At 60.1% G+C, this 98,952-nt stretch carries 86 protein-coding genes; 53 read left to right on the forward strand and 33 right to left on the reverse strand.

Annotated elements, in window-relative coordinates:
• Window positions 1–209 precede the first annotated feature (209 nt).
• From dbpA to yccS, 3 genes are all read left to right on the forward strand, one after another.
• Complete coding sequence (dbpA, locus tag AO065_RS14845) at window positions 210–1,547, forward strand: ATP-dependent RNA helicase DbpA (RefSeq protein WP_232915170.1); 1,338 nt, start codon at window positions 210–212, stop codon at window positions 1,545–1,547.
• A 117-nt stretch (window positions 1,548–1,664) separates the two neighbouring features.
• A complete protein-coding gene (locus tag AO065_RS14850) occupies window positions 1,665–2,843 on the forward strand; it encodes a BaiN/RdsA family NAD(P)/FAD-dependent oxidoreductase (protein WP_029244254.1) in 1,179 nt (392 codons plus the stop codon).
• Between the two features lie 114 nt (window positions 2,844–2,957).
• Window positions 2,958–5,156, forward strand: a complete 2,199-nt coding sequence (gene yccS, locus AO065_RS14855) for a YccS family putative transporter (RefSeq protein WP_004884348.1) — start codon at window positions 2,958–2,960, stop codon at window positions 5,154–5,156.
• On the opposite strand, the gene AO065_RS14860 is transcribed toward yccS, so the two are convergent.
• Entirely contained in the window at window positions 5,119–5,874 is a 756-nt protein-coding gene (locus tag AO065_RS14860; protein ID WP_004884349.1) for a substrate-binding periplasmic protein, read from the reverse strand. The genes yccS and AO065_RS14860 overlap by 38 nt on opposite strands.
• Before the next feature lie 291 nt (window positions 5,875–6,165).
• Here AO065_RS14860 and AO065_RS14865 point away from each other — a divergent pair, with 291 nt between their 5' ends.
• The gene (locus AO065_RS14865) at window positions 6,166–6,624 is read left to right on the forward strand and encodes a GNAT family N-acetyltransferase (protein WP_004884350.1); all 459 of its coding nucleotides are present in this window, start codon (window positions 6,166–6,168) and stop codon (window positions 6,622–6,624) included.
• 210 nt (window positions 6,625–6,834) lie between these two features.
• Here the strand turns inward: AO065_RS14865 and AO065_RS14870 are convergent, their stop codons facing one another.
• Genes AO065_RS14870 through AO065_RS14880 form a run of 3 tightly spaced genes read right to left on the reverse strand, consistent with a single transcriptional unit; the run spans window position 6,835 to window position 9,847 of the window.
• The gene (locus tag AO065_RS14870; protein WP_004884351.1) at window positions 6,835–7,131 is read right to left on the reverse strand and encodes a winged helix-turn-helix domain-containing protein; all 297 of its coding nucleotides are present in this window, start codon (window positions 7,129–7,131) and stop codon (window positions 6,835–6,837) included.
• A gap of 23 nt (window positions 7,132–7,154) precedes the next feature.
• Window positions 7,155–7,676 carry a YgjP-like metallopeptidase domain-containing protein gene (locus tag AO065_RS14875; RefSeq protein ID WP_004884352.1) on the reverse strand — a complete coding sequence of 174 codons (522 nt, stop codon included), beginning with the start codon at window positions 7,674–7,676 and terminating at the stop codon, window positions 7,155–7,157.
• A 41-nt stretch (window positions 7,677–7,717) separates the two neighbouring features.
• Window positions 7,718–9,847 carry a two-component system response regulator gene (locus AO065_RS14880; protein ID WP_004884353.1) on the reverse strand — a complete coding sequence of 710 codons (2,130 nt, stop codon included), beginning with the start codon at window positions 9,845–9,847 and terminating at the stop codon, window positions 7,718–7,720.
• A gap of 317 nt (window positions 9,848–10,164) precedes the next feature.
• Here AO065_RS14880 and AO065_RS14885 point away from each other — a divergent pair, with 317 nt between their 5' ends.
• Window positions 10,165–10,836 (forward strand): polysaccharide lyase family 7 protein, encoded by a 672-nt coding sequence (locus AO065_RS14885; protein ID WP_004884354.1) that lies wholly within the window; start codon window positions 10,165–10,167, stop codon window positions 10,834–10,836.
• A gap of 83 nt (window positions 10,837–10,919) precedes the next feature.
• Here the strand turns inward: AO065_RS14885 and putP are convergent, their stop codons facing one another.
• Entirely contained in the window at window positions 10,920–12,407 is a 1,488-nt protein-coding gene (gene putP / locus AO065_RS14890) for a sodium/proline symporter PutP (protein WP_004884355.1), read from the reverse strand.
• A gap of 448 nt (window positions 12,408–12,855) precedes the next feature.
• Here putP and putA point away from each other — a divergent pair, with 448 nt between their 5' ends.
• Window positions 12,856–16,809, forward strand: a complete 3,954-nt coding sequence (putA, locus tag AO065_RS14895) for a trifunctional transcriptional regulator/proline dehydrogenase/L-glutamate gamma-semialdehyde dehydrogenase (RefSeq protein ID WP_004884356.1) — start codon at window positions 12,856–12,858, stop codon at window positions 16,807–16,809.
• Between the two features lie 48 nt (window positions 16,810–16,857).
• Here putA and AO065_RS14900 read toward each other — a convergent pair whose 3' ends face one another.
• On the reverse strand, window positions 16,858–17,766 hold the full coding sequence (locus tag AO065_RS14900) for a LysR family transcriptional regulator (RefSeq protein WP_004884357.1): 909 nt from the start codon (window positions 17,764–17,766) through the stop codon (window positions 16,858–16,860).
• A 186-nt stretch (window positions 17,767–17,952) separates the two neighbouring features.
• Here AO065_RS14900 and AO065_RS14905 point away from each other — a divergent pair, with 186 nt between their 5' ends.
• Both AO065_RS14905 and AO065_RS14910 read left to right on the forward strand, forming a co-directional pair.
• Entirely contained in the window at window positions 17,953–18,555 is a 603-nt protein-coding gene (locus tag AO065_RS14905) for a flavodoxin family protein (protein ID WP_004884358.1), read from the forward strand.
• Window positions 18,556–18,906: 351 nt separating this feature from the next.
• Window positions 18,907–20,709 (forward strand): acyl-CoA dehydrogenase, encoded by a 1,803-nt coding sequence (locus AO065_RS14910; protein WP_004884359.1) that lies wholly within the window; start codon window positions 18,907–18,909, stop codon window positions 20,707–20,709.
• A 34-nt stretch (window positions 20,710–20,743) separates the two neighbouring features.
• Here the strand turns inward: AO065_RS14910 and AO065_RS14915 are convergent, their stop codons facing one another.
• A complete protein-coding gene (locus AO065_RS14915) occupies window positions 20,744–23,260 on the reverse strand; it encodes a dermonecrotic toxin domain-containing protein (RefSeq protein WP_004884360.1) in 2,517 nt (838 codons plus the stop codon).
• Window positions 23,261–23,590: 330 nt separating this feature from the next.
• On the opposite strand from AO065_RS14915, the gene AO065_RS14920 reads away from it, so the two are divergent.
• The 3 genes from AO065_RS14920 to selO are packed head-to-tail and all read left to right on the forward strand — an operon-like array spanning window position 23,591 to window position 30,282.
• Window positions 23,591–25,333 carry a potassium/proton antiporter gene (locus AO065_RS14920; RefSeq protein WP_004884361.1) on the forward strand — a complete coding sequence of 581 codons (1,743 nt, stop codon included), beginning with the start codon at window positions 23,591–23,593 and terminating at the stop codon, window positions 25,331–25,333.
• A gap of 38 nt (window positions 25,334–25,371) precedes the next feature.
• Complete coding sequence (mscK, locus tag AO065_RS14925) at window positions 25,372–28,758, forward strand: mechanosensitive channel MscK (protein WP_032651685.1); 3,387 nt, start codon at window positions 25,372–25,374, stop codon at window positions 28,756–28,758.
• Window positions 28,759–28,806: 48 nt separating this feature from the next.
• Window positions 28,807–30,282, forward strand: coding sequence for a protein adenylyltransferase SelO (gene selO / locus AO065_RS14930; RefSeq protein ID WP_004884363.1), 1,476 nt, complete (start codon window positions 28,807–28,809; stop codon window positions 30,280–30,282).
• A 133-nt stretch (window positions 30,283–30,415) separates the two neighbouring features.
• On the opposite strand, the gene AO065_RS14935 is transcribed toward selO, so the two are convergent.
• From AO065_RS14935 to pilG, 6 genes are all read right to left on the reverse strand, one after another.
• Window positions 30,416–30,904: a chemotaxis protein CheW gene (locus tag AO065_RS14935; RefSeq protein ID WP_004884364.1), complete on the reverse strand. Its 489-nt coding sequence runs from the start codon at window positions 30,902–30,904 to the stop codon at window positions 30,416–30,418.
• On the reverse strand, window positions 30,897–36,878 hold the full coding sequence (locus tag AO065_RS14940) for an Hpt domain-containing protein (RefSeq protein WP_004884365.1): 5,982 nt from the start codon (window positions 36,876–36,878) through the stop codon (window positions 30,897–30,899). Before AO065_RS14940 ends, AO065_RS14935 begins: the two co-directional genes overlap by 8 nt.
• A 47-nt stretch (window positions 36,879–36,925) precedes the next feature.
• Window positions 36,926–38,968, reverse strand: coding sequence for a methyl-accepting chemotaxis protein (locus tag AO065_RS14945; RefSeq protein WP_004884366.1), 2,043 nt, complete (start codon window positions 38,966–38,968; stop codon window positions 36,926–36,928).
• A gap of 78 nt (window positions 38,969–39,046) precedes the next feature.
• Complete coding sequence (locus AO065_RS14950; RefSeq protein ID WP_004884367.1) at window positions 39,047–39,586, reverse strand: chemotaxis protein CheW; 540 nt, start codon at window positions 39,584–39,586, stop codon at window positions 39,047–39,049.
• Window positions 39,587–39,600: 14 nt separating this feature from the next.
• Window positions 39,601–39,966 (reverse strand): twitching motility response regulator PilH, encoded by a 366-nt coding sequence (pilH, locus tag AO065_RS14955; protein ID WP_004884368.1) that lies wholly within the window; start codon window positions 39,964–39,966, stop codon window positions 39,601–39,603.
• Between the two features lie 47 nt (window positions 39,967–40,013).
• Entirely contained in the window at window positions 40,014–40,424 is a 411-nt protein-coding gene (pilG, locus tag AO065_RS14960) for a twitching motility response regulator PilG (RefSeq protein ID WP_004884369.1), read from the reverse strand.
• A gap of 233 nt (window positions 40,425–40,657) precedes the next feature.
• On the opposite strand from pilG, the gene gshB reads away from it, so the two are divergent.
• The 7 genes from gshB to AO065_RS14995 all read left to right on the forward strand — a co-directional run bounded on the left by gshB (window position 40,658) and on the right by AO065_RS14995 (window position 46,893).
• On the forward strand, window positions 40,658–41,617 hold the full coding sequence (gene gshB / locus AO065_RS14965) for a glutathione synthase (RefSeq protein WP_004884370.1): 960 nt from the start codon (window positions 40,658–40,660) through the stop codon (window positions 41,615–41,617).
• Window positions 41,618–42,005: 388 nt separating this feature from the next.
• Window positions 42,006–42,908, forward strand: a complete 903-nt coding sequence (locus AO065_RS14970) for an energy transducer TonB (protein ID WP_004884371.1) — start codon at window positions 42,006–42,008, stop codon at window positions 42,906–42,908.
• Between the two features lie 77 nt (window positions 42,909–42,985).
• Complete coding sequence (locus tag AO065_RS14975) at window positions 42,986–43,558, forward strand: YqgE/AlgH family protein (RefSeq protein WP_004884372.1); 573 nt, start codon at window positions 42,986–42,988, stop codon at window positions 43,556–43,558.
• Window positions 43,558–43,998 (forward strand): Holliday junction resolvase RuvX, encoded by a 441-nt coding sequence (gene ruvX, locus AO065_RS14980; RefSeq protein ID WP_004884373.1) that lies wholly within the window; start codon window positions 43,558–43,560, stop codon window positions 43,996–43,998. Before AO065_RS14975 ends, ruvX begins: the two co-directional genes overlap by 1 nt.
• 97 nt (window positions 43,999–44,095) lie before the next feature.
• A complete protein-coding gene (gene pyrR / locus AO065_RS14985) occupies window positions 44,096–44,608 on the forward strand; it encodes a bifunctional pyr operon transcriptional regulator/uracil phosphoribosyltransferase PyrR (protein WP_004884374.1) in 513 nt (170 codons plus the stop codon).
• Between the two features lie 12 nt (window positions 44,609–44,620).
• Window positions 44,621–45,625 carry an aspartate carbamoyltransferase catalytic subunit gene (locus AO065_RS14990; protein WP_004884375.1) on the forward strand — a complete coding sequence of 335 codons (1,005 nt, stop codon included), beginning with the start codon at window positions 44,621–44,623 and terminating at the stop codon, window positions 45,623–45,625.
• Window positions 45,622–46,893 carry a dihydroorotase gene (locus tag AO065_RS14995; RefSeq protein ID WP_004884376.1) on the forward strand — a complete coding sequence of 424 codons (1,272 nt, stop codon included), beginning with the start codon at window positions 45,622–45,624 and terminating at the stop codon, window positions 46,891–46,893. The genes AO065_RS14990 and AO065_RS14995 overlap by 4 nt, the downstream gene beginning before the upstream one ends.
• A gap of 154 nt (window positions 46,894–47,047) precedes the next feature.
• Here AO065_RS14995 and AO065_RS15000 read toward each other — a convergent pair whose 3' ends face one another.
• The gene (locus AO065_RS15000; protein WP_004884377.1) at window positions 47,048–47,452 is read right to left on the reverse strand and encodes an NINE protein; all 405 of its coding nucleotides are present in this window, start codon (window positions 47,450–47,452) and stop codon (window positions 47,048–47,050) included.
• Window positions 47,453–47,702: 250 nt separating this feature from the next.
• Between AO065_RS15000 and AO065_RS15005 the strand changes: the two genes are divergently transcribed.
• Entirely contained in the window at window positions 47,703–48,386 is a 684-nt protein-coding gene (locus tag AO065_RS15005; RefSeq protein WP_004884378.1) for a C40 family peptidase, read from the forward strand.
• A 57-nt stretch (window positions 48,387–48,443) separates the two neighbouring features.
• Here the strand turns inward: AO065_RS15005 and AO065_RS15010 are convergent, their stop codons facing one another.
• The gene (locus AO065_RS15010; protein ID WP_004884379.1) at window positions 48,444–49,478 is read right to left on the reverse strand and encodes a type IV pilus twitching motility protein PilT; all 1,035 of its coding nucleotides are present in this window, start codon (window positions 49,476–49,478) and stop codon (window positions 48,444–48,446) included.
• Between the two features lie 55 nt (window positions 49,479–49,533).
• Here AO065_RS15010 and AO065_RS15015 point away from each other — a divergent pair, with 55 nt between their 5' ends.
• From AO065_RS15015 to AO065_RS15055, 9 genes are all read left to right on the forward strand, one after another.
• Window positions 49,534–50,220, forward strand: a complete 687-nt coding sequence (locus AO065_RS15015; protein WP_004884380.1) for a YggS family pyridoxal phosphate-dependent enzyme — start codon at window positions 49,534–49,536, stop codon at window positions 50,218–50,220.
• A gap of 22 nt (window positions 50,221–50,242) precedes the next feature.
• Window positions 50,243–51,061: a pyrroline-5-carboxylate reductase gene (gene proC, locus AO065_RS15020; RefSeq protein WP_004884381.1), complete on the forward strand. Its 819-nt coding sequence runs from the start codon at window positions 50,243–50,245 to the stop codon at window positions 51,059–51,061.
• 26 nt (window positions 51,062–51,087) lie between these two features.
• Window positions 51,088–51,678, forward strand: a complete 591-nt coding sequence (locus tag AO065_RS15025; protein ID WP_004884382.1) for a YggT family protein — start codon at window positions 51,088–51,090, stop codon at window positions 51,676–51,678.
• A 207-nt stretch (window positions 51,679–51,885) separates the two neighbouring features.
• Entirely contained in the window at window positions 51,886–53,025 is a 1,140-nt protein-coding gene (gene metX, locus AO065_RS15030) for a homoserine O-succinyltransferase MetX (protein WP_004884383.1), read from the forward strand.
• A gap of 7 nt (window positions 53,026–53,032) precedes the next feature.
• Window positions 53,033–53,653 carry a methionine biosynthesis protein MetW gene (gene metW / locus AO065_RS15035; RefSeq protein WP_004884384.1) on the forward strand — a complete coding sequence of 207 codons (621 nt, stop codon included), beginning with the start codon at window positions 53,033–53,035 and terminating at the stop codon, window positions 53,651–53,653.
• Window positions 53,654–53,675: 22 nt separating this feature from the next.
• The gene (locus AO065_RS15040) at window positions 53,676–54,110 is read left to right on the forward strand and encodes a DUF4426 domain-containing protein (RefSeq protein ID WP_004884386.1); all 435 of its coding nucleotides are present in this window, start codon (window positions 53,676–53,678) and stop codon (window positions 54,108–54,110) included.
• Window positions 54,107–54,703, forward strand: coding sequence for an RdgB/HAM1 family non-canonical purine NTP pyrophosphatase (gene rdgB / locus AO065_RS15045; RefSeq protein ID WP_004884387.1), 597 nt, complete (start codon window positions 54,107–54,109; stop codon window positions 54,701–54,703). The genes AO065_RS15040 and rdgB overlap by 4 nt, the downstream gene beginning before the upstream one ends.
• Window positions 54,700–55,914 (forward strand): radical SAM family heme chaperone HemW, encoded by a 1,215-nt coding sequence (hemW, locus tag AO065_RS15050; protein ID WP_004884390.1) that lies wholly within the window; start codon window positions 54,700–54,702, stop codon window positions 55,912–55,914. The genes rdgB and hemW overlap by 4 nt, the downstream gene beginning before the upstream one ends.
• A 9-nt stretch (window positions 55,915–55,923) precedes the next feature.
• Window positions 55,924–56,247 carry a DUF3392 domain-containing protein gene (locus AO065_RS15055; protein ID WP_004884392.1) on the forward strand — a complete coding sequence of 108 codons (324 nt, stop codon included), beginning with the start codon at window positions 55,924–55,926 and terminating at the stop codon, window positions 56,245–56,247.
• 162 nt (window positions 56,248–56,409) lie between these two features.
• Here AO065_RS15055 and trmB read toward each other — a convergent pair whose 3' ends face one another.
• The 4 genes from trmB to AO065_RS15075 form a co-directional block, all read right to left on the reverse strand.
• Window positions 56,410–57,057: a tRNA (guanosine(46)-N7)-methyltransferase TrmB gene (trmB, locus tag AO065_RS15060; RefSeq protein ID WP_213014107.1), complete on the reverse strand. Its 648-nt coding sequence runs from the start codon at window positions 57,055–57,057 to the stop codon at window positions 56,410–56,412.
• Window positions 57,058–57,155: 98 nt separating this feature from the next.
• Complete coding sequence (locus AO065_RS15065) at window positions 57,156–57,950, reverse strand: thiazole synthase (protein ID WP_004884396.1); 795 nt, start codon at window positions 57,948–57,950, stop codon at window positions 57,156–57,158.
• 54 nt (window positions 57,951–58,004) lie between these two features.
• On the reverse strand, window positions 58,005–58,205 hold the full coding sequence (thiS, locus tag AO065_RS15070; protein WP_004884397.1) for a sulfur carrier protein ThiS: 201 nt from the start codon (window positions 58,203–58,205) through the stop codon (window positions 58,005–58,007).
• Between the two features lie 110 nt (window positions 58,206–58,315).
• Window positions 58,316–58,696 (reverse strand): DUF423 domain-containing protein, encoded by a 381-nt coding sequence (locus tag AO065_RS15075; protein WP_004884398.1) that lies wholly within the window; start codon window positions 58,694–58,696, stop codon window positions 58,316–58,318.
• Window positions 58,697–58,776: 80 nt separating this feature from the next.
• On the opposite strand from AO065_RS15075, the gene mtgA reads away from it, so the two are divergent.
• The 3 genes from mtgA to AO065_RS15090 all read left to right on the forward strand — a co-directional run bounded on the left by mtgA (window position 58,777) and on the right by AO065_RS15090 (window position 60,699).
• Window positions 58,777–59,487: a monofunctional biosynthetic peptidoglycan transglycosylase gene (gene mtgA, locus AO065_RS15080; protein WP_004884399.1), complete on the forward strand. Its 711-nt coding sequence runs from the start codon at window positions 58,777–58,779 to the stop codon at window positions 59,485–59,487.
• 536 nt (window positions 59,488–60,023) lie between these two features.
• Window positions 60,024–60,263 (forward strand): DUF7683 domain-containing protein, encoded by a 240-nt coding sequence (locus AO065_RS15085; RefSeq protein ID WP_004884400.1) that lies wholly within the window; start codon window positions 60,024–60,026, stop codon window positions 60,261–60,263.
• 196 nt (window positions 60,264–60,459) lie between these two features.
• Window positions 60,460–60,699, forward strand: coding sequence for a DUF7683 domain-containing protein (locus tag AO065_RS15090; protein WP_004884402.1), 240 nt, complete (start codon window positions 60,460–60,462; stop codon window positions 60,697–60,699).
• Between the two features lie 47 nt (window positions 60,700–60,746).
• On the opposite strand, the gene rpoH is transcribed toward AO065_RS15090, so the two are convergent.
• The 4 genes from rpoH to ftsY all read right to left on the reverse strand — a co-directional run bounded on the left by rpoH (window position 60,747) and on the right by ftsY (window position 64,938).
• Window positions 60,747–61,601 carry an RNA polymerase sigma factor RpoH gene (gene rpoH, locus AO065_RS15095; protein WP_004884403.1) on the reverse strand — a complete coding sequence of 285 codons (855 nt, stop codon included), beginning with the start codon at window positions 61,599–61,601 and terminating at the stop codon, window positions 60,747–60,749.
• Window positions 61,602–61,715: 114 nt separating this feature from the next.
• Window positions 61,716–62,750, reverse strand: a complete 1,035-nt coding sequence (gene ftsX, locus AO065_RS15100) for a permease-like cell division protein FtsX (protein WP_004884404.1) — start codon at window positions 62,748–62,750, stop codon at window positions 61,716–61,718.
• Window positions 62,747–63,418, reverse strand: a complete 672-nt coding sequence (gene ftsE / locus AO065_RS15105; RefSeq protein ID WP_004884405.1) for a cell division ATP-binding protein FtsE — start codon at window positions 63,416–63,418, stop codon at window positions 62,747–62,749. Before ftsE ends, ftsX begins: the two co-directional genes overlap by 4 nt.
• Window positions 63,415–64,938 carry a signal recognition particle-docking protein FtsY gene (gene ftsY / locus AO065_RS15110; protein WP_004884407.1) on the reverse strand — a complete coding sequence of 508 codons (1,524 nt, stop codon included), beginning with the start codon at window positions 64,936–64,938 and terminating at the stop codon, window positions 63,415–63,417. Before ftsY ends, ftsE begins: the two co-directional genes overlap by 4 nt.
• A gap of 259 nt (window positions 64,939–65,197) precedes the next feature.
• Between ftsY and AO065_RS15115 the strand changes: the two genes are divergently transcribed.
• The 8 genes from AO065_RS15115 (at window position 65,198) to AO065_RS15150 (ending at window position 73,689) form a co-directional block, all read left to right on the forward strand.
• The gene (locus AO065_RS15115) at window positions 65,198–66,520 is read left to right on the forward strand and encodes a M16 family metallopeptidase (protein WP_004884408.1); all 1,323 of its coding nucleotides are present in this window, start codon (window positions 65,198–65,200) and stop codon (window positions 66,518–66,520) included.
• On the forward strand, window positions 66,520–67,947 hold the full coding sequence (locus AO065_RS15120) for a M16 family metallopeptidase (RefSeq protein ID WP_004884409.1): 1,428 nt from the start codon (window positions 66,520–66,522) through the stop codon (window positions 67,945–67,947). Before AO065_RS15115 ends, AO065_RS15120 begins: the two co-directional genes overlap by 1 nt.
• A gap of 281 nt (window positions 67,948–68,228) precedes the next feature.
• Window positions 68,229–69,581 (forward strand): M16 family metallopeptidase, encoded by a 1,353-nt coding sequence (locus AO065_RS15125; protein WP_004884410.1) that lies wholly within the window; start codon window positions 68,229–68,231, stop codon window positions 69,579–69,581.
• On the forward strand, window positions 69,578–71,041 hold the full coding sequence (locus tag AO065_RS15130) for a M16 family metallopeptidase (RefSeq protein WP_054540877.1): 1,464 nt from the start codon (window positions 69,578–69,580) through the stop codon (window positions 71,039–71,041). The genes AO065_RS15125 and AO065_RS15130 overlap by 4 nt, the downstream gene beginning before the upstream one ends.
• Window positions 71,041–71,625 carry a 16S rRNA (guanine(966)-N(2))-methyltransferase RsmD gene (rsmD, locus tag AO065_RS15135; protein ID WP_004884414.1) on the forward strand — a complete coding sequence of 195 codons (585 nt, stop codon included), beginning with the start codon at window positions 71,041–71,043 and terminating at the stop codon, window positions 71,623–71,625. Before AO065_RS15130 ends, rsmD begins: the two co-directional genes overlap by 1 nt.
• A gap of 313 nt (window positions 71,626–71,938) precedes the next feature.
• Window positions 71,939–72,217, forward strand: a complete 279-nt coding sequence (locus tag AO065_RS15140) for a type II toxin-antitoxin system RelE/ParE family toxin (protein WP_004884415.1) — start codon at window positions 71,939–71,941, stop codon at window positions 72,215–72,217.
• 12 nt (window positions 72,218–72,229) lie between these two features.
• Window positions 72,230–72,517 (forward strand): HigA family addiction module antitoxin, encoded by a 288-nt coding sequence (locus AO065_RS15145; RefSeq protein ID WP_004884417.1) that lies wholly within the window; start codon window positions 72,230–72,232, stop codon window positions 72,515–72,517.
• A 125-nt stretch (window positions 72,518–72,642) separates the two neighbouring features.
• The gene (locus AO065_RS15150) at window positions 72,643–73,689 is read left to right on the forward strand and encodes a hydrolase (RefSeq protein ID WP_004884418.1); all 1,047 of its coding nucleotides are present in this window, start codon (window positions 72,643–72,645) and stop codon (window positions 73,687–73,689) included.
• Window positions 73,690–73,699: 10 nt separating this feature from the next.
• Here the strand turns inward: AO065_RS15150 and AO065_RS15155 are convergent, their stop codons facing one another.
• Both AO065_RS15155 and AO065_RS15160 read right to left on the reverse strand, forming a co-directional pair.
• Window positions 73,700–74,557, reverse strand: a complete 858-nt coding sequence (locus tag AO065_RS15155; protein ID WP_004884419.1) for a sulfurtransferase — start codon at window positions 74,555–74,557, stop codon at window positions 73,700–73,702.
• Between the two features lie 50 nt (window positions 74,558–74,607).
• Window positions 74,608–75,270 (reverse strand): TetR/AcrR family transcriptional regulator, encoded by a 663-nt coding sequence (locus AO065_RS15160; protein WP_004884420.1) that lies wholly within the window; start codon window positions 75,268–75,270, stop codon window positions 74,608–74,610.
• A gap of 164 nt (window positions 75,271–75,434) precedes the next feature.
• On the opposite strand from AO065_RS15160, the gene AO065_RS15165 reads away from it, so the two are divergent.
• From AO065_RS15165 to AO065_RS15175, 3 genes are all read left to right on the forward strand, one after another.
• Window positions 75,435–76,862 (forward strand): coniferyl aldehyde dehydrogenase, encoded by a 1,428-nt coding sequence (locus AO065_RS15165; protein WP_004884421.1) that lies wholly within the window; start codon window positions 75,435–75,437, stop codon window positions 76,860–76,862.
• A 159-nt stretch (window positions 76,863–77,021) separates the two neighbouring features.
• Window positions 77,022–77,501, forward strand: a complete 480-nt coding sequence (gene coaD, locus AO065_RS15170; protein WP_004884422.1) for a pantetheine-phosphate adenylyltransferase — start codon at window positions 77,022–77,024, stop codon at window positions 77,499–77,501.
• Window positions 77,502–77,602: 101 nt separating this feature from the next.
• Window positions 77,603–77,857, forward strand: coding sequence for a YfhL family 4Fe-4S dicluster ferredoxin (locus AO065_RS15175; RefSeq protein ID WP_004884423.1), 255 nt, complete (start codon window positions 77,603–77,605; stop codon window positions 77,855–77,857).
• A gap of 7 nt (window positions 77,858–77,864) precedes the next feature.
• Here the strand turns inward: AO065_RS15175 and AO065_RS15180 are convergent, their stop codons facing one another.
• The 3 genes from AO065_RS15180 to AO065_RS15190 form a co-directional block, all read right to left on the reverse strand.
• Window positions 77,865–78,203, reverse strand: coding sequence for a hypothetical protein (locus tag AO065_RS15180; protein WP_004884424.1), 339 nt, complete (start codon window positions 78,201–78,203; stop codon window positions 77,865–77,867).
• 100 nt (window positions 78,204–78,303) lie between these two features.
• Window positions 78,304–79,116: a bifunctional DNA-formamidopyrimidine glycosylase/DNA-(apurinic or apyrimidinic site) lyase gene (gene mutM / locus AO065_RS15185; RefSeq protein ID WP_004884425.1), complete on the reverse strand. Its 813-nt coding sequence runs from the start codon at window positions 79,114–79,116 to the stop codon at window positions 78,304–78,306.
• 45 nt (window positions 79,117–79,161) lie between these two features.
• A complete protein-coding gene (locus AO065_RS15190) occupies window positions 79,162–79,974 on the reverse strand; it encodes an HDOD domain-containing protein (RefSeq protein ID WP_162234365.1) in 813 nt (270 codons plus the stop codon).
• A 237-nt stretch (window positions 79,975–80,211) separates the two neighbouring features.
• Between AO065_RS15190 and AO065_RS15195 the strand changes: the two genes are divergently transcribed.
• The 4 genes from AO065_RS15195 (at window position 80,212) to ilvD (ending at window position 85,060) form a co-directional block, all read left to right on the forward strand.
• Entirely contained in the window at window positions 80,212–80,751 is a 540-nt protein-coding gene (locus AO065_RS15195; protein WP_004884427.1) for a type 1 glutamine amidotransferase domain-containing protein, read from the forward strand.
• An 81-nt stretch (window positions 80,752–80,832) separates the two neighbouring features.
• Complete coding sequence (locus AO065_RS15200; protein ID WP_004884429.1) at window positions 80,833–82,029, forward strand: class I SAM-dependent rRNA methyltransferase; 1,197 nt, start codon at window positions 80,833–80,835, stop codon at window positions 82,027–82,029.
• A 241-nt stretch (window positions 82,030–82,270) separates the two neighbouring features.
• The gene (locus AO065_RS15205) at window positions 82,271–82,786 is read left to right on the forward strand and encodes a dermonecrotic toxin domain-containing protein (protein ID WP_004884430.1); all 516 of its coding nucleotides are present in this window, start codon (window positions 82,271–82,273) and stop codon (window positions 82,784–82,786) included.
• A gap of 426 nt (window positions 82,787–83,212) precedes the next feature.
• Complete coding sequence (gene ilvD / locus AO065_RS15210) at window positions 83,213–85,060, forward strand: dihydroxy-acid dehydratase (protein ID WP_004884431.1); 1,848 nt, start codon at window positions 83,213–83,215, stop codon at window positions 85,058–85,060.
• 248 nt (window positions 85,061–85,308) lie between these two features.
• Here ilvD and AO065_RS15215 read toward each other — a convergent pair whose 3' ends face one another.
• Both AO065_RS15215 and AO065_RS15220 read right to left on the reverse strand, forming a co-directional pair.
• Window positions 85,309–86,367, reverse strand: a complete 1,059-nt coding sequence (locus tag AO065_RS15215; protein WP_004888214.1) for an HAD family hydrolase — start codon at window positions 86,365–86,367, stop codon at window positions 85,309–85,311.
• A gap of 181 nt (window positions 86,368–86,548) precedes the next feature.
• A complete protein-coding gene (locus tag AO065_RS15220; RefSeq protein ID WP_004888217.1) occupies window positions 86,549–87,061 on the reverse strand; it encodes a dihydrofolate reductase in 513 nt (170 codons plus the stop codon).
• A 109-nt stretch (window positions 87,062–87,170) separates the two neighbouring features.
• Here AO065_RS15220 and AO065_RS15225 point away from each other — a divergent pair, with 109 nt between their 5' ends.
• The 3 genes from AO065_RS15225 to AO065_RS15235 all read left to right on the forward strand — a co-directional run bounded on the left by AO065_RS15225 (window position 87,171) and on the right by AO065_RS15235 (window position 90,991).
• Entirely contained in the window at window positions 87,171–88,550 is a 1,380-nt protein-coding gene (locus tag AO065_RS15225) for a DUF2868 domain-containing protein (protein ID WP_004888219.1), read from the forward strand.
• Window positions 88,543–89,931 carry a DUF3482 domain-containing protein gene (locus AO065_RS15230; protein WP_004888220.1) on the forward strand — a complete coding sequence of 463 codons (1,389 nt, stop codon included), beginning with the start codon at window positions 88,543–88,545 and terminating at the stop codon, window positions 89,929–89,931. Before AO065_RS15225 ends, AO065_RS15230 begins: the two co-directional genes overlap by 8 nt.
• Window positions 89,932–90,175: 244 nt before the next feature.
• The gene (locus tag AO065_RS15235; protein WP_004888222.1) at window positions 90,176–90,991 is read left to right on the forward strand and encodes a zeta toxin family protein; all 816 of its coding nucleotides are present in this window, start codon (window positions 90,176–90,178) and stop codon (window positions 90,989–90,991) included.
• Window positions 90,992–91,131: 140 nt separating this feature from the next.
• Here the strand turns inward: AO065_RS15235 and AO065_RS15240 are convergent, their stop codons facing one another.
• From AO065_RS15240 to rpmE, 3 genes are all read right to left on the reverse strand, one after another.
• On the reverse strand, window positions 91,132–92,400 hold the full coding sequence (locus AO065_RS15240; protein WP_004888224.1) for a malic enzyme-like NAD(P)-binding protein: 1,269 nt from the start codon (window positions 92,398–92,400) through the stop codon (window positions 91,132–91,134).
• Between the two features lie 183 nt (window positions 92,401–92,583).
• Window positions 92,584–93,378, reverse strand: coding sequence for a thermonuclease family protein (locus AO065_RS15245; RefSeq protein WP_032652555.1), 795 nt, complete (start codon window positions 93,376–93,378; stop codon window positions 92,584–92,586).
• A 13-nt stretch (window positions 93,379–93,391) separates the two neighbouring features.
• Entirely contained in the window at window positions 93,392–93,613 is a 222-nt protein-coding gene (gene rpmE / locus AO065_RS15250; RefSeq protein ID WP_004888228.1) for a 50S ribosomal protein L31, read from the reverse strand.
• Window positions 93,614–93,778: 165 nt separating this feature from the next.
• Between rpmE and AO065_RS15255 the strand changes: the two genes are divergently transcribed.
• The 4 genes from AO065_RS15255 to AO065_RS27435 all read left to right on the forward strand — a co-directional run.
• Complete coding sequence (locus AO065_RS15255) at window positions 93,779–95,998, forward strand: primosomal protein N' (RefSeq protein ID WP_004888229.1); 2,220 nt, start codon at window positions 93,779–93,781, stop codon at window positions 95,996–95,998.
• A 283-nt stretch (window positions 95,999–96,281) separates the two neighbouring features.
• Window positions 96,282–98,018, forward strand: a complete 1,737-nt coding sequence (gene argS, locus AO065_RS15260; RefSeq protein WP_004888231.1) for an arginine--tRNA ligase — start codon at window positions 96,282–96,284, stop codon at window positions 98,016–98,018.
• 1 nt (window position 98,019) lies between these two features.
• Window positions 98,020–98,715 (forward strand): SPOR domain-containing protein, encoded by a 696-nt coding sequence (locus AO065_RS15265; protein ID WP_004888232.1) that lies wholly within the window; start codon window positions 98,020–98,022, stop codon window positions 98,713–98,715.
• Window positions 98,716–98,860: 145 nt separating this feature from the next.
• Window positions 98,861–98,952, forward strand: a 92-nt coding sequence (locus AO065_RS27435) for a hypothetical protein (RefSeq protein ID WP_238381510.1), incomplete at its 3' end; no start/stop codon positions are given.

Below are 98,952 nucleotides of genomic sequence, written 5' to 3' on the forward strand. Positions count from 1 at the left end.
GCCCGTTTTGCGCGTCTTGCGGACTTGGGTATAACGATGAGCTCGTGGGAACGATCATCACCGGGCACTGAACAGCACGCCGATAAGCCATTTATCGACATCGCCATCTGAGCCGTCCCCCGGACCTGATACACTGCGCGACATTTTTGTTTTGCAGGTCCATCGTCGTGACAAACACCGCTTTCAATACTCTGCCTCTGTCCGCTGCCATGCTGGCTAACCTGGAGTCGCTTGGTTATGCCGAAATGACACCGATTCAGGCGCAGAGCCTGCCGGTGATCCTCAAGGGCATGGACCTGATCGCTCAGGCCAAGACCGGCAGCGGCAAGACCGCCGCCTTCGGCATCGGTCTGCTGAACCCGATCAATCCTCGCTTCTTCGGCTGTCAGGCGCTGGTCATGTGCCCGACCCGTGAGCTGGCCGATCAGGTGGCCAAGGAAATCCGTCGTCTGGCGCGTTCGGAAGACAACATCAAGGTGCTGACCCTGTGTGGCGGCGTGTCGTTCGGCCCGCAGATCGGCTCGCTGGAGCACGGCGCGCACATCATCGTCGGCACGCCGGGCCGTATTCAGCAGCACTTGCGCAAAGGCTCGCTGGTGCTGGACGGCCTGAACACGCTGATCCTCGATGAAGCCGACCGCATGCTGGACATGGGTTTCTACGACGCCATCGCCGACATCATCGAGCAGACCCCGCAGCGTCGCCAGACCCTGCTGTTCTCGGCCACTTACCCGGTCGGCATCAAGCAGCTGTCGTCGAAGTTCATGCGCGATCCGCAGACTGTGAAGGTCGAGGCGCTGCACGCTGACAGCCAGATCGAGCAGATTTTCTACGAAATCTCCCCCGAGCAGCGTCTGGAAGCGGTGGTCAAAGTGCTGGGTCACTTCCGCCCGACCTCCTGCGTCGCGTTCTGCTTCACCAAGCAGCAGGTTCAGGAAGTCGTCGACCATCTGACCGCCAAGGGCATGTCCGCCGTCGGCCTGCACGGCGATCTGGAGCAGCGCGACCGTGATCAGGTGCTGGCAATGTTCGCCAACCGCAGCACCTCGGTGCTGGTCGCGACTGACGTGGCGGCACGCGGTCTGGACATCGATGCACTGGACATGGTGATCAACGTCGAACTGGCACGCGATTCGGAAATCCATATCCACCGCGTCGGCCGGACCGGTCGTGCAGGCGAGAAAGGCATCGCGGTCAGCCTCGTGGCGCCGTCGGAAAGCCAGCGCGCCCGTGCCATCGAAGAGCTGCAGAAAGCGCCGTTGAACTGGCAGCAATACGACCAGTTGAGCATCAAGGAAGGCGGCAAGCTGCTGCCCGCCATGACCACGCTCTGCATCGGCTCGGGTCGCAAGGACAAACTGCGTCCCGGCGACATCCTGGGCGCGCTGACAGGCGAAGCCGGCATTCCGGGCACTCAGGTCGGCAAGATCGCGATCTTCGATTTCCAGGCCTATGTGGCGGTCGAGCGCAGCATGGCCAAACAGGCGCTGGAGCGCTTGAACAACGGCAAGATCAAAGGCAAGTCGCTGCGCGTGCGGATTCTGTAACCTTTACCGACGATGATCGTGCCCACGGCAAGCGTGGGCACGCAGCCCGTGGCGCTCAGCGTCATTTCAAGAAGCGGACGCGCAGCGTCCATGCAGGCGATTCCCGAGGACCATGCTGTGCCCGTTACTGACGTTGTAATCATTGGCGCTGGCGCCGCAGGTTTGATGTGTGCGTTTACCGCTGCCAGTCGCGGGCGCAAGGTGATGCTGATCGATCACGCCAACAAACCCGGCAAGAAGATCCTCATGTCCGGTGGCGGGCGCTGCAACTTCACTAACATGTACACCGAGCCTGCCAACTTCCTCTCGCAGAATGCGCACTTCTGCAAGTCGGCGCTGGCACGCTATACCCAGTGGGATTTCATCGAGATGGTCGCCAGACACGGCGTGCCCTATCACGAGAAAAAGCTCGGCCAGCTGTTCTGCGACAACAAGTCCAGCGACATTCTGGAAATGCTGCTGGAGGAATGCCGACAGGCCGGTGCCAGCCTGCACATGGACACCTCGGTGCAGCAGATCGAAAAGACCGACTCAGGCTACCGCCTGCAAACGACGCTCGGCACGCTGGATTGCCAATCACTGGTGATCGCCACCGGCGGACTGTCGATTCCGACACTGGGTGCGACCGGCTTCGGCTATCAGGTCGGCAAGCAATTCGGCCACACGCTGCTGCCGACGCGCGCAGGCCTCGTGCCGTTCACCATCACCGATCAGCTCAAAACGCTGTGTACCGAGTTGTCGGGCACCTCGGTGGATTGTCTGGTGAGCTGCAACGACACCAGCTTCCGCGAGAACATTCTGTTCACTCACCGTGGCCTCAGCGGCCCGGCGATTTTGCAGATTTCCTCGTTCTGGTTGCCTGGCGACACCGTGGAAATCAACCTGCTGCCCGATCATGACGTGCCAGCCTGGCTGGCGCAGCAACAGGCCGAACGCCCCAACAGTGAGCTGAAGACGCTGCTGGGCGAGATCTTCACCAAGAAGATGGCCAACCTGATCGCCGAGCACTGGTTCGTCTCCAAACCGATGAAGCAGTACACCCACGCCGAGCTTGCCGACATCGCCGAGAAACTGGCGAGCTGGCAGGTCATTCCGGCGGGCACCGAAGGTTACCGCACCGCCGAGGTCACGCTGGGTGGGATCGACACACGTGAAGTGTCTTCCAAGACCATGGAGTCGCTGAAATCGCCCGGTCTGTATTTTGTCGGCGAAGTGCTGGACGTCAGCGGCCACCTGGGCGGCTTCAATTTCCAATGGGCGTGGGCATCGGCCTACGCCGCAGCGCAATACGTGTGACGCAACACTGAATGCCGGTATAAATTTTGCGAGTCGGATGTACAGCCAGCCGTTTGGTCTGTACATATCCTCCTGCAGGATCGATTAATTGAGCACAAGGCCTTCAGCTAATTCATGGCATCGAAATCGCTTCGTCATACGTTCCGCCGTTTGTGGGCGCTGGATAAATTCAGTTATAGCGTTCGAGTCTTCATTGCCCTGACCGGCAGCATGGCGCTGTGCTGGTATCAGAACGAGATGGCGTTGCTGATCCCGCTGTTCCTGGGGATTATCGCCAGCGCCCTGGCCGAGACCGACGACAGCTGGCAAGGCCGCCTCAATGCGTTGGCCGTGACGCTGGTGTGTTTCAGTATTGCCGCCCTCGCCGTCGAATTACTGTTCCCCTACCCCTGGCTGTTCGTCTGCTCGCTGGCGCTGGCCAGCTTCTGCCTGACCATGCTCGGCGCGCTGGGCGAACGCTACGGCGCGATTGCCTACGGCACACTGATTCTGTCGGTCTACACCATGATCGGCGTGGATCAGCGCGGCGGTGAGGTACTGGATTTCTGGCATGAACCGATGCTGCTGGTCGCCGGTGCCGCGTGGTACGGCCTGCTGTCGGTGGTGTGGCAGATGCTGTTTTCCAACCAGCCCGTGCAGCAGGCACTTGCCCGCCTCTTTCGCGAGCTGGGGCAATACCTGAAGCTCAAGTCGACGCTGTTCGAGCCCATCCGCACCCTGAACGTGGAAGCCCGGCGTCTTGAACTGGCTCAGCAGAACGGCAAGGTGGTCGCTGCACTGAACGCGACCAAGGAAATCATTCTGCACCGGGTCGGCAGCGGTCGGCCGGGCTCGAAAGTCAGTCGCTACCTGAAGCTGTATTTCATCGCTCAAGACATCCACGAGCGCGCCAGTTCGTCACACTACCCCTACAACTCGCTGACCGACGCGTTTTTCCACAGCGACGTGCTGTTCCGCTGCCAGCGTCTGCTGCGCCAGCAAGGCAGTGCGTGCCAGGCGTTGTCGGAATCCATCCAGTTGCGTCAGCCATTCGTCTACGACCCCAATTTTGCCGAGGCCATGGAAGACCTGCATGCCTCGCTGGAACACCTGCGCATCCAGAGCAACCCGGCCTGGCGTGGGCTGTTGCGCTCGCTGCGCGCCCTGGCCGCCAACCTCACCACTCTGGACCGGTTGATCAGCGATGCCAGCAACCCGGACGCCTTGGCCGATGCGACTGACAGCAGTCTGCTGGACCGCTCGCCGCGCAACCTCAAGGATGTCTGGACGCGCCTGCGCCTGCAGATGACCCCGACCTCGCTGCTGTTTCGACACGCGCTGCGCCTGCCGCTGGCCCTGACGATCGGCTACGCGATGGTGCATCTGATTCACCCTTCGCAGGGCTACTGGATCATTCTGACCACGGTCTTCGTCTGCCAGCCGAGCTACGGCGCGACCCGGCGCAAGCTCGGGCAGCGGATCATCGGCACGGCCATCGGCCTGACCGTCGGCTGGGTGTTGTTCGATCTGGTCACCAGCCCGATTCTGCAATCGATGTGCGCAGTGCTGGCCGGTGTGGTGTTCTTCGTCAACCGGACCACGCGCTACACGCTGTCGACGGCCGCGATCACGGTCATGGTGCTGTTCTGTTTCAACCAGGTGGGCGACGGCTACGGGCTGTTCCTGCCACGGTTGTTCGATACGCTGCTGGGCAGCCTGATCGCGGGTCTTGCCGTGTTCCTGTTCCTGCCGGACTGGCAGGGACGGCGCCTGAATAAGGTGCTGGCCAATACCCTGACCTGCAACAGCACCTACCTGCGTCAGATCATGCAACAGTACGCCAAGGGCAAGAGCGACGATCTGGCGTATCGACTGGCGCGACGCAACGCCCACAACGCCGATGCAGCGCTGTCGACGACGCTGGCCAACATGCTCATGGAGCCCGGACACTTCCGCAAGGAAGCCGACGTCGGTTTCCGTTTTCTGGTGCTGTCGCACACTTTGCTGAGCTATTTGTCGGGTCTGGGTGCACACCGGGATACACAGCTGCCCAGCGATGTTCACGAGCACTTGATCGACGGCGCAGGCGCCAGACTCGCCGCCAGCATCGACGAAATTGCCCGTGGTCTGGCCGAGAAACAAAGCGTCGCCGTGCAGAGCGATGAAGAAGAGGCACTGGCCGCGCAGCTTGAGCAAATCCCGGAAGAGATGGATGAAAGCCAGCGACTGGTGCAGACCCAGCTCGGGTTGATCTGTCGCCAGCTCGCCCCACTACGAACCCTGGCGGCTCATTTGATCAAAGCGCCGCAGGCTGTCCCAGACCATGCCGTCTGAACAGCTCGTCGTAACTGCCGTCAGCTTTCATGGCGGCAATTTCCCGGTCGAAGTCCGCGACGATTTCGGCATGCTTCGGATGCTTCAGGCTGACCAGAATATGCAGGCCGTTCTCGCTCACTGAGCCGGGCAGAAATTCTACCCGTTCACGTACGTCCTCTGCTTCCAGCGACAGGTTGTAGCGGGCCACGTATTCGTCCTCGATCGCAAGGTCCACGCGCTCGGCCGCCAGCATGCGAATCGCCATGGAGAAACTCTGCACCGGTATCTTTTGCAGAAGCGAGTCGTTGTCGAATTCAGGCGAGTAGGCATAGCCGCGCACGATGGCGATCAGGTAGGCATGCAGTTGCTGATGAGTCTGCGGCGCGATGGGCGAGTCCTTGCGCTTGAGCAGGCGTATGCGGTTGACCAGATAAGGCTGGGAAAACTGCCCGATCAGATTCCTGTCCTCGCTGAACCAGGCATTCACCAGCACATCCTGACGCCCCTCGCTCAGCCCCAGCAGGGCTCTTGCCCAAGGCACCTGCTGATACTCTACCGTGTAACCGGCACGCTTGAGTGCGGTGCTGACAATGTCGGTCGCAAGCCCGCCATTTTGCAGCAGGGCGTCGGTGAAAGGTGGCCACGGGTCGGCAACAAGACGCAGCCTTTCAGCGGCATTGGCAGATACCATCGCCAACACCACCAGCAACCCCAACGCTCGAAGCAGATACGGCATGCCTGGATTCCTGAAAGGACGCTTGCCGGGTCAACACCTGACAACGGCGAGGCCACCCTCCATAAGGATGACGCTGAGCCTGAGTGAAGACCCAAAACAGCCAATAAACAAGTCAAAAGCGTGCAGCAGAGCCTACTTCGTCGCGGCGCCTCACAGGCCTGATTGCAGGCGATGAGGCTGGTCGCTGTTGCGATGCTTCCCGGGACGATATTCATCCCAGTGTCAGCGTTTATTGGGAATGACGCCAGATGCGTTTAGACTTCGCTTCTGGTTTCTCTGCGAGTCGGCAACATGTCTATCAAATGGATCTGCAAACACCACACCGAGCTGAACGTCCAACAGCTTTACGCCGTGCTGAAACTGCGCGCCGAGGTGTTCGTGGTGGAACAGCAATGTGTGTACCTGGACGTCGACGGACAGGACCTGACAGGTGACACCTGCCACCTGATGGCATGGCAGGAAGACCAACTGGTCGCGTACCTGCGCTTGCTCGACCCTATCCAGCAGGGCGGCGACGTGACCATCGGCCGCGTGGTCACGGCACCCTCGATTCGCAGCAAAGGCATCGGCCACGAACTGATGGTCCAGGCACTGGAACACGCCGAGCGCAAATGGCCCGACCAGCCCATCTACCTGTCGGCGCAGGCGCACCTGCAGGGCTACTACAGCCGTTATGGCTTCAACCCGGTGGGCGAGGTCTATCTGGAAGACGACATCCCGCACATCGGCATGCGTCGGGATCTGGAGTGAGGGCAGCTGGTCTGTGTCATTTCAGAATTGGACGCGGAGCCCATCGTTACACCGAACACTGATCGTGCCCATCGCTCCGCGTGGGCATGCATCCCGTGACGCTCCGCGTCGCATCGAGAGCGGACGCGGAGCGTCCTGGGCGGCGTTACTACGCTGGAGCGTGGGAACGATCATCAGATCAAGCCAACCGGAGCGCAAACGCACGCCTCTTTACGGATACCCCAACACCGCCTTGATCGTGGTCAGGTGATGGGTGATCCAGTCGCGGTCGATGGCGCCCCAGTCGATGATGCGGTATCGCCCGGTAAGGTTGCGGGCACCGTCCTGTTGTTCGAACGCGCACTGAATGTCCAGATCGGCCAAAGCGGCGATGGTGTCCTGGGCGGTGCGGCGCGGCATGCCGGTGACTTTCTCCAGTTCCGGGACGCTGCTGGCGAGCTGGCAATCGATCAGGTACGCCACGTACAGGCGGCGGTAGAAACTGCTTTTGGTCTTGCTGACCTCCATCGTCGTATCCTTCAATGCGTTGTTCAGGTGATCGATCCAGAGGCGGATTGCAGGTCGCGGTACGTCAGGTAGACGCGCAAATCGAATTCCAGTTGGTGGTAACCGGGCAGCATGTGTTCACACAACTTGTAGAACGCCTTGTTGTGATCCGACTCACGAAAGTGCGCCAGCTCATGCACCACGATCATTTGCAGAAATTCAGGTGGCGCTTCCTTGAACAGCGACGCCACGCGAATCTCGTTCTTGGCCTTGAGCTTGCCGCCCTGCACTCTTGAAATTTTAGTATGCAAGCCAAGCGCTCGGTGGGTCAGGTCAAGACGATTATCGAATAGCACCTTGTCGATACTGGGCGCATTGCGTAGATGATCCTGCTTCAACGCCAGCGCGTAGGCGTACAGGGCCTTGTCGCTCTGCACCTGATGACGCGCCGGGTAACGTTGCTGCAGGTAGTCGGCAAGCCGACCCTGCGCAATCAGTTGATGCACCTGATCCTGCAGCGCCTGAGGGTAGGCCTGCAGGTATTTGAGTGGAGCGTGGCTGGTCATGACGTCGGGGCACAGGCTTGAAAGCCGCCAGTCTACCGCACTCAGCCGCGTTTCAAGCCTGGCACTTCAAACTGTGCCGGGAAGTGCAGTGCTTCGTCCGCCAGCATCGGATGGGCGATGAAAAACCCTTGTACGACCTGACAGCCGCTGTCGGCCAGCCACTGATACTGCTCCTGTGTCTCGACGCCCTCTGCGATGATCAGCATGTCGAGGTTGCGGGACAGGTCAATGATGCTGCGCGCCATCGCAGCCTCTCGCGGCGAGCCCAGAATGTTGGCCACGAAATGCCGGTCGAGCTTCAGGGTGTCCAGTTGCAGGTTGCGCAAATGCGACAGCGAGCACTCGCCGACGCCGAAATCGTCGAGCGCGATGCGTACTCCGATGTCATGCAACTCCGCCAATTGTTTGTGGCTGTGAGAGAGGTTGTGCACCAGCGAGCTTTCGGTGATTTCCACCTCCAGCTGTCCCGGCTTGAGGCCGAAGCGGTCCATGGCACGCTTGAGCTCCGACACCAGATTGGGCATGCAGAACTGCGTGGGGCTGACACAGACGCTCAGCACCACATCGGAAGCAAATACGCCAGCCCAGGCCTGCCGCTGCTCGGCCCCCTGATCGAAGATCCAGCTGCCCAGCTTGTTGATCAGCCGGGTTTCTTCCAGCAACGGGATGAACAAAGCTGGCGGTACGTCCCCCACCGCAGGGTGCTGCCAGCGCAACAGCGCCTCGAAGCCACGCAATCTGCCGTCCGCCACATGAATCTGAGGCTGGTAAACGACCGAGAAATCCTTGCCGTCGATGGCCGTGCGCACGCTTTCTTCCAGCATCAATCGCGAACGGGCACGGCCGTTCATGTTGTGGTCATAGAATCGGTACTGCTGACGCCCTGCCCGCTTGGCCTCGTACATGGCGATATCCGCAGCGCGCAGCAATCCGTCGAGGTTGGCGCCGCAGTCGGGATACGTGGCGATACCCACGCTGGCACCCATGCTGATCTCCACGCCGTCGATGTGCCGACGACCCGAGACGCGCTCGATCAGTTTTTCCGCAATCTTTGCTGCCTGCTCGGGGTAGTCGAGCCCGTCGATCACCACCGTGAACTCGTCACCACCGATACGCGCCAGAACATCGTAGGGGCGCATGCTTTCTTTCAGTTGCTCGGCCACCCAGAGCAGAATCTCGTCGCCCGCATCGTGGCCCAGCGCGTCATTGATCTGCTTGAAGCCATCGAGGTCCATGTACAGGACCACGAGGCATTTGCCGACCTGATCGTTGCGCCCGAGCATGCCTTCGACAGCCTGATAGAAACCGCGCCGATTGAGCAGCCCGGTCAGGGCATCGGTGACCGCCTGCTTTTCCAGCTGCTGATACAGATCACGCACCACCGACATGTCGAGAACGGTCAGGACCATGGCTTTCTGCTCGGCAGGCAACGCCGCACAGGACAACGCGACCGGCAACTGGCGCCCCTCGGTCGTTCTCAAAACGGCATCGTGCACGCGATAGGTGTCGGCCCTTCGATAGTGCTTGTAGAAACCCGAGTCCAGCCAGCCTGCAACCTGCGGCTCCTGGATGTAATCCAGCACTCGCGTGCCACACAGTTGCTCGACGGTGGCGTTGAGCAGCGAACAGATGGCCGGATTGGCGAAGCTGATCACGCCCTGTTCATCCACGACCAGAATGCCTTCGGCCACATTGGCCAGCACCGAGGCATTGAATGCTCGCGCCGATTCCAGCTCCTGCGACAACGCCTGCAATGCACGACGATTGCGCTGCTGTTCCAGCAGGGTCTGAACCTTGGGCTTGAGGATGTTCGGATCGAAGGGTTTGAACAGATAGTCCGTCGCGCCGCTGGCGTAACCCTTCTGTACCGCGTCCTTGCTCTGCTCGTTGGCGGTGAGAAAGATGATGGGCGTAAGACGGGTACGCTGACTGCCACGCATGAGACGGGCCACTTCAAAGCCGTCCATGTCTGGCATCTGCACATCCAGTAACACCAGATCCACCTCCTGCTCCAGCAGAATGGTGAGGGCCTCGATACCCGAGCTGGCCGTGACGATATGCCAGTCTGTCCTTTGCAGGACAGCGCACATCGTTACCAGATTTTCCGGATAGTCATCTACAACCAGTAACACTGAGGAGCCATCGGCTGGCCCGAATTGCGCGCGATCCATGCTGCTTCTCTATCTGTGGTACGACGCCTGAAGCTCAGGAAGACCGTCATACATATGAAATCAACTCTAGCCGCGTCTTGGAAAAAGCAGAAGCTAGCCAGCTGTTTGCCATCATCAAACATACAATTACCCGACTAACGGTCATTTCCTGTAGGCCTTACCCACACTGCCCTGCAGGAAAAGTGACAGCACTTTGACGTCATTCGACCGGCAATTTTGCGTTAACAAATTGTCCTACAAGCCGTATAAAGCCACGCTGCAACCCTCTGGCCAGAGGCCTCCCTTGCTGGCAAACAGATAAATTCGGATGGACCAAAATGATAGATCTTGCGACGTGGCAACTCAGTATTCCGATAGGCTCTCCACCCAAGACCATTGAGACCTCACAATTGGTAAAGGGTTACGACGGCAAGTACTTCGAATCCACTTCCAAGTCGATTTTCTTCTGGGCGCCTGTTACGGGTGCCAAAACCGAAAACGCCAAATACGCACGCAGCGAACTTCGTGAAACCTGGCCTGACGGCACCTTGCGTAACTGGATGTATGGAGACGCGGATAATTTTCTGAATGCCACGCTGGAAGTGGATCAGGTGCCCTCTTCCGGCAAGATCGTCATCGGCCAGATACACGCCTACGAAAGTACCGAACCGATGCTCAAGGTCGAGTACCAATATAAGGAGCAGGACAAGGCGGGAGATATCGTGGTCAAGGTGCGCAAACGCTTCGACGACGACAAGAGCAAGGTCTACAAGATTGCCGAAGGTGTGCCGCTCAACGAGAAATTCAAATACATCATTCACCTGAGCCCCGGCGGCCAGCTGAGCGTCAGCGCTCGGGACGTGAACTGGGACACGCAAATCAGCTCAAGCTGGCGAGACAAGCCTCTTTATTTCAAGGCGGGCGTCTACACCCAGGACCACACCGGTTACAGCAGCGAAGGCGGCAAGGCCACGTTCTATAACCTGGATATCGACCACAACAAGACCTGAGCGACACGCGACTCTCTAAACGAAAACGGCCCGCACTCACCAGAGCACGGGCCGTTTTTTTATGAACGCTGAAACGTTGCGGATCAGCGGTTAGCCTGGAAGTCCTTCTCGGCTGCCAGGAAACGCGCCTGCATCGACTCCGAAGCACCTTTGCCGATCAGGCTGAACAACACGATGGCGATACTGGCGAAGATGAAGCCAGGAACGATTTCGTAAAGACCCATGGTGCTGAACTGCTTCCAGAGCACCACGGTGGCGGCACCGACGATCACACCGGCCAGCGCGCCGTTGCGGGTCATGCCTTTCCACAGAACCGAAATCAGCACCACCGGACCGAACGCTGCACCAAAGCCCGCCCACGCATAGCTCACCAGACCCAGCACACGGTTTTCCGGGTTGGCGGCCAGCAGAATGGCGATGATCGCAATCAACAGCACCATGCCACGGCCGACCCAGACCAGTTCCAGCTGCGAAGCGCCTTTGCGCAGATACGCTTTATAGAAGTCTTCGGTCAACGCACTGGAGCACACCAGCAACTGGCAGCTCAGCGTGCTCATGACCGCCGCAAGAATTGCCGACAGCAACACGCCTGCAACCCACGGATTGAACAGCAGTTTGGCCAGCTCAATGAACACCCGCTCAGGGTTTTCAGTGACAGGACCTGCAACATCCGGGTTCGCGGAGAAGTACGCGATGCCGAAGAAACCGACCGCCACGGTACCGCCCAGGCAGAGGATCATCCACGCCATCGAGATACGGCGAGCCTTGGCAATCGACTTGACCGAGTCTGCCGCCATGAAGCGCGCCAGGATGTGCGGCTGGCCGAAGTAACCCAGGCCCCAGGCCAGCAACGAGATGATGCCGATAAAGGTGGTGTTCTTGAACATGTCGAAGCTGCTCGGATCCTTCGCTTCGATGGCCAGGAAAGTGGTATCCACGCCGCCAGTCGCCAACAGCACAATGATCGGCGTCAGGATCAGCGCGAAGATCATCAGCGTAGCCTGCACGGTATCGGTCCAGCTCACGGCCAGGAAACCGCCGACGAAGGTGTAGGCGATGGTCGCGGCCGCACCGGCCCACAGGGCGGTTTCGTAGGACATGCCAAAGGTGCTTTCGAACAGTCGTGCGCCAGCGACGATGCCAGAGGCGCAGTAGATGGTGAAGAACACCAGAATCACGACAGCCGAGATGATGCGCAGCACGCCGCTGTTGTCTTCGAAACGGCTGCTGAAATAGTCCGGCAGGGTCAGGGCATCACCGTTGTGCTCGGTCTGCACACGCAGACGACCGGCCACGAACAGCCAGTTCAGGTAGGCACCGACGATCAGGCCAATGGCGATCCAGCTTTCCGACAGGCCCGACATGTAGATGGCGCCCGGCAGGCCCATCAGCAGCCAGCCGCTCATGTCCGAAGCACCGGCCGACAAGGCGGTGACCACACTGCCCAGGCTACGTCCGCCAAGGATGTAATCGGAGAGGTTGTTGGTGGAGCGATAGGCCATGAGGCCGATCAGGACCATTGCCGCGATGTAGATCACAAACGTGATCAAGGTAGGGTTGCTGACACTCATGAGTTCTGCCTTGGCATTGTTTTTATGTTGGCACCTGATGACCAAGGGGATGACAACTGAAACTCAGCCCACCCATGCCCTTGCACCCGACACCGCGCTGACTGTCCATTTCATGGAAATGAACACTCAATGACTACGGTTGCACCGTGGGAACGAATCCTATTAAACAACTTGAATAAGGTGCAACCACTTTCAACAGGCAAGTTGCACCTGTTCTCGAAAACCTGTTTTTCAAGCTTCAGCGCCCTATTTTGGGGCGGCAAACCGGCGTTGATCAAATAAATCTGCCCCGCGAAAGAGCAACTCGCTGTTTTTGATCATAAACCTGTAACACCGGCGTGAAATATTCTGAAAAAAAGGTTGCACCCGGTTGCACCTCATACCAGTGCGAGGCTAATCTGCGCCAAAGCCGATGCCACGTTCATAGTGGCTACAATGAGGACAATACATGGCCACCACCACTCTGGGCGTCAAGCTGGACGACCCGACCCGCGAGCGATTGAAAGCAGCCGCCCACTCCATCGACCGGACCCCGCACTGGTTGATCAAGCAGGCGATCTTCAATTACCTGGAAAAGCTGGAGAGTGGTGCAACCCTGCTGGAACTCAATGGTTCGGCGAGCAAGGACAGCGATGACCGTGGCGAGCTGGCCGACGACGCCGGGCTGCAATGCTTCCTGGATTTTGCCGAAAGCATCCAGCCACAGTCCGTTCTGCGCGCCGCCATCACATCCGCTTATCGTCGCCCAGAGCCTGAAGTCGTGCCGATGCTCCTGGAGCAGGCGCGCCTGCCGGTGCCAATGGCCGAAGCCGCCAACAAGCTCGCCGCCTCCATCGCCGAAAAGCTGCGCAACCAGAAGAGCGCTGGCGGCCGTGCCGGTATCGTTCAAGGTCTGCTGCAGGAATTCTCGTTGTCGTCGCAGGAAGGCGTCGCGCTGATGTGCCTGGCCGAAGCGCTGCTGCGCATTCCGGACAAGGGCACCCGCGATGCGCTGATTCGCGACAAGATCAGCAACGGCAACTGGCAGCCACACTTGGGCAACAGCCCGTCGTTGTTCGTCAATGCCGCCACCTGGGGCCTGTTGTTGACCGGCAAGCTGGTCGCCACGCACAACGAGGCAGGCCTGACGTCATCGTTGAGCCGCATCATCGGCAAGAGCGGCGAACCCATGATCCGCAAGGGCGTGGACATGGCGATGCGCCTGATGGGCGAGCAGTTCGTCACCGGCGAAACCATCGGGGAAGCCCTGGCCAACGCCAGCCGCTTCGAAGCCAAGGGCTTCCGCTATTCCTATGACATGCTGGGTGAAGCCGCGCTGACCGAACACGACGCGCAGAAGTATCTGGCGTCCTACGAGCAGGCTATCCACTCCATCGGCAAGGCCTCCCACGGACGCGGCATCTATGAAGGCCCGGGCATCTCCATCAAGCTGTCGGCGCTGCACCCTCGCTACAGCCGCGCCCAATACGAGCGCGTGATGGAAGAGCTGTACCCTCGCCTGCTGTCGCTAACGCTGCTGGCCAAGCAATACGACATCGGCCTGAACATCGACGCTGAAGAAGCCGATCGTCTGGAGCTGTCGCTGGACCTGCTCGAACGCCTGTGCTTCGAGCCGCAGCTGACCGGCTGGAACGGCATCGGTTTCGTGATTCAGGCGTACCAGAAACGCTGCCCGTACGTGATCGACTACGTCATTGATCTGGCCCGACGCAGCCGCCATCGCCTGATGATTCGTCTGGTGAAAGGCGCTTATTGGGACAGCGAGATCAAGCGCGCCCAGGTCGAAGGACTGGAAGGCTATCCGGTCTACACCCGCAAGGTGTACACCGATGTGTCCTACATCGCCTGCGCCCGCAAGCTGTTGGCGGCACCGGAAGTCATCTACCCGCAGTTCGCCACACATAACGCGCACACCCTGGCGGCCATCTACCAGATTGCCGGTCAGAACTACTACCCCGGCCAGTACGAGTTCCAATGCCTGCATGGCATGGGCGAGCCGCTGTACGAGCAGGTTGTAGGCAAGGTCGCCGATGGCAAGCTGAACCGTCCGTGCCGTGTGTACGCACCGGTCGGCACCCATGAAACGCTGCTGGCTTATCTGGTGCGTCGCCTGCTGGAAAACGGCGCCAACACGTCATTCGTCAACCGTATTGCCGACCACACCATTTCCATTCAGGAACTGGTGGCCGATCCGGTCAACCAGATCGAACGCATGGCGACGCAGGAAGGCGGTTTCGGTCTGCCGCACCCGCGCATCCCGTTGCCACGCGACCTGTACGGCAGCGAACGCGCCAACTCCAGCGGCATCGACATGGCCAACGAACACCGTCTGGCGTCACTGTCTTCGGCCTTGCTGGCCACGGCACACAATGACTGGAAAGCCGCGCCGATGCTCGGCTGTCCGGCCAGCGAAGGCGTCGCCAACGCGGCACTGAATCCGTCCGATCTGCGTGACGTGGTGGGCCATGTTCAGGAAGCCACCGTTCAGGATGTCGACAACGCCATCCAGTGCGCCCTGAGCGCCGGTCCGATCTGGCAGGCCACGCCGCCCGCCGAACGCGCCGCCATTCTGGAGCGTGCCGCCGACCTGATGGAAGGCGAGATCCAGCCGCTGATGGGCCTGCTGGTCCGCGAAGCCGGCAAGACCTTCGCCAACGCCATTGCCGAAGTACGCGAAGCCGTGGACTTCCTGCGGTATTACGCCGTGCAGGCACGCAATGATTTCACCAATGACGCCCACCGCCCGCTGGGGCCTGTGGTCTGCATCAGCCCGTGGAACTTCCCGCTGGCGATTTTCAGCGGTCAGGTGGCTGCTGCACTGGCCGCAGGCAACCCTGTACTGGCCAAGCCTGCCGAGCAGACGCCACTGATCGCCGCGCAGGCCGTGCGCCTGCTGCTGGAAGCCGGTATTCCTGAAGGCGTGGTGCAACTGCTGCCGGGTCGCGGCGAAACCGTCGGTGCCGGACTGGTGGGTGACGAGCGCGTCAAAGGCGTGATGTTCACCGGCTCCACCGAAGTCGCCCGTCTGCTGCAACGCAACGTGGCTGGTCGCTTGGACTCGCAGGGCCGTCCGGTTCCGCTGATCGCAGAGACCGGCGGCCAGAACGCGATGATCGTCGACTCTTCGGCGCTGACCGAACAGGTGGTGATCGACGTCGTCTCCTCGGCCTTCGACAGCGCCGGTCAACGCTGCTCGGCATTGCGCGTGCTGTGCCTGCAGGAAGATTCCGCCGACCGCGTCATCGAAATGCTCAAGGGTGCGATGGCCGAAAGCCGTCTGGGCAACCCTGAGCGTCTGTCTGTGGACATCGGTCCGGTGATCGACGCCGAGGCCAAGTCCGGCATCGAGAAACACATCCAGGCCATGCGCGACAAGGGCCGCACCGTGTATCAGGTGGCCATTGCCGACAGCGCCGAACTCAAGCGCGGCACCTATGTGATGCCGACGTTGATCGAGCTGGAAAGCTTCGACGAACTGCAACGCGAAATCTTCGGTCCCGTGCTGCACGTGGTGCGCTACAAGCGCAAGGAACTGGACCAGTTGATCGGCCAGATCAACGCTTCCGGGTATGGCCTGACGCTGGGCGTACACACCCGCATCGACGAGACCATCGCCAAGGTGATCGACAATGTCCATGCCGGTAACGTGTATGTGAACCGCAACATCGTCGGTGCCGTGGTAGGCGTTCAGCCGTTCGGCGGCGAAGGCCTGTCCGGGACCGGTCCGAAAGCCGGTGGTCCGCTGTACCTGTACCGCCTGCTGTCGACCCGTCCTCAGGACGCCATCGAGAAATCGTTCGTGCGCGGCGACGCGCTGTCGGCCCCTGATCTGCGTCTGCGCGAAGCGATGAGCAAGCCGTTGCAGGCACTGAAAAGCTGGGCGACCAGCCATCAGCATGCTGCACTGGATGTGTTGTGCAGCCAGTACGCCGAGCAGTCGCAGAGCGGTATCACGCGTCAACTGGCCGGCCCGACCGGCGAGCGCAACAGCTACGCGATCCTGCCGCGCGAGCACGTGCTGTGCCTGGCGGATGATGAAACCGATCTGTTGACCCAACTGGCCGCAGTGCTGGCGGTGGGCAGCTCGGCCGTCTGGCCGGAAACCGAAGTCAGCAAACCGCTGCGCGCCCGTCTGCCGAAAGAGGTTCAGGCGCGCATCAAGCTGGTGCCTGACTGGACCAAGGACGAAGTGATTATCGACGCGGTCCTGCACCACGGCGACTCGGACCAGTTGCGCGCCATCTGCCAGCAGATCGCCCAACGCAGCGGTGCCATCGTCGGCGTCAACGGCCTGTCCCACGGCGAGACCAACATCCCGCTGGAACGTCTGGTGATCGAACGGGCGTTGAGCGTCAACACCGCAGCGGCGGGGGGTAATGCGAGCTTGATGACGATCGGCTGATCAGACACAGGGGCATGTCTCGGTTTATCGAGCATGCCCCTGTTCCATTCAGTGATCCAGATAAGGCTCCAGCACCTCCTCCAGCCACTCCACAAAGCCTCGCACCCTGCGGGACATATTCTGCCGATGAGCGACCACCACCGAGACCGGCAATGGCTCTGGACGCAGATCAGCAAGCACCTCGATCAACTCACCCTTGGCCAGATGATCGCTGAGGCTGGATAACCCCGCCTGTATAAGCCCGATCCCCGCCAAACCCGCCGCATGATAGGTCTGCACACTGTTGACGCTGAGCGCGCCGGCAAGCTCCATCGTGGCGTAACCATCATCCTTGGGGTATTCCCAGCCGAAAGGCCGACTGCCCAGCGTTGGCGTGTAATGAATCATGCGATGGCCCTGCGTAATCAGGTCGTCCAGCGTGTGAGGCACGCCATGGCGTTGCAGATAGGCAGGGCTTGCCACATTGACCATGCGCAAGACACCCAGCCGCCGAGCAACCAGTGTCTCGTCGACGATGTCCCCCACACGCACCGCACAGTCCATCCCTTCCAGCACCAGATCGATACGCCGGTCGGTGCTCGATATTTCCAGCTGGACTTCAGGATGGCGAGACATGAAAGAAGGCAGCGCCTGCATGAGCGTCGTGCGGGCGAGTTCTGTAGGCAAGTCAACGCGTAAACGGCCACGTAGCGGCGCTTCACTTCCCGCGAACATCGAACCCAACGCTTCGGCATCGGCGAGCAGCGCCTGTGCACGCACGTAAAACGCACGCCCGTCCTCAGTCAACTGCACGGCGCGGGTCGAGCGGTGAAGCAGCCTCGTCCCCATTGATATTTCAAGGCGACGTACCACGTTGGACGCTCGCCCTTTCTGGATACCGAGGCTCTGCGCAGCCTGGGTGAAGCTGGCCATCTCGGCGATACGGACAAAAATTGCCAACGATTCAAGGTCGTGCATTGTTATCCCAAAAGATAACGGTGAGTTCCGATTGGCATACTTTATAGCAAATATGTAACCGCCCATAGTCGCAACCCTGGTGACGGCCTTCAGTCCGAGCCACCCGGCTCTGCGACCCCATCGTGAAGCCCCCCTGTCGCAGCGCAACCAGAACCAGTGAGTCTATCCAGCAATGAGGGTTTTACCATGAGCGTTGTTTCTTCTGGCTTGAAAGGCGTTGTCATCTACCACTCCGGCTACGGCCACACCAAACGTATGGCCGAGGCCGTAGCGCAAGGCGCGAAAGCGAGCCTGCTGCCGATTGACGCCGAAGGTGAATTACCCGAGCAGGCATGGGCGCAGATCAAGGAGGCGCACTGCATCATTCTCGGCTCGCCCACCTACATGGGAGGACCGAGCTGGCAGTTCAAGAAGTTTGCGGATGCTTCATCCAAACCCTGGTTCGAGGACATGTGGAAAGACAAGGTCTTCGGCGGATTCACCAACAGTGCGAGCATCAACGGCGACAAGCTCTCGACGCTGCAGTATTTCACCTTGCTCGCCGCACAGCATCGCGGCATCTGGGTAGGCGTGGGGATGAAGTCGGCCAACACCAAAGCGTCGCAGCGTGATGATCTCAACCGCATGGGCTCGTTCATCGGCCCTATGGCGCAGACGCCCGCCGACGCGACGCCTGAAGAAATGTCTCCGGGCGATCTGGAAACCGCACGCCTCTACGGAGCCCGAGTTGCTGAAATAGCAGGCCGGTTACTCTTCGCTGACGAGCAGGCCGCCTCGTTCAACTTCTGATTGATTGCCAGGGCGTGCGCTATCACGCAGTCAACGACTGACTGTGGGAGGCCCCACCACGTCTTCGACGTAGCGCTGTCGCGCAGCGAACACCGGACCGTGGGAGGCGGCTTGCCGGCGATGGCGTCATGTCAGTCGCCGATGTGACGTCTGAACTGGCGCATCGCGGGCAAGCCCCCTCCCACAGAGCCTGCGCCGAGCCAGCGCCTGCTGCGTAATCCGTACTGTTGATCACGTGGGCATCGCCACGATACCCACTGCTCACTGACCTTCATCACCCGCATCAATCTTGCTACCCCCTCTCCGTTCAGCCGCCTAGACTGGAGCGACATCCAGTCAAGGTGCGTTGCCATGTCCGAGTCGCTGCTCAGTTCCCGTAATCTGGCTTTCGAGTTGTATGAAGTGCTGGATGCCGAAGCCCTGATCCGCCGCGAGCGCTTTGCCGAGCATTCTCGCGAGACGTTTGATGCAGCGATTGGCACGGCGCGGACCATTGCCGAGAAGTTCTTCGCACCGCACAACCGCAAGGCTGACGAAAACGAGCCGCGCTACGAGAATGGTGCCGCGGTGCTGATCCCGGAGGTCAAGCCTGCGGTGGATGCCTTTCTGGAAGCGGGTTTTCTGAATGCTGCACGCGATTTCGAGGCGGGCGGGATGCAGTTGCCGACATTGCTGTCGCAAGCCTGTTTCGCTCACTTCCAGGCCGCCAACGCCGGGACCACGGCCTACCCGTTCCTGACCATGGGCGCGGCTAATCTGATCGAAAGCTTTGGCAGCGACGAGCAGAAGCAGCGTTTCCTGCAACCGATGATCGAGGGCCGTTTCTTCGGCACCATGGCGCTGACCGAGCCTCACGCAGGCTCTTCCCTGTCCGACATCCGCACCCGCGCCGAACCCGCCGCAGACGGTTCCTATCGGCTGCGCGGCAACAAGATTTTCATTTCTGGTGGCGATCACAACCTGTCGGAAAACATCGTGCACATGGTCCTGGCCAAGCTGCCGGATGCCCCGGGCGGGGTCAAAGGCATCTCGCTGTTCATCGTGCCCAAGTTTCTGGTCAACGACGACGGCAGCCTCGGCAAGCGCAACGATGTGCTGCTGGCCGGGCTGTTTCACAAGATGGGCTGGAAAGGCACGACCTCCACTGCGCTCAACTTCGGCGATAACAATGAGTGCGTCGGCTATCTGGTCGGCAAGCCGCATCACGGCCTGAGCTACATGTTCCAGATGATGAACGAAGCGCGCATCGGCGTCGGCATGGGCGCGGTCATGCTCGGTTACGCAGGCTATCTGTACTCGCTAGATTACGCCCGCGAACGGCCGCAAGGTCGTCTGCCGGATAACAAAAGCCCGGACAGCGCACCCGTGTCGATCATCCAGCACACCGATGTACGTCGCATGTTGCTGACCCAGAAAGCCTACGTGGAAGGCGCGTTCGACCTGGGCCTGTACGCCGCCCGCCTGTTCGACGACGCACAGACCGGCGAGACCGAGCAGATCCGCCAGCAAGCCCACGAGCTGCTTGATCTGCTGACACCCATCGTCAAATCCTGGCCGTCGGAGTTCTGCCTCAAGGCCAACGAGCTGGCAATCCAGATTCTCGGCGGCCACGGTTATACCCGCGAATACCCGGTCGAGCAGCATTACCGGGACAACCGCCTGAACCCGATCCATGAAGGCACCCACGGCATTCAGTCGCTGGACCTGCTGGGCCGCAAGCTGGCGCAGAACGGCGGTGCCGGTCTGAAGCAACTGGTCAGGCTGATTGCCGATACGGCACAACGCGCCAGCACCCACAGTCAGCTCGATCATCTGCGCCAGCCGCTGGAGCAACTGGTAACTGCACTGCAAAGCGTCACCGTCGGCCTGCTGACCGATCTGGCACAAGGCAAGGTCAACGTCGCGCTGGCCAACTCGGCGCTGTACCTCAAGGCGTTCGGGCACACCGTGATTGGCTGGCGCTGGCTGGAACAGGCCATTCGTGCCGAAGAAGGACTGAGCAGAGGCAACGCAGCCGACGTTGATTTCTACAAAGGTAAGTTACAGGCGGCACGGTACTTTCTGACCTGGGAAGTACCGGCCTGTCATCACGAACTGGCGATCCTGCAAGCCCGCGATGACGTGTGCCTGTCGATGCAGAACGAGTGGTTCTGATTCGGCGTCACACGGATGCGCATCACGACGAACCTTATCCCTGTGGCGGAAAGAAGGTGTCCACCAGTACTTTCGCATCCTCACCCAGCTTCGCGGCGTAGGCTTCGCGACTGAAAAGCTCTCCGGTGCGCAGGTCGTAGGCAGGGCCTGTGACCTGTTCCACCGGCACCTGCCTGAGTTGCACGTTCATGAAACGGTAGTTGGCGCCTGCGACTTCTTCGACGCGGCTTATCTCGAAATAATTGCCCGGCAGGAACAGGGATTCGACTTCGCTGGGGCTATTGGAGAACGGGCTGATCGGTGTTGCGGTCAGGTACTCCTTGGCAGGCAGTTCAAAAACTACAGACGTGTCATCGAAGGTGATTTCGCCCTCGTGCAGCGTGGATACCACGCCGCCTTGGCTGCTGGCGAAGACGCGTGCGATGTAAGGGTTTTCACTGAACGAGGTGAGGTCGGTATTGACCAGCACGTCGCCGACCTTGAGTGTTCCCTTTCGAAAAGCCTCGCCTGACGTGCCGCGTTCGCCACTGCCGCCGCGATACAGCGGCACATCGTTGTTGTGCTCGATCTCGCCAATGTCCTCTACCAGTTTCTCCAGCTCCTCGACCTGACTTGTACCGTCAGGCACGCCGGTGCGCAGGAACTGGTTGTAGGCGTCATCGTCCTCGGTATACCGGGTGATCGCCCCGCCGTAGTAATCGTCGTCCGCCGTCTTGAAGACCCGGTGCTTGTCACGCCATGCGTCGAATACGACGTCCTCGCCCTCGGAGTCGGAAACCACTTCCTCTTCGGAATCCATCTCATAGATGTCCATCAGATCCCTTTGACGCTCATTGCCGATGCGCGAAAGGCGCTGCTCTTCTGCCAGATTGAACTGCATGTGAGCATCCCAGAAGGGTGACGAGGCCGTGGTGTAGGGCTTGGAACCTTCCACGGGTGGATTGCCGCCCCGCAGCACAGGTTTACGGATCAACTCCCATTCGCCCAGCTCATTGCGCCGCACCGGACGAGCGCCATTGAAGGCGTAGGGATTTTCCGGATCGACGATGGCCCAGGTCTTGAAGTCGTCCAGATACCGCACCCGATAAGGAAACCCTTCCAGAGTGATCCAGGTCTGGCCATTTCCCAGAACATGAACACCCTGGGCATGCCCCTCCATTGCCACCGGCACGTCTTCCAGCACTTCATTGCCTTCAAGACCGGCCAGCGCAGCCGCTGGATCCTGCGGTACTGGCGCAAGCTCGGCGGTACGGCCGATGCTCGCCAACAGTGGCAGATTGAACAGCAGGTACACCGAGTTGATGATCGCGCCATGCACGCCGGATTTGCGCAACTGCGCGGTGCGCCCGTTGACGGCCTGATCGATATTCAGACCGACGCTCGCGATACCGGCGCCCACCAGACTCAACGCGATCGGCCACGCCAGCGACGACACACCGCCCGCAAGCCGAATGAATGCACTCAGGTAGCCGATCCACATCTGCTTGCGCAAGCTGGCGCTGCTGGTCAATTGATGGTGAATATCCTCGTTCATCTCCTTGCGCGCCACGTCACGCAGATGCTCGAACACAGGCCCGGAGCTCGCCGGGACGTGGCGTCCGATCACTTTTTGATCAACTGACCACGGTTTCACGACAAGCTTGGCAAGCCTTGCACCCAGCGCGGTCTGCTGCTGTTCTTCACGAACGAAGTGCGACACCAGAGCTGCCCTGTCGGCAGGTTGGGCGATCTGCGTTTGCAGCCACTGATAAAGCGCCTGTTCAGTGGCAAACCGCTGGAACGCCGGTTCAGCGCCAGCCGTGTAGAGAATCTGCCGTCCATCGGCGTTGCTGATCAGCAGCATGTCCCTCGATGCATGACCGGCAAGCTCGAACACCCGCAGGGATACGCCTGGAGTGAATGGCTTGTCCTGCTGGACCGTCGCCCATGCATCAACGGTGTCGCGACTGCCGTTGACAGCCATGAGCACGGTTTCGAACTCATCGGTCTGCAACTGCTTCCTGCTGACCGCAAGACCTGCCGAAGACAACAGGCTTATCCTGGCGAAGGTACAGAAATCCTGACCATGATCACGCCAGAACGTATCGGCCTTGCGCTTGCAGTCGGCGGCGAAATCCTGCGCCCAGAAGTCTTTCAAGACCTCGCTGGGCAGCAAGGGGACTTCGTTTCGCTCACTGTAAAAGCGCTCACCGGCACCCGCCTGATAGAAGCCGCTGTAGGTATTCAACTGATCGGCTGAAACGTTATCGGCGGCATCGAAGCGATGCATCACCAGGTCAATCAGGGTCATCGATTCGGATGGCGGCCCGACATGTTCCCACCCCGTGAACGTCAGGCCGCTGTTGTCGGCATTCGTGAATCGGTGCCAATACACCTTGTCGGGGTCGAGTGATTTGCCGGCGTGCTTGAGGAGAATCCTGCGTGCGGCCTGATACGCCAGGGTAGAGATATCCGGGTAAGCGCTCATCAGTGTTGCGGCGCGATCCCGAAACTGCTTGTCCGTCCACGCGGAGGCGGCAGGCGACAGCGCCTGAGGGGATGTTTCGTGCATGACTTCCTGTCCTTGCTCTGGATGAAAGCCATGCACGTTAAGCAATCGGCAGGCGCGACCTGCGGTAACTATTTCATTTATGAGTTCATGACCTTCGTGGCACAGCCGACATCGGGTGATGGAACAAAACATTCACCGGCAGTCTGATGACTACAGAGCACGACCGGGCAACGCAATGGCCTGAAAGCCTCGCCACTGCGGACGTCTGGTATTAATCCGCAAAACTTTGACAGTCAGCCATTTCAACAGGTTAGAATCCCTTGGCACGCGGACTGCGTGGTCAGTTTTCGCTCTCAACGTTTTTGATTCGTTTTCTATGGAGTACCGCCCTTGGATGCAGTAACCATCAACAGCCTGTTCCTGATCGGCGCGTTGCTGGTAACGGCGAGCATTCTGGTCAGCTCCCTTTCCTCACGCCTCGGCATCCCGATTCTGGTCATCATCCTCGCGGTAGGCATGGTGGCGGGTGTAGACGGCGGCGGCATCATATTCGACAACTATGCAACGGCCTATCTGGTCGGCAACCTTGCGTTGGCCGTCATCCTGCTCGACGGCGGCCTGCGAACGCGGGTGGCGAGTTTCCGGGTGGCGCTCTGGCCGGCCCTGTCGCTGGCCACAGTCGGGGTGCTGATTACCACGGTGCTGACTGGCATGGTCGCGGCCTGGCTGTTCAACCTGAACATGATCCAGGGCCTGCTGATCGGCGCCATTGTCGGCTCGACCGACGCTGCGGCGGTGTTCTCGCTGCTGGGCGGCAAAGGCCTGAACGAACGGGTCACGGCCACGCTGGAAATCGAATCCGGCAGCAACGACCCGATGGCGGTATTCCTCACCGTGACCCTGATCGGCATGCTTGCCAGCGGCCAGACCGGTTTGCACTGGGGCCTGCTGGGGCATTTGATTCAGGAATTCGGCATCGGCGGCATCATAGGTCTGGGCGGCGGCTGGATCATGCTGCAGCTGGTCAACCGCATCAATCTGGCAGCCGGCCTGTACCCGATCCTGGTGATCGCAGGCGGTCTGGCGATCTTTGCCCTGACCAACGCCATTCACGGCAGCGGCTTCCTGGCGGTCTACCTGTGCGGTCTGGTGCTGGGCAACCGTCCGATCCGCAGTCGCCACGGCATTCTGCACATGCTCGACGGCATGGCTTGGCTGGCGCAGATCGGCATGTTTCTGGTGCTGGGTCTGCTGGTTACACCTCACGACCTGCTGCCTATCGCCATCCCGGCGCTGGGTCTGGCACTGTGGATGATTCTGGTGGCGAGACCCTTGTCGGTCATGGTCGGCCTGCTGCCGTTCAAGGCGTTCCACGGTCGCGAAAAAGCGTTCATCGCCTGGGTCGGCCTGCGGGGTGCGGTACCGATCATTCTGGCGGTGTTCCCGCTGATGGCCGGGCTGCCCAATGCCCAGCTGTACTTCAACCTCGCCTTCTTCATCGTGCTGGTCTCGCTGCTGCTGCAAGGCACCAGCCTGCCGTGGATGGCAAAACTGCTGAAAGTGACCGTTCCGCCTGATCCTGCGCCTATCTCCCGCGCCGCCCTTGAAGTCCACGCGACCAGCGAGTGGGAACTGTTTGTCTATCGCCTGGGTGCAGAGAAATGGTGCATCGGTGCGGCGCTGCGTGAATTGAAGATGCCCGAAGGCACCCGTATCGCGGCCCTGTTCCGTGGCCAGCAACTGCTTCACCCCTCCGGCAGTACCACGCTGGAAGTCGGCGATCTGCTCTGCGTGATCGGCCACGAGCATGACCTGCCAGCGCTGGGTAAACTGTTCAGCCAGGCCCCGCAACGTGGTCTGGACCTGCGTTTCTTCGGCGACTTCGTGCTCGAAGGCGATGCGCAATTGGGTGATGTGGCAGCGCTCTACGGCTTGAAACTCGACGGCATCGACCCCGGCATGCCGCTCAGCCAGTTCATTGTGCAGAAGAATCGCGGCGAGCCAATTGTGGGCGACCAGATTGAATGGAATGGAACTATTTGGACAGTTGCCGTCATGGACGGGAACAAGATCCAGAAAGTGGGCGTCAAATTCCCCGAAGGAAGCCGCCCGGGTCCCGGATTGTTCCTTTAAACTGCCTACCCACACGTACCATCACGCGACCGGTGTCTATGTTTTCCCTGCGCTCTCTTTGTGCTGCCGCACTGTTTACGCTTAGCCTTTCCATCTCTCCAGCCTTTGCCGCCGACCCGCCCACCAGTGAGGCCGTGCAGCAGAGTCTGGACAAGATCGCCGACCGCAAACTGCCGGACGCCGACCAGAAAGCGCTGCAACAGGTGCTCGAGCAAACCCTGGCGTTCCTGGCCAGCAAGCAGGACAGCGAGCAGAAGCTGACCGCACTCAAGCAGCAACTCAATCAGGCGCCCAAACAAACCAGCGAGAACCAGCGTGAGCTGAGTCGCCTGAAGGAAAGCAAGGTCGTCCCGATTGCGCAGCGCTACGGCGGCCTCGATGTGCCGCAGCTGGAGCAGATGCTCAGCCAGCGCAGCACCCAGCAAAGCGATCTGCAAAAAGAACTCAATGACGCCAACAGCCTGAGCATTACCGCCCAGACCCGCCCCGAGCGTGCCCAGGCGGAAATCAGCGCCAACCAGAACCGCATCCAGCAGATCAACGCGATCCTCAAGCTGGGCAAGGACAACGGCAAGACCCTCAGCACCGATCAGCGCAACCTGCTCAATGCCGAGCTGGCGTCGATCAATGCCCTGAATCTGTTGCGCCGTCAGGAACTGGCCGGCAACAGCCAGTTGCAGGACCTGGGCAACAGCCAGCATGACCTGCTCACCGAGAAGGTCGCGCGTCAGGAGCAGGAAATCCAGGACCTGCAAACCCTGATCAACGACAAGCGCCGCGCCCAGTCGCAGAAAACTGTGGCCGACCTGTCCCTTGAAGCCCAGAAGTCCGGTGGCAGCAGCCTGCTGGCGACCGAAAGCGCCTACAACCTGCAGCTGTCCGACTACCTGCTGCGCGGCACCGACCGCCTCAACGAACTGACCCAGCAGAACCTCAAGACCAAGCAGCAACTGGACAACCTGACCCAGACCGATCAGGCGCTGAGCGAGCAGATCAATGTCCTCAGCGGCAGCCTGCTGCTGTCCAAGATTCTCTACAAGCAGAAGCAGTCGTTGCCGCATCTGGAACTGGACAAGGGGCTGGCAGACGAAATCGCCAACATTCGTCTGTATCAGTTCGAGATCAACCAGAAACGCGAGCAGATGAGCACGCCAACGGCGTATGTCGAAAAACTGCTCACCACGCAGCCACCGGAAAACGTAACGCCGCAGTTGCGCCGGACCTTGCTGGATCTGGCAATCACCCGCAGCGATCTGCTCGAGCGCCTGAACCGTGAACTCAGTGCGCTGCTCAACGAATCCATCACCCTGCAACTGAACCAGAAACAGCTGACCAGCACCGCCATCGGCCTGCGCTCCACGCTGGATGAGCAGATGTTCTGGATTCCCAGCAACAAGCCGCTGGACATCGAGTGGTTCCAGAACATCTGGCCGCGCCTCGAAAAACAGGTCGCCACCCTGCCCTGGACGTCCAGCCTCAGCGAACTGTCGGACGGCCTGACGCAGCGCCCTCTGCTGTTCCTGCCGCTGCTGTTGCTGATCGGTGTGCTGACCTGGCGGCGCAAGGCGCTGTATCAGCGCCTGAACCGACTGCACGCCGACATCGGCCACTTCAAGCGTGACAGCCAGTGGAAAACTCCGCTGGCCCTGTTGATCAACGTGCTGCTGGCAATGCCTGTGGCACTCGGGCTGGCCTTGTGCGGCTATGCGCTGCAGATCGATGCCCGCGGGCAGAACGCCAACCTGGGCGAAGCGCTGTTGCAGATCGCCCTGGCCTGGCTGGTGTTCTACACCGCCTATCGCGTGCTCGCGCCATCGGGCGTTGCGCAACTGCATTTCCGCTGGGAGACGGCACAGGTCGAATTCCTGCGCGGCTGGGTACGTCGCCTTGGGCTGGTGGTGCTGGCGCTGGTCGCCGTTGTGGCAGTCGCCGAACATCAGCCTGCCGCGCTGGCCGACGACGTGCTGGGTATTGGCGTGGTGCTGACCTGCTACGCGCTGATGGCCTGGCTGCTGGGTCGCCTGCTGGTTTCGAGCCCGACCCACCACAACGCTTCGCTGTTTCGCAAAGCCGTGGGTATGGCGTTCACCGCATTGCCCGTCGCCCTGTTCGTGGCGGTTTGCTTCGGCTACTACTACACCGCGCTCAAGCTCAGCGACCGACTGATCGACACGCTGTACCTGCTCATGCTCTGGCTGGTGGTGGAAGCCACCTTCGTACGCGGCCTGGGTGTAGCGGCCCGCCGTCTGGCCTACCAGCGCGCTCTGGCCAAACGTCAGGCCGCTCGCGAAAACGGCGACAGCGATACACCGGTCGAAGAACCCAAACTGGACATCGAACAGGTCAACCAGCAATCGCTGCGTCTGATTCGTCTGGCCTTGCTGGGCGGCTTCATCGGCGCGCTGTATCTGGTCTGGGCCGACCTGATCACAGTATTTGCCTATCTCGACAACATCACGCTCTATGAGTACACCAGCGGCACTGGCGCCAACATGAGCATGGTGCCGATCAGCCTGGGCGATTTCATCGGTGCGGTTGTGATTATCGCCATCACCTTTGTGCTCGCGGGTAACCTGCCCGGTCTGCTGGAAGTGCTGGTGCTGTCACGCCTGAATCTGGCGCAGGGCAGTGCCTATGCGACGACGACGCTGTTGTCCTACGCCATCGCCGGGATCGGTTTCGTCACCACGCTCTCGACCCTCGGCGTGAGCTGGGACAAGTTGCAGTGGCTGGTGGCGGCGCTGTCGGTCGGTCTCGGCTTCGGGATGCAGGAGATCTTCGCCAACTTCATCTCCGGCATCATGATCCTGTTCGAGCGTCCGGTGCGGATCGGCGACACCATCACCATCGGCAACCTGTCGGGTACGGTCAGCAAGATCCGCATCCGTGCCACGACCATCACCGACTTCGACCGCAAAGACATCATCGTCCCGAACAAGACGTTCATCACGGGTCAGCTCATCAACTGGTCGCTGACCGACACCATTACCCGCGTGACTCTCAAGCTCGGGGTGGACTACGGCTCGGACCTGGATCTGGTGCGCGACCTGCTGTTGCAGGCGGCCCGTGAGAACCCTCGGGTCCTGAAAGAGCCGGAACCGATCGTCTACTTCCTGAATTTCGGCGAAAGCACGCTGGACCACGAACTGCGCATGCACGTTCGCGATCTGGGCGACCGCAACCCGGTGCTGGACGAGATAAACCGGTTCATCAACCGCGAGTTCAAGAAGCAGAAGATCAACATCTCGTTCCGCCAGATGGAGATCTACCTCAAGAACACCCAGGGCAAGGAATACAAGATGGTGCCCGTGGACGCCGAGGAAAAGACCGTGCTGCCGACCGAGAAGGCTACACCGCCGGTCAACACCAAAGTGGCGCCTGCCACCAAGGATGCGCCAGAACCGCCTGAACTCAGGCTCGACTGATCGGGTCAACCCCAGCAGAATGCCCTCACATTTTGCTGGAGATGGCCTGTGAAAGCCCTCGACGAACTCGTCTTCGACAACCGCTTCGCCCGCCTGGGCGATGCGTTCTCCACCTCAGTCCTGCCTGAACCCATCGCCGAACCGCGTCTCGTGGTCGCCAGCAAGGCCGCATTGTCCTTGCTGGACCTGGACCCGAGCCAAGCCGAAACGCCTCTGTTCGCGGAAATCTTTGCCGGGCACAAGCTCTGGCAGGAAGCCGAGCCGCGGGCGATGGTCTATTCCGGCCATCAGTTCGGTTCGTACAACCCGCGCCTGGGCGATGGGCGCGGGCTGCTGCTTGGCGAGGTCTACAACGACGCAGGCGAGCACTGGGACCTGCACCTCAAGGGTGCCGGACAGACACCATACTCGCGCATGGGCGATGGTCGCGCGGTGCTGCGCTCTTCGATCCGCGAATTTCTGGCCTCCGAAGCCCTGCATGCACTGGGCGTTCCCAGCAGCCGCGCCGCCTGTGTGATCGGCTCCAGCACGCCAGTCTGGCGGGAAACCGAGGAAAGTGCCGCGATGGTCCTGCGTCTGGCTCACAGCCATGTGCGCTTCGGCAGTCTTGAATACTTCTACTACACCAAGCAGCCGGAACAGTTGAAGCAACTGGCCGAGCATGTACTGACGATGCACTACCCGCAGTGCCAGGAGGAGCCCGAGCCGTATCTGGCGATGTTCCGGGAAATCGTCGAGCGCAACGCCGAGCTGATCGCCAAGTGGCAGGCCTATGGTTTCTGCCATGGTGTGATGAACACCGACAACATGTCGATTCTGGGCATCACCTTCGACTTCGGACCGTTCGCGTTTCTGGACGATTTCGATCAGCACTTTATCTGCAACCATTCCGATCACGAAGGCCGCTACTCCTTCAGCAATCAGGTGCCCATCGCGCAATGGAATCTCAGCGCATTGGCGCAGGCCCTGACGCCGTTCATCAGCGTGGACGCGCTGCGCGAAACCATCGGTCTGTTCCTGCCGCTGTATCAGGCGCACTACCGGGACCTGATGCGCCGTCGCCTCGGCCTGACTCAAGCCAACGAGCAGGACGACGAGCAGGACGACATATTGATCAGTCGCCTGCTGCAACTGATGCAGAACAGCGGCGTCGATTACACCCTCTTCTTCCGTCGACTGGGCGATGCACCGGCAGCCGAAGCGCTGCGCGTTTTGCGTGATGACTTCGTCGACATCAAGGGCTTCGACAGTTGGGGCGAGACCTATCTGGCGCGCATCGCCCAAGAGGAAAACACCTCGGAAGACGAACGCAAAACCCGCATGCACGCAGTCAATCCGCTCTACATCCTGCGCAACTACCTTGCACAAAACGCGATTCAAGCCGCCGAAAAAGGCGACTACGAAGAAATCCGCCGCCTGCACGAAGTGCTCTGCAACCCCTTCACCGAACAACCCGACATGGACCGCTACGCCCAGCGCCCACCGGACTGGGGCAAGCACCTGGAAATCAGCTGTTCGTCGTGACCCCCGCGAGTCGCAAGAAGGGACGCAGAGAGTCACGGGAAGCATGCCCACGCGATGGGCACGATCCATATCGAGTAATGATCGTTCCTACGCTCCGCGTGGGAATGCCGCCCAAGACGCTCCGCGTCCGCTTTCAGCCGCGCGAAGATGGATTGGCCAGCCCCGCATCGACCAGCCATTGCTCCAGCCCTACCAGATCGGGAATACGGGCGACGGTGTCGCCGACCTGCACCGCAGCCAGTTCCAGTTCGGCCAAGGGCACATCGACGTAGCTCAACTGGCTGTCGACCTTGCAGGAGCGCGGGATGCCTTGGGTCAGCAGGGCGATGAACCGGACGTCATGGCGTCCTCCCAGCGCATTGAGCACCACGATGCGGGCACGACCGCCGACCCGGGTGCGCCCCCCACAGGCGGCTTCGAAACTGAGCAGCGGCAAGGTCAGCTCACGCCAGCTGATAGGTCCCAGGTACCACTCGGGCGCGCCCGGCTCGGCGCTGCAGTCCTGATAGTCGATCAGTTCTGCAACGGCCACATTGGGCAGCAACAGGTGGCGGTCGCTCAAGGGCAACAGCAGGCCGGTGAGACTGGTCAGACGGCTGGTCTGGAACGTGCTTTCAGACATTGACCTGACTCCAGTAGGCGATGCTGTCCAGCAGCACGCTCTCTTGATAAGGCTTGCTCAGGTACTCGTTGACGCCAATCGCCATGGCGCGGTCGCGGTGTTTCTGGCCGGAGCGGGAAGTGATCATGATGATCGGCAAATCCTTGAGCTGCTCGTCATGACGAATCTGGCTGGCCACTTCGAAGCCGTCCATGCGCGGCATCTCGATGTCCAGCAGCATGATGTCCGGGGTGTGTTCCTGAAGCAGGCTCATGGCGTCGACACCATCCTTGGCCGTCAGCACATGCATGCCGTGGCGTTCCAGCAATCGGCCGGTCACCTTGCGTACCGTGACCGAGTCGTCCACCACCATGACCAGCAGCGGCCTGGCCTGTTCGATCTCGTGGAACGTCTGCATAGGTCCGTCAGTTGCCGGTCTGTGCAGGCGGCCCTGCAAGGTACGAATCTGCGCCATCAGGTCGAGAATCAGCACCACACGACCATCGCCCAGAATGGTTGCGCCGGAAATGCCCTGAACCCTGGCGAATTGCGGGCCGAGGTTCTTGACCACGATTTCCCGCGAGCCGGCCAGCGCATCGACCTGCACGGCCACCCACTGGTCCTGCAGATGCACCAGCAGCACCGGCAGCGGCTCGAGCTGGCCGATCAGGCGTGGCGGGCTGTTGTCGATCAGCTCACCCAGATAGCGCAATTCATAGCTGCGTCCGCCGTACTGATAGCGCGGCGGGCTGGTCTGGTAGCAGGTGTCCAGCTCATTGGGCATGACCCGCACGATGCCATCGACGGTATTCAGCGGCACGGCGTACTGCTCTTCGCCGCAGGTGACCATCAGCGCGCGGTTGACCGAGACCGAGAACGGCAGGCGAATCCTGAAGCGAGTGCCCTTGCCCGGCGTCGAGTCGATCACCATCGATCCGCCCAATTGCTTGACCTCGGCGTGCACCACGTCCATGCCCACGCCACGTCCGGAAATCTGCGTGATGATTTCCGTCGTGGAGAACCCGGCCTGCAGGATGAACGGCAGAACCTCGTGATCGGCAAGATCGGCATCAGGGTGGATCATGCCGCGCTTGATCGCCTTGCGTCGCACGGCGGCCAGATCGACCCCCGACCCGTCATCGCTGAGTTCGATCAGGATGTCGCCGCCCTCGTGCATCAGTTCCAGCGTGATCAACCCCTGCTCGGGCTTGCCCGCCGCAAGGCGCCTTTCAGTGCTTTCAAGGCCGTGGTCGACGGCGTTGCGCAGCATGTGCTCCAGCGGCGCGACCATCCGTTCCAGCACATTACGGTCCATTTCGCCGTCGGCGTTGGCCACCTCGAACTGCACCTTCTTGTTCAACTGAGTCGCAACCTGCCGCACGACACGTCGCAAACGCGGGACCATGCGCTCGAAAGGCACCATGCGCGTACGCATCAGGCCTTCCTGCAATTGAGTGTTGACCCGTGCCTGCTGGGACAACAGCATTTCGGCGTCACGCGTGCGTGCGCCGAGGGTTTCCTTGAGGTCCATCAGGTCGGATGCCGACTCGAATAGCGCGCGGGACAGCTGTTGCAACTGGGAGTGGCGGTCCATTTCCAGCGGATCGAATTCTTCGTAGCCAAGGCGCTCGGCCTGCACCTGCTCGCGACTGAGAATCCGCCCCTGGGTTTCCATGTCCAGACGTCGCAACTGATCGCGCATCCGCTCGATGGTCGTTTCCATCTCCACCAGCGCGACCTGAGCGTCAAGCATCTGCTGTTCGATGCGCCCTCGAAAGATCGACGTCTCACCCGCCAGGTTAACCAGATTCTCCAACTGCTCAGCCGGCACCTTGATCGTTTCCGGCACGTTGCGCTCGGACTCGGCATCCGCTGCGGCCACGGGTGCAGCCACGGGCTCCGGCTCGGGCGCGTTCACCAGCGGCAGCCGTTGCCCCGGCTCCTGGCTGGCGAGGTTCTGAATGTTTTGAATCAACAGAGTGGCATCAGGCAGCGGCTTGTCGGCCCGCACGGCATCGAGCATGTCGGCCAGCACGTCATGACCGCTCTGCAGCAGGCTCATCATCAGCGGATCAGCCTGCATGACACCTGACGACAACCCTTCATAGAGCGTTTCGAGCTCATGGGCGAGGTCACCGATGGGGGCGATCTCGACCATGCGCGCCCCGCCCTTCAGCGTATGCAGATCACGCAGCAGGTTCTCGACTTCCAGGGTGTTCTGCGGGTCAGCCTGCCAGCGCGACAGGGATGCGCCGGAGCTTTCCAGCAAGTCGAAGCCTTCTTCGAGGAAGATTTCCAGCAGTTCGGTATCGCGTTCCTGCGGCTCTTCGACGTGTTTCGTTGGCGCAACGGGCTCAGGCTCGCCGAACTCGCCGTTTCTACACTGAATCAACGCGTCGATCAGTGGCGCCGGATCGCTGAGCGCTTCGTGCCGAAACAACTGTTCCAGCATGATCGCCAGTTCGTCGTGGCTCTTGAGCAGCAGTTCGGCCAGTTGCGGCGAATGGTTGAAGCGCCGGTCGATCAGCCCCTCGTAGAGGTTCTCCAGCTCGTGGGCCAGATCGCCCACTTCGGCGACTTCTGCCATCCGCGCACCGCCTTTCAGGGTGTGCAGATCGCGTTGCAACGAAGACAGCGGCAACGGGTTTTCCGGCTCGTCCAGCCAGCGCTGCAGGGCTTGCCCGGCACTGTCGAGGATGTCGACGGCTTCCTCGAGAAATATTTCGACAATTTCGTCGTCCAGACTCGCCGCTTCAGATGACAGAGCTTCGGATTGCGGGACCTCGCTGGCCATCTGTGCAGTGGCGGCATTGAGTTCAGTGACACTCAGCGTGCGGTGCCCATCGCTCTTGATCAGCCCGGTCGCGGAAGGGTCAAGCGCCTGTTCGAGCAGGTCGTGCAAGGCCCGCACGCATTCGGGACGCGGGTCGACGTTCTGCCCGGCCGCGACCTGATCGAGCATATTGATCAGCGCTTCGTGAGCCCGCTCGGCATCGTCGAAGAACTGATCGCTGACCGCCAGGCTGCTTTCTTCCACGGCGCCATACAGGTCGAGCAAGGCTTCGCACAGCTCATCGACCTGCGGCAGATCGGCCAGATGCGCGCCATGACCCAGAGTGGTCAGCTCATCGAGCAGCGCACTGAGTTCCTGTCGCTCGCCGGGATGTTCGCGCCAGCGTCGCAACAGGTTTTCCGCATCCAGCACGATGTCCATGCCTTCGGCGAGGAAGCTGGCAATGAGCTTGGGATTACGCTTGATGCGCAGGCCGTTGTCCGACTCGCGCAGGGCAGCGGTCAGACGGTCATTGAGCAGCGCGCAGGCGGCCTCGATCAGGGCAGGCGCACCGGGAATCGGTGCCAGCGGCTGGCTGTCCAGTTGCTCCAGCCCCTTGCGCAACAGCGGCTCCGCGCTGCGCAGCAGACGGATTTCGGGCGTGCCGATGGCGATCAGGTTGGCCTTGTACTCGCGCACCAGTTGATCCAGCGGGCTGGCCAGTTCGGCCATCGGCAAAACGCCCGCCATGTGTGCGCTGCCCTTGAGGGTATGCAGGGCACGCAACAGGCTGTCGCTGATCGACGGCGACGGTGACTGTTCGGCGCTTTCAAGGAAGCGATCCAGCGTGCCCAGGTGCCCGAGGGCTTCCTGACGGAAGATCTCCAGCAATTGCGGATCGATGACTTCGACATTGGGCTCGTTCGGCTGTACCGGCAGTGCTGGCGGCTCCAGGCCGTTGGCCAATGCATGGGCGCGGGCCGCGAGCACGTCGACATCGTCGCGCTGACGCTGCGCCCCTTCGGCATAATCCGTGATGACCCGCGGCAGCAACACCAGCACATCGGTCAGCAACTGCTGGACGTCCAGCGCTGGCGGCACGTCGCCCTCCAGCACACGGTTCAGCAGGTTTTCCACCGCCCAGGCCAGTTCGCTCAGAATCAGCGCCCGCACCATTCGGCCGCTACCCTTCAAGGTGTGAAAGGCACGGCGCACTTCGGTCAGCGCGACCACATCCCACTGATCGCCCTTGCCCAGCGAAGCAAACCAGCGAGGCAGGTACTCGCGCAGCGCATCCAGCACCTCGTCAGCTTCCTCCAGAAACACTTCGCGCAGCTCTTCGTCTACGGCATCTTCGCCTGCGGGCGGTGGCAGCAGGCTGGTGGGCGCATTACGGGCCGGAGGATTGACGGCCGAGACCGGTCTGGCCAGCACTTGAGCGATGGTCTGCGTCGGGCTGACCAGCGCCTTGCGGTCGTCCAGCGCCAGCAGTTCGTCCTGGGTAATGACTTCGTCGAGCAGCGGCACTTCCAGAGAGTCCGGCGCTGGCGTGTAGCCCAGCCGGGCCAGACTCTGCTGCGCCATGTCGAGGATCTGGTCGCCCGGCGCTTCATGGTCCTCGCCCATGCGTTCCAGGTAGTACTCGACGCAGCTGATGGTGTCGGCCAGAGAGTCGAGCTGCATCGCGCCGGGACGCGTCTCGTCCACCAGCAGGTGTTCCTGAATGTATTCGTTGCACGCCGCCAGCAGACTGGCCGCTCGCGCCAGTGGAATCATTGCCAGCGCGCCGCGCACCTGGACCAGCAAGGCGCACAGCGGGTCGAGGCGCTGGCGGTCCCATTCGCTGTCGATGTACTCCAGAATCACGTCCTTGGCCTGCTGCAGCACCACACGCGCTTCGCGAATCACCAACTGGTGGATCTGGGTCAGGTCGGTGGTCGGCAGACGGCTGTCTTCACGGCTGTCCTGCTCGGTACTGCCCGCCATGCCGGCCAGGGTCGACTCGACGTACAGCAAGGCACCCGCCACGTCCATCAACGCTGCATCGCTGGGCTCGCGCTGCCCATGCGCCATGCCCTGCACCACCGCAAGCTGGTCGATGATGACCTTGCGCGGCTGGCCGAAACCGAGTACCGCCAGGGTGTCGGCGATCTGCCGCAACGGCGGCAACAAAGGGTTCAGCTCGCTGACGTGCTCCCGGTCGCCGCGCACGAACACATCCAGCCGCTCCTTGACCCGCACCAGCCCTTCACACAACGCCACGATGACCGAACGCATGGCGTCACGGTCCGGCCCGGCCATGCGGGCGCGTTCTTCGTTGACCACGTCGTTGCCGGGCAGCGCATCGGCGAGCGCGTACTGATCCTTGAGATCGAGCATCTTCGGCGCGAGGCTGTCGGACTTGGCGATGTAGAACAGCAGACTTTTCAGCAGCTCTTCGGGCGCGGGCTGGTTAATACCTTCGATGCCCTGCTCGGCCAGTCGCTTGAGTTCCTTGTCGGCATCCTTGAGCAGGCTGCGCAGTGCCGGGCTGTTGGCGAAGTTGCCGTTGAGCATGGTCTCGACCAGTGCCGTGGCGATTCGCCAGAGCGGCCCCAGCGGCGCATCCTCACAAAGCTGTTCCAGACGGGCGAAGACCTTGGCCATGTAACCGAGTTGCGTCTTGACGCCCTGCTCGCGCATCAGGCCCGCCAAAGCGGCCTGCAGGGTCTGACGCAACTTGCGCAACAGATTGGGCAGATCAGGCGTATTACGCCGGGCCAGTTCTTCCTCGTCCAATGCGGGAACAACGACCAGTTGCGGGGCGAACAGACTGGTTTCCGACAGCAGGCTTTCGCCTCGGGCGCTGCGCAAGTCGTTGAGCAGCGGCAGGACCACCAGCGGCAGATCCCGGCGCGCCGAATGAATGCGCTCCAGATACACCGGCAACTGGGTCATGGCCTGAATCAGCAACTGCTCGGACTCGACCGGATGGCTGACGCGTTTCTGCTGCACGGCCAGCACCAGTTGCTCGATTTCCTCGGCCAGCAGCGCTGCGCCGTAGAATTCGATCATCTGCAGGCTGCCATGAACCTGATGCACAAGGTTCAGGCACTCGGCTATCGCGGCCTCTTCCGCAGGGTTTTCGATGAATTCGTCCAGTGCATGACGTGCCTGCGTGAGCGTCTCGGCGATCTCGCCCTTGAGCCACTCCAGCGCCACATAGTCGTGACGATCAGCCATGACAGATACCGCCCTTTACCCGGTCCAGATCGTTCATTGAGTGAACATCATCCGATTTTTTTCGATGGCGGCAAGGTGAAACCCGACACCGAACGACGCATTTCGCTGGCCATCTTCGCCAGGTTGCCAATGCTCTCGGCGGTTGCCGCAGTGCCCGAGGTGGTCTGTGAGGTGGTCTGCTGGATCACGCTCATGGTCTGGGAGATCTGTCCGGCCGACTCGGCCTGTTGCCGCGCGGCATCGGTGATACTTTCGATCAGCTCGGCCAGCACTCTGGACACGCCTTCGATCTCTTCGAGCGCGACGCCTGCATCCTGCGCCAGCCGCGCGCCACGCACCACTTCGCTGGTGGTCTGCTCCATGGAGATGACCGCCTCGTTGGTGTCGTTCTGGATCGCCCGTACCAGCGTCTCGATCTGTTTGGTGGCCGAAGACGAACGCTCGGCGAGCCGCTGGACTTCGTCGGCAACCACGGCAAAACCACGCCCGGCATCACCCGCCATGGACGCCTGAATGGCCGCATTGAGGGCCAGAATGTTGGTCTGATCGGCAATATCATCGATCAGGCTGACAATGTCGCCGATTTCCTGCGAAGACTCACCCAGACGCTTGATGCGCTTGGAGGTGTCCTGAATCTGTTCACGAATGTTGTCCATGCCCCGAATGGTGTTGTGCACCACCTCGTTGCCCTTGTTGGCGATGGTCACCGAACGCTCGGCCACCGATGAGGATTCCGAGGCATTGGCCGACACCTGATCGATGGACGCCGCCATGTCGTTGATCGAAGTCGAGGCCGCGCTGATCTGCAACGCCTGATGCCGGGAAGCCGCGGACAACTGCATGGCCGTGGCCTGGGTTTCGGCGACCGCCGAGGCCACCTGCTCTGCCGTGAGGTTGATGGTGACCACCAGTTCACGCAACTGATCGATGGAGTAATTGATGGAGTCGGCGATGGCGCCGGTGAAGTCTTCGGTTACCGAGGCCGTGACAGTCAGATCGCCGTCGGCCAGGTTTTCGATTTCGTCGAGCAGGCGCATGATCGCGTTCTGATTGCGCTCGCTCTTCTGTGCGGTTTCACGCAACTGGCGGTTGGTTTCGCGAACCATCACCAGCGCAATCAGGATGATCGACATCAGCGCCAGAAGCCCCAGCACGTAGCCGCCCACGGTGTTGACGGTGCGTCGGTTGGCCAGATTTTCCAGGCTGTTGGCCAGCACCGAGGTCTCGTCCAGCAGGGTCTGCGAGGTATTGAAGATGTTGCCCGACGCTTCCCGTACGCGATACAGCTCGGGCGAGGTCTCCAGAATTTCGTCCACCGAGCCGGAGACAAACTCGAACAACTCGGCAATCTCGGCCAGCCGCGCCCGCGCATCCCGGTCTTCGACCTGGGCAATGCGCATGGTCGCGTTGCCTTCCAGCATCCCGTTAAGCACACGCCCGAACTGGCTGGCGTCACGGCCAAAGGCATCGGCCGCCTGCACGGCGGTTTCATCACCCGCCAGTACCGTGTTGACCGATCCCAGAATCCGCTCGGCCAACAAGGCCTGACGCTGGGCGACCACAACCTGCGCGGCAGGCGCTTTGCTCTGCAGAAGAATCTCGACAACCTTTTCGTATTCGGCCTGCAACTGCGGAATGGTCTCGGCGAGGGTTGCGGCCACCTGATGCAGCGACAGCACGGTCTGCTCGCTGGCCAGAATCACGTCGGTGTTCTTGCGCAGCGCTTCCCAATCGTTCTGCACGTTGCGCAGTTCGTCGCGGATCGATGACGGCGCGGCGGGCAGGCTGGTGTTGGGATCGCCTTTTCTCAGGTAGCCCCAACGCAGGTCGAAGTCGTTGCGCGCATCGGCCAGCAGCTTGAAGGCCTGAGCCTTGCCTGCAGCCGCTTCGGTAGCATTTTTCGCGATGCGCTGGGACAACACGCGCAGCTCTCCGGCATGCCCGATGTACTGCTTGTCGTAGTTCGACTGAGTATTGAGGTAAGCGAAGTTGGCGAACAGCAACATGATGAAAACGATGAGCGCGAAGAACAGCACGATAATCTGCGTACGGCTGCGTGCGCCTTCCAGTGACCTGCCTGTCTTACTCATTTAAATCAGGCCCCCGCCTGGACCAACTGCGATTCATGACACAAAACCGGTCCGCCCATGGCGAGCCGCTGCGACCTTCTAGAACGCCACATCCACAAACTCCGCAGACTGCAGCAGCGCCCACGGACTGAACACCAGCCAGGCCTGCTCACGAATGAACTGCCCGCGCAGAAACGGCAAAAGACGCGAATCCAGTGTGCCCTGCGCTTCGGAAATCAGGCTCAACTGACTGAAATGCTGCATGCCGAAGACCTCGTCCACCAGCAGACCGGCGAACGCGTCCTGATGTTCAACCACCAGCACGCGGCGCTGTTTGCGCACAGGCGACAGCTCCTGACCAAAGAATCCGCACAGGTCGGTGAGTGGCAACAGTCGTCCGCGAAGATTGGCGATGCCCACAATCCAGGGTTTGACCCCATGCAAGGCGGCGTGTCGTGGCTCGTGCAGGATTTCGGCGATCTCGCCAATGGGCGCCACGAAACGCTGCTCGCCCATTCTGAACCCGATACCGACCCAGTCCTGCTGATGGGCTTCCTGCAAAGGCAGGCCAGCCGCCAGCGACCGACAGCGCCGGTCGATGTCCAGAAGCATTTCAAAGGCTGTGCGTGGCTCGGCCATGGCGATTCCGGCAATCAGCCGGCCAGCACCGCGTTCAGGGTTTTCATCAGGGTGTCTTCATCCACCGGCTTGGTCAGGTAGTCGCGCGCGCCTTGGCGCTTGCCCCAGACCTTGTCGGTTTCCTGATCCTTGGTGGTGATCATGATCACCGGAATCATGGCGGTGTCGGCATCCTTGGTCAGCTGACGCGTGGCCTGGAAGCCGTTGAGCCCCGGCATCACGATGTCCATCAGCACGGCGTCGGGTTTTTCCTGACGGGCCAGGGCCACGCCGTCCGCGCCGTTTTCAGCCTTGAGCACCTCGTGACCATGCTTTTCCAGCATGCCGGTGAGTTTGTACATTTCAGTCGGCGAGTCATCGACGATCAATATTCGAGCCATGGGTGTTCCCCGTCAGGTTGCGAGCACGCGTTCAATGGGCGCGGGCGTCACGGTATGTGTTGTTCCACTGCAACGAAGCTCGGCACATGGGCCTTGATCGCGCTGAGCAGTTCTTCCTTGCTGAATGGCTTGGTCAGAAACTGATCCGATCCCACAGCCCGCCCCCTGGCCTTGTCGAACAGCCCGTCCTTGGACGACAGCATAATGACAGGCGTGGACTTGAACGCTCGATTGTTCTTGATCAGGGCACAGGTCTGATAGCCATCCAGACGCGGCATCATGATATCGACGAATATGATGCGCGGGTGGTTATCGGCAATCTTGGCCAGCGCATCGAAACCGTCGATGGCCGTGATGACTTCACAGCCGACATTTCTCAGCAGCGTTTCGGCGGTACGGCGAATGGTCTTCGAGTCATCGATGACCATGACTTTCAAGGCTGTGGGGTGCTGTTCCATATCTGCTCTTCCATCGCCGCAGCGAATTTTTGCGTGTACTGCAAAGCACTGGGAGCCTGATGGTATGGCTTCACTGATCCGGAAGGATCGTAGACTAGGTGTGAGGCCTTTTTAGCACACTCCTCCCTCTCAATCCATAAACTGCGCCGCCCCTTGACCGGGAGCACTCGGAGCGCCACCCTGACGCCAATTTCACGGCCGTACCGGCCCTTATCGATCAGAGGATATTGCCCATGAGCGTTCGCCTAGGGATTGTCATGGACCCCATTGAGCGCATCTCCTATAAAAAGGACAGCTCGCTCGCCATGCTGCTGGCTGCACAGGCGCGTGGCTGGGAGCTGTTCTATATAGAGCAGAAGGATCTGTACCAGAACGCAGGTCAGGCCCGTGCGCGCATGAAGCCGCTCAAGGTGTTCGCCGATCCGGGCAAATGGTTCGAATTCGAGGCTGAAGTCGACGCAGGCCTGGACGATCTGGACGTGATCCTGATGCGCAAGGATCCGCCATTCGACATGGAGTTTGTCTACGCGACCTACCTGCTGGAGCAGGCCGAGCGTGCTGGCGTGTTGGTGGTCAACAAGCCGCAGAGCCTGCGTGACTGCAACGAGAAGCTGTTTGCCACGCTGTTCCCGCAATGCACCCCGCCGACGCTGGTCAGCCGCCGCGCCGACATCATCCGCGAGTTCGCCGAACAGCACGGCGACGTGATCCTCAAGCCGCTGGACGGCATGGGCGGCGCGTCGATCTTCCGCCATCGCGCGGGCGATCCGAACCTGTCGGTCATTCTGGAAACCCTGACGGCCCACGGCACCCAGCAAATCATGGCGCAGGGTTATCTGCCCGCGATCAAGGACGGCGACAAACGCATCCTGATGGTCGACGGCGAACCCGTTCCTTATTGCCTGGCGCGTATTCCGGCAGCCGGCGAAACCCGTGGCAACCTCGCCGCTGGCGGCCGTGGCGAAGCGCGTCCGCTGAGCGACAAGGACCGCTGGATCGCCGAACAGATCGGCCCGACCCTGCGCGAGAAAGGTCTGCTGTTCGTGGGCCTGGACGTGATCGGTGAGCACCTGACCGAAATCAACGTGACCAGCCCGACCTGCATTCGCGAAATCGACAACGCTTTCGGCACCGACATCGGCGGCCTGTTGATGGATGCAATCGAGAAGAAGCTGCAGGCGCGTGCTGCCTGATTGGCAGGTTTTACGTTGAAATGATCCCGAATTGTGGGAAGCCCGCTGCGAAGTCTTTGACGCAGCGCTATGGCGCGGTAAGCACCGGACCGTGGGAGGCGGCTTGCCGGCGATGCAGTCGACGCGGTGTATCAGAAGAACCGTATTGTCGTTGATCGTCGGATTGCCGCCCAGACCAAGCCCCCTCCCACAGTCCGGTGCCTGCTGCTCGACAGCGCTATGTCGAGACGCAGCGGGGCCTCCCACATCGAGGACTGCCGGGTATACCGGGCACTGAACGCCCTTCGTCCGATCCGGACCGGAGCTTCAAGCCACATTGCGTTATCATGCATCACCTGTAACACGACACGGACTTTGACATGCAGGCTGACGAGATGCTGAACCGCCCATGACATCGATGGCCAGAAACGACCTTCCCCTGGAACTCGCCAACGTCGGCGTGCGTCCGGCCGATCGTCTGGGCTTCACGATGATGATCGCGGCGTTGATCCATCTGGCGATCATCCTCGGCGTGGGCTTTACCTACGTGAAGCCGGAGCAGATTTCACAGACGCTGGAAATCACCCTCGCCACCTTTAAAAGCGAAGAAAAGCCCAAACAGGCTGACTTCCTCGCTCAGGACGACCAGCAGGGCAGCGGTACGCTGGACAAGGCTGAAACGCTCAAGACCACCGAAGTCGCGCCCTACCAGGACACCAAGGTCAACAAGGTCACGCCGCCCCCGGCCAGCAAGCCGGTGGTCAAGCAGGAAGCGCCCAAGACTGCGGTTGCCACCACGGCACCCAGCCCTCAGAAAACCGTCGCCAAGCGTGAAGAGGTCAAACCCGACCCCGCAGTCAAGGCCGCGCCGACCTTCGACAGCGCCGAGCTGAGCAACGAAATCGCCAGCCTCGAAGCCGAACTGTCCGCCGAACAACAGCTGTACGCCAAGCGCCCGAAGATCCATCGCCTGAACGCGGCCTCGACCATGCGCGACAAGGGCGCCTGGTACAAGGACGACTGGCGCAAGAAAGTCGAGCGCGTCGGCAACCTCAACTACCCTGAAGAAGCTCGCCGCAAGCAGATCTACGGAAACCTGCGACTACTGGTCTCGATCAATCGCGACGGTTCGCTGTACGAAGTGCTGGTGCTCGAATCTTCCGGACAGCCGCTGCTGGATCAGGCAGCGCAGCGAATCGTGAGGCTTGCAGCGCCATTTGCGCCGTTCACCGGCGATCTGGCTGACATCGATCGACTCGAGATCATTCGCACCTGGAAATTCGCCCGCGGGGACAAGCTTTCCAGCAACTGATGCTTTTTTGCCAATACTGCCAGCGCACGCACAACTGACAGTTGTCAGGCACGCGGCTCAGCGCCACACTAGGGCTCATGAAAAAAGTCTCTCCGAGTTACCTCAAGCATCAGTTCTTGATCGCCATGCCGCACATGCACGACGAGAACTTCTCGCAGACCTTGACTTACGTTGTCGAGCACAACGCCAATGGCGCAATGGGACTGGTGATCAACCGCCCGCAAAGCCTGACCCTGGCCGATGTGCTCGAACAATTGCGACCGGAGCTGCCTGCACCGGTGCGCTGCCAGCAGATCCCCATCCATTCCGGCGGCCCAGTGCAGACCGATCGCGGTTTCGTGCTGCATCCCAGCGGCCAGGTGTTTCAGGCAACGGTCGATCTGCCGGGTGGTATCTCGCTTTCCACGTCCCAGGATGTGCTGTTCTCGATTGCCGACGGCTATGGCCCTGATCAAAATGTGATCACACTCGGCTACGCCGGGTGGGACGCGGGTCAGCTCGACGCCGAAATGGCTGCCAATGCCTGGCTGACCTGCTCATTTGACCCGGGCATCCTGTTCGACGTGGACAGCGATCAGCGCCTCAACGCCGCTGCCGCACGACTGGGCGTCAATCTCAACCTCCTTTCGACTCAGGCAGGGCACGCCTGATGGCTGCATTGCGCCTGCTGCTGGGGTTTGATTTCGGCACCAAACAGATCGGCGTAGCGGTCGGCCAGGCCATTACCGGTCAGGCCCGTGAGCTGTGTACCTTGAAGGCGCAGAACGGCATCCCGGACTGGGATAAGGTTCAGGCGCTGATCAAGGAATGGCAACCTGACGCCATTGTGGTAGGTCTGCCTCTGAATATGGACGGCACACGCAGTAACATGAGCGACCTGGCCGAAAAGTTTTCGCGCAAGCTCAATGGCCGTTTCGGCGTGGCGGTGTATACCCACGACGAACGCCTGACCACCTTTGAAGCCAAGGGCGAACGCATGGCCCGAGGCGGCCAGAAAGGCAGCTACCGAGACAACCCGGTTGACGCCATTGCCGCCGCCCTGCTGCTGCAAGGCTGGCTCGACGAGCACCCCGAACTGTTGAATGCGTGACTTTTTGCGTCCGCACCGCTTCGAGATACCCGGATTCCACGTTTACGCCTGAGCCGCGCCGCCTGGACGGACGCTGCCCGAGCCCCAAGGAGCAACCATGAGCCTGCCCAATCCCGCCGAACTGATTCGTCAGATGGCCACTGACCTGAACGCTCACCTGCACAAGCGCGGCATCAGCGACCCTCGTTTCATCGGTATTCGCACCGGCGGCGTATGGGTTGCTCAGGCGCTGCTCAAGGCACTCGACAATACGGCCCCGCTCGGCACGCTGGACGTTTCCTTCTACCGTGATGACTTCAGCCAGAACGGCCTGCATCCGCAAGTACGCCCGTCAGAGCTGCCGTTCGAGATCGAAGGCCAGCACCTGGTGCTGATCGACGACGTGCTGATGAGCGGCCGCACCATTCGCGCCGCCCTCAATGAGCTGTTCGATTACGGCCGCCCGGCCAGTGTCACGCTGGTCTGCCTGCTGGACCTGGAAGCCGGTGAACTGCCGATCCGTCCTAACGTGGTAGGCGCGACGCTGTCTCTGGCACCACAGGAACGCATCAAGCTGTCCGGCCCCGAGCCTCTGGCACTCGAACTTCAAGACCTCTCTACCGCCCTCTAAGAGTCCATTGCGATGACGCCTCTCGACGCCAAGCGCCCGCTGCAGTTGAACCATCAGGGTCAGCTGCGCCATTTTCTGTCTCTGGACGGCTTGCCTCGCGAGCTGCTCACCGAAATCCTCGACACCGCCGACTCGTTTCTCGAAGTCGGTGCCCGGGCGGTGAAGAAAGTCCCGCTGTTACGTGGCAAGACGGTGTGCAACGTGTTCTTCGAGAACTCGACCCGTACGCGGACCACTTTCGAACTGGCGGCCCAGCGCCTGTCGGCCGACGTGATCACGCTGAACGTCTCGACTTCGTCTACGAGCAAGGGCGAAACGCTGTTCGACACCCTGCGCAACCTCGAGGCCATGGCCGCCGACATGTTTGTCGTGCGCCACGCTGACTCGGGTGCAGCGCACTTCATTGCCGAGCACGTCTGCCCGGATGTGGCGATCATCAACGGCGGCGATGGCCGTCACGCTCACCCGACCCAGGGCATGCTCGACATGCTGACGATCCGTCGTCACAAGGGCGGTTTCGAGAACCTCTCGGTGGCCATTGTCGGCGACATCCTGCACTCGCGTGTGGCGCGCTCCAACATGCTGGCGCTCAAGGCGCTGGGCTGCCCGGACATCCGCGTGATCGGACCGAAAACCCTGCTGCCGGTCGGTATTGAGCAGTATGGCGTGAAGGTCTACACCGACCTGAACGAAGGTTTGAAAGACGTGGACGTGGTCATCATGCTGCGCCTGCAACGCGAGCGCATGACCGGCGGCCTGCTGCCCAGCGAAGGCGAGTTCTACCGCCTGTTCGGTCTGACCACGGCGCGTCTGGCCGTAGCGAAACCGGATGCCATCGTCATGCATCCCGGTCCGATCAATCGCGGCGTGGAAATCGAGTCGGCAGTGGCCGACGGGGCTCATTCGGTGATTCTCAATCAAGTGACTTACGGCATCGCGGTGCGCATGGCGGTGCTGTCCATGGCCATGAGCGGACAAACCGCACAACGACAGTTCGAGCAGGAGAACGCCCTGTGAAGCTCAGTATTCTCGGCGCTCGCGTCATCGACCCGGTCAGCGGTCTGGATCAAGTCACCGACCTGCACATTGAAGCGTGCAAGCTCCTGGCAATCGGCGCCGCACCAGCCGGCTTCGAAGCGAGCCAGACCATCGACGCCACCGGCCTTGTCGCCGCGCCCGGTCTGGTCGATCTCAATGTCTCCCTGCGTGAGCCGGGTTACAGCCGTAAAGGCAGTATCGCCAGCGAAACGCGTGCGGCGACGGCTGGCGGCGTGACCAGCCTGTGCTGCCCGCCGCGCACCAAGCCGGTACTGGATACGTCGGCAGTTGCCGAGCTGATTCTGGACCGCGCTCGTGAAGCCGGTTTCAGCAAGGTCTTTCCGATTGGAGCGCTGAGCAAGGGCCTGGAAGGCGAGCAGCTGGCCGAACTGATCGCCCTGCGCGATGCGGGCTGCGTTGCGTTCGGCAACGGTCTGAGCAGCTTCAACAACACGCGCACGCTGTGCCGGGCGCTGGAATACGCGGCCACGTTTGACCTGACCGTGATCTTCAATTCGCAGGATCGTGATCTGGCCGAAGGCGGTCTGGCTCACGAAGGTCCGACGGCCAGCTTTTTGGGACTGGCCGGCATTCCGGAAACGGCCGAAACCGTCGCCCTGGCGCGCGACCTGCTGCTGGTCGAGCAGAGTGGCGTGCGTGCGCACTTCAGCCAGTTGACCAGCGCTCGCGGCGCGGCCCTGATTGCACAGGCGCAGGCGCGCGGACTGCCCGTAACGGCGGATGTGGCGCTGTATCAGCTGATCCTGACGGATGAGGCGCTGATCGACTTCTCCAGCCTGTACCACGTCCAGCCGCCCCTGCGCACCCGTGCCGACCGTGACGGCCTGCGCGAAGCGGTGAAGTCCGGGGTGATCCAGGCCATCTCCAGCCACCACCAGCCTCACGAGCGTGACGCCAAGCTGGCGCCATTTGGTGCGACCGAGCCGGGCATCAGCAGCGTCGAGTTGCTGCTGCCACTGGCCATGACCCTGGTCGAAGACGGCCTGCTGGACCTGCCAACCCTCATCGCCCGCCTGAGCAGCGGCCCGGCCGCAGCGCTGCGTCTGCCTGCTGGCAAACTGAGCGCCGGTGCGCCAGCAGACATCGTCCTGTTCGATCCAGCGGCTTCAACCCTTGCGGGCGAAACCTGGCTGTCCAAAGGCGAAAACTGCCCCTTCATCGGCCATTGCCTGCCGAGTTCAGTGCGTTACACGCTGGTGGATGGGCGGATCAGTTATAGCCGTTGAATCACCGACTGATCGCAACCACGCTCCGCGTCCGGCAGTAAGGTGCTTGAGACCCCTGATCGTTCCCACGCTCCAGCGTGGTAACGCCTCTCAGGACGCTCCGCGTCCGGCCGTGATGTGACGCTTCGCGTCACGGCCGCATGCCCACCAGCTATCACCCGCGACGTGCATTCTCCACCGAGACCTGATTATTCAGCGTCCAGAAGTCATAAAGGATGCCGATCAGGAACAGCCCGCCTGTGAACAGGTAGATAACCCCGGTGATCCACTTGCCCATGTACATGCGATGCACGCCGAAGAGGCCGAGGAAGGTCAGCAGGATCCAGGCCAGGCTGTAGTCGGTCGAACCTGACGTGAAGCGCAGGTCCGCTTCGCGATCCATCGACGGAATCAGAAACAGGTCGATCAGCCAGCCGATGCCTAGCAGCCCGAATGTGAAGAACCAGATGGTCCCGGTCACTGGCTTGCCGTAGTAGAAACGGTGCGCGCCGAGGAACCCGAAAATCCACAACAGATAACCCATGACCTTGCTGTGTGTGTCGGAGCGATAGCCGTTCATTTGTATCCTCTCTGAGTCAATAGAAAAAAATAAATAACATTTTTGTGACTCCACTGTCGTCTTCCGACGTACGGCATCCTACGCCCTTATGCACCGTCAAACCCTTGTCGCCAAAGGAATTACGGAGAAAACAGAAAGAGTCTTTCGCGCATTTTGCAATGATGCCACTGTGACTCACTCGACAAATGGGGTCAGGATTTTCAAAAAAGCTGTTATAAAGTTGCGCGCTGACCACCATGAGCCTTGCCAAATGCGTCCTTTTTTCAAGACATGGCTAACCATTTGCCTGTTTATGCCACTGGCCGCCCACGCCACCAATCGTGAGCAACAGCTTCCTGCGAGCTTCTCGGGTTACACCGCCAAAAGTCACCTTACGCCCGTGATAGCAACGCGAAATACGCCTCAGGAAACCACCGTCACTCCACATGCAACGCGAACCACCCGCGCCGTTCAGACGCCGGTTTCGCGAAAGAATTCCTCCAAGGCTGCCCACACTCAGGCTCTGAACGCGGGTAACGCAAAACAGGGCAACGCCGTTGTGAAACGTGCGCTGCAGACTGTCGGCACGCCCTATCGCTGGGGCGGTACAACGCCGGGCAAAGGTCTGGATTGCAGTGGGCTGGTGAAGTACGCCTACAGCGACGTTCGTGAAGTCGACTTGCCACGTACGTCCAATGCCATGGCCCAAGGCCACGGGCAGACAGTGGATCGCAAGGATTTGAAACCGGGTGACCTGCTGTTCTTCAACATCAAGAGCCGCAACGTGAACCACGTGGCGATCTATCTGGGCGACAACAAGTTCGTTCATGCGCCGCGTCGTGGCAAGGCTGTCACCGTGGACACGCTGAACAAGCCGTACTGGAACAGTCACTACAAGATCGCCAAGCGCGTACTACCCAAGCAGACCACGCAAATGCGGGTCGTGCAGCGCTGATCCCCTCCAAGGCCTGCCTCTGCGCAGGCCTGTTTCATCTCCCCCCTTTACCATTCCCTAGAAGTTGTCAGGCACCTTGGCCCGCTCGCGTGCGCTTTCACGGGTGATCAGGCCTTTCTTGACCAGATCGGCCAGGCACATGTCCAGCGTCTGCATGCCCATCGAGCCTCCGGTCTGAATGGCCGAATACATCTGCGCCACCTTGTCTTCACGAATCAGGTTACGGATCGCGGGCGTGCCCATCATGATTTCATGAGCCGCGATCCGGCCGCCGCCGACCTTCTTGAGCAGTGACTGCGACACCACCGCGTGCAGCGACTCGGACAGCATCGAGCGGATCATCGATTTTTCCTGAGCCGGAAACACGTCCACCACCCGGTCGATGGTCTTGGCCGCTGATGTCGTGTGCAGCGTGCCGAACACCAGGTGGCCGGTCTCGGCCGCCGTCAGCGCCAGACGAATTGTCTCGAGGTCGCGCAGCTCGCCCACCAGAATCACGTCCGGGTCTTCACGCAGTGCCGAACGCAAAGCCTCCGAAAACCCGAGCGTGTCGCGATGCACTTCGCGCTGGTTGACCAGGCACTTCTTGGATTCGTGAACGAATTCGATAGGGTCTTCGATGGTCAGGATATGGTGATGCTTGTTGCAGTTGAGGTAGTCGATCATCGCCGCCAGCGTGGTCGATTTACCCGACCCGGTCGGCCCCGTGACCAGAATCAGGCCGCGAGGCACGTCTGTAATCTTGCGAAACACACTGCCCATGCCCAGATCCTCCATGCTCAGGATCCGGGAGGGAATGGTCCGAAACACAGCGCCAGCGCCACGATTCTGGTTGAAGGCGTTGACGCGGAACCGCGCGACACCCGGCACTTCGAACGAGAAGTCGGTTTCCAGAGACTCCTCGAAGACCTGGCGCTGCTTGTCGTTCATGATGTCGTAGATCAGCGCCTTGACTTCTTTTGCATCGAGCGGTGGCAGGTTGATCCGCCGCACATCGCCGTCGACACGGATCATCGGCGGCAGGCCTGCAGAGAGGTGCAAGTCCGACGCGCCCTGTTTGGCACTGAAGGCCAGCAGCTCGGTAATATCCATACAGCTCCTCAATCACATAGAATGCCGCAGACTTTAGCCCTGCTGGCGCAAATCAATGTCCACGATAGCAGCGAACATTTCAACGCTCGAACAGCGAATTCGTACAGCGTCTCTCGCAGCGCAGCGAGATCCGGCCTCGGTCGGCCTGCTGGCGGTGAGTAAAACCAAGCCCTCCAGCGCATTGCGGGAAGCATACGCTGCCGGATTGCGTGACTTTGGCGAAAATTATTTGCAGGAAGCCCTCGGCAAACAGGGCGAATTGGCGGACCTGCCCTTGTGCTGGCACTTCATTGGCCCCATTCAATCGAACAAAACGCGCGCAATCGCCGAAAACTTCGCCTGGGTACATTCCGTGGATCGCCTGAAAATTGCTCAACGCCTCTCTGAGCAGCGGCCTGAAGGTCTGGAGCCGCTCAACATCTGCATTCAGGTGAATGTCAGTGGCGAGGCCAGCAAATCAGGCTGTACGCCAGAGGATCTGCCAGCACTGGCCGCTGCCATCAGCGCCCTGCCGCGCCTGAAGCTGCGTGGCCTGATGGCGATTCCCGAGCCCACCGAAGATCAGGCTGAACAGGCCGCTGCCTTTGCGGCTGTGCGCACGCTGCAGGACCAGTTGGACCTGCCGCTCGACACCCTTTCCATGGGCATGAGCCACGACCTGGAAGCCGCCATCGCTCAAGGCGCAACCTGGGTACGGATCGGCACCGCCCTTTTTGGCGCCCGCGACTACGGCCAGCCATAACCTCCACACAAGGACCCCACTCATGAGCAAGACCCGTATCGCCTTCATCGGCGCCGGAAACATGGCCTCCAGCCTGATCGGCGGACTGCGTGCCCAAGGTGTGGAGGCGAGCCTGATCTGTGCCAGCGCGCCGGGAGCCGAAACCCGCGAGCGCATTTCGACCGAGCACGGCATCAAGGTCTTCGCCGACAACGCCGAAGCAGTCAAGGGTGCGGACGTTGTGGTACTCGCGGTCAAGCCACAGTTGATGAAAGCCGTGTGCGAAGCCCTCAAGCCCAGTCTGGAAGCGCATCAGTTGATTGTTTCGGTGGCTGCCGGCATCACCTGCGCCAGCCTGACCAAATGGCTGGGCGAACAGCCGGTGGTCCGCTGCATGCCCAATACGCCTTCGCTATTGCGTCAGGGTGCCAGCGGCCTGTATGCCACAGCGAATGTCACCGCCACACAGCGCGAACAGGCCGAACAAATGCTGTCCGCCGTCGGGATCGCGGTCTGGGTCGAGCAGGAAAAGCACATGGACGCCGTCACTGCGGTGTCCGGCAGCGGCCCTGCCTACTTTTTTCTAATGATGGAAGCCATGACCGCCGCAGGTGTGAAACTGGGCCTGCCGGAAGACATCGCTAAAAAACTCACCCTGCAAACCGCACTCGGCTCGGCGCTGATCGCGACGGGCAGCGATGTGGATGCAGGCGAATTGCGTCGTCGTGTCGCCTCACCGGGCGGCACCACAGAAGCCGCGATCAAGGCATTTCAGGCAGGCGGTTTCGAAGCACTGGTGCAAACCGCGCTGACCGCCGCCGATCACCGCGCAGCCGAACTGGCTGAGCAACTGGGCAAATAATTTCAGGTCTTTTTCGGAGCAGATTGATGATCGGATTGAACACCGCTGCAATTTATGTCCTGCAAACCCTCGGCAGTCTGTATTTGATGCTCATCCTGTTGCGCTTCGTGCTGCAACTGGTGCGAGCGAACTTCTACAACCCGCTGAGCCAATTCATCGTCAAGGCCACTCAGCCGCTGCTCAAGCCGCTGCGACGCATCATTCCGAGTATTTTCGGACTGGACATGTCGTCGCTGGTGCTGGCGATCATCGTGCAGATGATTCTGATGGCCCTTACCTTGCTGCTGATAGCCGGCACCGCCGGTGATCCGTTGCTTCTGCTGCTGTGGTCGATCATCAGCGTGACGGCACTGTTCCTGAAGATATTCTTCTTTGCCCTGATTATCAGCGTAATCCTGTCCTGGGTCGCGCCGGGCAGCAACAATCCTGGTGCGGAACTGGTCAACCAGATCTGCGAACCGGCGCTGGCACCCTTCCGCAGAATCGTGCCGAACCTGGGCGGCCTCGACATCTCACCGATCCTCGCGTTTCTGGTGCTCAAGCTGCTGGACATGCTGGTCATCAACAACCTGGCGGCCATGAGCCACATGCCGGAAGTGCTGCGCCTGTTGATGTAATCCCTTGATGATGATCTGGCGATCGTTCCCACGAGCATGGGAACGATCATCATCGTATTCCTCCAAGAGGACTTGTGTATAACGATGAGCGCGGAGCGATGGGCACGATCAGTGTTGAGGCAGTCCGTACCGTGCCTGATATTCCCTTATTGCCGCTGCCCCCCACGGTCTTTAGACTTACGCCTCATTCAAGCGAGAGCAGGGTCGATGCCCACGGTCTTTCCCCACGATTCTGTCGGTCTGGTCACACCGCAACTGGCCCATTTCAGCGAGCCTCTGGCGCTGGCGTGTGGACGTTCGCTGCCGGCCTACGACCTGATTTACGAAACCTACGGTCAACTCAATGCCACGGCCAGCAATGCCGTGCTGATCTGTCACGCGCTGTCCGGGCATCATCATGCGGCGGGCTTTCACAGCGTCGATGATCGCAAGCCCGGCTGGTGGGACAGTTGCATCGGTCCCGGCAAGCCTATCGATACCAACAAATTCTTCGTCGTCAGCCTGAATAATCTGGGCGGCTGTAACGGTTCGACCGGCCCCAGCAGCATCGATCCGGAAACCGGCAAGCCTTTCGGCGCCAACTTCCCGGTCGTCACCGTGGAAGACTGGGTCAACAGCCAGGCCCGCTTGGCCGACGTTCTGGGGATCGCCCAGTGGGCTGCGGTCATCGGCGGCAGCCTGGGTGGCATGCAAGCATTGCAATGGACCATCAGCTACCCCGAGCGCGTGCGTCACTGCCTGGCCATCGCGTCAGCCCCCAAGCTGTCGGCACAGAACATCGCCTTCAACGAAGTGGCGCGTCAGGCCATCCTCACGGACCCCGAATTCCACGGCGGCTCGTTTCAGGAGCGTGGCGTGATCCCCAAACGCGGCCTGATGCTGGCGCGCATGGTTGGCCACATCACCTATCTGTCCGATGACTCGATGGGCGAGAAATTCGGCCGCGGCCTGAAGAGCGAGAAGCTCAATTACGATTTCCACAGTGTCGAGTTTCAGGTCGAGAGCTACCTGCGTTATCAGGGTGAAGAGTTCTCCGGGCGTTTCGACGCCAATACCTACCTGTTGATGACCAAGGCGCTGGATTACTTCGACCCGGCCGCCAACTTCAACGACGACCTGGCCAAGACCTTCGCCAATGCGACAGCCAGGTTCTGCGTGATGTCCTTCACCACCGACTGGCGCTTCTCGCCAGCCCGCTCCCGCGAACTGGTGGACGCGCTGATGGCGGCCCGCAAGGACGTCTGCTACCTGGAAATCGATGCGCCTCAGGGTCACGACGCCTTCCTGATTCCCATCCCGCGCTATCTGCAGGCTTTCAGTAATTACATGAATCGAATTTCGCTGTGAGGATGTCATGAGAGCCGATCTGGAAATCATCCAGGAATGGATTCCCGCTGGCAGCCGCGTGCTCGACCTGGGTTGCGGTGACGGCGAGCTGCTGACCTGGTTGCGTGACCATAAGCAGGTCACCGGCTACGGCCTGGAAAACGACGCAGACAACATCGCCCAGTGCGTCGCCAAGGGCATCAACGTCATCGAGCAGGACCTGGATAAAGGCCTGGGCAACTTCGCCAGCAACAGTTTCGACATCGTGGTCATGACTCAGGCGCTGCAAGCCGTGCATTACCCGGACCGGATCCTCGACGAAATGCTGCGGGTCGGCCGGCAATGCATCATCACCTTCCCGAACTTCGGCCACTGGCGCTGCCGCTGGTATCTGGCGAGCAAGGGCCGCATGCCGGTCTCCGAGTTTCTGCCTTACACCTGGTACAACACGCCGAACATCCACTTCTGCACCTTCGGCGATTTCGAAGAACTGTGCCGCGAGCGCGATGCACAGGTACTCGACCGACTGGCTGTCGATCAGCAGCACCGCCATGGGTGGGCCAGCAAGCTATGGCCTAATCTGTTGGGTGAAATCGGCATCTACCGGGTCACCAGCCCTGGGCTGACGGACCACCGGATTGCCGTGTAACGCTGCTTTTCGAGGAAACGACATGCGCCGCCTGATGCTGTCTTTGCTGATCGCCAGTCTGAGCCTGCCCGCAATGGCAGCCGACGCCATCAAGGGCAATCGTCAGGAGCAGTTTGGCGACATCACGGTTTACTACAACACCTTCAATTCGACGGCGCTGCAACCGGACATCGCCAGGACTGCGGAGCTGATCCGCAGCAAGGAACAGGGCGTCATCAACATCTCTGTGGTCCGTAATGGAAAGCCGCAGATGGCGCAGGTCAGCGGGACGATCAGGGATCTGGCCAATGACTCGCTGCCGCTGGGTTTCAAGCCGGTCACCGAATACGGCGCGGTCAGCTATGTGGCGCAGTACCCTGTGCCGCAGCAGGAAGTCCGAATTTTCGACATTACCGTCCAGACAGGCGGCAATACTCACCGTTTCAGTTTTAACCAGGAACTCTTTCCGGGCCAATGATGAACCTTACCCAACTCGTACTGGCCAGCCACAACGCTGGCAAGCTCAAAGAACTCCAGGCCATGCTCGGCGACAGCGTCACCCTGCGCTCGGTAGGCGAATTCAGCCAGATCGAGCCGGAAGAGACCGGCCTGTCGTTCGTCGAGAACGCAATCCTCAAGGCCCGCAACGCATCGCGCCTGTCGGGCCTGCCTGCCCTGGCGGACGACTCGGGACTGGCGGTGGACTTTCTGGGCGGCGCGCCGGGGATTTATTCGGCACGCTACGCCGACGGCAAGGGCGACGCGGCCAACAACGCCAAGCTGCTGGACGCACTGAAAGACGTACCGGACGAGCAACGCGGTGCGCAGTTCGTGTGCGTACTGGCGCTGGTACGTCACGCCGATGACCCACTGCCGATTCTGTGTGAAGGTCTGTGGCACGGGCGCATTCTGCATGCAGCCAGTGGCGAACACGGCTTTGGCTACGACCCGCTGTTCTGGGTGCCGGAGCGCGACTGCTCCAGCGCAGAGCTGGGACCCGTCGAGAAAAACCAGCTCAGCCATCGCGCCCGCGCCATGGTCCTGCTGCGCCAGCGCCTGGGTCTGGAATGATCCACGATCCTTCTGCGCAGCCGCTGTTTCTGGGCGAGACCGGTTTTTCGTCCGAAGGCCCTCGCCCTGCGCTGCCGCACCTGCCGCCGTTGTCGCTGTACATCCACATTCCGTGGTGCGTGCGCAAATGCCCGTATTGCGACTTCAACTCCCACACGGCCAGCCCGGTGCTGCCGGAGCAGGAATACGTCGATGCACTGCTGGCCGATCTGGATCAGGACCTGCCACACGTCTATGGTCGCGAGCTGCAATCGATCTTCTTCGGTGGCGGCACGCCCAGCCTGTTCAGTGCCGAGGCGCTGGGCCGTCTGTTGAAAGGTGTGGAACAACGCATTCGATTCGCCAGCGATATCGAAATCACCCTTGAAGCCAACCCCGGCACGTTCGAGCAGGCCAAGTTCAGCGCCTATCGCGCATTGGGTATCAACCGGCTGTCCATCGGCATCCAGAGCTTTCAGGAATCCAAGCTCAAGGCGCTGGGCCGGATCCACAATGGCGACGAAGCGATCCGCGCAGCGGACATGGCGCGTCAGGCCGGTTTCGACAACTTCAACCTGGACCTGATGCACGGCCTGCCGGATCAATCGCAGGACGAAGCGCTGGATGACCTGAGACAAGCCATCGCGCTGAAACCGACGCATCTGTCCTGGTATCAGCTGACACTGGAGCCCAACACGGTGTTCTGGAACCAGCCGCCGGTGCTGCCGGAAGACGACATCCTCTGGGACATTCAGGAAACTGGCCAGCAACTGCTGGCGGACCATGGCTACGCGCAATACGAAGTGTCGGCCTATGCACAGCCCGGCAAACCGGCGCGGCATAACCTGAATTACTGGGCGTTCGGCGATTTCATCGGGATCGGCGCGGGCGCTCATGGCAAGCTGAGTCATCTGGACGGACGTATTTTCCGTACCTGGAAAACGCGGCTGCCCAAGGACTACCTGAACCCTGACAAACCTTTTCAGGCGGGCATGAAGCTATTGCCACTGGATGAATTGCCGTTCGAGTTCCTGATGAACGCCTTGCGACTGACAAAGGGCGTGGACGCTGCATTATTTCGGGAAAGAACGGGTCTAAGCGTCGACTCACTGGCCAGCGCTCGTAAACAGGCGGAGCAACGCGGTCTGTTGCAGACCGATCCGACACGTCTGGCAGCGACGCCGCAAGGCCAGCTTTTCCTCAATGACTTGTTGCAATACTTTCTGATCTAAGGACCCTGCATGGATCTCGTACTCGATCTGCTCGCCACCGTGTCACGCTGGAGTCGCAGCAACCTTTCAGAAATCGCCCTGGCGCTGGTGGGCTGCCTGCTGGTGCTGTTCGGCTCGGATGTCAAAGGCTGGCTGGAACAGCGCGTGGGCAGCATGGCAGGCGCCTTGCGCATCCCGATCATGGCCCTGCTGTGCACCGTCGGCAGCGGCCTGGCCCTGATCTACGCCACCCCTTGGGTCGTGCGCGGCCTGAGCCAGTTCAACAACTACAGCCTGGCGCCGGTGCTGTTGGTGGTGCTGGTGCTGATCGGGGTGGTTGCGGACAGGAAGTGATTTGATCATTCCAGCGCTCCGCGTTCGCTTGAAGATGTGACGCAGAGCGTCCCGGGCTGCATGCCCACGCGGAGCATGGGCACGATCGGTGCGCTGGATATGATCGTTCCCACGCCCCAGCGTGGTAACGCCCCTCAGGACGCTCCGCGTCCGCTTCGACGGTCAGTCAACCTTCTCGAACTTCAAATCCCAGACACCATGACCAAGACGCTCGCCACGGCGTTCGAACTTGGTGATCGGGCGTTCGGCCGGGCGCGGCACGTACTGATTGTCTTCGGCCTGATTGCGGAAACCCGGCGCGACGCTCATCACTTCCAGCATGTACTCGGCGTAAGGACCCCAGTCGGTCGCCATGTGGAACACGCCACCGGTCTTCAGCTTGCTACGTACCAGCGCGGCAAACTCGGGCTGCACGATGCGGCGCTTGTGGTGACGGCTCTTGTGCCACGGATCCGGGAAGAACAGCATCAGGCGATCCAGGCTGTTGTCCGCGATGCAGCGGTTCAGCACTTCGATGGCATCGCAGTCATAGACCCGCACGTTGGTCAGGCCCTGAGTCAGCACGCCATTGAGCAATGCACCAACACCGGGGTAATGCACTTCAACACCAATGAAATCCTGCTCGGGCGCAGCCGCGGCCATTTCCAGCAATGAGTGCCCCATGCCGAAGCCGATTTCCAGCGTGCGCGGCGCAGAGCGGCCGAACACCTGATCAAAATCGACCGGCGCGTCCGTCAAGGACAGGCCGAATTTCGGACGCCCCTGATCCAGACCGCGCTGCTGGCCTTCGGTCATGCGGCCAGCACGCATCACGAAACTCTTGATGCGGCGGTGCTGGCGCTCTTCGCCCTCTTCGGTAGCAGGCGACTCTGGGTGCGGAACGTGCGAATCAGTCATCAAACGGGCTCTTACTTGATCAGGCCATCCAGCGGCGAAGATGCGCTGGCATAGAGTTTTCGTGGCATGCGTCCGGCGAGGTACGCCAGACGACCGGCAAATACAGCGTGCTTCATGGCTTCGGCCATCATGATCGGCTGCTGGGCGTGGGCGATGGCAGAGTTCATCAACACCGCCTCGCAACCCAGCTCCATCGCGATGGTGGCATCGGAAGCGGTCCCGACACCGGCATCGACCAGCACCGGCACTTTGGTTTCTTCCAGAATGATCTGCAGGTTGTACGGGTTGCAGATCCCCAGACCGCTGCCGATCAGCCCAGCCAGCGGCATGATCGCGATGCAGCCGATCTCGGCCAGTTGGCGGGCGATGATCGGGTCATCGCTGGTGTAGACCATCACATCGAAACCGTCCTTGACCAGCACTTCGGCGGCCTTGAGGGTCTCGATCACGTTGGGGAACAGGGTCTTCTGGTCCGCCAGCACTTCCAGCTTGACCAGATTGCGGCCGTCCAGCAGTTCGCGGGACAGACGGCAGGTGCGCACCGCTTCGACGGCATCGAAGCAGCCGGCGGTGTTCGGCAGAATGGTGTAGCGATCCGGGGGCAGCACATCCAGCAGGTTCGGCTCGCCCGGGTTCTGACCCAGATTGGTACGGCGCACGGCAACGGTGACGATCTCGGCACCCGAGGCTTCGATGGCCAGACGGGTCTGCTCCATGTCCACGTATTTGCCGGTGCCTACCAGCAGGCGCGACTCAAAGGTCCGACCGGCCAGAACGAAAGGCTTGTCGCTGCGAACATTGCTCATCGGAAATCCTCTTCAACTTGCAGATTAGGGGGCGTCGCCGTCCAGCGCTGCGAACTAGCCGCCGCCGATGGCGTGGACCACTTCGACCTGATCACCTTCGGACAGGGCTGTGGTCTCGTGCTGGCTGCGCGGCACGATATCCAGATTCAATTCCACTGCGACGCGACGTCCGGCAAGTTCCAGACGGGTCAGCAGCGCCTCGACGGTTGCGCCGTCGGGCAATTCAAAGGACTCACCGTTCAACTGAATGTGCATGCGAGAGCAGCCATCATTTTAGGGGGCCAGCATTCTAGCCCGATCGGCCGGTATGACCAAATCAAAGCCACGCCATTCGTCTCAAGCAACCTCGGCAAACTGCGCCACGATCAGGGCGCAGAACCCAGACGCCACGCCGCCAGCCCCAGGGTCGCCCAGCCGAACAGAAACGCCAGACCGCCGAACGGGGTGATGATGCCCAGCTTGCTGATGCCGGTCAGGGTCAGTGCATACAGGCTGCCGGAAAACAGCAGAATGCCGATGGCAAAGGAAATGCCGGCCCAGGTGACCAGCCGACCCGGAAGCTGTGCCGCCAGTACGGCCACACCCAGCAGCGCCAGCGCATGAACGAGTTGGTACAGGACGCCGGTCTGAAAGATGGTCAGGTACTCGGCGGTCAGACGCCCTTTCAGGCCATGAGCAGCAAAGGCACCAAGCGCCACGCCCGTAAAACCGAAGAAGGCGGCCAACATTAAAAAGCTACGAAGCATCAGGAACTCCAGTGAAAAATCGTCCGAAGGCGCACGGTCTGTATAATGGCCCGCTCAACGGGTTCGGCCAAGCCATCTCTATGCTGCAGTCTCTCTTTCGTCGCCTCATCAAAGCCCTGCTGTGGTTCGCAGCTGGCAGTGTCATTCTGGTTATCATCTTCCGCTGGATACCGCCGCCTGGCACCGCGTTGATGGTGGAGCGCAAGGTGGAATCCTGGTTTGACGGTCAGCCCATCGACCTGCAACGCGACTGGCAGCCGTGGGACAAGATTTCCGACAACCTGAAAATCGCCGTTATTGCCGGCGAAGACCAGAAGTTTGCCGAACACTGGGGCTTCGACGTCGACGCGATCCAGGCCGCGATTCTGCACAACGAACGTGGCGGCTCGATCCGCGGTGCCAGCACCCTGAGCCAGCAAGTCTCGAAAAACCTGTTTCTATGGTCCGGCCGCAGCTACCTGCGCAAAGGCCTCGAAGCCTGGTTCACGATGCTCATTGAGGTGTTGTGGTCCAAGGAGCGCATCCTTGAGGTCTACCTCAACAGCGTCGAATGGGACGAAGGCGTGTTCGGCGCACAAGCGGCCGCGCAGCACCATTTCCGCGTCAACGCGAGCGCCCTGACGGTCCAGCAGGCCAGCTACCTCGCCGCCGTCCTGCCCAACCCCAGAGAATGGAGCGCCAGCCACCCCAGCAGCTACGTCTCCCGCCGCGCCGGCTGGATCCGTCAGCAGATGCGGCAATTGGGTGGGGATGACTATCTGGCGAACCTGAACCATAGCCGTCGGTTTTAATGGGTGTAAAACCCGTGCACGCGGGTTCTGGGCTGCAATCCCACGAAAGCGATGCCTTTCTTCAAGCGGATTAATGGCCTGATAGTGGGCACGCCCGCGTCCCCGAGAACCGACGCTTCGCCTGCCGATGTTTACACCTGGATATCAGTGTAATCAGAAGATCGGGACGCGGAGCGTCCCAGGCGGCATGCCAACGCAGAGCATTGGCACGATCAGGTCCAGATTCCCGCTCATCAAGCCACCTGTGCCGTGATCGACGGGTTGAGCTTGCTCATCCCGTTCTTTCGCTACTGACGAATACGATCGGCAGAGATGTTGCACTTCTGCGCCAAGTCGTGAAGTGTCGAACATTAAAGAATGAAACTGCCCCATCACTACGTATGATTATTCACTTAATCTCGTAGTATCCATCTCGTTTTATTTCGAGACCTTGTTTGGACATCCAGATTTTTTATATCTTGCCAACTTTATCGAAACCCGGAAATTACTCCTGAGACAAAAGATTAGAACGTCGACCCTAAACGGAGTATCGAACCGTGAAATACCTACTTGAAGCATTCGATAAAAAAACCGAGATACTAGCCTTTGAGAAAGAAATTCCAGGAGGCCATGATCAACAACTCAAGCTCATCATGGGTTGGACATCCGAGCAGTTAGGCCATGAAGGCTACAATCTGGACGCCGCTCAACTGGAAGCAATCGTCAGGATAATAGGCGATGAAAGCCATGACCCGAACTACGACTACCAACTGACATGCAATACTGATGACTACTAGCTAAAACGCGCTGTCCAACGTTGGGACTTTGTGATGCGGCAACGCATCATGCCGCTATCGATATACTGAGCGTGCTCATCGCACTCTTCCAATGCTGATGAATACGCTCAGCGAAGACGTTATACATCTACGCCAGATCATACTGAAAACAGAAGCACAGACCAAAGAGGTCTACTGCTGAAACGAGCATCGAACCGTGAAATACCTGCTTGAAGCATTCGACAGAAAAACAGAATTTCTCGCTTTTGCAAAAGAAATCCCGGCTGGCAATGACGAACGGCTAAAAAGCATCATGGGCTGGACATCCGAGCAGTGGGGCGATGAAGGCTACAATCTGGACGCTTCTCAGTTGGAAGCAATCGTCAGGCTCATCGGTGATGAACCCCATGATCCGAACTACTTCTACCAGCTGACATGCAACGCTGACGACCTTTAAACAAAAACGCCCCGATCAGATCGGGGCGTTTTGCGTTACCGGCTACGTTACGCCGCTATCGACGTCTTGAGCTTGTTCATCGCGCTCTTTTCTAGCTGACGAATGCGCTCGGCGGAGACGTTGTACTTCTGCGCCAGGTCGTGCAGCGTGGCTTTTTCTTCTGCCAGCCAGCGCTGGTAGAGGATGTCGCGGCTGCGTTCGTCCAGCACGTCCAGCGCCTGATGCAGATTGGCGGTGGAGTTGTCGGTCCAATCGGAATCTTCCAACTGACGCGCCGGGTCGTAGCGGTGGTCTTCCAGGTAGTTGGCTGGCGACTGGAACGCACTGTCGTCGTCAGCTTCGGCTGCCGGGTCGAATGCCATGTCGTGGCCGGTCAGGCGGCTTTCCATCTCGCGCACTTCACGTGGCTCGACACCCAGGCTTTCAGCGACGCGATGCACTTCGTCGTTGTTTAGCCAGGCCAGACGCTTCTTCTGGCTGCGCAGGTTGAAGAACAGCTTGCGCTGCGCCTTGGTCGTGGCAACTTTCACGATGCGCCAGTTGCGCAGGATGAACTCGTGGATTTCCGCCTTGATCCAGTGCACGGCGAACGACACCAGACGCACACCCATTTCAGGGTTGAAACGCTTCACGGCCTTCATCAGACCGACGTTACCTTCCTGGATCAGGTCAGCCTGAGCCAGACCGTAACCGGAATAACTGCGTGCGATGTGCACGACAAAACGCAGGTGGGCGAGAACCATCTGCCGAGCCGCCCCCAGATCCTGCTCATAGTAGAGACTCTCAGCCAGTTCACGCTCCTGCTCGGGCGTCAGCAGCGGAATGCTGTTGACCGTATGCACGTAGGCCTCAAGGTTCGCACCCGGGACTAAGGCATAAGCAGGTTGCAAAGAATTGGTCATACGAAAAAACCTCCAGCGCACATAAATGTGCAGTTCAGCACTGCCAGATTGACTTGGAACCGCGAGACAAGTTCCTTGATTTTCTGAAGCCAATCTGGTGAAACAATTTTAGCTCTACCGTGGCGCCAGTTCACGCAAGTGACGGGCGACCGCAATCCAAGCACCGATATACCCTAACAACACCGCTCCAAGCAAGAGCGAAAAACCATCACCCATCGGCACACCCGTGAGCGCGAAATCACTTCCGTAAAGACCGGCCAGACCGGTTACCGCTCCGTTCAGCCAGTTCAGGCCATAGGCCAGCACGCCCCAGGACAGAATCCCCGCCCCGAAACCGTACAGCGCGCCCATATAAAGGAAAGGCCTGCGCACATAGCTGTCGGTCCCGCCCACCAGCTTGATCACTTCGATCTCGGTGCGACGGTTCTCGATGTGCAGACGTATTGTGTTACCAATTACCAACAGCAAAGCCGAGACCAGCAGAACCGTCAAGCCGAACACAAACCGGTCACCCAGCTTGAGGATCGCTGCCAAGCGCTCGACCCAGACCAGATCGAGCTGGGCCTGCTGCACCTTGGGCAGTTCGGCAAGGCGGGTGCGCAAGGCTTCCAGCGCGGGCTTGTCGACTTCGTCTGGCGTCACCAGCACCACGCCGGGCAACGGGTTTTCCGGCAGCTCCTTGAGCGCTTCACCCAGCCCGGACTGTTGTTGAAACTCCGCCAGCGCCTGTTCGCTGCTGATGTACTCGGCATCCGCCACGCCGGGCATCGCCTTGATCTCATCACGCATGCGAGTGCCATCGGCTGTGCTGGCGTCCAGATTCAGGTAGATCGAGATCTGTGCTGCTCGCTGCCAGGAACCACCCAGACGCTCGACGTTACTCAACAGCAACGACAAGCCCATGGGCAGGCTCAGGGCAATGGCCATGACCAGACAGGTGAAAAAACTGCCTATAGGTTGCTTGCCAAGGCGACGCAGGCTGTCGACCATGCTTGAGCGATGGCTTTCAAGCCAGGCTGAAAGCAGCGTGCTGAAGTCCGGCCCGTCATCGTCGTGATCGTGACGCTGCTTTTTCTGTTTTCCGGGTGCAGGATCAGCCGCCTTTGGCGCGACGCGCTCTGCAACCTTTGGACTGCGTGTGGCACTCATACCCCGGCCTCCCCGTCACCGATCAGACGACCGCGTTGCAGGGTCAGCATGCGGTGACGCATGCGAGCGATGAGCGCCAGATCGTGACTGGCGATGAGCACACTGGTGCCCAGTCGGTTGATGTCTTCGAACACACCCATGATTTCCGCTGCCAATCGTGGATCGAGGTTACCGGTCGGCTCATCCGCCAGCAGCAAGGCCGGACGGTGCACGATGGCGCGCGCGATACCGACGCGCTGCTGCTGGCCGGTGGAAAGATCACCGGGGTACAGGTCGGCCTTGTCGGACAACGCCACGCGATCCAGCGCCGAATCGACGCGCTTGGCGATTTCAGGCTTGGAGAGCCCGAGAATCTGCAACGGCAGTGCGATGTTGTTGAACACCGTGCGATCGAACAGCAACTGGTGATTCTGAAACACGACACCGATCTGCCGACGCAGGAACGGGATCTGCGCATTGCTGATCTGGCCGAGGTCCTGGCCAGCCAGCATCAGTTTGCCGGTTGTCGGGCGCTCCATGGCCAGCAACAGGCGCAGCAGCGTGCTCTTGCCTGCACCGGAATGCCCGGTGACAAACAGAAACTCGCCGCGACGTACTCGAAAGCTCAGTTCGTGCAATCCGACATGTCCATTCGGATAGCGCTTACCGACCTGCTCGAAACGAATCATGGACGCTCCCGCTCCGCAAACAGAGCCTGAACAAAGGGTTCGGCTTCGAAGGTGCGCAGGTCATCAATACCCTCGCCGACGCCGATGTAACGAATGGGCAGACCGAACTGCTTGGCCAGCGCGAAAATCACGCCGCCCTTGGCGGTGCCATCCAGCTTGGTCAGTGCAAGGCCGGTCAGCGTGACAGTCTGGTTGAACTGCTTGGCCTGGTTGATCGCGTTCTGACCGGTGCCCGCATCGAGCACCAGCAGCACTTCGTGCGGCGCATCTGCGTCGAGCTTGCCGATTACGCGGCGCACCTTTTTCAACTCTTCCATCAGGTTGTCTTTGGTGTGCAGACGACCGGCGGTGTCGGCGATCAGCACGTCGATGCCCCGCGCCTTGGCGGCCTGCACGGCGTCGAAGATAACCGAAGCGGAGTCAGCGCCCGTGTGCTGAGCGATGACCGGAATCTTATTGCGCTCACCCCAGACCTGCAGCTGCTCAACGGCAGCGGCACGGAAGGTATCGCCTGCGGCCAGCATGACCTTCTTGCCTTCAAGCTGCAGCTTCTTGGCCAGCTTGCCGATGGTGGTGGTCTTGCCTGCGCCGTTGACGCCTACGACCAGAATCACGAACGGCTTGTGCTCGGCCTTGATGACCAGCGGCTGTTCGACCGGCTTGAGCATCGCGGCCAGTTCGCCTTGCAGCGAGGTGTAGAGCGCCTGAGCATCGGTCAGCTGTTTGCGGGCGACCTTCTGGGTCAGGCTCTGGATAATGACCGATGTCGCTTCGACACCGACATCCGCTGTCAGCAGGCGGGTTTCGATTTCTTCGAGCAGGTCATCATCGATGGCTTTCTTGCCCAGAAACAGGCTGGCCATGCCCTCGCCGATGCTGGCGCTGGTTTTCGACAGGCCTTGCTTGAGGCGGGCGAAGAAGCCGACCTTGCTGGCTTCAGGCTCTTGAACCGGGGCAGCGACAGGCGCGAGTTCCTGAACAGGCTCGACGGGCTGCGGAACCGGCTGCGCAATCGGCGCAGGAATAACGGGTTCAACAATCGGCTCTGCGACAGGCGCAGGTTCAAGCAGCACAGGCTCGGGAACGCTGACCGGCACGATATCGACAGGCGCGGCATCAGGCCGAGGCTCTGGAGCAGGTGCTGCTGCGTATTGAGGTGCCGACGATACGTGATGCTGTTCGGGAATCGGTGGTGTGACGTGGGGCTCAAGCTCGTCGATCAGCGCCACCGACTCTTCAGCCACCGGCAACGTCAGCCAGGGCTGGGGCGATGGCGGACCCGGTTCCACATGCGACTGCGGCTCGGCAGCAGGCGCAGGCTCGACAGCCAGGGGAGCGGATTGAGGGGCAATGAGCGGTTCAACCTGTGGCGTCGCTTCGACGACCGGTTCAGGCTGTTCAGCGGTTGACTCTTGCGGCGCGGGTTCGGCTTCCTGTGGCTTTTTACGCAGCCACCCGAACAGGCCTTTTTTCTCTCCAGCGGCAGCTGGGGTTTTCTTGTCGTCGTTAGAACCAAACATGGAGGACGGCTATCTCAAGGTTGCGGGACGCCAGAGCGCGATCCGGAAAATTCTGACAGTAAAAACAGACTGCTTTTAGGACCGCGTGTTCACTTTGCAGTCCTTTGTTGGGATATGGTTCAGCTTCGTTTCAGACAGGTTTCACTCGCATTTGACAGGTGAAAGCCGGTTCTGACGAAACACACCATTATCCTAACATCCTCACGCCTGCCGACGCTAAGTTCAGGCAGGGCGTACTACAACAGGTTCATATTCACGGATGAATATTTTAGCCCAACGCGCTTTACCGTCGGCGACCTCGGCCGCCAACCCGCAACCCACCCACGAATTCACACTCGACAATGGCCTCAAGGTCATCGTACGTGAGGACCATCGCGCGCCGGTGGCCATTTCCCAGCTTTGGTACAAAGTGGGTTCCAGCTACGAAATGCCGGGCCAGACCGGCTTGTCCCATGCGCTCGAGCACATGATGTTCAAAGGCAGCAGCAAGACCGGGCCAGGCGAGTTTTCTCTGATCCTGAACAGTCTGGGTGCCGAAGAGAACGCGTTCACCAGTGATGACTGCACGGTCTATCACCAGGAGCTGGCTTGTGATCGTCTGAGCGTCGCACTGGAGCTGGAAGCCGATCGCATGACGACCCTTACGCTGCCGCCCGACGAGTTCAGCCGCGAGATCGAAGTCATCAAGGAGGAGCGCCGCATGCGCACTGATGACGATCCGAAGGCAAAGGCACTTGAACGCTTCAACGCTCTCGCCTTTCCCTCCAGCGGCTATCACAACCCGACCATTGGCTGGATGGCGGACCTTGAGCGCATGCAGGTCGAGGAACTGCGTCACTGGTACGAAGCCTGGTACGCGCCCAACAATGCCACGCTGGTGGTGGTAGGTGACGTACAGCCGGGCGAAATCAGGGCACTGGCAGAACGTTTTTTCGGCCCCATTCCTCGCCGCGAGGTGCCTGCGTCGAAAAGACCGCTGGAGCTGGCCGAACCAGGCGAGCGCAAGATTACCCTGCATCTTGAAACCCAACTGCCCAAGCTGTTTTACGGCTTCAATGTGCCTGGCCTGGCCACAGCTGAAGACCAGCGCTCGGCCAATGCCCTGCGCATGATTGCAGCATTGCTGGGCGGTGGTAACAGCGCACGCATTCCTGCTCGACTTGTACGCGGTGAAGAACTGGTGTCTGAAGCATCCTCAAGCTACGACGCGTTTACTCGTGGCGACAGCCTGTTCATGATCAGCGCTATCCCCAACACCCAAAAGAATAAATCCCTGACTGATGTCGAGACGGGCATCTGGCGTCTGCTGGATGATCTGAAGACCATACCCGTTCACGCTGAAGAGCTTGAACGTATCCAGGCACACATTGTTGCAAACATGGTTTACGAGCGTGATTTGATTAGCAGCCAGGCCACCACACTCGGCAGACTTGAAACGGTCGGCCTGCCCCTGCAGCTGATGGACGGCGAGCTGGAATCCCTCCGGAACGTGACGCCACAGGACATTCAGAACGCCGCCAACACCTACTTTATCCGCGAGCGCCTCAGCATCGCGTATGTGCTGCCTGAGGAGAAAGCCTGATGATCAAGCGCAACGCTCCAATCCCTACGATTTCTGACCAGGTCATGGCCGACACCTCTATTGCCCGGTCCGATATGACGGGTGAGACAACCACACTGGCATTGGGCAGCAAGCTGGAGACCTTCGGGGACCTGGTCGGCAAGACAACGATTCGCCGGGCGCTGAACATCCAGACGTGGAATACCGCTGAGGGCGCCAAGGTATTGTTCGCCGAGGCGCGCGAATTGCCAATGCTGGACATATTTCTGACCGTCGCCGCAGGCAGTAGCCAGGATGACTGGACGCCCGGCATTGCCAGGCTGACCAGCTACATGCTCGGCAACGGCATCGACGGCAAGGACGCCAGCGTGATCGCCCAAGACTTCGAGGCGCTGGGGGCCCGACTTGGAATCGAACCCTATGATGACAGGGCCACGTTTTGGCTACGCAGCCTGAGTGCGGCGCAACAGCGTGAACCGGCCGTGAAACTTTTCAGTGAAGTCGTCGGTAAGCCGACCTTCCCGAGCGATGCGGTGACGCGCCTGAAGAACCTGATGATTACCAGTATCGAGAATGAAAAGCGGGAGCCCCGCCGCATTGCCTGGGATGAGCTGTACAAAAAACTCTATGGTGATCATCCCTATGCCTATCGAACCAACGGCAATGAGAAAGGTATCAACGCGATTACCCTGGCGCGATTGAAGGCATTCCACGCCAAGGGATATGCCGCTGGCAATGCAGTGATTGCAATAATCGGTGACCTTTCCAGGGAGGACGCCCAAGTCATCGCAGCACAAGTTTCTGCCTCTTTGCCAAAAGGGCCGAAACTGGCGAAAGTGGGTGACCCGGCCGAACCCACGGCGGGAGCAATGCACATCCATTCCCCCTCCAGCCAGACGCAAATACTGCTTGGCCAACCGGGCATCACGCGCAACGACCCGGATTACGTCGCACTGATGGCGAGCAATTCAATACTGGGCGGCAGCGGTTTCGGCAGTCGCCTGGTGATGGAAGTACGTGAAAAACGCGGTCTGACCTACGACATCACCTCCCGCCTGATTACCAGCAGCGCTACCGGGACTTTCACGATCGAGTTGCAGACCCGCGCCGAGATGAGTGAAAACACTTTGGAACTGGTTCAGGAGATCGTGCGCGATTTCTTCGCCAACGGCCCAACTCAGAAAGAACTCGACGACATCAAGCGCCAAATGACCGGCAGCTTCCCGCTGGAGGTAGCCAGCAACAGTGCCATCGGTTCCCGGTTGGCGGACATTGGTTTCTACGATCTCCCCATTTCCCACTTCGATGACTATATGACAGCCATCCGGGAGCTGACGATCGAGCAGGTAAAGACGGCCATTTACAGGCACCTGAGTGCCGAAAAGATGATCATTGTGACCGTAGGCCCTACCGTGCCCCAGAAAGAACTGCCTGCCACGGCTGAATGAACTGCGTTTTAGCCCGCTGGAGCCTCATAGCATGGCTATCTCAAGATTGCCGTAAGCCAAAAGGCGCCCCTGAAAAATCCTGACATGTAAAAAGAGCTGCATTCAGGGCTGCCTGCGTAAGAGGCAGCCCCTTCTAAGCTATCTTTCAGCTTCGTTTCAACACGCTTAACTCGCATTTGGCCTGTGAAGGCTGTTTCTCATGCGAACGGACCAGTATCCTAATACCCCCGCGCCTGCCGACGCCAAGTTCAAGCAGGCCGTCCTACAGGTTCAAACCACGAATGAATGTTCTAGCCCGCCGTGCTGCAGGCCTGCTGTTCAGCACAATCTGTTTGCCGCTGACAGCATTGGCCGCCGATCCGCAACCGACTCATGAATTCACCCTCGACAACGGCCTCAAGGTCATTGTCCGCGAAGACCACCGTGCGCCTGTGGTGGTATCCCAGATCTGGTACAAAGTCGGCTCAAGCTACGAAACGCCCGGCCAGACGGGGCTGTCCCATGCCCTGGAACACATGATGTTCAAAGGCAGCAGCAAGACCGGGCCGGGCGAGTCTTCGCTGATCCTGCGCGATCTGGGCGCAGAAGAGAACGCGTTCACCAGCAATGATTACACCGCCTACTATCAGGTCCTGGCCAGTGATCGCCTGGCCGTCGCGCTGGAACTTGAAGCCGACCGCATGGCGACCCTTAAGCTGCCGCCCGACGAGTTCAGCCGCGAGATCGAAGTCATCAAGGAAGAGCGCCGCATGCGCACTGATGACAAGCCGCTGGGCAAGGCACTGGAACGCTTCAACGCGCTGGCCTACCCCGCCAGCGGCTATCACACTCCGACCATCGGCTGGATGGCCGACCTGGAGCGCATGAAGGTCGAGGAACTGCGCCACTGGTACGAAGCCTGGTACGCACCGAACAACGCCACACTGGTGGTGGTCGGTGACGTCAAGCCGGATGAGGTCAAGGCCCTGGCTGAACGCTTCTTCGGTCCTGTCCCGCGTCGTGACGTGCCGCCGTCCAAGAAACCGCTTGAACTGGCCGAACCCGGCGAGCGCAAGATCACCCTGCATGTCAAAACCCAACTGCCGAGCCTGCTCTACGGCTTTAACGTGCCCAGCGTTGCCACCGCGGAAGATCAGCGCTCGGTCAATGCACTGCGCCTAATCGCCGCACTGCTCGACGGCGGTTACAGCGCGCGTATTCCATCGCGCCTGGAGCGCGGCGAAGAAGTGGTGTCAGCGGCATCCTCGCGCTATGACGCCTTTGCCCGTGGTGACAGCCTGTTCATGATCAGCGCCACACCCAATGCCCAGAAGAAGAAAACTCTGGCAGACGCTGAAGCCGGTATCTGGCGCCTGCTGGACGACCTGAAAACCAAGGCACCTTCCGCTGAAGAGCTGGAGCGTGTGCGGGCGCAGGTCATTGCAGGTGTGGTCTACGAGCGCGATTCGATCACCAGCCAGGCGACCATGATCGGCGAACTGGAAACCGTCGGCCTGTCCTGGAAACTGATGGACGGAGAACTGGAAGCCCTGCAGAGCGTGACGCCGCAGGACATCCAGAAGGCTGCCAATACTTACTTCACACGCGAGCGCCTCAGCATCGCGCACGTTCTGCCTGAGGAGAAAGCCAAATGATCAAGCGCAACGCTCCACGTCATGCGCTGCTTGGCCTGATCCTGGCCAGTACCTTCATTATCCAGCCTGCCATGGCGGATGAAACTGCCGCACAGCCACTGGGCAGCAACCTGCAAACGCTCAAGGAACTGGATGGCAAGGCACCGGCTCGCCGTGCGCTGAACATCCAGACCTGGAACACTGCCGAAGGCGCGAAGGTGCTGTTCGTCGAATCCCGCGAACTGCCGATGATCGACATGCGCCTGATCTTCGCCGCAGGCAGCAGCCAGGATGAGAAGACTCCCGGCATTGCCCTGCTGACCAACGCCATGCTCAACGAAGGCGTGAAAGGCAAGGATGTCAGCGCTATCGCCCAAGGCTTCGAAGGCCTGGGCGCCGAGTTCGAAAACGGCTCCTATCGCGACATGGCCGTCACCTCGCTGCGCAGCCTGAGCGCGCCCGACAAGCGTGAACCGGCCCTGAAGCTGTTCAGTGAAGTCGTCGGCAAGCCAACTTTTCCGGCCGACTCGCTGGCCCGCATCAAGAACCAGTTGAGCGCCAGTTTCGAGTACCAGAAGCAGAACCCCGGCACTATCGGCAGCAAGGCGCTGTTCGAGAAGCTGTACGGCGACCATCCTTACGCGCACCCGAGCGATGGCGATGCCAAAAGTATCAACGCCATTACCCTGGCTCAGCTCAAGGCGTTCCACGCCAAAGGCTATGCGGCTGGCAATGCGGTGATTGCGCTGGTAGGTGATCTGTCGAAGGAAGAAGCGCAGGCCGTTGCTGCAGAAGTTTCGGCGGCGCTGCCAAAAGGCCCGGCACTGGCGAAAGTTGCCGACCCGGTCGAACCCAAGGCCGGTGTCACACACATCGAATTTCCCTCCAATCAGACGCTTCTGATGCTGGCCCAGCTGGGCATCACGCGTACAGACCCGGACTATGCCGCGCTGACCGTCGGCAACTCGGTCCTGGGCGGCGGCGGTTTTGGCAGTCGGCTGATGACCGAAGTGCGCGAAAAGCGCGGTCTGACCTATGGCGTTTCGTCCGGCTTCAGCGCCATGCAGGCTCAAGGGCCGTTCATGATCAACCTGCAGACCCGCGCCGAGATGAATGAAAACACCTTGAAGCTGGTACAGAGCATCGTGAAGGACTTCCTCGCCAACGGTCCGACCCAGAAAGAACTCGACGACGTGAAGCGCGAACTGACCGGCAGCTTCCCGCTGACCGCCGCCAGCAACTCCGCCATCGTTGCTCAACTGGGTGCCATCGGTTTCTATGATCTGCCGCTGACTTACCTTGAGGACTACATGACCGCCGCCCAAGGCGTGACCGTCGAGCAGGTCAAGGCCGCCATGAGCAAGCATCTGGATGTCGACAAGATGGTCATCGTGACCGTCGGCCCGACCGTGGCGCAGAAAGAACTGCCTGCGCCGACCGATAAACCCACTCGTCAACCTGCCGGGGTTCCAGAGCACTGATGGCCAATCCACGTCCGAAGGGCCATAACGGCCTGGGTCAGCTTCGTATCATCGGCGGTGAATGGGGCAGTCGCAAACTGACCTTCCCCGACGCCCCCGGCCTGCGCCCGACACCTGATCGCGTGCGTGAAACCCTGTTCAACTGGCTGGCGCCTTACATCGCGGGCGCCAGAGTGCTGGATGTATTCACCGGCAGTGGCGCGTTGTATTTCGAAGCGTTGTCACGCGGCGCAAGCATGGGCCTGGCGCTGGACAGCAACGCCACGGCCATTGCCAGCCTGCGCCAGAACCTGACCGCACTGAACTGCACCACCGGCCAGGTTTCCCAGACCGACGCACTGCGCCATCTGGAAACCGCCGAGGCATCGCCATTCGACGTGGTGTTCCTCGATCCGCCCTTCCATCAGGGCCTGCTGGCCTCGGCCTGCAACCTGCTGGAAACACGCGGCTGGCTGGCAGACAACGCCTGGATCTACACCGAAAGCGAAACGCCGCCCTCGACCACCGGCCTGCCGGGCTCGTGGCGGCTGCATCGCGAGAAAAAGGCCGGTCAGGTGTACTACGCGCTTTGGCAACGGGGATAAGGATTTTAGATCTCGTTGCCTCTCTTGGGAAAGTCCACTTCGAGGACTGCGTTCTCGCAACCGGAGTGGACAGAGCAACACACTGCTTTGCATGGAAAGGCTGAGTATGTCTTGAGAAGCGGATCTAAGCGCCACTTACACAAATCAGGGAATCACCCTACACCGGATTCGTTGATCCGCCATCGCATTTTATAGTCATATCCCCCTCCACCATTACAGGTTTGAACGATAAGCGAGGGCTGGATATGGATGTAACAAGCAGATCATTCGCACGCCAATTGCGGAGCGTGATGTATCGCATCACAATGGCGCATTGATCATCAGCTGGAACCATAAAGGACTAAAAAACTTTTTTGAAACCGGCTCTACGAGTGGAATCCGCGCAGATCATTCCAGGCGTATTGCTCACGTTTTGACACTGTTGAACCACGCGTCAACGCCGGACAACGTCAATATTCCTGGCTGGCGCCTTCATCCACTCAAAGGCGACCTGTCCGGATTCTGGTCAATCACCATCAATGCCAATTGGCGAGTGATTTTTCGTTTCGCAGGAACAGATGTCGAATTGGTCGACTATCTGGATTACCGCTGAAAGGAGGTCCATATGGAAATGTTCAACCCCCCCCATCCGGGCGAAATTCTGCTCGAAGAGGTGATACCGGGTCTGGAAACCACTATCACAGAATTTGCGAGCCATCTCGGGTTCGCCAGAGAAACTCTATCGAGGATTCTGCATGGGCATGCGCCCGTAAGTCCGGATCTGGCTGTGAGGCTTGAGCGGGCCGGTATCAGTAGCGCGCGCCTCTGGCTGGGCATCCAGGCAGACTACGATTTATGGCAAGCCGAGCATCGAGAGCAGCCGCCTATACAGCCATACGCCAGAATCAGTTGAACGCCACCGGCTATCAGATGATTGCGTGACGTTCAATCCCCGTTATCGAACCACTCGACCAACCCCCTCTTACATCCCGTGCCACTTAGTGGCAACGTACAACCTGTCAGCCACTGAATTCATCGATGAGCAAGACCGTGCCTAACAGCCCCACCTCTCGTTTTCATGTCAATCCGTTCGTACCGGCATCCGGCCTGGGCAATCCGCATCTGCAAACCCTGTGGGGGCCGTTGTGGCGCAAACGGACGTTGCTGGCGCGTACGCGTGAACGGATGTGGTTGCAGGATGGGGACTTTCTCGACATGGACTGGCATGGGCCACATCAGGTCGATGCACCGCTGGTGCTGGTGCTGCATGGGCTGACTGGCTCGTCGAACTCGCCGTATGTGGCGGGACTGCAAAAGGCACTGGCGACGCAAGGCTGGGCGAGTGTGGCGTTGAACTGGCGCGGCTGCTCCGGCGAGCCGAACCTGCTGTCGCGCAGCTACCACTCGGGGGCCAGCGAAGACCTGGCGGAAGTGATCGCGCACCTGCGGTCGTTGCGCCCTCTCGCGCCGCTGTACGCCGTGGGCTATTCATTGGGCGGCAATGTGCTACTCAAGTATCTGGGCGAGTCGGGTGCGAACAGCGAGTTGCTGGGTGCTGTGGCCGTCTCCGTGCCGTTTCGGCTGGACGAGTGCGCCAATCGCATCGGGCAGGGATTTTCACGGGTCTACCAGCGGCATTTCATGCGCGAGATGCTGGCTTACATTCGTGACAAGCAGACCCGCTTCCAGAGCGAAGGGCTCAGTGAAGGCCTTGCCGAGCTGGCGGCACTGGGCTCACTGGAAAACATGCGTACCTTCTGGGATTTTGATGGCCGGGTAACGGCGCCACTGCACGGTTTTACCGATGCCCAGGATTATTACCGCAAGGCCTCGAGCCGTTATTACCTGGGGCAGATTCAGACGCCGACGCTGATCATCCAGTCAGCAGACGATCCCTTCGTGTTCCCGCACAGCCTGCCTGACCCTGAAGAACTTTCATCCTGTACAGAATTCGAGCTGCAGGCGAAGGGAGGACACGTCGGGTTCGTCGATGGCTCGTTGCGCAACCCCGGCTATTACCTTGAACGGCGAATTCCGCTTTGGCTGGGCATCGCTCACGAGCGCGACAACCCCTACACGACCTGAAGGAGCAGGCTCAGCCTGCTCCAGTGGCAACTTCGCGCTCGGGATCAACGATCCACTCACTCCAGGACCCAGCGTACAGCGTTCCCAGTGGATAACCCGCCAGGCACAACGCGAACAGATTGTGGCAGGCCGTGACGCCAGATCCGCAATAAGACACCAGCCCTTGCGCAGGTCGACCTTGCAGTTTTTCGGCGAACCGCTGTTTGAGCTGCTCGGGCGGCAGAAAACGTCCGTCGGGCCCAAGGTTCTCGTTGAACGCCACACACTGCGCACCGGGGATATGCCCGGCAACCGGGTCAATCGGTTCAACTTCACCCCGAAACCGGGCCTCGGCACGAGCGTCGATCAGCGTCATTTCCGGGCGACCAAGACGCCCCTGCAGACGACTGGCACTGAGCACCAGCGACATGTCCGGCTCGCCAGTGAAGTCTCCCGGCTCGCCGCCCGGCGCATCCAGACTCAGCGGCAGCCCTGACGCATGCCAGGCCTTGAGGCCGCCGTCGAGCAGGTACACGCCCTCGCGCTTGCCCAGCCATGCCAACAGCCACCATGCGCGAGCAGCGTACATGCCGGGGCCGTCGTCGTAGAGCACGATATCGCTGTCATTGCTGATGCCCCATGCCCGGAGACGCTCCACCAGCGTGTCGGCGTCAGGCAGCGGGTGGCGGCCAGTCCTGCCCTTGACGACCGGACTGCTGAGGTCACGGTTCAAGTCTGCAAAACGGGCACCTTCGATGTGGCCCTGTGCATAATTGCGCTGCCCGTAATCAGGGTCTTCCAGAGCAGACCTGCAATCGAGAATCACCAGCCCTGGCGTTTGCTGACGTGCCGCCAGCTGTTCAGGACCAATCAGTTGCGCGATGGACATGACAAACTCCTGTGACAGAAAACCGGATAACCAGGCACCTTACCTTTCACTCATACCAGCACCTTGTGCAACGGCGCGTGGAACGCCTGACACAACGCATCGAATGCCTCACGAGCCTGCGGTGCGATGAAACCTGACTCCAGCATAAGCACTTGATAGACGCCGCGTCGAATGGCGTCTTCGTTCAAATGTTCGGAATTTTCCCGCGCCGTACACAGAAAGCGCACCCATGACGTCAACACAATCCAGGTATTGAGGCTGGTCCATTCAATCTGCGACTCATCCATCTGCAGAATGCCTGCGTCGATGAAACCTCGATAGATGGCCATCGCCTGAACCAGACAACGCTGGGAAAATGATCGATAGCGCGCCGCCAGCTCGGGATCGGCGCCCAACAGGTGCTCCAGATCACGGTGCAGAAAACGGTAGCGCCACATGCCATCGAGTATCGCCAGAAAATAATCGCGCTTGTCCTCGATGCTTGGCAGGCGATCCTGGGTGGGCATCAGGAAGCTCTTTACCAACGCTTCGTACTGACCGAACAGCTCGGCGATGATCGCCTGCTTGTTGGGGAAGTGGTAATACAGATTGCCCGGCGAAATTTCCATGTGGGCCGCAATGTGATTGGTCGTCACATTGCGCTCGCCTTGCTGATTGAACAGCTCGAGGCTGACCTGAACGATACGCTCACGGGTTTTAGTGCGTGGTGCCATGCTTGCCTGAACCGCTCGAGTACTGATGAGATGTTGCCGATAGTAGCGCAAGCGCATCATTGGCGAACATCACGCGCTCTGATTGCCAGCTATCGTTCAGGCGAATGTTGACTTTATAGAGTAATGACTCTAGAAATCCCGTTAATTAATCACCGGAAGCGACCATGCTGGCGGAAAACACTCTTCATCAGGATGAGCAGGCGCTTCAGTCAATGCATGCGGCCTTTGCGGCGCAGCAGCGCGCCTTTTCCGCCAACCCGATGCCGCCTCTGGGGCAGCGTGTGCAATGGCTCAAACACCTGGAAAAGATGATCAGCATCCATAGGCAGGAGCTGATCGAAGCCATCGATCAGGATTTCGGCCATCGCAGCGCCGATGAAACGCTGCTGGCCGAGTTGCTGCCGAGCCTGCTGGGGATCCGCGATGCACGCAGGCACCTGAAACGCTGGATGAAGCCTTCGCCACGCCGCGTAGGCCTGGCGTTCCAGCCAGCCTCTGCCAAGGTCGTCTACCAACCGCTGGGCGTGATTGGAGTCATCGTGCCGTGGAATTACCCGCTGTTTCTGGCCATAGGCCCGCTGATCGGCGCGCTGGCGGCGGGCAACCGGGTAATGCTGAAGCTGAGCGAATCGACACCTGCCACCGGCGCACTGCTCAAGCGTCTGTTCGCCCTGACATTTCCCGAAGACCTGATCACCATCGTGCAGGGCGAAGCCGAGGTCGGCATGGCGTTTTCGCGCCTGCCATTCAACCACCTGCTGTTTACCGGCGCGACCAGCGTCGGCAGGCACGTGATGCGCGCAGCGGCCGAAAACCTGACACCGGTCACATTGGAACTGGGCGGCAAGTCGCCGGCTATCGTGTCCCACGACGTGCCACTTGAAGACGCCGCCGAGCGTATCGCCTTCGGCAAGACACTTAATGCAGGCCAGACCTGCATCGCGCCCGATTACGTGCTGGTGCCAGAGGACCGTCTGGCCGGGTTCGTGGACGCTTACCGGCAGGCAGTCAAACGTTTTTATCCGACGCTGATCGATAATCCGGACTACACGTCGATCATCAATCAGCGCCAATTCGACCGACTGAGCCGCTATCAGGAAGACGCCATCAGTAAAGGCGCAACCCTTATCCCACTCTATGACCAGGGCCAGGATCGGCGGATGCCGTTCAGCGTGCTGTTGAACGTCAGTGACGACATGCTGGTCATGCAGGACGAGATTTTCGGCCCCCTGCTGCCTGTTGTGCCGTACAGAAACATCGAAGACGCCTACGCCTACATCAATCAACGCCCTCGCCCGCTGGCGCTTTACTACTTCGGCTACAACAAGGCAGAACAGCAGCAGGTGCTGGAACGAACCCATTCCGGAGGCGTGTCGCTCAATGACACCTTGATGCACGCGGCTCAGGACGATTTGCCGTTCGGCGGTGTCGGGTCTTCAGGCATGGGCCATTACCATGGTCATGAAGGCTTCATGACGTTCAGTCAGGCCAAGGGCGTGTTCGTCAAACAGCGCATCAATGCGGCGCGACTGATTTATCCGCCATACGGACGTGCTATTCAGCGCTGGGTTTATAAACTCTTTTTGCGCTGATCAAAAAAAGCACTGCAAGCCTGTAAACAGGGCTTTTTGAGCCGAAAATGGCCGATAATCGGCGCAATACGACCTTTGATGCCCGTTGCGCGGCTTGGCCCATCGGAAAGGCTGCGATACCATCCGAGTCCCACAACGGACTCCGACCAGGACGACGCGATGAACCGAGTGTTGTACCCAGGCACCTTCGACCCTATTACCAAGGGCCATGGAGATCTGGTCGAGCGAGCCTCGCGCCTGTTCGATCAAGTGGTCATTGCCGTTGCCGCCAGCCCGAAGAAAAACCCGTTGTTTCCCCTGGAGCAACGCGTCGAGCTGGCCCGCGAGGTCACCAAACACTTGCCTAATGTGGAAGTCGTAGGCTTCTCGACGCTGCTTGCGCACTTTGCCAAGGAACAGAACGCCAACGTTTTTCTGCGTGGCCTGCGTGCCGTGTCGGACTTCGAATATGAGTTCCAGCTGGCAAACATGAACCGCCAGCTGGCACCGGACGTCGAGAGTCTGTTTCTCACGCCATCGGAGCGGTACTCGTTCATTTCGTCGACGTTGGTGCGTGAAATCGCGGCGTTGGGCGGCGATATCACCAAATTCGTGCATCCTGCAGTCGCCGAAGCACTGACTCAGCGGTTCAAGCGATAACACGTCGCAGGAACGTGCAGGTGCAACCTGAGGACTAATGCGGCACAATTCGCGGCATTGGTTTTCATGTGCCCCGGCGTCGGCCGCGGCAGGAGCATTTCATGTCCCTTATCATCACCGACGATTGCATCAACTGCGACGTCTGCGAACCCGAGTGCCCGAACGAGGCGATTTCACAAGGCGAGGAGATCTACGTGATCAATCCGAACCTGTGCACCGAATGCGTGGGCCACTACGACGAACCCCAATGTCAGCAGGTCTGTCCTGTGGACTGCATCCCTCTGGATGAAAATCACGTCGAGAGCAAGGAACAGCTGATGGACAAGTACCGGATCATTACCAGCAAAGTGGTTTGATCAACGTTTACTGCTGCTTGCCATAACCATCACCCGTACACCCCAGACAACGCACGAAAGCTGACTTGCCAGGGTCGACTACCAGCGCCTTGGCGGTCGCCTTGAAGTTTCCGCCTGCGGCCGCAAACGGCGCAGCTATCACGAACAGACCTGTTCCGATCACCGTGGCAGCAATCAACAGCGGTCGCGCGATGAGCAGATCGCCCACCATGGCGAACACGGGTGGGTTCTGGATGGTGTAGACCGGGTTTCCGCTGCCTTCAGCTACTTCCGCCGCAACGGCGGGCACCGCCTGCAGGCCAAAGAACAGCGCCAGCATGGCAGCAAGAATACGAAACGGGCTCATAGCGTGGTCCTTCAGGCGTGGCGTAAGGGTCTGCCCATCACTATAAACAGCGATGGGGGTTAAGCAAGTGGCCATGATGTTTCATGGCCCGGTTCTGTTTTCAGCGCTGGCATTTGGGGCAGTACACACTTGCGCGCTGACCCAGTTTGATCTCACGCAATGTGGTGCCGCATACCTTGCATGGCTGGTCGCCGCGCCCGTACACGAACAACTCCTGCTGGAAGTAACCCGGCTTGCCATCGCCACCGATGAAGTCGCGAAGCGTGGTGCCTCCCCGCTCTATGGCGTAAGCCAGGATGCGTTTGATCTCGATCGCGAGTTTCAGGTAACGCGCCCGGGAAATACTCTTCGCCTCGCGGCGCGGGTCGATCCCGGCAGCGAACAGCGCTTCGGTCGCATAGATATTGCCCACGCCGACAACCACCGCGTTATCCATGATGAAGGGCTTCACCGCAATCGACTTGCCTCGGGAGCGCTCATAGAGACGCTCGCCATCGAACAGATCGGTAAGCGGCTCCGGACCCAGACGAATCAACAGCTCGTGCGCATGCGGATCGAGACTCCAGAGCATCGCACCGAAGCGTCGAGGATCTGTGTAGCGCAAGGCCAGACCCGACTCCAGTTCAATGTCCACGTGCTCATGCTTGAGCGCGGGCAATCCAGCCTCAACCAGACGCAGATTGCCCGACATGCCCAGATGGCTGATCAGGGTCCCGACTTCCGCCTGGATCAACAGGTACTTGGCGCGGCGGTTGACCTGCACGATGCGCTGCCCGGAAAGGCGGATATCGAGGTCTTCAGGGATCGGCCAGCGCAGACGGCTGTCGCGCACGATCACGCGGCTGACGCGCTGCCCTTCGAGATGGGGCGCAATGCCGCGTCGGGTGGTTTCGACTTCTGGTAATTCAGGCATGGATAACTCAGTCGTGCGGAAAGGAAAAACGAGCGATGAGCAGAATCAGTGCGCGCCCAACTCGCGGATGCTTTCCCTCAGGTATTCAAAGTCGTATTCGGACAGGCCGACGTAGTCCAGCACCAGCGCACCGATGCTTTCCCATTCGTGATCCTCATCCTGATTGCCCAGCACGCGGTAGGACTGGCAGATGTGCTCGGCCATCTTAAGCGGGGCCAGCAGGTTCTTGAGTACCGCATTACGGCTGGAGTCGTCCTGGAAGATCGCCAGGGCGTTGTGATGGTTGGCGATGGCTTCGGTGACATGATCCGGCAGTCGCCATGACTTGGCCGTGTAATAACCGACCACCGAATGATTGGTGTCGAACGCCGTGTTTTCGGTATCCACCACACGGCTTTCAGGCCCGGCATTGGCATAGGCGCTTTCAAGCACAGTCATGTAGTCCGGGAAACGCTTGATCATCAGCGGAATGCCGCAGTCATGAAACAGACCCAAGGCGTAGGATTCATCCACCGCCTGCGAGCCGATCCGCTTGGCCAACGTCAGGCTGGTCATCGCCACATCCTGAGCGGTGTCCCAGAAACGGTTGAGGGTCACGATGGTTTCATCGCTCATCTCACCCTTGATCGACTGGGCGTTGATCAGGTTGATGACGGTGCGACTGCCCAACAGATTCACCGCCTTCTGGATCGAGGCGATCTTGTTGGACAGGCCGTAATGAGGCGAGTTGACGATTTTCAGCAGCGCCCCCGACAGGCCTGGATCCTGAGCGATAAGCCGCGCAATCACGCCCAGATCAGGGTCTGGCATGTACTGTTCCATCTGCAGATCCACCATGATCTGCGGCTGCGGGGGCACGCTGATGCCCTGCAAGGCTTGCTGGATCTGCTCGGAAGTTAGCTCTGGAGGCATAGGTCTTTACTCGAAGGCGTAGCTGAATTCTGCCCCCTCATCAGGCAATGGTCCATCACCTTCGTTGCTCATTTTCTCGGAACTTTGGCTTATAGACAGCTTCGGACTCTATGTAACCGACGCAGGCTCGGCCCCACAAAGGCCAGCAATGCGCCATCCTTAGGCACGAGACTGGAGGACCCCATGTCCAACGCACTGAATGGTAAACGCATCGCGATTCTTGTAACCGATGGTTTCGAGCAGGTAGAACTGACCGGCCCCAAGGAAGCTCTGGAGCAAGCGGGTGCCACCGTAGAGATCCTTTCCAGCCAGGACGGTAACGTCAAAGGCTGGAATCACGACAAACCGGCTGACGACTTTCCGGTGGACGGCACTTTCAAGGCTGCCAACGCGAGCAATTACGACGGCATCGTTCTGCCGGGCGGCGTGCAGAATTCCGACACCATCCGTCTGGACAGCGACGCTCAGCAGATCGTCAAGGATGCCAGCGCATCCGGCAAACCGCTGGCGGTTATCTGCCACGGCGGATGGTTGCTGATCTCGGCAGGCCTGGTCAAAGGCAAGACCATGACCAGCTTCAAGACATTGAAAGACGATCTGGTGAATGCTGGCGCCAACTGGGTTGATCAGGAAGTGGTCACCGACGGCAAGCTGATCAGCAGCCGCCAGCCCGATGACATCCCGGCGTTCAATAGCAAGCTGATTGAAGCGCTGTCGGCATAAACGGCCGTGTTAATTCTCGTCATCCCGGCGCGCAACCGGGATGACGCGCTATAATCCCGCTCTTTTTTCCGGAGCGACGTCATGTCCCTGCCTAGCTTGCGCCTCAAAGCCAACGCCGACCGTCGCCTGCGCGCCGGCCATCTGTGGGTCTACAGCAATGAAATCGATGTAGCCGCCACCCCTCTTCACGGTTTTGCAGCTGGCGATCAAGCCATTCTCGAAGCCGCCGGCGGCAAGCCGCTGGGCATCGTCGCCATGAGCCCCAACAACCTGATCTGCGCCCGTCTGTTGTCGCGCGACGTCAAGTTGCCGCTGGACAAGTCGCTACTGGTTCACCGGCTGAACGTCGCGCTGTCGCTGCGTGATCGCCTGTTCGACAAACCGTTCTATCGTCTGGTCTACGGCGACTCGGACCTGCTGCCGGGTCTGGTGGTGGATCGCTTCGGTGACATCCTCGTCGTGCAAATGGCCTCGGCCACCATGGAACACCATAAGGACGACGTGATCGCCGCGCTGGTCCAGGTGCTCAAGCCAAGCGGCATCCTGTTCAAGAACGACTCGGCCGCCCGCGATGCCGAAGGCCTGAATCGCTACGTCGAGACCGTGTTCGGTCTGGTTCCGGAATGGGTAGCCCTGGAAGAGAACGGCGTGCAGTTCGAAGCGCCGGTCATGGCTGGCCAGAAGACCGGCTGGTTCTACGATCACCGCATGAACCGTGCGCGCCTGGCACCTTACGTCAAAGGCAAGCGCGTGCTGGACTTGTACAGCTACATCGGCGGCTGGGGTATCCAGGCTGCTGCGTTCGGCGCCAGCGACGTCACCTGCGTCGATGCGTCCTCTTTTGCCCTCGACGGCGTGGAGCGCAATGCCGCGCTGAACGGCTTTGCCGAGAAGCTGACCTGCATCGAAGGTGACGTGTTCGAGGCACTTAAAGAGTTGAAGGCAAGCGAAGAGCGTTTCGACGTGATCGTGGCCGACCCGCCTGCGTTCATCAAGCGCAAGAAGGACATGAAAAACGGTGAAGGTGCCTACCGCCGCCTGAACGAGCAAGCCATGCGCCTGCTCACCAAGGACGGCATTCTGGTCAGCGCCTCGTGCTCGATGCACCTGCCGGAAGACGACCTGCAAAACATCCTGCTGACCAGCGCCCGTCATCTGGACCGCAACATCCAGCTGCTGGAGCGTGGAGGCCAGGGCCCGGATCATCCGGTGCATCCTGCCATTGCAGAAACGCGTTATATCAAGAGCATCACCTGCCGACTGTTGCCCAACAGTTGATCGACTGACCGGGTCGGCTCTATTGCGACCCGGTGCACGATGTCAGCTCAAGCCTGTCTTGAGCTGATCGCCCGCCATTGAAAACATCTCGATACACCCCTCTACAAACGCGATAAACATATATCGCACGTCGTCTTTTCGCACTGATAAATTGTCACCGTCCTGTCAGCAAACACCAACAAGATGCGAATCAGGACAACACTCAAAATGGACTTTGTTTAATTTAAATGGATTTAAAATCATGACTGACTCTAAAAATGTTGACTACATCCGCGACGACTTGAACAGCTTGTCTGCTGACCAGCTGTCCAAAGGCCTGCTTTCCCCGGAAGGCGCAGACCTTATCCAGCGAGTCATCAATGCTCCAGTCGCCTCCGATGAAGACGGCATCACCATCGGTCGTTTCGTTATGCCGCTTCATGGCGGTGCCACCCTGATCCGACTGTTTGTGATCCGCGGCCCGGAAGGTCAGCACATTCTTTATGTGCCTGAACAGCCTGCCGCCCCAACCGATCGCATTTTCCACGAGAACCATGACTGGACACGCACCTGTTATGTCCTGGGTGAATTTCTGGGCAAACCGGGCGGTCTGGAATACATGCTGGACCTGGTGCCTGAAGATCAACGCGGTCAGGTAGTGGATTATTTCGAAGAAATCACTCGTCTGCCTTCCGCGTGGAACAAAAGCGCACTGGCCCTGCAAACGGTTGATGGCGAAACCTACCTGCATCAGATTCAGGCAATTGTGAATCGTTGATTAATCACGTCTGATTTAAAAACTGCCGACAGGGCCCTGTCGGCAGTTTTTATTTAAATAATGTTCTGTTGGACCGCTGCATTCGTTGATGCAGCTGTGGGCTTCAAAGCACCGAGATTTCAGCGCGATTAAATCCTGATAAAAGCTCAAAAAACCTGCTCGAGCCTATCATCTCAGGTGCATTTAATGGCCATGCCGCACCCATCATCTTATTAAGCTTCGTTCATGCCAACACTGCGTGAGCGGTGTAGAATCGCTCCTATTCATCGCCAGTCATCCCCCGGCGGGTTTATGAGCTCAGGCCGAGTACACGGTGATCCCGTGGTTTTCGGTTTCTTCGCTGCATCCGGTCACTGCCGCCTGCGAGCGACGTCAATAGAAGCTCACTCCCTTCCTGATCAGCCTTATTTTTGCCGGAGTGCTCCAATGCCTGATTACCGCTCGAAAACGTCCACCCACGGCCGCAACATGGCCGGCGCCCGTGCCCTCTGGCGCGCCACGGGCATGAAGGACGAAGATTTCAAGAAACCGATCATCGCCATCGCCAACTCCTTCACCCAGTTCGTACCGGGCCACGTGCACCTGAAAGACATGGGTCAACTGGTAGCCCGCGAAGTCGAACGCGCCGGTGGCGTGGCCAAGGAATTCAACACCATTGCGGTGGATGACGGCATCGCCATGGGCCATGACGGCATGCTGTATTCGCTGCCGAGCCGCGAAATCATCGCCGACTCCGTGGAATACATGGTCAACGCCCACTGCGCGGACGCAATTGTCTGTATCTCCAACTGCGACAAGATAACCCCTGGCATGCTGATGGCGTCTTTGCGCCTCAATATTCCGGTGATTTTCGTGTCCGGCGGACCGATGGAAGCCGGCAAGACCAAACTGGCCAGCCATGGCCTGGATCTGGTCGATGCCATGGTCATTGCCGCCGACTCGACTGCCAGCGATGAAAAAGTCGCCGAATACGAACGCAGCGCCTGCCCGACGTGCGGTTCGTGCTCGGGCATGTTCACCGCCAACTCGATGAACTGCCTGACCGAAGCACTGGGTCTGGCGTTGCCGGGCAACGGTTCCGCACTCGCCACTCACAGTGACCGTGAGCAACTGTTCCTGCAGGCGGGCCGCACCATTGTCGACCTGTGCAGACAGTACTACACCCAAAACGATGACTCGGTGCTGCCGCGCAACATCGCCAACTTCAAGGCGTTCGAGAATGCCATGACGCTGGACATCGCCATGGGCGGCTCGACCAACACCATCCTGCACTTGCTGGCCGCCGCTCAGGAAGCCGAGATCGACTTCGACCTGCGCCACATCGACCGCCTGTCGCGCAAGGTGCCGCAGCTCTGCAAGGTCGCGCCGAACATCCAGAAGTACCACATGGAAGACGTGCACCGCGCAGGCGGGATTTTCAGTATCCTTGGCGAACTGGCGCGCGGCGGTCTGTTGCACACAGACCTGCCGACCGTGCACAGCAAGACCCTGGCCGAAGGCATCGCGAAGTGGGACATCACCCAGACTGACGACGAGGCGGTTCACACCTTCTTCAAGGCAGGCCCGGCAGGCATCCCGACGCAAACCGCGTTCAGCCAGTCGACCCGCTGGGAAAGTCTGGATGACGACCGTGAAAACGGCTGCATCCGTAGCGTTGAGCACGCTTACTCGCAGGAAGGCGGCCTGGCCGTGCTGTACGGCAACATCGCACTGGATGGCTGCGTAGTGAAAACCGCAGGTGTCGACGAGTCGATCCACGTGTTCGAAGGCAATGCCAAGATTTTCGAAAGCCAGGACAGCGCTGTGCGCGGCATCCTTGCTGACGAAGTGAAGGCTGGCGACATCGTGATCATCCGCTACGAAGGCCCGAAAGGCGGCCCGGGCATGCAGGAAATGCTCTACCCGACCTCGTACCTGAAATCCAAAGGTCTGGGCAAGGATTGTGCGCTGCTCACCGATGGTCGTTTCTCGGGCGGTACCTCGGGTCTGTCCATCGGCCACGCATCGCCTGAAGCCGCTGCTGGTGGAGCAATCGGTCTGGTACGCGATGGCGACAAGGTACTGATCGACATTCCGAATCGCTCGATCAACCTGTTGATCGACGACGCTGAAATGGCCGAGCGCCGTGCAGAGCAGGACAAGAAAGGCTGGAAGCCGGTCGAGTCGCGCCCTCGCAAAGTGACCACTGCCCTCAAGGCCTACGCCCTGCTGGCAACCAGTGCCGACAAAGGCGCAGTGCGTGACAAGGCGTTGCTGGACAAGCTGGTGCCTTAAGCAGCATCGGTAATGCAAAAAGCCCGGCAGAGATGCCGGGCTTTTTGTTGGGCCAATGGAACGCGTGTGCCCTTAAAAGCGGAAGCGGAGCGTAGGAACGATCAGCGTGATCTCAAGCACGCCTCCGAGTTATACCCGAGTCTTGCTGCGACCACGGACTGTGGGAGGCGGCTTGCCGGCGATGCTTTTTCTGNGGACTTGTGTATAACGATGAGCGCAGAGCGTGGGGACGATCATCATCGTATTCCTCACTGAATCTCGTCCGGTTTGACGATCACCCAGTTCTTGTCGGCAGTCACCGGCAATCCTTCCTTGGCCTGGGCTTCGGCGTTCTTCTTCATCATGCCGTTCAACTGCGTCATGTATTTGTCCTTGCGGTTGACCCACAAATGCACGCCGCCTTTGTTGACGTCGACGCTGTGGAACAGCATGTAGCCGTCACTCGTCGGGGTATCGCCGCCCACCAGCACCGGTTTTTTCCATTCGTCGATGTAGGTCAGGATGGCCGCCTGTTTGCCTGCCATCCAGGTCGCAGGCGTCCACAGGTAAGGCGTCAGCTCCAGGCCCATGTTGCTTTTCGCATCATATTTGCCAGCCGTGATCTGTTTGCGCGCCGTGGTCAGGTCGCCGGTTTTCCTGTCCTTGAGCAGCAGCGAAACGCCGATCACGTTCTCTGGCTTGACGTTGTAGCCGTACTTGGGATCGGAGGCGACCATACGCACCAGCTCTTCGGAGGCAGCGGTCATCACGTAGACGTCGATGCCGTTTTCCATCAGCTTCTTGTACAGCTCGGTCTGGCCGGTGAACACGCGGGGCGGTTCGACGTTCAGCTGTTTGACGGTATCGCCATCGTAGTAAGTCGCAGGGATCGGCTTGTCGAGCGCCATCAGCTCATCCACGTAGCCTTTGAGTTCCTTCAGGGTGAAACCTGAAAACACCTGAGCGACCCATGGATAGCAGACCATGTCGTCGACCTCGCAGAGGCGATAGTAGTAACTGAACAGGCTTTCCTTGTGCTCGGCGGTGTCTTTGAACGGCATCAGCTTCAAGGAAGGATCAAGCTTCTCCCGGGTGATCAGGCCTTTATTTTCCATGTACGGCAACAGCGACTCTTCGAGGTCGAAGCGGTAGCTGGTGTTGTCCATGTCAAAGACTGCGTAGTTACCCTTGTTGGCGTTGGCGGCGATCATCGCATCGAGTGCTTTCGCGGCGGGCTCGGGCCAATGCGTCAATTCGGTGGCGGCGAAAGCCTGGCTGGCCAGCCCGACACAAAGTGCAGCAAACAGCATTTTTGGCGCGAGTTTCATGAGCGAAGTCCCCTTCTCAAAAATTCGAAGGGTCAGACCGTAACAAAATATTATGAACGCGAAAGTGCGCGAGCGACCTTTGAGGCGTCAGAAGACGTCATTTACCCCATTGATCACGACAGCAAAACCAAAAACGACAGTTTTGTGACATTTTGTTTGCTGCCGCATCACCGCTGATGGTTCAGGCCCGCTCCCACACTTCGAAGTTGTAGGCGGGTTTGTCTTCGACGGCGGGGTTTTCAGTGTTGGAAACCAGCTTCCACTGCACCTGATCGAACTCGGGAAACCAGGCATCGCCTTCCGGACTCAACGCCACGCGCGTCAGATACAAACGATCCGCCTGAGCCAGCCCCTGGGTGTACAACTGAGCACCACCTATCAGCATGACTTCATCGACGCCCTGCTCGTGCGCCCACTGCTGGGCACGCGCCACAGCGGCGTCCAGCGAAGCAAAAACCTCGGCACCCTCGAGCTGAAGGTCTGTCTGGCGGCTGACCACCAGATTCAGGCGCCCCGGCAGCGGACGGCCCAGCGATTCCCAGGTCTTGCGGCCCATGATGATCGGCTTGCCGAGGGTCGTCGCCTTGAAGTATTTGAAGTCCCCCGGCAAATGCCAGGGCATGGAATTGTCGACGCCGATCACTCGGTTTTCACCAAGGGCGGCAATCAGGCTGAGGGGGAGATGAGTATTCATCGAGCGAGGATATCAGAGCACACGCAGCAAGCCACTGAACTGTTACACGCCGTGCTCAGTCCCATGACAGCGGTTATGCTCACCGCTGAATTCCTTGAAGAGACGCCGTGTGACTGCGCTGACACCCCTCGATACCCTCTGGCTGACCGAAGCTGTGCGCCTGCGTGAAAAACAAGCGGGGACGCTCGACGATCAGGAGGCCAACCGCCGCGCACGCGCTGGCGAAGGTGACCTCACGACCCGCATCACTCAGCGAGCCTTGTGGCTGGCGGAGCGCGACGGCATGGTTGCCGCGCTGCATCACTGGAAACAGGGCGCGCGGCTGGCCCTGATGGCGCTGGCCGTGCTGGCGGTCATGAGTGGTGCTGGGCTGGCTTTCGCTGCCATGGGCGATGGCCAGACGCCGGTCAATGTGTTCTGGGCGCTGGGAAGCCTGCTTGGCTTGAACCTGATGCTGCTGATCAGTTGGACGTTGGGACTGATCTTCGCCGGACGCAATAACAGCGGGCTTGGCCGACTCTGGTTATGGCTGAGCGAAAAACTCGCCCGCGATGCACAGGCAGCGCAGCTGGCACCCGCGCTGATTCTGCTGTTGCAACGCAAACGCCTGAATCGCTGGGTCTTGGGACTGGTGGTCAACAGCCTGTGGCTGATCGCACTGCTCAGCGCGCTGGTGGTGCTGTTGATGCTGATGTCGACCCGGCGCTACGGGTTTGTCTGGGAAACCACCATTCTGAGCAGCGATACCTTCGTCAGCCTGACCCAGGCGCTGAGTACGATCCCGGCCTGGCTGGGTTTCAGCGTGCCGGACGAATCGATGATTCGCGCCAGCGGCAACGGTGCATTGAGTATCGAAAACGCTCGCCAGGCCTGGGCGGCGTGGCTGGTTGGCGTGCTGCTGGTCTATGGCATCCTGCCGCGCCTGATGCTGGCCGCGCTTTGCCTGTGGCGCTGGAAAAGCGGCCGCGCTGGCCTGCGACTCGATCTGGAACAGCCCGATTACCTTGAGCTGCGCGAACGGCTGATGCCAAGCAGCGAGCGCCTGGGCGTCAACGATGCCGAGCCCGCAATGCTGCATCAGATTCAGCGCGACGCAGGGATTGCTCAAAGCGACGGCGCCCTGCTGGTGGCCATCGAGCTGGACGACCAACAGGTCTGGCCGCCTCATCTGCCCGCTGGCGTTGCCAACGCAGGTGTTCTGGACAGCCGCGAATCGCGACACAAACTGTTGGAACAGCTGACCCAATACCCGCCCGCGCGCCTGCTCATTGCCTGCGACCCACGTCGCTCGCCGGATCGCGGCAGCCTTGCGCTGATCGCGGAACTCGCGCGCTGCGCCGGAGCAACCCGCGTCTGGCTGCTGCCTGCGCCCGCCGGACAAACCCTGGACCCCGAGCGGCTGGATGACTGGCATGTCGCGCTGGATCAACTGCAACTGCCCTGGGCAGACCATATGCCCATGAGCTGGCTGGAGACAGGTCATGAGTGATGCGCGCAAGTCCGGTCCCATCAAGCTTGCAGTGGTCGGCCACACCAATGTGGGCAAGACCTCCTTGCTGCGCACCCTGACGGGCGATGTGACGTTCGGCGAAGTGTCCCATCGCCCCAGCACCACACGGCATGTCGAAGGTGCTCGTCTCTCGGTGGACGGTCAGGCCACGGTCGAGCTTTATGACACGCCTGGCCTGGAAGATGCCATCGCCCTGCTCGACTATCTGGAGCGTTTGGACCGCCCCGGTGAACGGCTGGACGGCCCGGCTCGACTGGAACGCTTTCTGGAAGGCAGCGAAGCTCGCCAACGCTTCGAGCAGGAAGCCAAAGTGCTGCGACAGTTGCTCGATTCGAATGCGGGTCTGTATGTCATCGATGCCCGCGAACCGGTGCTGTCCAAATACCGCGACGAACTGGCCGTGCTCGCCAGTTGCGGGAAACCCTTATTGCCAGTGCTCAATTTCGTCAGTGCGCAGCAACACCGCGAGCCTGAATGGCGCGAAGCCCTCTCACGTCTCGGTCTGCACGCGCTGGTGCGTTTCGACAGCGTCGCCCCTCCTGAAGACGGCGGGCGGCGGCTATATGAAAGTCTGGCGCTCATGCTGGAAAGCGCACGCCCGCAGTTGGAGCGTCTGATCGAGGATCAGGAGAAACAGCGTCAAGCCAAACGACACAGCGCAGCGCGCCTTATCGCGGAAATGCTGATCGACTGCGCAGCCTGTCGGCGCAGCGTCGAAACCACGCCTGATCAGGAGAAACAGGCCATCGAAGCATTACGTCAGGCGGTCCGTCAGCGTGAACAGCAGTGCGTCGAAGCGCTGCTCAAGCTGCATGCGTTTCGCAAGGATGACGTGACCGCCAGCGACCTGCCGTTGATGGACGGACGCTGGGGTGATGACCTGTTCAACCCCGAAACCCTCAAACTGATGGGCGTACGCGTCGGCGGCGGCGTGGCAGCAGGCGCTGCGGCCGGAGCAGGCGTGGACCTGATGGTCGGCGGCGTCACACTGGGCGCGGCTGCGCTGGTAGGTGCCATTGCCGGCGGCGCCCTGCTGACCGCCCGCAGCTACGGCGGACGTCTGCTGGGCAAACTCAAGGGCCACCGGGAACTGACCGTCGACGACGCCGTACTGCGCCTGCTCGCACTGCGACAACGTCATCTGCTGCTCGCACTGGGCGTCAGAGGCCATGCGGCGATCAACAGCATCGAACTGACCACACCGCAAGACAAGACCTGGCGTAAGGGCAAACTGCCCGAACCCTTGTCACGATCCCGAGCCCACCCGCAATGGTCATCACTGAACCCGCGTGCGCGGCTGAATCAGGCTGAACGGCAGGAAGCGATCGATGGGTTGGCCGAGGTGATTTTGCAGGGGTGAGCCGTCAAACCTGCCCGTTCGTCACGATTCGCATAGCAGAGTATCCAAATGCATTCCGAGTCCTGGCGTGTGCATCCGAACAATCGATGAATGGGTCGCGACCACGTTATTGGCGGCTGTACAGATATCTTTTGAAGTATTTTGGCAAGACTTGCGTGCTCCAGATTCAATTTCGACCGCTACTCTTCATCGTGTCGCTAACCGCTTCCTACTCGTTACCGAGAGGGCAGGCTGGAAAAATGGAGTGTTGGTGGAATTCACGGATGATGACAAGAGACTCTGGAACGAAGCGATCAAGTTCGCGAGGCAAAACAAGAAGGCTATAGGGAGAAAGCTGACCTCACTGGATCTTTACCCGGCAGAGGACGAGCCCGTATCGGTTTTCATGTCCGGATCCCCTGGAGCAGGTAAGACAGAAGCGTCGATTGCTCTTTTGAATCTCTTTACAAGCTCGTCTATTTTACGAATAGACCCAGACGAGCTACGCGCTGAATTTGATCTCTACACCGGGGGTAACGCGTACCTGTTCCAAGGTGGCATCTCAATTCTGATTTCCAAGATTATCGATCTGGCACTATCGCAGCAGCAGTCTTTTCTGCTGGATGGGACGCTTGCAAAAATCGACATTGCACGGAGCAATGTCGAAAGATCCTTGGAGAAAGGACGCTACGTTCAAGTGCTGTATGTCTATCAAAACCCGTTGCTTGCCTGGGAGTTCGTCAAGGCTCGAGAGCAGGCAGAGGGCAGGCGTATCCTCGCTGACCATTTCGTCGAGCAATACTTCTCCGCACGTGACGTCGTGAACACGCTTAAGCTAGAGTATGGAAAACATGTGCATGTCGATCTGCTTCTAAAGCACATAGATAACTCAGCCCGCCTTTACAAGGCGGGCGTGGACAGGATTGACTACCATATCCCCGAGCGCTATACCCGCGATGAGCTGGCAGCTGCGCTGGAAAACGTCTCACCTCAGGAGCCAGTCAATGAAGCTTCCAAATCCGCATTCCGAGAAGGCCAAGAATCCTTTCGCGGAATTCATTCGCAACGCGAAGTCCGATGAAAAAAAGCGTATTTACAGTGTTGTTCTGACTGAGGCGACCAAGCGCCAGAACGAGATCATCGCGCAGGTTAAAAACGCCTGACAGCGACCGCTCAATAAAAAACCCGCATCTCTGCGGGTTTTTTTATTGCTTCAAGGAATCAGCCCTTGAACACGTCGTCCACGCTGGTCAGCGGGTAGTGCTTCGGATATGGCAGGGTGGCTACGCCGCTTTCGATAGCGGCCTTGGCAACTGCTTCGGCGATACGGCCCAGCAGGCGGGTGTCCATTGGTTTCGGGATGATGTACTCACGACCGAATTCCAGCTTGATGCCGCCGTACGCGTCGCACACTTCCTGAGGAACCGGCAGTTTGGCCAGTTCGCGCAGGGCGTTGGCTGCGGCGATCTTCATTTCTTCGTTGATGCGCTTGGCGCGAACGTCCAGAGCACCACGGAAGATGAACGGGAAGCCCAGTACGTTGTTGACCTGGTTCGGGTAGTCCGAACGGCCGGTCGCCATGATCACGTCGCTGCGAGTGGCGTGAGCCAGTTCCGGAGAGATTTCCGGATCAGGGTTCGAGCAGGCGAACACGATCGGATCCTTGGCCATCAGCTTGAGGTTTTCAGCGCTCAGCAGGTTAGGACCGGACAGGCCCACGAACACGTCAGCACCTTCCAGTGCATCGGTCAGCGTGCGCTTCTCGGTGGCGTGTGCGAACACAGCCTTGTACTGGTTCAGGTCGGTACGGCCGGAGTGGATCACGCCGGTGCGGTCGATCATGAAGATGTTTTCGATCTTCGCACCCATGCTCACCAGCAGCTTCATGCAGGAGATGGCGGCAGCGCCAGCGCCCAGGCAGACGATCTTCGCGGTCTCGAGGGATTTGCCGACGATTTCCAGTGCGTTGATCATGCCGGCTGCGGTCACGATAGCGGTGCCGTGCTGGTCATCGTGGAACACCGGGATGTCACACTGTTCGATCAGCGCTTTCTCGATTTCAAAGCACTCAGGTGCCTTGATGTCTTCCAGATTGATGCCGCCGAAAGTGATCGAGATGCGCTTGACGGTGTCGATGAAGGCCTGTGGGCTTTCGGAATCGACTTCGATATCGAAAACGTCGATACCGGCGAAACGCTTGAACAGAACCCCTTTGCCTTCCATGACCGGCTTGGAGGCCAACGGGCCCAGATCGCCGAGGCCGAGGATTGCGGTGCCATCGGAGATAACTGCTACCAGGTTGCCTTTGCCGGTGTACTTGTAAGCCAGCTCAGGGTCACGGGCAATTTCACGCACGGGTTCAGCAACGCCAGGGCTGTAGGCCAGAGCCAGGTCACGAGCGGTTGCGGTCGGCTTGGTGAGTTCTACGCTCAGCTTCCCTGGACGGGGATTGGCATGGTAATCGAGCGCGGCAGTTTTCAAATCTGACATGTATTGGATTCCGCTTTTTTTACTGTGGGACAGACGGACCGCCGAGGATACGCAAGATGCATAGTCCTAACAAGACTGACCAGTCACTGCTGTCAAGGGGCGAGAAGTTAGACTTTCCGCTAAGGCACTGGAAACACAAAAAGCCGAACCGCTCGTCGAAAGGCCCGGGATTGCAGGCGATGCCTAGGGGTTGAGCATGGCCGGATGGGTCAGCGGCATCAGCCAGCGAGCCTGTCCTGACTGTAGACCACCACGCCGGGAACGGTCCACCACCCAGCCACGCGCCTCGATCCGTTGACCCTTGAGCCGCTCAAGCTTCGCCACATCGAAGGCAGACAGCAGGTCAGGGGCAACGCGTAACACCAGTGAACCGTCGAGTTCGATCCAGACGCCGCCGCGATTGCGCTGAACGCTCTTCACACGACCGGTCACCACGGCAAAGCCGCCTTTTTTGATCCGATTGGCAGCTTGCACAGGCGAGTTGCGCCACAGGCCCAGTCTGGCCTGACGCGCCTGACGCTCGGCGCTCTGCTGGCAATCGACCAGCGCCGTATTGGGTGCAAAGGCGACCAGATAGCCGAGCCCTTCGCTGAGCAGCTGCGCTTCCAGGTTGGTGCCGTTGCGGCTGTAGACGTTGGCCAGCGTGCGACCATAGCGATCCTTGGCCTGCTGGCCGATCTGCAGGCGGACCTGATCGCCGCTGTCTTTGACCAGCGCCTGCAGACGTCGCTTGCCCGCTTCGGCAAACGGCTCGGCGGATTGACCGCGCTTGCCGGTCTCGGGGGTATTGAGACCAATCATTCGCACGCTGCGGCCATCGCTCAGGCGCAGGGTGTCGCCATCCACCACCCGCTGCACCTTTGCAACAGGCAGATCGGCCGGTGCGGGGCAGAACGCCTGCGCGTCGGACAGCCAAATCGCGGACATAAAAAAGACGCCCACAAGGGGCGTCTTTTCAAGCAGTCTGGAAATGCCCAAGAGGCAGCCAGTCTTACTTCGCTTTGGTTGCGCCGAACGCACCGAAACGGGATTTGAACTTGTCGACACGGCCGCCGATGTCAAGCGTCTTCTGCTTGCCAGTGTAGAACGGGTGGCACTCGTTGCACACGTCGAGGCTCAAAGGGCCGGCGAGAGTGGAACGGGTTTTGATGACATTGCCGCAGCTGCAGGTTGCGTCAATGGCTTCGTAAACTGGATGGATATCAGCTTTCATCGGTACTTCCTCAGTCTAGCGTGCCGCCACCCAACACTATTGTTGAATACCGCACGGAAATAGGCCGTGGATAGTATCAGACAATCAAAACGACGCAAGCGAACCTTTGCACCGGTCGTCTGCTAAGATCGCCCATCGCCCACGACCGACACAGGGAAACACCGCGTGCCCGACGCCATCCTGCGCCTTGCCCTGCCCTCGCCGCTTCGCCGACTGTTCGATTACCGCGCCCCCGCTGGCGTGTCGCGCAGCGCCCTGCAGCCCGGCATGCGGTTGCGAGTGCCATTTGGTCGGCGGGAAATGATCGGCATTCTGGTCGAGGTCGTGGATCACAGCGAAGTACCCGCTGAAAAATTGAAACCGGCCATTGCCTTGCTGGACAGCCAGGCGCCATTGCCTCCTGCGCTGTTCAAGCTGTGCCTGTGGACGTCCCAGTATTATCAGCACAGCCTGGGCGACACCTTGAGCTGGGCGTTGCCGGTGTTGCTGCGTCAGGGCGAACTGGCCGAAACCCGCCAGGAACGCTTCTGGCACGTATCACCCGGCGCCAGCGTCGACGACTCGCGCATCGCCCGCGCGCCCAAGCAGCGCGAGGCCCTGACCACCCTCGCCCAGCATCCCCATGGCGTAGCGCATCAACTGCTCAGCAAGCTGATGCTTAATAAAGACAGCCTCAACCTGTTGCTGGCCAAGGAACTGGTGTACGTCGAAGTGCGCAGCCACGCGCCCAGTGCGCGACATGAACACTGGCTGGCCCAGCCGGAATTGCCGCTCAACACCGAACAGCGCGCCGCCTATGAAGCCATTCGCGCCGGGTTCGACAGCTTCCATGCGTTTCTGCTGGCGGGCGTGACGGGCAGCGGCAAGACCGAAGTCTATCTGCAGTTGATCCGCGAGACGCTGGAAGCCGGCAAGCAGGCGCTGGTACTGATTCCGGAAATCAACCTCGGGCCGCAGACCCTGGCGCGTTTCGAACAGCGCTTCAATGCACGTATTGCGCTGGTGCATTCGGCCGTCAACGACCGCGAGCGACTGGACGCCTGGCTGGCGGCGCGCGACGGCGAGGCCGACATTATTATCGGCACCCGTTCGGCGCTGTTCACGCCCATGAAGAACCCGGGCCTGATCATCATCGACGAAGAGCACGACGGTTCCTATAAACAGCAGGAAGGCCTGCGCTATCACGCCCGCGATCTGGCGCTGGTGCGCGCCCGTCAGGAAAACATCCCGATTGTGCTCGGTTCGGCGACGCCATCACTGGAAAGCCTGCACAACGCCTACACCGGCCGTTATGGCCTGCTGCGCCTGAATCAGCGGGCCGGTGGTGCACAGCAACCGCGCTTTTTGCGACTGGACGTAAAGAGTCGTCCACTGGACAGCGGCATCTCCGGGCCGATGCAACAGGCCATCGGCCAGACGCTCGCGGCAGGCCAGCAAGTGCTGGTGTTCCTCAACCGCCGTGGTTTTGCACCGACCTTGCTGTGCCACGATTGTGGCTGGATGTCCGGCTGTCAGCGCTGCGACGCGCGCATGACCGTGCACCAGCGCTCCGGCGAGTTGCGCTGTCACCACTGCGGATACGTTGAACGAGTGCCGCGTCAGTGCCCCTCGTGCGGCAAGGTGGATCTGCGACCGGTCGGTGCAGGCACCGAGCGCGCTGAAGAACGCCTGGCGATTCTGTTTCCGGATTACCCGGTGCTGCGCGTCGATCGCGACAGCACCTCGCGCAAGGATGCGATGAACCAGCTGTTCGCGACCATCCAGCGCGGCCAGCCGTGCATTCTGGTGGGTACCCAGATGCTCGCCAAAGGTCACCACTTCCCCCGCGTTACGCTGGTGTCCATTCTGGACGCTGACGGCGGGCTGTTCTCCGGCGACTTCCGGGCCAGCGAGCGCATGGCACAACTGATCGTGCAGGTCGCCGGGCGTGCAGGCCGGGCTGAAGAACCGGGCAAGGTGATTATCCAGACGCACCTGGCCGACCATCCGCTGTTGATCCAGCTCACCGAACAGGGCTATTTCGCGTTCGCCGAGCAGGCCCTGAGCGAACGCCGCTCCGCCGGACTGCCGCCGTTCTCGCACCTGGCATTGCTGCGCGCCGAAGCGCACAAGCCCGGGCAGGCCGAGGAGTTTCTGGATCAGGCTTGCAGTGAAGCCGAACGACTGCTGGCTGACATGAGCCTGGGCGGCATCGAACTGCTCGGCCCGGTGCCCGCCCCCATGGAGCGCCGCGCGGGACGTTATCGTGCGCAACTGCTGCTGCAGTCCAGCGCCCGCGCGCCGCTGCACAAATTGCTGAGCCAGTGGCTGATTGTCCTGGAGCAAATGCCCAGCGGCAGGCAGGTCCGGTGGTCGCTGGACGTGGATCCGGTGGATCTGTACTGAGCTACCTACGTGAATAAACGCGGCTTTTGTGGGGGGCGACTTGCTGGCGATACGATCATTCAGGCGATCTGTCGGTGACTGAGCCTCCGCTATCGCCGGCAAGCCGCCTCTTATCAAACAACACGTAATCTGCTGAATGGAAACGTTTTTTTGTGGGAGGNGCCCACTCAGTTAAGCGCCTACAAACCAACACGGTTGGCAACAAGGCTTGAGCAACGGATAATGCGGAGTTTTTCCACCCGCGCATCCAGGCGCCACCGCGCTTGCGGTCGAAGAGAGCATCATGAAAGACACCATTCGTCAGCTGATCCAACAAGCCCTGACCCGTCTCGTCACCGAGGGCGTCTTGCCAGAAGGGCTGACGCCGGCGATTCAGGTAGAGAACGCTCGCGACAAGACCCACGGGGACTTCGCCAGCAATATCGCGATGATGCTCGCCAAGCCTGCCGGGATGAAGCCGCGTGATCTGGCTGAAAAGCTGATTGCCGCGCTGCCCGCCGATGAGCAGGTCAGCAAGGTGGAAATCGCAGGCCCCGGCTTTCTGAATTTCTTCCAGAACACTCAGGCCCTGGCCGCGCGTCTGGACGCAGCCCTGGCGGACCCACAGCTTTCGGTGCGTAAGGCAGGCCCGGCGCAGCGTGTGGTGGTCGACCTGTCGGCACCGAACCTGGCCAAGGAAATGCACGTCGGCCACCTGCGCTCGACCATCATTGGTGACGGCGTAGCCAACGTACTCGCTTTTCTGGGCGACACCGTCATTCGCCAGAACCATGTCGGCGACTGGGGTACCCAGTTCGGCATGCTGCTGGCGTATCTTCAGGAAAAACCGGCGACCAGTGACGAATTGTCTGACCTGGAAAACTTCTACCGCGCCGCGAAGCAGCGCTTCGACGAATCCGAAGCGTTCGCCGAGCGCGCTCGCGGGCTGGTGGTCAAGTTGCAGGGCGGCGATGCCGAGTGCCTGGCGCTGTGGAAACGCTTCAACGAGATCTCTCTGTCGCACTGCCAGAAGACCTACGAGCGCCTCAACGTCAATCTGACCCCGGCCGATGTCATGGGCGAAAGCGCCTACAACGACGATCTGACCAATGTGGTCAGCGACTTGAAAGCCGCAGGCCTGCTGGTGGAAAGCAATGGCGCCCTGTGCGTGTTCCTCGAAGAATTCCGCACCGCCGAAGACACGCCCCTGCCGGTGATCGTACAGAAAGCCGGTGGCGGCTATCTGTACGCCACCACTGACCTTGCCGCCATTCGTTATCGCAGCAAGGTGCTCAAGGCTGACCGTGCGCTGTACTTCGTCGACCAGCGTCAGGCGCTGCACTTCCAGCAAGTATTTGAAGTAGCGCGCCGCGCAGGCTTCGTTCATGAAGGCATGCAGCTGGAGCACATGGGCTTCGGCACCATGAACGGCGCCGACGGGCGTCCGTTCAAGACGCGCGATGGCGGTACGGTCAAGCTGATCGATCTGCTCGACGAAGCCGAAGAGCGTGCCTACACGCTGGTGAAAGAAAAGAATCCCGAGGTCGCGGAAGCCGAGCTGCGCAGCATCGCCAAGGCGGTGGGTATCAGCGCAGTGAAGTACGCCGACCTGTCCAAGCACCGCACCAGCGACTACAGCTTCAACTTCGACCAGATGCTGAGCTTCGAAGGCAACACCGCGCCTTACCTGCTCTACGCCTACACTCGCGTGTCTGGCGTATTCCGCAAGCTGGGTACGCCGTTCGACGCCAGCAAAGGCAAGATCGTGCTGGAAGCGCCACAGGAGCAGGAACTGGCGGCTCGCCTGGCGCAATTCACCGAAACCCTGAATAACGTCGCAGAAAAAGGCACGCCTCACGTACTCTGTGCTTACCTGTATGACCTTGCGGGTCTGTTTTCGAGCTTTTACGAAAACTGCCCGATCCTTGGTGCCGAAAATCCCGATCAGCAACAGAGCCGCCTGCGTCTGGCAGCGTTGACCGGTCGCACCCTCAAGCAAGGCCTGGATCTGTTGGGTCTGGAAACTCTGGAGCGTATGTAAGTTGGCAGTTGCGAAGAAGAAACCGGCACCCAAGCGCGGCGCCAGCCGTTATCAGGCACCCGCGAAGAAGCCGATTCCAGGATGGCTGTGGCTGGTCATTGGTGTCACCGTCGGGGCATTCGTTGTCTTTCTGATGAAGCTCGAACCCGGCGGCGATGACATCAAGCGCGTCAAGGCTGACGCCAAGGCCGCGAAGATCGCCGAGGCGAACAAGACGCCACCGAGCCCGACGGCGCCGGTCAAACCCAAGTATGACTTCTACACCTTGCTGCCTGAGTCGGAAGTGATCGTGCCGAACGAAGCGGTGCCCGAGAAGACGCCGCCTGCGGTTGCGCCGACGGCCCCGGTTACGCCGGAGCAGGCCGCCAAGATAGACACGGCCCGCGCCCAGGCTGCGCTCAGCGGTCTGACGCCACCGCCAGCGCCTCCGGTAGCGGCAACCAAACCGGCAGCGGTGACCACGTTCTTCCTGCAGGCGGGTTCGTTCCGCAAGCAGGCCGATGCTGAAAAAGTCCGTGCGCAGATCATCCTGCTGGGCCAGACGGCGACGGTCGAATCCGGCACAGTGAAAGACGAAACCTGGTACCGCGTACTGGTCGGCCCGTTCAGCAACCGCGAACAACTGACCACGGCCCAGAAACAACTGGCGGGTGGTGGATTTAGTAACCTGTTGTTGCAGCAGCGCCAAAGCCGGTAAGGCGCGCACCAATAGTCGATAGTGCGCATACGGAGCGCTCATCGTTATACACAAGTCATCTGGCTATCCAGCGAGACAGCGGCACTGCCGTGCTTTTTTACGCNCTTTGCTATGATTTCTCAAGATTTCATCGCAAGGGTTGCCCATGAAGCGCTTCATACAAGGCGAACACCGAGGTCAAAGTACCTTGCTTCCCGAGAGTCTCGACGATTACGTCAGTGACACCAATCCGGTGCG

Source organism: Pseudomonas viridiflava (genome assembly GCF_001642795.1).
Taxonomy (GTDB): Bacteria; Pseudomonadota; Gammaproteobacteria; order Pseudomonadales; family Pseudomonadaceae; genus Aquipseudomonas; species Aquipseudomonas viridiflava.

What these genes read in the sequence shown, in the direction of transcription:
- AO065_RS15010 (WP_004884379.1), bottom strand. Translation starts at nt 49,478, where the DNA reads ATGGATATTACCGAGCTGCTGGCCTTCAGTGCCAAACAGGGCGCGTCG.
- AO065_RS15000 (WP_004884377.1), bottom strand. Translation starts at nt 47,452, where the DNA reads ATGAACGGCTATCGCTCCGACACACACAGCAAGGTCATGGGTTATCTG.
- pilG (WP_004884369.1), bottom strand. Translation starts at nt 40,424, where the DNA reads ATGGAACAGCACCCCACAGCCTTGAAAGTCATGGTCATCGATGACTCG.
- AO065_RS15155 (WP_004884419.1), bottom strand. Translation starts at nt 74,557, where the DNA reads ATGTCCATCGCGCAACTGATTGGTCCTGAACAGCTGGCGGCACGTCAG.
- argS (WP_004888231.1), top strand. Translation starts at nt 96,282, where the DNA reads ATGAAAGACACCATTCGTCAGCTGATCCAACAAGCCCTGACCCGTCTC.
- AO065_RS15145 (WP_004884417.1), top strand. Translation starts at nt 72,230, where the DNA reads ATGGAAATGTTCAACCCCCCCCATCCGGGCGAAATTCTGCTCGAAGAG.
- rpoH (WP_004884403.1), bottom strand. Translation starts at nt 61,601, where the DNA reads ATGACCAATTCTTTGCAACCTGCTTATGCCTTAGTCCCGGGTGCGAAC.
- AO065_RS14865 (WP_004884350.1), top strand. Translation starts at nt 6,166, where the DNA reads ATGTCTATCAAATGGATCTGCAAACACCACACCGAGCTGAACGTCCAA.
- ilvD (WP_004884431.1), top strand. Translation starts at nt 83,213, where the DNA reads ATGCCTGATTACCGCTCGAAAACGTCCACCCACGGCCGCAACATGGCC.
- AO065_RS14940 (WP_004884365.1), bottom strand. Translation starts at nt 36,878, where the DNA reads ATGGCTGATCGTCACGACTATGTGGCGCTGGAGTGGCTCAAGGGCGAG.
- AO065_RS15125 (WP_004884410.1), top strand. Translation starts at nt 68,229, where the DNA reads ATGAATGTTCTAGCCCGCCGTGCTGCAGGCCTGCTGTTCAGCACAATC.
- AO065_RS15205 (WP_004884430.1), top strand. Translation starts at nt 82,271, where the DNA reads ATGACTGACTCTAAAAATGTTGACTACATCCGCGACGACTTGAACAGC.
- AO065_RS15040 (WP_004884386.1), top strand. Translation starts at nt 53,676, where the DNA reads ATGCGCCGCCTGATGCTGTCTTTGCTGATCGCCAGTCTGAGCCTGCCC.
- AO065_RS14870 (WP_004884351.1), bottom strand. Translation starts at nt 7,131, where the DNA reads ATGGAGGTCAGCAAGACCAAAAGCAGTTTCTACCGCCGCCTGTACGTG.
- coaD (WP_004884422.1), top strand. Translation starts at nt 77,022, where the DNA reads ATGAACCGAGTGTTGTACCCAGGCACCTTCGACCCTATTACCAAGGGC.
- mutM (WP_004884425.1), bottom strand. Translation starts at nt 79,116, where the DNA reads ATGCCTGAATTACCAGAAGTCGAAACCACCCGACGCGGCATTGCGCCC.
- ftsY (WP_004884407.1), bottom strand. Translation starts at nt 64,938, where the DNA reads ATGTTTGGTTCTAACGACGACAAGAAAACCCCAGCTGCCGCTGGAGAG.
- AO065_RS14885 (WP_004884354.1), top strand. Translation starts at nt 10,165, where the DNA reads ATGATAGATCTTGCGACGTGGCAACTCAGTATTCCGATAGGCTCTCCA.
- rsmD (WP_004884414.1), top strand. Translation starts at nt 71,041, where the DNA reads ATGGCCAATCCACGTCCGAAGGGCCATAACGGCCTGGGTCAGCTTCGT.
- pilH (WP_004884368.1), bottom strand. Translation starts at nt 39,966, where the DNA reads ATGGCTCGAATATTGATCGTCGATGACTCGCCGACTGAAATGTACAAA.
- rdgB (WP_004884387.1), top strand. Translation starts at nt 54,107, where the DNA reads ATGATGAACCTTACCCAACTCGTACTGGCCAGCCACAACGCTGGCAAG.
- AO065_RS15015 (WP_004884380.1), top strand. Translation starts at nt 49,534, where the DNA reads ATGTCCACGATAGCAGCGAACATTTCAACGCTCGAACAGCGAATTCGT.
- AO065_RS15025 (WP_004884382.1), top strand. Translation starts at nt 51,088, where the DNA reads ATGATCGGATTGAACACCGCTGCAATTTATGTCCTGCAAACCCTCGGC.
- ftsE (WP_004884405.1), bottom strand. Translation starts at nt 63,418, where the DNA reads ATGATTCGTTTCGAGCAGGTCGGTAAGCGCTATCCGAATGGACATGTC.
- AO065_RS15120 (WP_004884409.1), top strand. Translation starts at nt 66,520, where the DNA reads ATGATCAAGCGCAACGCTCCAATCCCTACGATTTCTGACCAGGTCATG.
- ruvX (WP_004884373.1), top strand. Translation starts at nt 43,558, where the DNA reads ATGGCTGCATTGCGCCTGCTGCTGGGGTTTGATTTCGGCACCAAACAG.
- AO065_RS14910 (WP_004884359.1), top strand. Translation starts at nt 18,907, where the DNA reads ATGTCCGAGTCGCTGCTCAGTTCCCGTAATCTGGCTTTCGAGTTGTAT.
- thiS (WP_004884397.1), bottom strand. Translation starts at nt 58,205, where the DNA reads ATGCACATTCAGTTGAACGGTGAGTCCTTTGAATTGCCCGACGGCGCA.
- AO065_RS15195 (WP_004884427.1), top strand. Translation starts at nt 80,212, where the DNA reads ATGTCCAACGCACTGAATGGTAAACGCATCGCGATTCTTGTAACCGAT.
- AO065_RS14915 (WP_004884360.1), bottom strand. Translation starts at nt 23,260, where the DNA reads ATGCACGAAACATCCCCTCAGGCGCTGTCGCCTGCCGCCTCCGCGTGG.
- trmB (WP_213014107.1), bottom strand. Translation starts at nt 57,057, where the DNA reads ATGCGTGCTGGCCGCATGACCGAAGGCCAGCAGCGCGGTCTGGATCAG.
- AO065_RS15115 (WP_004884408.1), top strand. Translation starts at nt 65,198, where the DNA reads ATGAATATTTTAGCCCAACGCGCTTTACCGTCGGCGACCTCGGCCGCC.
- putP (WP_004884355.1), bottom strand. Translation starts at nt 12,407, where the DNA reads ATGAGTGTCAGCAACCCTACCTTGATCACGTTTGTGATCTACATCGCG.
- AO065_RS15200 (WP_004884429.1), top strand. Translation starts at nt 80,833, where the DNA reads ATGTCCCTGCCTAGCTTGCGCCTCAAAGCCAACGCCGACCGTCGCCTG.
- AO065_RS14990 (WP_004884375.1), top strand. Translation starts at nt 44,621, where the DNA reads ATGACGCCTCTCGACGCCAAGCGCCCGCTGCAGTTGAACCATCAGGGT.
- AO065_RS14875 (WP_004884352.1), bottom strand. Translation starts at nt 7,676, where the DNA reads ATGACCAGCCACGCTCCACTCAAATACCTGCAGGCCTACCCTCAGGCG.
- AO065_RS14935 (WP_004884364.1), bottom strand. Translation starts at nt 30,904, where the DNA reads ATGTCTGAAAGCACGTTCCAGACCAGCCGTCTGACCAGTCTCACCGGC.
- AO065_RS15165 (WP_004884421.1), top strand. Translation starts at nt 75,435, where the DNA reads ATGCTGGCGGAAAACACTCTTCATCAGGATGAGCAGGCGCTTCAGTCA.
- AO065_RS15175 (WP_004884423.1), top strand. Translation starts at nt 77,603, where the DNA reads ATGTCCCTTATCATCACCGACGATTGCATCAACTGCGACGTCTGCGAA.
- AO065_RS15130 (WP_054540877.1), top strand. Translation starts at nt 69,578, where the DNA reads ATGATCAAGCGCAACGCTCCACGTCATGCGCTGCTTGGCCTGATCCTG.
- AO065_RS15075 (WP_004884398.1), bottom strand. Translation starts at nt 58,696, where the DNA reads ATGCTTCGTAGCTTTTTAATGTTGGCCGCCTTCTTCGGTTTTACGGGC.
- rpmE (WP_004888228.1), bottom strand. Translation starts at nt 93,613, where the DNA reads ATGAAAGCTGATATCCATCCAGTTTACGAAGCCATTGACGCAACCTGC.
- AO065_RS14945 (WP_004884366.1), bottom strand. Translation starts at nt 38,968, where the DNA reads ATGAGTAAGACAGGCAGGTCACTGGAAGGCGCACGCAGCCGTACGCAG.
- AO065_RS15230 (WP_004888220.1), top strand. Translation starts at nt 88,543, where the DNA reads ATGAGTGATGCGCGCAAGTCCGGTCCCATCAAGCTTGCAGTGGTCGGC.
- AO065_RS15150 (WP_004884418.1), top strand. Translation starts at nt 72,643, where the DNA reads ATGAGCAAGACCGTGCCTAACAGCCCCACCTCTCGTTTTCATGTCAAT.
- AO065_RS15220 (WP_004888217.1), bottom strand. Translation starts at nt 87,061, where the DNA reads ATGAATACTCATCTCCCCCTCAGCCTGATTGCCGCCCTTGGTGAAAAC.
- proC (WP_004884381.1), top strand. Translation starts at nt 50,243, where the DNA reads ATGAGCAAGACCCGTATCGCCTTCATCGGCGCCGGAAACATGGCCTCC.
- putA (WP_004884356.1), top strand. Translation starts at nt 12,856, where the DNA reads ATGGCCACCACCACTCTGGGCGTCAAGCTGGACGACCCGACCCGCGAG.
- yccS (WP_004884348.1), top strand. Translation starts at nt 2,958, where the DNA reads ATGGCATCGAAATCGCTTCGTCATACGTTCCGCCGTTTGTGGGCGCTG.
- metX (WP_004884383.1), top strand. Translation starts at nt 51,886, where the DNA reads ATGCCCACGGTCTTTCCCCACGATTCTGTCGGTCTGGTCACACCGCAA.
- AO065_RS15005 (WP_004884378.1), top strand. Translation starts at nt 47,703, where the DNA reads ATGCGTCCTTTTTTCAAGACATGGCTAACCATTTGCCTGTTTATGCCA.
- AO065_RS14975 (WP_004884372.1), top strand. Translation starts at nt 42,986, where the DNA reads ATGAAAAAAGTCTCTCCGAGTTACCTCAAGCATCAGTTCTTGATCGCC.
- AO065_RS15055 (WP_004884392.1), top strand. Translation starts at nt 55,924, where the DNA reads ATGGATCTCGTACTCGATCTGCTCGCCACCGTGTCACGCTGGAGTCGC.
- AO065_RS15215 (WP_004888214.1), bottom strand. Translation starts at nt 86,367, where the DNA reads ATGAAACTCGCGCCAAAAATGCTGTTTGCTGCACTTTGTGTCGGGCTG.
- AO065_RS14900 (WP_004884357.1), bottom strand. Translation starts at nt 17,766, where the DNA reads ATGCACGACCTTGAATCGTTGGCAATTTTTGTCCGTATCGCCGAGATG.
- mtgA (WP_004884399.1), top strand. Translation starts at nt 58,777, where the DNA reads ATGCTGCAGTCTCTCTTTCGTCGCCTCATCAAAGCCCTGCTGTGGTTC.
- AO065_RS15160 (WP_004884420.1), bottom strand. Translation starts at nt 75,270, where the DNA reads ATGGCACCACGCACTAAAACCCGTGAGCGTATCGTTCAGGTCAGCCTC.
- pyrR (WP_004884374.1), top strand. Translation starts at nt 44,096, where the DNA reads ATGAGCCTGCCCAATCCCGCCGAACTGATTCGTCAGATGGCCACTGAC.
- AO065_RS14950 (WP_004884367.1), bottom strand. Translation starts at nt 39,586, where the DNA reads ATGGCCGAGCCACGCACAGCCTTTGAAATGCTTCTGGACATCGACCGG.
- AO065_RS15065 (WP_004884396.1), bottom strand. Translation starts at nt 57,950, where the DNA reads ATGAGCAATGTTCGCAGCGACAAGCCTTTCGTTCTGGCCGGTCGGACC.
- AO065_RS14970 (WP_004884371.1), top strand. Translation starts at nt 42,006, where the DNA reads ATGACATCGATGGCCAGAAACGACCTTCCCCTGGAACTCGCCAACGTC.
- hemW (WP_004884390.1), top strand. Translation starts at nt 54,700, where the DNA reads ATGATCCACGATCCTTCTGCGCAGCCGCTGTTTCTGGGCGAGACCGGT.
- AO065_RS14860 (WP_004884349.1), bottom strand. Translation starts at nt 5,874, where the DNA reads ATGCCGTATCTGCTTCGAGCGTTGGGGTTGCTGGTGGTGTTGGCGATG.
- AO065_RS14880 (WP_004884353.1), bottom strand. Translation starts at nt 9,847, where the DNA reads ATGGATCGCGCGCAATTCGGGCCAGCCGATGGCTCCTCAGTGTTACTG.
- gshB (WP_004884370.1), top strand. Translation starts at nt 40,658, where the DNA reads ATGAGCGTTCGCCTAGGGATTGTCATGGACCCCATTGAGCGCATCTCC.
- AO065_RS15240 (WP_004888224.1), bottom strand. Translation starts at nt 92,400, where the DNA reads ATGTCAGATTTGAAAACTGCCGCGCTCGATTACCATGCCAATCCCCGT.
- AO065_RS14905 (WP_004884358.1), top strand. Translation starts at nt 17,953, where the DNA reads ATGAGCGTTGTTTCTTCTGGCTTGAAAGGCGTTGTCATCTACCACTCC.
- dbpA (WP_232915170.1), top strand. Translation starts at nt 210, where the DNA reads ATGCTGGCTAACCTGGAGTCGCTTGGTTATGCCGAAATGACACCGATT.
- ftsX (WP_004884404.1), bottom strand. Translation starts at nt 62,750, where the DNA reads ATGAGTGCCACACGCAGTCCAAAGGTTGCAGAGCGCGTCGCGCCAAAG.
- mscK (WP_032651685.1), top strand. Translation starts at nt 25,372, where the DNA reads ATGTTTTCCCTGCGCTCTCTTTGTGCTGCCGCACTGTTTACGCTTAGC.
- metW (WP_004884384.1), top strand. Translation starts at nt 53,033, where the DNA reads ATGAGAGCCGATCTGGAAATCATCCAGGAATGGATTCCCGCTGGCAGC.
- AO065_RS15180 (WP_004884424.1), bottom strand. Translation starts at nt 78,203, where the DNA reads ATGAGCCCGTTTCGTATTCTTGCTGCCATGCTGGCGCTGTTCTTTGGC.